105 protein-coding genes, 4 tRNA genes and 1 pseudogene (1 of these 110 running past the window's edge) are annotated in these 115,343 nt (G+C 33.4%); 52 read left to right on the forward strand and 58 right to left on the reverse strand.

What is annotated here, in order from left to right; all coding sequences use genetic code 11:
• Positions 1–149 precede the first annotated feature (149 nt).
• The 7 genes from K8B81_RS05525 to K8B81_RS05555 form a co-directional block, all read right to left on the reverse strand.
• Positions 150–1,022 carry a T9SS type A sorting domain-containing protein gene (locus K8B81_RS05525; RefSeq protein WP_223679711.1) on the reverse strand — a complete coding sequence of 291 codons (873 nt, stop codon included), beginning with the start codon at positions 1,020–1,022 and terminating at the stop codon, positions 150–152.
• Positions 1,023–1,224: 202 nt separating this feature from the next.
• Entirely contained in the window at positions 1,225–5,763 is a 4,539-nt protein-coding gene (locus K8B81_RS05530) for a hypothetical protein (RefSeq protein WP_223679713.1), read from the reverse strand.
• 63 nt (positions 5,764–5,826) lie between these two features.
• Positions 5,827–7,020 carry a right-handed parallel beta-helix repeat-containing protein gene (locus K8B81_RS05535; protein WP_223679715.1) on the reverse strand — a complete coding sequence of 398 codons (1,194 nt, stop codon included), beginning with the start codon at positions 7,018–7,020 and terminating at the stop codon, positions 5,827–5,829.
• Positions 7,021–7,128: 108 nt separating this feature from the next.
• Complete coding sequence (locus K8B81_RS05540; protein WP_223679717.1) at positions 7,129–8,730, reverse strand: DUF5123 domain-containing protein; 1,602 nt, start codon at positions 8,728–8,730, stop codon at positions 7,129–7,131.
• A 37-nt stretch (positions 8,731–8,767) separates the two neighbouring features.
• A complete protein-coding gene (locus tag K8B81_RS05545; protein ID WP_223679722.1) occupies positions 8,768–10,603 on the reverse strand; it encodes a RagB/SusD family nutrient uptake outer membrane protein in 1,836 nt (611 codons plus the stop codon).
• A 19-nt stretch (positions 10,604–10,622) separates the two neighbouring features.
• Entirely contained in the window at positions 10,623–13,868 is a 3,246-nt protein-coding gene (locus K8B81_RS05550) for a SusC/RagA family TonB-linked outer membrane protein (RefSeq protein ID WP_223679724.1), read from the reverse strand.
• Between the two features lie 543 nt (positions 13,869–14,411).
• A complete protein-coding gene (locus tag K8B81_RS05555; RefSeq protein WP_223679726.1) occupies positions 14,412–15,560 on the reverse strand; it encodes an MFS transporter in 1,149 nt (382 codons plus the stop codon).
• 184 nt (positions 15,561–15,744) lie between these two features.
• Between K8B81_RS05555 and K8B81_RS05560 the strand changes: the two genes are divergently transcribed.
• The 3 genes from K8B81_RS05560 (at position 15,745) to K8B81_RS05570 (ending at position 17,337) form a co-directional block, all read left to right on the forward strand.
• Positions 15,745–16,305, forward strand: coding sequence for a helix-turn-helix domain-containing protein (locus tag K8B81_RS05560; protein ID WP_223679728.1), 561 nt, complete (start codon positions 15,745–15,747; stop codon positions 16,303–16,305).
• Positions 16,306–16,388: 83 nt separating this feature from the next.
• The gene (locus K8B81_RS05565) at positions 16,389–17,102 is read left to right on the forward strand and encodes a heavy-metal-associated domain-containing protein (RefSeq protein WP_223679730.1); all 714 of its coding nucleotides are present in this window, start codon (positions 16,389–16,391) and stop codon (positions 17,100–17,102) included.
• Positions 17,103–17,187: 85 nt separating this feature from the next.
• Positions 17,188–17,337: a hypothetical protein gene (locus tag K8B81_RS05570; RefSeq protein WP_223679732.1), complete on the forward strand. Its 150-nt coding sequence runs from the start codon at positions 17,188–17,190 to the stop codon at positions 17,335–17,337.
• Positions 17,338–17,404: 67 nt separating this feature from the next.
• Here K8B81_RS05570 and K8B81_RS05575 read toward each other — a convergent pair whose 3' ends face one another.
• Positions 17,405–17,857, reverse strand: a complete 453-nt coding sequence (locus tag K8B81_RS05575; protein WP_223679734.1) for a DUF4442 domain-containing protein — start codon at positions 17,855–17,857, stop codon at positions 17,405–17,407.
• A 228-nt stretch (positions 17,858–18,085) separates the two neighbouring features.
• Between K8B81_RS05575 and K8B81_RS05580 the strand changes: the two genes are divergently transcribed.
• The 5 genes from K8B81_RS05580 (at position 18,086) to K8B81_RS05600 (ending at position 22,473) form a co-directional block, all read left to right on the forward strand.
• Complete coding sequence (locus K8B81_RS05580; protein WP_223679736.1) at positions 18,086–18,565, forward strand: DUF4870 domain-containing protein; 480 nt, start codon at positions 18,086–18,088, stop codon at positions 18,563–18,565.
• A 197-nt stretch (positions 18,566–18,762) separates the two neighbouring features.
• On the forward strand, positions 18,763–19,095 hold the full coding sequence (locus tag K8B81_RS05585; protein WP_017498072.1) for a PadR family transcriptional regulator: 333 nt from the start codon (positions 18,763–18,765) through the stop codon (positions 19,093–19,095).
• A 3-nt stretch (positions 19,096–19,098) separates the two neighbouring features.
• Complete coding sequence (locus K8B81_RS05590; protein ID WP_223679738.1) at positions 19,099–20,814, forward strand: PspC domain-containing protein; 1,716 nt, start codon at positions 19,099–19,101, stop codon at positions 20,812–20,814.
• Positions 20,815–20,820: 6 nt separating this feature from the next.
• The gene (locus K8B81_RS05595; protein ID WP_223679740.1) at positions 20,821–21,552 is read left to right on the forward strand and encodes a head GIN domain-containing protein; all 732 of its coding nucleotides are present in this window, start codon (positions 20,821–20,823) and stop codon (positions 21,550–21,552) included.
• A gap of 87 nt (positions 21,553–21,639) precedes the next feature.
• A complete protein-coding gene (locus tag K8B81_RS05600; protein WP_223679742.1) occupies positions 21,640–22,473 on the forward strand; it encodes a GIN domain-containing protein in 834 nt (277 codons plus the stop codon).
• 122 nt (positions 22,474–22,595) lie between these two features.
• On the opposite strand, the gene trxB is transcribed toward K8B81_RS05600, so the two are convergent.
• The 4 genes from trxB to K8B81_RS05620 all read right to left on the reverse strand — a co-directional run bounded on the left by trxB (position 22,596) and on the right by K8B81_RS05620 (position 26,007).
• Entirely contained in the window at positions 22,596–23,543 is a 948-nt protein-coding gene (gene trxB / locus K8B81_RS05605) for a thioredoxin-disulfide reductase (RefSeq protein WP_025571964.1), read from the reverse strand.
• Between the two features lie 200 nt (positions 23,544–23,743).
• Positions 23,744–24,919 carry a cation:proton antiporter gene (locus K8B81_RS05610; protein ID WP_223679743.1) on the reverse strand — a complete coding sequence of 392 codons (1,176 nt, stop codon included), beginning with the start codon at positions 24,917–24,919 and terminating at the stop codon, positions 23,744–23,746.
• A 76-nt stretch (positions 24,920–24,995) separates the two neighbouring features.
• A complete protein-coding gene (locus K8B81_RS05615; protein WP_025571960.1) occupies positions 24,996–25,448 on the reverse strand; it encodes an Hsp20/alpha crystallin family protein in 453 nt (150 codons plus the stop codon).
• A gap of 484 nt (positions 25,449–25,932) precedes the next feature.
• Positions 25,933–26,007, reverse strand: a tRNA-Pro gene (locus tag K8B81_RS05620).
• A 299-nt stretch (positions 26,008–26,306) separates the two neighbouring features.
• On the opposite strand from K8B81_RS05620, the gene K8B81_RS05625 reads away from it, so the two are divergent.
• The 6 genes from K8B81_RS05625 (at position 26,307) to K8B81_RS05650 (ending at position 31,613) form a co-directional block, all read left to right on the forward strand.
• A complete protein-coding gene (locus K8B81_RS05625) occupies positions 26,307–27,074 on the forward strand; it encodes a ParA family protein (protein WP_025571958.1) in 768 nt (255 codons plus the stop codon).
• A gap of 5 nt (positions 27,075–27,079) precedes the next feature.
• Entirely contained in the window at positions 27,080–27,982 is a 903-nt protein-coding gene (locus tag K8B81_RS05630) for a ParB/RepB/Spo0J family partition protein (protein ID WP_025571957.1), read from the forward strand.
• Positions 27,982–28,545 (forward strand): DUF5683 domain-containing protein, encoded by a 564-nt coding sequence (locus tag K8B81_RS05635; protein WP_025571955.1) that lies wholly within the window; start codon positions 27,982–27,984, stop codon positions 28,543–28,545. Before K8B81_RS05630 ends, K8B81_RS05635 begins: the two co-directional genes overlap by 1 nt.
• Positions 28,546–28,587: 42 nt before the next feature.
• The gene (gene dapB / locus K8B81_RS05640; protein ID WP_223679745.1) at positions 28,588–29,295 is read left to right on the forward strand and encodes a 4-hydroxy-tetrahydrodipicolinate reductase; all 708 of its coding nucleotides are present in this window, start codon (positions 28,588–28,590) and stop codon (positions 29,293–29,295) included.
• Positions 29,296–29,342: 47 nt separating this feature from the next.
• Entirely contained in the window at positions 29,343–30,905 is a 1,563-nt protein-coding gene (gene lepB, locus K8B81_RS05645; RefSeq protein ID WP_223679747.1) for a signal peptidase I, read from the forward strand.
• Positions 30,906–30,998: 93 nt separating this feature from the next.
• Complete coding sequence (locus K8B81_RS05650) at positions 30,999–31,613, forward strand: WbqC family protein (protein WP_223679749.1); 615 nt, start codon at positions 30,999–31,001, stop codon at positions 31,611–31,613.
• A 78-nt stretch (positions 31,614–31,691) separates the two neighbouring features.
• Here K8B81_RS05650 and K8B81_RS05655 read toward each other — a convergent pair whose 3' ends face one another.
• The 6 genes from K8B81_RS05655 to K8B81_RS05680 form a co-directional block, all read right to left on the reverse strand.
• On the reverse strand, positions 31,692–32,738 hold the full coding sequence (locus K8B81_RS05655; RefSeq protein WP_223679751.1) for an endonuclease/exonuclease/phosphatase family protein: 1,047 nt from the start codon (positions 32,736–32,738) through the stop codon (positions 31,692–31,694).
• Between the two features lie 16 nt (positions 32,739–32,754).
• On the reverse strand, positions 32,755–33,618 hold the full coding sequence (locus K8B81_RS05660; RefSeq protein WP_223679753.1) for a rhomboid family intramembrane serine protease: 864 nt from the start codon (positions 33,616–33,618) through the stop codon (positions 32,755–32,757).
• Positions 33,619–33,659: 41 nt separating this feature from the next.
• Positions 33,660–34,424, reverse strand: a complete 765-nt coding sequence (locus K8B81_RS05665) for a rhomboid family intramembrane serine protease (protein ID WP_223679755.1) — start codon at positions 34,422–34,424, stop codon at positions 33,660–33,662.
• On the reverse strand, positions 34,421–36,352 hold the full coding sequence (gene mutL, locus K8B81_RS05670; RefSeq protein ID WP_223679757.1) for a DNA mismatch repair endonuclease MutL: 1,932 nt from the start codon (positions 36,350–36,352) through the stop codon (positions 34,421–34,423). The genes K8B81_RS05665 and mutL overlap by 4 nt, the downstream gene beginning before the upstream one ends.
• A gap of 176 nt (positions 36,353–36,528) precedes the next feature.
• Positions 36,529–37,101: a 6,7-dimethyl-8-ribityllumazine synthase gene (gene ribH / locus K8B81_RS05675; RefSeq protein ID WP_223679759.1), complete on the reverse strand. Its 573-nt coding sequence runs from the start codon at positions 37,099–37,101 to the stop codon at positions 36,529–36,531.
• 78 nt (positions 37,102–37,179) lie between these two features.
• On the reverse strand, positions 37,180–37,959 hold the full coding sequence (locus tag K8B81_RS05680; protein ID WP_223679761.1) for a tetratricopeptide repeat protein: 780 nt from the start codon (positions 37,957–37,959) through the stop codon (positions 37,180–37,182).
• A 243-nt stretch (positions 37,960–38,202) separates the two neighbouring features.
• On the opposite strand from K8B81_RS05680, the gene recF reads away from it, so the two are divergent.
• From recF to K8B81_RS05730, 10 genes and pseudogenes are all read left to right on the forward strand, one after another.
• The gene (recF, locus tag K8B81_RS05685; protein ID WP_223679763.1) at positions 38,203–39,282 is read left to right on the forward strand and encodes a DNA replication/repair protein RecF; all 1,080 of its coding nucleotides are present in this window, start codon (positions 38,203–38,205) and stop codon (positions 39,280–39,282) included.
• A gap of 53 nt (positions 39,283–39,335) precedes the next feature.
• A complete protein-coding gene (locus tag K8B81_RS05690; RefSeq protein WP_223679765.1) occupies positions 39,336–40,010 on the forward strand; it encodes a DUF2461 domain-containing protein in 675 nt (224 codons plus the stop codon).
• Positions 40,011–40,112: 102 nt separating this feature from the next.
• The gene (locus K8B81_RS05695; RefSeq protein ID WP_223679767.1) at positions 40,113–41,162 is read left to right on the forward strand and encodes a glycosyltransferase; all 1,050 of its coding nucleotides are present in this window, start codon (positions 40,113–40,115) and stop codon (positions 41,160–41,162) included.
• A gap of 130 nt (positions 41,163–41,292) precedes the next feature.
• A complete protein-coding gene (gene murB / locus K8B81_RS05700) occupies positions 41,293–42,306 on the forward strand; it encodes a UDP-N-acetylmuramate dehydrogenase (protein WP_223679775.1) in 1,014 nt (337 codons plus the stop codon).
• 32 nt (positions 42,307–42,338) lie between these two features.
• Positions 42,339–42,848 carry a hypothetical protein gene (locus K8B81_RS05705; protein ID WP_223679777.1) on the forward strand — a complete coding sequence of 170 codons (510 nt, stop codon included), beginning with the start codon at positions 42,339–42,341 and terminating at the stop codon, positions 42,846–42,848.
• Positions 42,849–42,855: 7 nt separating this feature from the next.
• Positions 42,856–43,470 (forward strand): annotated as a pseudogene (locus K8B81_RS05710) (FMN-binding negative transcriptional regulator).
• An 82-nt stretch (positions 43,471–43,552) separates the two neighbouring features.
• A complete protein-coding gene (locus K8B81_RS05715) occupies positions 43,553–44,659 on the forward strand; it encodes a glycosyltransferase (protein ID WP_223679779.1) in 1,107 nt (368 codons plus the stop codon).
• Positions 44,650–45,201: an RNA polymerase sigma factor gene (locus K8B81_RS05720; protein ID WP_223679781.1), complete on the forward strand. Its 552-nt coding sequence runs from the start codon at positions 44,650–44,652 to the stop codon at positions 45,199–45,201. Before K8B81_RS05715 ends, K8B81_RS05720 begins: the two co-directional genes overlap by 10 nt.
• 157 nt (positions 45,202–45,358) lie before the next feature.
• Positions 45,359–46,186, forward strand: coding sequence for an energy transducer TonB (locus K8B81_RS05725; protein ID WP_223679783.1), 828 nt, complete (start codon positions 45,359–45,361; stop codon positions 46,184–46,186).
• A gap of 171 nt (positions 46,187–46,357) precedes the next feature.
• Complete coding sequence (locus K8B81_RS05730; protein WP_223679785.1) at positions 46,358–46,738, forward strand: PH domain-containing protein; 381 nt, start codon at positions 46,358–46,360, stop codon at positions 46,736–46,738.
• Positions 46,739–46,799: 61 nt separating this feature from the next.
• Here K8B81_RS05730 and K8B81_RS05735 read toward each other — a convergent pair whose 3' ends face one another.
• Positions 46,800–47,675 carry a M48 family metalloprotease gene (locus K8B81_RS05735; protein ID WP_223679809.1) on the reverse strand — a complete coding sequence of 292 codons (876 nt, stop codon included), beginning with the start codon at positions 47,673–47,675 and terminating at the stop codon, positions 46,800–46,802.
• 240 nt (positions 47,676–47,915) lie between these two features.
• On the opposite strand from K8B81_RS05735, the gene lipA reads away from it, so the two are divergent.
• The 3 genes from lipA to K8B81_RS05750 all read left to right on the forward strand — a co-directional run bounded on the left by lipA (position 47,916) and on the right by K8B81_RS05750 (position 51,745).
• On the forward strand, positions 47,916–48,782 hold the full coding sequence (gene lipA, locus K8B81_RS05740) for a lipoyl synthase (RefSeq protein ID WP_223679811.1): 867 nt from the start codon (positions 47,916–47,918) through the stop codon (positions 48,780–48,782).
• Between the two features lie 61 nt (positions 48,783–48,843).
• Positions 48,844–49,842: a type I glyceraldehyde-3-phosphate dehydrogenase gene (gap, locus tag K8B81_RS05745; protein WP_223679813.1), complete on the forward strand. Its 999-nt coding sequence runs from the start codon at positions 48,844–48,846 to the stop codon at positions 49,840–49,842.
• 25 nt (positions 49,843–49,867) lie between these two features.
• Positions 49,868–51,745: an ATP-binding protein gene (locus K8B81_RS05750; protein ID WP_223679815.1), complete on the forward strand. Its 1,878-nt coding sequence runs from the start codon at positions 49,868–49,870 to the stop codon at positions 51,743–51,745.
• A gap of 15 nt (positions 51,746–51,760) precedes the next feature.
• On the opposite strand, the gene lpxK is transcribed toward K8B81_RS05750, so the two are convergent.
• The 3 genes from lpxK to K8B81_RS05765 are packed head-to-tail and all read right to left on the reverse strand — an operon-like array spanning position 51,761 to position 53,281.
• Positions 51,761–52,771, reverse strand: coding sequence for a tetraacyldisaccharide 4'-kinase (lpxK, locus tag K8B81_RS05755; RefSeq protein ID WP_223679816.1), 1,011 nt, complete (start codon positions 52,769–52,771; stop codon positions 51,761–51,763).
• A gap of 4 nt (positions 52,772–52,775) precedes the next feature.
• Positions 52,776–53,057, reverse strand: a complete 282-nt coding sequence (locus tag K8B81_RS05760) for a Txe/YoeB family addiction module toxin (protein WP_223679818.1) — start codon at positions 53,055–53,057, stop codon at positions 52,776–52,778.
• Positions 53,033–53,281, reverse strand: a complete 249-nt coding sequence (locus K8B81_RS05765; RefSeq protein ID WP_223679820.1) for a DUF2683 family protein — start codon at positions 53,279–53,281, stop codon at positions 53,033–53,035. The genes K8B81_RS05760 and K8B81_RS05765 overlap by 25 nt, the downstream gene beginning before the upstream one ends.
• Positions 53,282–53,448: 167 nt before the next feature.
• Between K8B81_RS05765 and K8B81_RS05770 the strand changes: the two genes are divergently transcribed.
• The 4 genes from K8B81_RS05770 (at position 53,449) to rluF (ending at position 57,225) form a co-directional block, all read left to right on the forward strand.
• Positions 53,449–54,543, forward strand: coding sequence for a Nif3-like dinuclear metal center hexameric protein (locus tag K8B81_RS05770; protein ID WP_223679827.1), 1,095 nt, complete (start codon positions 53,449–53,451; stop codon positions 54,541–54,543).
• A gap of 3 nt (positions 54,544–54,546) precedes the next feature.
• Entirely contained in the window at positions 54,547–55,326 is a 780-nt protein-coding gene (locus tag K8B81_RS05775) for a zinc ribbon domain-containing protein (RefSeq protein WP_223679829.1), read from the forward strand.
• A gap of 55 nt (positions 55,327–55,381) precedes the next feature.
• Entirely contained in the window at positions 55,382–56,236 is an 855-nt protein-coding gene (locus K8B81_RS05780) for an alpha/beta fold hydrolase (protein ID WP_223679831.1), read from the forward strand.
• 176 nt (positions 56,237–56,412) lie between these two features.
• The gene (gene rluF, locus K8B81_RS05785) at positions 56,413–57,225 is read left to right on the forward strand and encodes a 23S rRNA pseudouridine(2604) synthase RluF (RefSeq protein ID WP_223679833.1); all 813 of its coding nucleotides are present in this window, start codon (positions 56,413–56,415) and stop codon (positions 57,223–57,225) included.
• A 63-nt stretch (positions 57,226–57,288) separates the two neighbouring features.
• Here rluF and K8B81_RS05790 read toward each other — a convergent pair whose 3' ends face one another.
• The 10 genes from K8B81_RS05790 to K8B81_RS05835 all read right to left on the reverse strand — a co-directional run bounded on the left by K8B81_RS05790 (position 57,289) and on the right by K8B81_RS05835 (position 67,773).
• Entirely contained in the window at positions 57,289–58,047 is a 759-nt protein-coding gene (locus tag K8B81_RS05790) for a trypsin-like serine peptidase (protein WP_223679835.1), read from the reverse strand.
• Positions 58,048–58,272: 225 nt separating this feature from the next.
• Positions 58,273–59,019: a LytR/AlgR family response regulator transcription factor gene (locus tag K8B81_RS05795; protein WP_223679837.1), complete on the reverse strand. Its 747-nt coding sequence runs from the start codon at positions 59,017–59,019 to the stop codon at positions 58,273–58,275.
• The gene (locus K8B81_RS05800; RefSeq protein WP_223679839.1) at positions 59,012–60,658 is read right to left on the reverse strand and encodes a tetratricopeptide repeat-containing sensor histidine kinase; all 1,647 of its coding nucleotides are present in this window, start codon (positions 60,656–60,658) and stop codon (positions 59,012–59,014) included. The genes K8B81_RS05795 and K8B81_RS05800 overlap by 8 nt, the downstream gene beginning before the upstream one ends.
• 111 nt (positions 60,659–60,769) lie before the next feature.
• A complete protein-coding gene (locus K8B81_RS05805) occupies positions 60,770–61,246 on the reverse strand; it encodes a hypothetical protein (protein ID WP_223679841.1) in 477 nt (158 codons plus the stop codon).
• A 243-nt stretch (positions 61,247–61,489) separates the two neighbouring features.
• Complete coding sequence (locus tag K8B81_RS05810) at positions 61,490–62,875, reverse strand: DUF4153 domain-containing protein (RefSeq protein WP_223679843.1); 1,386 nt, start codon at positions 62,873–62,875, stop codon at positions 61,490–61,492.
• Between the two features lie 142 nt (positions 62,876–63,017).
• Positions 63,018–63,308, reverse strand: a complete 291-nt coding sequence (locus K8B81_RS05815; RefSeq protein WP_223679845.1) for a winged helix-turn-helix domain-containing protein — start codon at positions 63,306–63,308, stop codon at positions 63,018–63,020.
• 4 nt (positions 63,309–63,312) lie between these two features.
• A complete protein-coding gene (locus tag K8B81_RS05820) occupies positions 63,313–63,927 on the reverse strand; it encodes a hypothetical protein (RefSeq protein ID WP_223679847.1) in 615 nt (204 codons plus the stop codon).
• Positions 63,928–64,232: 305 nt separating this feature from the next.
• The gene (locus K8B81_RS05825; RefSeq protein ID WP_223679849.1) at positions 64,233–65,114 is read right to left on the reverse strand and encodes a bifunctional 5,10-methylenetetrahydrofolate dehydrogenase/5,10-methenyltetrahydrofolate cyclohydrolase; all 882 of its coding nucleotides are present in this window, start codon (positions 65,112–65,114) and stop codon (positions 64,233–64,235) included.
• A gap of 129 nt (positions 65,115–65,243) precedes the next feature.
• Positions 65,244–66,596, reverse strand: coding sequence for a signal recognition particle protein (gene ffh, locus K8B81_RS05830; RefSeq protein WP_223679851.1), 1,353 nt, complete (start codon positions 66,594–66,596; stop codon positions 65,244–65,246).
• A gap of 154 nt (positions 66,597–66,750) precedes the next feature.
• Positions 66,751–67,773 (reverse strand): hypothetical protein, encoded by a 1,023-nt coding sequence (locus K8B81_RS05835; RefSeq protein WP_223679853.1) that lies wholly within the window; start codon positions 67,771–67,773, stop codon positions 66,751–66,753.
• 277 nt (positions 67,774–68,050) lie between these two features.
• On the opposite strand from K8B81_RS05835, the gene K8B81_RS05840 reads away from it, so the two are divergent.
• The 9 genes from K8B81_RS05840 (at position 68,051) to K8B81_RS05880 (ending at position 75,705) form a co-directional block, all read left to right on the forward strand.
• Positions 68,051–68,566 carry an RNA polymerase sigma factor gene (locus K8B81_RS05840; RefSeq protein ID WP_223679855.1) on the forward strand — a complete coding sequence of 172 codons (516 nt, stop codon included), beginning with the start codon at positions 68,051–68,053 and terminating at the stop codon, positions 68,564–68,566.
• Between the two features lie 49 nt (positions 68,567–68,615).
• A complete protein-coding gene (locus K8B81_RS05845) occupies positions 68,616–69,515 on the forward strand; it encodes a FecR family protein (RefSeq protein ID WP_223679856.1) in 900 nt (299 codons plus the stop codon).
• Positions 69,516–72,050: a TonB-dependent receptor gene (locus K8B81_RS05850; RefSeq protein ID WP_223679857.1), complete on the forward strand. Its 2,535-nt coding sequence runs from the start codon at positions 69,516–69,518 to the stop codon at positions 72,048–72,050.
• A gap of 128 nt (positions 72,051–72,178) precedes the next feature.
• Positions 72,179–72,568 carry an OB-fold protein gene (locus K8B81_RS05855; protein ID WP_223679860.1) on the forward strand — a complete coding sequence of 130 codons (390 nt, stop codon included), beginning with the start codon at positions 72,179–72,181 and terminating at the stop codon, positions 72,566–72,568.
• Positions 72,569–72,578: 10 nt separating this feature from the next.
• Positions 72,579–73,442: a DUF5777 family beta-barrel protein gene (locus tag K8B81_RS05860; protein WP_223679862.1), complete on the forward strand. Its 864-nt coding sequence runs from the start codon at positions 72,579–72,581 to the stop codon at positions 73,440–73,442.
• 35 nt (positions 73,443–73,477) lie between these two features.
• On the forward strand, positions 73,478–73,828 hold the full coding sequence (locus K8B81_RS05865) for a hypothetical protein (RefSeq protein WP_223679863.1): 351 nt from the start codon (positions 73,478–73,480) through the stop codon (positions 73,826–73,828).
• A 12-nt stretch (positions 73,829–73,840) separates the two neighbouring features.
• Positions 73,841–74,386 (forward strand): YceI family protein, encoded by a 546-nt coding sequence (locus K8B81_RS05870; RefSeq protein WP_223679865.1) that lies wholly within the window; start codon positions 73,841–73,843, stop codon positions 74,384–74,386.
• Positions 74,387–74,402: 16 nt separating this feature from the next.
• Positions 74,403–74,918: an ankyrin repeat domain-containing protein gene (locus tag K8B81_RS05875; protein ID WP_223679868.1), complete on the forward strand. Its 516-nt coding sequence runs from the start codon at positions 74,403–74,405 to the stop codon at positions 74,916–74,918.
• Positions 74,919–74,925: 7 nt separating this feature from the next.
• On the forward strand, positions 74,926–75,705 hold the full coding sequence (locus tag K8B81_RS05880; RefSeq protein WP_223679882.1) for a T9SS type A sorting domain-containing protein: 780 nt from the start codon (positions 74,926–74,928) through the stop codon (positions 75,703–75,705).
• Positions 75,706–75,926: 221 nt separating this feature from the next.
• Here K8B81_RS05880 and K8B81_RS05885 read toward each other — a convergent pair whose 3' ends face one another.
• On the reverse strand, positions 75,927–76,526 hold the full coding sequence (locus tag K8B81_RS05885) for an HmuY family protein (RefSeq protein ID WP_223679884.1): 600 nt from the start codon (positions 76,524–76,526) through the stop codon (positions 75,927–75,929).
• 25 nt (positions 76,527–76,551) lie between these two features.
• Positions 76,552–78,555: a TonB-dependent receptor plug domain-containing protein gene (locus tag K8B81_RS05890; RefSeq protein ID WP_317196948.1), complete on the reverse strand. Its 2,004-nt coding sequence runs from the start codon at positions 78,553–78,555 to the stop codon at positions 76,552–76,554.
• Positions 78,556–78,723: 168 nt separating this feature from the next.
• Between K8B81_RS05890 and K8B81_RS05895 the strand changes: the two genes are divergently transcribed.
• A complete protein-coding gene (locus K8B81_RS05895) occupies positions 78,724–79,626 on the forward strand; it encodes a DUF6607 family protein (protein WP_223679888.1) in 903 nt (300 codons plus the stop codon).
• Between the two features lie 84 nt (positions 79,627–79,710).
• Here K8B81_RS05895 and argS read toward each other — a convergent pair whose 3' ends face one another.
• Complete coding sequence (argS, locus tag K8B81_RS05900; RefSeq protein ID WP_223679890.1) at positions 79,711–81,489, reverse strand: arginine--tRNA ligase; 1,779 nt, start codon at positions 81,487–81,489, stop codon at positions 79,711–79,713.
• 285 nt (positions 81,490–81,774) lie between these two features.
• On the opposite strand from argS, the gene K8B81_RS05905 reads away from it, so the two are divergent.
• Positions 81,775–84,183, forward strand: coding sequence for a TonB-dependent receptor domain-containing protein (locus K8B81_RS05905; protein WP_223679892.1), 2,409 nt, complete (start codon positions 81,775–81,777; stop codon positions 84,181–84,183).
• 87 nt (positions 84,184–84,270) lie between these two features.
• Here the strand turns inward: K8B81_RS05905 and K8B81_RS05910 are convergent, their stop codons facing one another.
• From K8B81_RS05910 to K8B81_RS05930, 5 genes are all read right to left on the reverse strand, one after another.
• Entirely contained in the window at positions 84,271–84,942 is a 672-nt protein-coding gene (locus tag K8B81_RS05910) for a copper homeostasis protein CutC (protein ID WP_223679894.1), read from the reverse strand.
• An 83-nt stretch (positions 84,943–85,025) separates the two neighbouring features.
• Positions 85,026–86,033, reverse strand: a complete 1,008-nt coding sequence (locus K8B81_RS05915; RefSeq protein ID WP_223679895.1) for a 3-oxoacyl-ACP synthase III family protein — start codon at positions 86,031–86,033, stop codon at positions 85,026–85,028.
• 221 nt (positions 86,034–86,254) lie between these two features.
• The gene (locus K8B81_RS05920) at positions 86,255–88,108 is read right to left on the reverse strand and encodes a M61 family metallopeptidase (protein WP_223679897.1); all 1,854 of its coding nucleotides are present in this window, start codon (positions 88,106–88,108) and stop codon (positions 86,255–86,257) included.
• Positions 88,109–88,205: 97 nt separating this feature from the next.
• Positions 88,206–88,484: a DUF2805 domain-containing protein gene (locus K8B81_RS05925; RefSeq protein WP_223679899.1), complete on the reverse strand. Its 279-nt coding sequence runs from the start codon at positions 88,482–88,484 to the stop codon at positions 88,206–88,208.
• A gap of 275 nt (positions 88,485–88,759) precedes the next feature.
• Entirely contained in the window at positions 88,760–89,656 is an 897-nt protein-coding gene (locus K8B81_RS05930) for an EamA family transporter (protein ID WP_223679901.1), read from the reverse strand.
• A 178-nt stretch (positions 89,657–89,834) separates the two neighbouring features.
• Between K8B81_RS05930 and K8B81_RS05935 the strand changes: the two genes are divergently transcribed.
• Positions 89,835–90,554 carry a DUF4369 domain-containing protein gene (locus tag K8B81_RS05935; RefSeq protein ID WP_223679903.1) on the forward strand — a complete coding sequence of 240 codons (720 nt, stop codon included), beginning with the start codon at positions 89,835–89,837 and terminating at the stop codon, positions 90,552–90,554.
• A 133-nt stretch (positions 90,555–90,687) separates the two neighbouring features.
• Here K8B81_RS05935 and K8B81_RS05940 read toward each other — a convergent pair.
• Positions 90,688–90,758 (reverse strand) — tRNA-Gln (locus K8B81_RS05940).
• 250 nt (positions 90,759–91,008) lie between these two features.
• Between K8B81_RS05940 and K8B81_RS05945 the strand changes: the two genes are divergently transcribed.
• The gene (locus K8B81_RS05945) at positions 91,009–94,287 is read left to right on the forward strand and encodes a glycosyltransferase family 117 protein (RefSeq protein WP_223679912.1); all 3,279 of its coding nucleotides are present in this window, start codon (positions 91,009–91,011) and stop codon (positions 94,285–94,287) included.
• A 92-nt stretch (positions 94,288–94,379) separates the two neighbouring features.
• Positions 94,380–95,015: a polysaccharide deacetylase family protein gene (locus tag K8B81_RS05950; RefSeq protein ID WP_223679914.1), complete on the forward strand. Its 636-nt coding sequence runs from the start codon at positions 94,380–94,382 to the stop codon at positions 95,013–95,015.
• A 17-nt stretch (positions 95,016–95,032) separates the two neighbouring features.
• Here the strand turns inward: K8B81_RS05950 and K8B81_RS05955 are convergent, their stop codons facing one another.
• The 6 genes from K8B81_RS05955 to K8B81_RS05980 all read right to left on the reverse strand — a co-directional run bounded on the left by K8B81_RS05955 (position 95,033) and on the right by K8B81_RS05980 (position 99,544).
• Positions 95,033–95,335, reverse strand: a complete 303-nt coding sequence (locus tag K8B81_RS05955) for a thioredoxin family protein (RefSeq protein WP_223679916.1) — start codon at positions 95,333–95,335, stop codon at positions 95,033–95,035.
• 73 nt (positions 95,336–95,408) lie between these two features.
• Positions 95,409–96,644 carry a metallophosphoesterase gene (locus K8B81_RS05960; protein ID WP_223679918.1) on the reverse strand — a complete coding sequence of 412 codons (1,236 nt, stop codon included), beginning with the start codon at positions 96,642–96,644 and terminating at the stop codon, positions 95,409–95,411.
• A 176-nt stretch (positions 96,645–96,820) separates the two neighbouring features.
• Complete coding sequence (locus K8B81_RS05965) at positions 96,821–97,021, reverse strand: hypothetical protein (RefSeq protein WP_223679920.1); 201 nt, start codon at positions 97,019–97,021, stop codon at positions 96,821–96,823.
• 126 nt (positions 97,022–97,147) lie between these two features.
• Complete coding sequence (locus K8B81_RS05970) at positions 97,148–98,464, reverse strand: sensor histidine kinase (RefSeq protein WP_223679922.1); 1,317 nt, start codon at positions 98,462–98,464, stop codon at positions 97,148–97,150.
• A 10-nt stretch (positions 98,465–98,474) separates the two neighbouring features.
• Positions 98,475–99,149, reverse strand: a complete 675-nt coding sequence (locus K8B81_RS05975) for a response regulator transcription factor (RefSeq protein WP_223679924.1) — start codon at positions 99,147–99,149, stop codon at positions 98,475–98,477.
• Between the two features lie 185 nt (positions 99,150–99,334).
• Entirely contained in the window at positions 99,335–99,544 is a 210-nt protein-coding gene (locus K8B81_RS05980) for a hypothetical protein (RefSeq protein WP_223679927.1), read from the reverse strand.
• A gap of 236 nt (positions 99,545–99,780) precedes the next feature.
• Between K8B81_RS05980 and polA the strand changes: the two genes are divergently transcribed.
• Entirely contained in the window at positions 99,781–102,630 is a 2,850-nt protein-coding gene (gene polA / locus K8B81_RS05985) for a DNA polymerase I (protein ID WP_223679929.1), read from the forward strand.
• A gap of 71 nt (positions 102,631–102,701) precedes the next feature.
• Here polA and K8B81_RS05990 read toward each other — a convergent pair whose 3' ends face one another.
• From K8B81_RS05990 to idi, 8 genes are all read right to left on the reverse strand, one after another.
• Positions 102,702–103,157 carry a hypothetical protein gene (locus K8B81_RS05990; RefSeq protein WP_223679932.1) on the reverse strand — a complete coding sequence of 152 codons (456 nt, stop codon included), beginning with the start codon at positions 103,155–103,157 and terminating at the stop codon, positions 102,702–102,704.
• Positions 103,158–103,279: 122 nt separating this feature from the next.
• Positions 103,280–103,353: transfer RNA gene (locus tag K8B81_RS05995), tRNA-Thr, on the reverse strand.
• 108 nt (positions 103,354–103,461) lie between these two features.
• Positions 103,462–103,535 (reverse strand) — tRNA-Thr (locus K8B81_RS06000).
• 76 nt (positions 103,536–103,611) lie between these two features.
• Positions 103,612–103,878 carry a hypothetical protein gene (locus K8B81_RS06005; RefSeq protein ID WP_012022371.1) on the reverse strand — a complete coding sequence of 89 codons (267 nt, stop codon included), beginning with the start codon at positions 103,876–103,878 and terminating at the stop codon, positions 103,612–103,614.
• A gap of 58 nt (positions 103,879–103,936) precedes the next feature.
• Positions 103,937–104,905, reverse strand: a complete 969-nt coding sequence (locus tag K8B81_RS06010) for a type I phosphomannose isomerase catalytic subunit (protein WP_223679934.1) — start codon at positions 104,903–104,905, stop codon at positions 103,937–103,939.
• Between the two features lie 60 nt (positions 104,906–104,965).
• Positions 104,966–105,424: a peroxiredoxin gene (locus K8B81_RS06015; protein WP_223679936.1), complete on the reverse strand. Its 459-nt coding sequence runs from the start codon at positions 105,422–105,424 to the stop codon at positions 104,966–104,968.
• 3 nt (positions 105,425–105,427) lie between these two features.
• Positions 105,428–105,838, reverse strand: a complete 411-nt coding sequence (locus K8B81_RS06020) for a 6-pyruvoyl trahydropterin synthase family protein (protein WP_223679938.1) — start codon at positions 105,836–105,838, stop codon at positions 105,428–105,430.
• 20 nt (positions 105,839–105,858) lie between these two features.
• Positions 105,859–106,386 (reverse strand): isopentenyl-diphosphate Delta-isomerase, encoded by a 528-nt coding sequence (gene idi, locus K8B81_RS06025; RefSeq protein WP_223679940.1) that lies wholly within the window; start codon positions 106,384–106,386, stop codon positions 105,859–105,861.
• A 289-nt stretch (positions 106,387–106,675) separates the two neighbouring features.
• Between idi and msrB the strand changes: the two genes are divergently transcribed.
• Both msrB and msrA read left to right on the forward strand, forming a co-directional pair.
• Complete coding sequence (gene msrB, locus K8B81_RS06030; RefSeq protein WP_223679948.1) at positions 106,676–107,230, forward strand: peptide-methionine (R)-S-oxide reductase MsrB; 555 nt, start codon at positions 106,676–106,678, stop codon at positions 107,228–107,230.
• 10 nt (positions 107,231–107,240) lie between these two features.
• The gene (gene msrA / locus K8B81_RS06035; protein WP_223679960.1) at positions 107,241–107,849 is read left to right on the forward strand and encodes a peptide-methionine (S)-S-oxide reductase MsrA; all 609 of its coding nucleotides are present in this window, start codon (positions 107,241–107,243) and stop codon (positions 107,847–107,849) included.
• A 79-nt stretch (positions 107,850–107,928) separates the two neighbouring features.
• Here msrA and K8B81_RS06040 read toward each other — a convergent pair whose 3' ends face one another.
• Together K8B81_RS06040 and K8B81_RS06045 are read right to left on the reverse strand one after the other, a co-directional pair.
• Positions 107,929–108,738, reverse strand: coding sequence for a polysaccharide lyase family 7 protein (locus K8B81_RS06040; protein ID WP_223679962.1), 810 nt, complete (start codon positions 108,736–108,738; stop codon positions 107,929–107,931).
• A gap of 662 nt (positions 108,739–109,400) precedes the next feature.
• Entirely contained in the window at positions 109,401–110,960 is a 1,560-nt protein-coding gene (locus K8B81_RS06045) for an NAD(P)/FAD-dependent oxidoreductase (RefSeq protein ID WP_223679964.1), read from the reverse strand.
• A 99-nt stretch (positions 110,961–111,059) separates the two neighbouring features.
• Here K8B81_RS06045 and K8B81_RS06050 point away from each other — a divergent pair, with 99 nt between their 5' ends.
• From K8B81_RS06050 to K8B81_RS06060, 3 genes are all read left to right on the forward strand, one after another.
• Positions 111,060–112,043, forward strand: a complete 984-nt coding sequence (locus K8B81_RS06050) for a PDDEXK-like family protein (RefSeq protein ID WP_223679967.1) — start codon at positions 111,060–111,062, stop codon at positions 112,041–112,043.
• Positions 112,018–112,293, forward strand: coding sequence for a hypothetical protein (locus K8B81_RS06055; RefSeq protein WP_223679970.1), 276 nt, complete (start codon positions 112,018–112,020; stop codon positions 112,291–112,293). The genes K8B81_RS06050 and K8B81_RS06055 overlap by 26 nt, the downstream gene beginning before the upstream one ends.
• A gap of 71 nt (positions 112,294–112,364) precedes the next feature.
• A complete protein-coding gene (locus tag K8B81_RS06060) occupies positions 112,365–112,604 on the forward strand; it encodes a hypothetical protein (RefSeq protein ID WP_223679973.1) in 240 nt (79 codons plus the stop codon).
• A 70-nt stretch (positions 112,605–112,674) separates the two neighbouring features.
• Here the strand turns inward: K8B81_RS06060 and recQ are convergent, their stop codons facing one another.
• Positions 112,675–114,867 carry a DNA helicase RecQ gene (gene recQ / locus K8B81_RS06065; protein ID WP_223679975.1) on the reverse strand — a complete coding sequence of 731 codons (2,193 nt, stop codon included), beginning with the start codon at positions 114,865–114,867 and terminating at the stop codon, positions 112,675–112,677.
• 87 nt (positions 114,868–114,954) lie between these two features.
• On the opposite strand from recQ, the gene K8B81_RS06070 reads away from it, so the two are divergent.
• Positions 114,955–115,343, forward strand: the start of a protein-coding gene (locus K8B81_RS06070; protein ID WP_223679977.1) for a KpsF/GutQ family sugar-phosphate isomerase. It continues 577 nt past the right edge of the window; only the first 389 of its 966 coding nucleotides appear in the window; its start codon is at positions 114,955–114,957; the stop codon falls past the right edge of the window.

Here is a 115,343-nt window from a genome sequence, read left to right on the forward strand (position 1 = left end):
CTTGCCTAAAAATCAGTCAAAAAAAGGAAAATCATCTTTAAAGCCGAATTCCGAAAACCGAATTAATTTTTTATAGCTATCTTAATTTTTTATAAACGAAAAGAAGCTGTCCTTTTGAGACAGCCTCTTTTGGTATTTTTAGAACTAAATTAGTTCACTAATACTTTTGCTGTTTTTATTCCTTCTGCAGATTCTGCTTTTACAATATAAACACCATTATTAACAGATAAACTTACATCTTCACTAGTTTGAGTAGATTTAACCAATGCGCCTGTTACGCTATACGCACTAACTTTAGTAGCTGCATTTACATTTGCGACATTGATTTTACCATCTGCACCAAATATAGTTACTTTAGAATCTGTTTGAAAATTATTAGTTGAAAGTGTGGCTCCGGAAACTTCAATCTTATAAACTGCAAAAGAACTATCCCCATAAATATAAACCAAACCAGAATTTGTAATATTAACGGTAACTACATTAGATAAATTAGCAGTTACGTCATTAGTAACTGAACCGCTTCCATATAGAGCCGTTCCATTTGATACATAAAGAGTACGTGTAGTAGGCGCTGATCCATTACTAGGTATCCCTGTTGTATGTTTTATCCAAGCTTTAACCGTACATGGACCACTTGCATTGAAACTAAAATAACGAACAGTAGGCAAGAAAGTATTAGCTGCTGCCGCACTTGAACCTCCAGTACTTGCTCTATTAGCGCCAACAAATCCATCAGAAAAAGTTTGGCTATTATCTGATATAGCAGCAAAAGCTGAAGAATTAACAGAAGTATTTCCATATAAATTCAAACCACCAACTTTTATTGTATTTGGTGAAGTTCCTGCAGTACTACCCGAAGCACTTGTAAGAACCCCTGCAGCAGGAAACGCTGGACTTGCAATTGTAACGGAACCATTAACACTAACAGTATTGTCACTAAAATTCCAAACTGTAGTTTGAGCATTAATAAATCCTACTGAAAAAAGTAAAACAGTAGTTACATAAAGTAATTTTCTTTTCATAATTTAATTTTATAAGTTTAATAATCAGTGTAATCGATTGTCCAAGTTAAGATTTTTTTTTATTATTTTAAAAAAACATTTAAAATTTATCCATTCCTGATTTAAATTAATTTCACTTACCTCAAAAAACTATAATCATAAGAAAAGCGGGTCCTTGGAAAACCAAAAGACCCGCTTTTTAAAATTAAATTTAAAACTATTTTTAGTTGGTAATCACTTTTACAGCTTTTTGACCATCTTCAGCTTTAATTAAAACAATCCAAACTCCTGATTGAAATTCAAAATCAATATCCTGAGCTGTTTTGAATGTTTTTACTTTAGCCCCTGTAATGGTGTAAATTGCTACTGCCGTTTCTGACTTAACATTTGAAATCGCAATTCTGTTTTTATAAGCCACAACGTTCACAGCAGAAGTTGGCGTATTATCTTTTACACCTAAATTATCATTAGAAATTAATTGTGGCAGTGGATCCCATCCATCGCTTCCTTTTGTGAAATTTAGAGTTGTGATAGCAGTACCATCTTTTAAAACAGGAGCACTTAATACAGGAGAAGTCCAACCGGCACGACTTGCACTGTTATTTACACCAGATTTTTCGTTAGTACCATATTCATACATTTTAGTAGATTCAGCCGAATTTAGAGAATTTAACCAGCCTAATGGTAAAATTAGAGATTGTCCTACATTTCCTGGATAAGTAGAAGTTTCTATAGTTGTATTAAAAAAAACAACTTCACTCGTAGTAGGAGCCCAAGGACGCCCAAAATAACCTGGTTTGGAGCCGTTAACAGATGCTGTTTCAGTTCCCGGAACAGCAGTAGTAACTTTACATTCATACATTAAATATCCTCTTCCTGTTAATTGCTGCGGAGCAGTGATATAACAAACATCACTACTAACATCGCTAGTATTCATTGCCAGGTCTGTTTTGTAGAATACAGCATTCATTCCTCCAAAAATATAATCGGTGCCTCCCATCATCACTCCTTTGTACACCACTACTCTTGATCCAACTCCTCCAAAGAAAGAATCCTGACGACCTATCACTCTACATTTATTCAAAATTACCTTATCGATATTGTTATCAATAGCAATTGCAGCAGCTCTTTCAACAAATGATTTGTTCTGAACATCAGTGCTGCCTAATATAGTTGGACGAGCTCCTTTACTTCCAACTGCCCATTGTACTACAATATCTTCAGATTCTTTTTTAGAAATATATTGATTGAATGAATTTTCAAAAATAATATCATTCGCCTCAAATCCATTTGCTTTTACAACAACTGTAGCATTCCAGTAGGAACCGTTTGTTGTTCCATCGCCTTTATTTTCATAAGACAAAGCACCATTTTCCTTATTTACTTTTAAAACATTAGCATTCCATTTCTGATCAGGTGCCATACTGTAATAGTTGTATCCTGTACCGTAGTAAGAAGTAATTCTGACAGCATTAGCATCGATATCCACACCTTTGTTTAATAACTTAATGTTTGGAGTAGAAGCAGCATTTTTAAGCGTTACATTTGGTTGTGTAATTACCAGCATCTCTTCGTAATTTCCCGGATCAATCATAATCGTAACACGTTCTGTAGCTGTACGTGTCATTCTTTTAACATCTGCAAGGGCCGCGTTAATCGTTTTGTAAGGCTTATCTGTACCTACTGCAAGCATTGAAGTATAAGGCAAACTACTTGTAGGGGCCGGAGCCTCAAAATCAAGCGTTTTAGAAACAGGTGCATTATTTACTTTCAAGTTAGACGTTAGTGTCATTACAACTACAGTATTATCTAATCCAGTATATGAAATGCTGTATGTTCCATTGCGCAGGGCTATTCCTGAAACTGAATTAAAATTATAGACATAACCGCTTTCGTTTAAGTTTGTGAAAGTCAATTTCAAATTGCTAATTTGAGAAGCGTTTAAACCTGTTGTATTAATCGTTACAGGATAAGTTTGTTTTGGTGTAAATGCCAAATCAGTAGTAGTTGCAGCCGTTACAGTAATTGTATTTGCCAGCAATTGATAATCGTTTATACCTTGTGCCGAAATTGTGTATTGCGTATTTGGCTCCAGGTTTACATTATATGTAGCATTTGCATTATTTACAACCGGTTTAGGAGTATATATTTTATTTGCTGTCGGATCTGCCACATAAGTCAGCCCTGTCAGTTTCGAAATATCTGAACCTAATCCCGTAATAGCACCTGATGCAGTATATGTCTCTACTTTCTTAACACTTACATTATGAATAGTAGTCGTGTTCGTCACCGATAAAGTGGCTCCACTATTAACAACATATTCATCAGCGTTTACCAAACTTATTTTATAGTCAAAGCCAGAAGGTAAGCTTACGTTGTAGGAACCTGAAGTAACAGGAACTGTCCATGCTTTTCCAGCTAAATTTTTAAACAATAATGAGTAGCCAGAGATTCCAGCAGCCAAAGTTTCGTCTATTGCACCAGTTACATTAATATATGTTGCAGGTTTTCTGTAAATCCTGTAATAATTTCCCTTTCCACCTAAACAACTTATTTTAAAGTCACCAGCTTTTTTTGCCTGAAATTTAGCCAAAGTAACCAAAGTACCAGAAGTGACTAATGGAATAAGTTCAGTCTGACCAGTAGCAGCGCTTGCGATAGTTAAGTTATTATTAGAAAAACCTGATTCAATACTTGCAACAATAGTAACCTCATCATCTTCGTTCGCTGTTAAAGTAAAAAATCGTGTAGTTCCATTAGCAGCAGCAACACCATTACAATAATATCTTGCAGTATAATTCGGATCTGTAGTTCCTATTGAACCTGTTTGATAACGAGTAATAGGATTATTAACGGCATCAGGATTAGTTGTATATAATCTATCCTTGTCTCCTGTGGTCAGTTTCAGACCATTTGAAAATGTAAATGTTCCTGTAGGTATAAGATTATCTGACGAACCAACAGCAACAGATGAAGGATACCAGGAATTAATATTGGCAACAGTTAGATTATTATTATATGTATTAGTATTTAATGTTTGCCCCCCTAAATCCCAAACATCAATTTTTCCATTTGAAACTACTGATTTAGCAGCGTTTTCAACGCTCATTCCATGAATATAGATTTCTGCAGCAGGATTTGCCGGATTAATTAATTTTGCTGTAACAATTCCTTTAGCACCCGTATAAAAAAGACTGAATGATTCACCATCTTTTGCATTTTTTACCTTAAAACTTCCTAAAAGAGTATTAGATGAGTCCCTAAATTCTAAAACAGCATCGGTAGCTCCGTACAAACATCCTGTTACAGTAATAGTTGCATTACCTGCTACTGCTATATCAAATGAATTTCCGGCATAGAAAACGCCACCGTGTGCAGTATCGTGAAAACCAAATTTTACAGCATCAGTAGTCGTATTACTTTTTATGGTAAGCATACCGTCATTTGTAACAAAGGTATTGTAACGTAAAGAAGTATAAGCTGTCTGTGGCATTTCTGAGCCATCTGTAAAATTATACGTGTACGTTTTTCCAAACTCTGGTGCAGGAACAATACTATTGTCTTTAATAGTAATTGAATATGTTTTTGGATCAGTTGCGCTATTGGCATAAGTAACTGTCATTACATCTCCATTAACACTTACTGAAGCAATATCACCTGTTACTACAGGTGTAAAAGTAGACAAAGCGCTACCATTCAAATTAATTCGCACTGATGCTTTATCGCTTGTAGCACTAATTACAGTACCAGCACTAACGCTAACCGTAGCATTAGATGCAGCATCAATTCCGGATTGAAGATTAATAGTCGTTCCGTTTATAACAACAGTACCAGTTTTTTGTACATAAGAACTTAATGAAACAGGATAAGGTACAGGAGAAACCTCAATGTATGGCAAATAATTGGTTGCTCCTACACTTTCAAGCGTAACCGTCCCGGCAGTTCCTACATATAAAATATTAACATAAGTTGGGGCCCCATTACTAAAAGTTGTTCCAGTATTATTATTAACCGTCGTTACATCAAAAGCACCAGTTGCACTTGTTGCTTTTATAGTACCGCCTGAATACTGATCAGTTGCTACTCTAATGTAACTATTTCCTGCAACTTTAAGGGTAATTTTGTTTCCAGGCTGGAAATAAATTCCATGTTGAGTGCCGTGGTAAGCTTTAGCAGTAGCCTCAATCTTAAATAATCCTAATTCATAAGTTCCTCCCACATAGGTTGATGGGATAATACTCTCGTTTCTTAAATCAAATGAATAAGCAATATTTTTTTCAGCCGCTGTAAAATTTTTACCAAGCTGGGCTGGTATTACTTCTATTTTAGGAAGGTAAATATCATTTCCTGTACCCGCAACAGCTTTAAAGTTTAAAACGGCGGCAAGCCCTGAGTAAACAAACTCATAAGTGTCAACTTTATCATTGATTACCTGAGTGTTCATCGTTCCAAGATTTGCACCGGTAGAAGCAGTACCAGTAAGTTTTAGACCCGAATATTTGGATCCAAGGAATCGAATTGTACAACTTCCTGTAACAGAAATATTGATTTGCTCATCGACTTTTAAATCCAATCCATAGCCACTAGAGCTTTTGTCATGCCAGATATAGGCGTCTCCCAAAGTCAGTTTCCCATCAGTGCTTTGCTTAGCGGCAATGATGGTACCGTCGGTAAAATCATAGGTAACTGCATTCGTAATCTGACCCCGTACAACGGAACCAAACAGAATCAATACCAGAAAAAAGAGATAGTTTTTCTTCATAGTTTAATTTGTTAATAGTTAAGGTTTAGTTTATAAAAAAAGTTTAATTATACATGTTAATATTTAGAATTCAAAAGCCCCTAAATCAGGCAAAGTTCCATTAAAAGGCAGTCCAACATTGACTCCTTTATTGATCATATCACTATCTGCTTTTAGATGAAAGAAAGTAACATCCGGCAAACTGCCATCTGCTTTTCTTGCTCCTAATAATTGGATATAATCAATACTTGTAAAATCATCAGCCGTGACGGTTATTCCGTTTTGCCAACTGTTATTGGTTATATCTGTAGCAGTTGCAAGTGTAGTTCCGTAAGCGCCTAAAACATTGCTATTTTTAATAATCAGTTTTGCTAAAGGATTTGTATTGCTAAAAGAATAATTTCTGCCATTCTCATAAGCAGAACAGTTGTAAATGGTCACTTCTCCCCTATTGCTATTATGATCAAAGCCATCAGCGACATTTCCAGCAGCTATACAATTTGTGTACTTAGCGTTATGTTTTAACAACTTATCATCACTTCCTCCCGTTTTGAAACCGTTTCCGTCTCCGGCTCCTTTGGTTCCATCTTTAAGATAACCATTTTTGACCGCCCAGCAGTTTTGGTAAGTTGTAGAAATATTATCCGTATCTCTTAGATAACCATCCCATCCATCATCCAGATTTTGCCATGCACGGCATCCTATAAATTTGTTACCAGTACCTGCATTTAGTTTACAGGCAAAGCCATCGGCATTTTCAAGAGTCGCATCAGCATTGAAATAAGAATCGCAATTCAGTACTGTATTATTTGCAGCACCATTATCTAATTGTAATCCTGAATCTGCGCACTCAGAAAAAGTCATAAATTCGATTATATTATTACTTCCTGTGATCTGCATTCCGTTATCACCGGCATTATAAATATCAATTCCTTTAATGTGCCAATAATCAGCTTTTAAAACAATTCCCTGATTAGAAGAACTTTCCGCCATAGAAGAAAAATCAAATTTTGGCCTTGCTGCACCGTCTTTCGCTTTAAGCGTAATTATTTTGTCTGCAGTCCCGGAAGTTGCTATCGTAATTTTTGAAGTCATTGCATAAGTCCCTCCATTTAGAACAATTGTTTCACCTGCCTTAACTTTGCTAAGAGCTGTAATCAGCTCAGCAGCTGTTGAAACTTCGTAATTAGCCGTAGGAATTGAAACCTCTTTAGTGTCATCATCCTTTTGACACGAAATCAAAGCGAAAAATACCAGAAGCCTAAAAATTGTTTTCATATCAATTTATTAAAATTAATCTCATTAAAAAGATTTCTATTTACTAAAAAAGACATGCATCAATATAAAATTTCAGCATGTCTCTTTATTAATTAATAGATTAACTTATTATTTAATCCAACGCGGATCACCAACCTTATTATCAATCAAGGTTTGATTACTTATAGTAAAATCTCCCCCTGCCGCATTAGTAAAACCTGGATTTAAAGCAGTACCTGCTGTATCAGCTCTTAGAGCATTTGTAACTGGTCCCGTGTTAAGTGTAACTGCATTAAAATAATTATTATTTCCAAAAGTTGGTGTAGCTGTTGCAGCATTATTAGTAAATCTGGCAATAGTTTCAGCAAAAATAGAATTAGTTATTGTCGAAGCATTTGAAACAAAACGAACAGCTATAATATTATATACACTATTTGCTATTGTATTTGTAACCCCATAAAAAGTACAACTATCAATTAAAACAGTAGTTTTAAGGGTAGTACCTGTTCCAGATCCTACACCAGCATCTTCACGAATGAAGGCTCTTTGTGTAGCACATCTATTAAAAGTACTTGTTCTAAATTCAATAGTTTTTACAAATGAAAACCTAAAATCAATAAAATCACCGAAGGTAGTATTTGTACACACATCTGTCAGGATTGAATTTTCAACAACAATTGAGTTCACTTTTGCATTCACACTAACTGAATTTGAGACTAAAGATTTTTCATAACCATGAATATTACAACCGCTGATTAAAATATCCTGAAAATCTGTAGCTGTTGCAGCTGAAATAGTAATTACACTACCTTCTGCAATACCAGTCCCATCCAATTCCAAATTTAATAACGAAAGATTACTTGCTTCAGAATTAAGTGTTATTTTATAATGTAATACGGGTTTGGCTTTTCCAGGGATACCACTAATCGTAATTGATTTTGCTAATTTAATATCAGTTTTCAGAGTTACACCGTCAACATCATAACTTTTATAATCACCAGGCTCCAAAAACAATTTTGCTCCTGAATTAGCATTTGCGATAGCTACTAATAAATCTTCTGTATTTTTTACCAAAATACCATCTCCTACATCAATACCAGTTGTAAATGTTGTAGCACCTCTTTTCTTAGTGCCATTAAACAAATTTGCCTGATAAACAGTTTCCGGACTCAATCCTGTGATTGCAGCAATCCCAGCTGTTTTTTCTTCTGCACTTATAGTATGGGTAATATCACCTGGAGTAAGAACAATTTTGGTAACACTACTATTAGCAGCCCATCTTAAGATAGCAGTTTTAGCAGCTATATCAGTTTCCTGAATTGGCAAGAAAATTTGTTCAGACAATGTATTAGCTGTAGTCATAGTCCACTTAGACTCTCCTAATTCATCAGCACTAACAGCTTTAACTCTTATTGAATAAAGTGTTTCTCCTTCTAAAGCTACAGTCACTGGCAATTGAGCAGCGGTTACGCTTAATTCTTTAAATATCGTACCAAAATTAGGATCATCTGCACTAAACTGAACCACATAGTGATCGACTGATTCTTTCGTATTCCAAACTAATTCAACAGAAGTTTGATTACGCACAGTAGCTTTCAAACCAGTTGGAGAAAATTCACGATCAACATTTAATTCCGTAATAATATCTTCTGTATAACTATCACAGCTTCCAGCAAGTATAACCGCCATTGAAGCGACGATTATTCCTTTAAATATATTTCTTTTTTTCATAATTTCTTTTTCTACATTAAATAATCAGACAAAACTATTATTGATTTGGATACCCATAATCATTGACTAATTTTCCATTACTGTTAGTAATAAAGTATAACCAAATAGGCCAGAACTGATGATTATCCGGATTAATACCTGTTTTATACACAGAATTAATTTTAGCATCATTCAAATTATTCCATGTAAAAGCTGTATAATCAGCGCCCGGATTTGTAGATTCACCACGATTTAATCCATAAATCTGTAAGATAGTAGTATTATCTTGCCCACTATATTTAGACTCATTAGCCACATCTTTCACATATTTATAATATAATGTAGCAGGTACATCTAAATATTCATTAGCTCTATCTCGTAAATTAGTCATTTTTGTTTTCGACTCATCCAATTTTGTTTTTAGCAAGTTCCAACGAATTAAAGCTTGCTTACGTTCCATTTCACCGGTAAACTCAAATTTATGTTCTCTTACAATAGCATCAAACATAGCTTCTTTTGAAGATAATGCATTTATATAAGCATCAACTTTAGTCGCCTGATCAGCAGCAGCAAAAGCTCTTTTTCTAATTTCTTTCAAATATGGCGCAGCAGCACCGAACCCTTCTAATTCATTAGCTGTTTCTGCTGCAATTAACAATACTTCAGCATAACGCATATATACTTTATTTATTCCATCATCACTTGCAGCAGTAACTCTTCGTTTCATCCATTCATAACGATATTTACCAAAATACCATGTATTTAAAGCTACCAATTCCTGTTTAGCAATACCATTCACAGCAGTACCCCAACGATAAGGCACACAAGTCACATCTCTACGAGTATCTTTTTCATCAAAGTCATAAAAAACAGTAGGTAATGGTCCAGCTGTACCACCTGGACCTGTACCATTTGCCTGAAATTGATTTGGTGACTGATTTTTAATTGCAAAACTATACAAGACACGCCCACGACCTTCTGCAAACGGGATCTCCCAAAGCGATTCTCCTCCTGCAGTTATATAATCCTGGTTTACATTTTTCCAAAATCCTTCAAAAGTAGCGTTTAACTGTGCTTTACCACTTTGAATTACCGAACGTGCTTCACTTAAAGCTAAAGCATACATTTTAGCAACAGATAAATCAGGGTCATTACTTCTACGAATTCCATCAGGGTATTGCTGGTACCCTGAAGCTACTAAAGCCAAACGTGCTCTTAATCCTTTCACAAAAGCTTTATTAATACGTTCAACTGTTGAAGTTGCAGATGTTTCATTAGGCCAGGCTACCAAGTTTGAAGCTTCTCCTAAGTCTGCAATCAATTGTTTATAAATTACATCACGATTCGTTTTAGGAAGATATAAAGTTTCGTTGTTGATAGGCAGGAAACGATACGGAACATCACCCCATGCTTTCATTAAATCAGCATAATAAATAGCACGTAATGTTAATGCTTCACCTAAAAGCTGTCCCATTTCTGTTCCTGGTAATGGATTTCCATATTGACGAAGACCTTTGACAGCAATATTAGCACGCTCAATACCGCCGTACATAGAAGCCCAGGCATTATCATAAGTATTCATTTGACCGTTATCTATTCTTGCATCATAAGTGGCCAAGTCAGATTGTGCGGTAACGGATTGAGAATTATTATACCATTCTGCATCTGTATTCATCCCATAAAATGGTATAAAACGACCACGATACGAATTAGTTTCTCCAAAAGGTACTTTAATTGCATCAATAGCACCTTGAGCTAAACCCGGAGTAGAAAAAATTACAGATTCATCTAATGTTGATTGAGCTGGAGCTTCTAAATAATCATCTCCAAACTCTTGACAGGCTGTAAAAAATGTAGCCAAAGCTAATCCTGCAATTATTATTTTATGTTTCATTTTTTGTAGTGCTTTAAAATTAGAAATTAACATTTAGACCGAAAATCAACTGTCTGCTACGTGGATATGCTGATGAATCAACACCCGGAGTCAAAGTGGTTTTTCTTCTTGTTGAAACTTCAGGATCAGAACCTGAATAATTTGTCCATACAAATACGTTACTAGCCGTTAAATAACCACGTAACTTTGTTAAACCTAAATGAGAGATAAAACTTTCGGGTGCAGTATAACCAAGAGTTAAAGTATTTAAACGTAAGAAAGAAGCATCCTCCACACCCCAGTCACTCAATACAAAACGGCTCATATAAGGTGACCACATAGTCGTATTTGCGTTCAAAGCTGCTAAATCTGTAGGATTTGTAACTAGTTCTCCCGTAACTGGATTTAAATTCGTCCAACGTTTTCCATCAGCCATTACAGTACTCAAATTTCTATATTCCCCATTAGTTTGACTAGCAGTAGAAAATTCAATTTTATCAGCATTGTAAACATCATAATCAAGAGCCCAGTTAAAAGCTGCAGACAAATCAAAACCATAAGCATTGGCATTGATTACCATACCCCCAGTATTTTTTGGAAGCGCACTACCAATAATCGTTTGATCTTTACTATCAATTATATTATCACCATTCAAATCTTTGATTTTCATAGAGCCAGGCTGCACTGAACCCACAGGGCCATTATCAACCAAACCACCTTTTAAAGTATATGTGGTCCCATTCCAGTCAAAATCAGAAACCTCATAACGACCGTCATTTCTGTAACCGTACATTTGTCCTAAAGCAGAACCAACCATTACCTGGTAATCATTAGTGATTTGATTTGACGCCCAACCCGATGAGTATGGAAAATCTCCCAAGACACCTAATGAATTGATTTTGTTTTTATTTATCCCCATATTAAATGAAAAGTTCAAACCATAATTTTTAGCCTCAATTGCAACAATATTTAAACTAGCCTCAAAACCAGTATTTTGAGTCTGTCCCATATTACGATATTGACTTTCATAACCAGTACCAGCTACAGGAAATTCAATTAATAAGTCACTAGTTTTATTATTGTAAAAATCCAATGTTCCACTAAGACGGTTATTAAAGAAACCAAAATCCAAACCTATGTTTTGTGTAACTGTGGTTTCCCATTTCAAATCAGGGTTAGCCATATATTTACTACTTGTAGCCCAACCACTTGAAACTCCATTTACTGTAGTTATAGGTTTAGATTCGAAGTTTTGAACCGTTTGTCCTGTAGGAATATTATTATTACCTGCTTCTCCATAACTAGCACGAACTTTCAGCTGACTTAACCAGTTTTTATCTTTCAAGAATTCCTCTTCTGAAATTTTCCAGGCAGCAGCAAATGCAGGAAAATATCCCCATACATTATTACCTATAAATTTACTTGAACCATCAGCACGGAAAGTCGCCGTTAATAAATAACGATCTTTAAAACTGTAATTAGCTCTACCAAAGAAAGATAACAATTTATCATCAGGAGCTAAATAATTATCAACAAAACGAGCTTGGTTGGTATTTGAAGGCGTGCCTGAATAAGCCGAATTAACACTACCTGATTGTGTTGTTAATTTTTTTGACAAGTTAAAATCAAAAAAATCAGGAAAACCATGAAGCGTATTTGTCAAAGTAGTTGAAGATGTCCTAAGAGTTTCTTCACCAACTAATAAATCTATATGATGATTTTCACCTAATAGTTTTTTAAAATCGTAATTTAAAGTATTAGCATTTCTAAATCTCTCATCTTTTTTATCCGACATTATCAAGGCCGGCATTCCTTTAAAAGGAGCGTTAACATCAGGGGAACTATTAACATAATAGGTTGATGTTCCATAAAAACGAGCATCCTGATAATAATAATTGTCTAAACCTAATTCAGTCTTAAATTTCAAATTTTCAATTAACTCCCATGAAAAACTTCCTAACATGTTAAAGTTTTTACGTAATTGTTCGCGGTCATTATCCCAAACTGAAACAATTGGATTAATTAAACTACTAGCATTATCTTCATTTGTATCATCGGTTGAAATCCCCGGAATTGGCAGTGGTGCATAAGCAATTGCATTCCTTATACGCGAGTCAGATGATGATTTTTCATTTTGTTCGTTTACTCCTCCACCATTAATTTGAGTATCCGAATAACGCATTGTATAAGTTAAATCAATTTTATCATTCACTTTACTCTTTAACGCTAAAGACAAATTATTACGCTTATAATCAGAACCTAACATAATCGCTTTTTCATCATAATTAGCATAATTGAAATTGTAATTCAACTTCTCATTTCCACCTCTAACACTTAAATCACGGCTTTGTACCTCTCCTGTACGACCAAAAATTTGTTTTTGCCAATCATTACTTTTCATCCCTTTATACATATCGTAATCTTGCCAATTACCAAAATAATTTGTATAGGAAGTAGGATTAGAAGCTACTTTTGTACCTGTTCCTTGATTTAGTAAAGCGTACTCATATTGCCATTTTACATAATCATCAACCGGTAAAACATCAAAATCCTTTGCTCTGGTTTTTGTCCCATAAAATGTATTGAAACTAACCGCTATTTTACCATCTTTACCACTTCTCGTTGTAATCAAAATTACACCATTAGCTCCACGAGAACCATAAATAGCTGTAGCTGAAGCATCTTTTAATACTGTCATTGTTTCAATATCGGAAGACGAAATATCACTCATGCTATTTATTGGAAAACCATCCACTATATATAAAGGTGCTGCAGATTGGGTTAAAGATCCTCCTCCACGAACTCTAATACTAATCTCTGCATCTGGAGAACCTTCAGAACTCGTTACTTGTACTCCTGCAATACGACCAGTTAAAGCTTCAGCCACATTCGCCACAGGTACTTTTTTCAAATCGCTACCAGAGATACTAGATACTGCCCCTGTTAAATCAGACTTCTTAACCGTGCCATATCCAACAACAACAACTTCATTTAAGCTATTAGCTTCTTCAGCCAAAACAATATTGATTGTTTTTTTTCCATCCACAGCAACCACTTGGGTTGTAAAACCTATAAATGAAAATTCCAAAATTGCCTTTGAATTCGATAATTTAATTTTGTACTTTCCATCGAAATCTGTTGAAACTCCATTTTTCGCTCCTTTTTCTACCACATTTACACCAGGCAAGGTCAATCCTGATGCATCTTTTACAACACCTTCAACTGTTAAGTCCTGTGCACTTGCCTTGTTACTGGTAAGCAAACACAATAATAAAACAATTGCCATATAGCAATTTGTTCTTTTATTAAGTAACTTTTTAAAATTCATAGTTTACTGTTTAGTTAAGTTTAATATTAATTGTTTATTAAGTTCATTCATGGTGTATAAATTACATTATCAACAAAAATTTTAGAAGGCATATTTATTTTATAACACTATTTTTTTAATCCTTCTAAAACTATTTAAAATAAAGAAATTCATTATTTTTTTATTATAAATAAATTAACATGTAATCGATTGCACAAACATAAAAATTTTTTTTCTATTAAAAATTATATTTCCTAAAAAAATCTTAAAAATAATTATTTATAGAAAAATTATCTATTTTAAAATATGAAATTCATAATTTTTTCCAGAAGAAACCTTTAAAGAAAGTTTTATTATTTTCTATTAGAAGTATTTATTAAAAAAAATTCAATCGATTTCAATTTGTGTGAATTTTTAGCAATTTAAGTTAAAAATAGTATTATAAATAGTTTTCTGACAACTTGTTGAATGTTATTTCATATTTACTCAATGATTAATTTTCTTTATTAATTTCATGAAAAATCAATCTTTTTTTATGCTTTTTATTAAAACAAAAGTTATAATCATTCCAGTAATTGCCATGCCAACCCCCACAAGATTTGGTGATGTATAACTGTAACCGGCCGCTAAAGGCAGACCACCTAAAAAAGCCCCTAAAGCATTTCCAATGTTAAAACTGGCCTGAAGTGCCGCTGAAGCTATCATTTCAGCATCTTTAGCCATCTTAATCATTAACATCTGAATTGGCGCTATAACTGAAAAAGAAATGGCGCCCGTTAAAAACGTAAAAATTAATGACAGATATTGATTGTAAGAGAAAAAGTAAACCATAAGTAAATCAATGACCATTAGACACAACAAAGCCATCACAGTTGGTGCCGGCGAATATTTATCAGCTAATTTACCTCCTGCAAAATTTCCAATAACCATTCCTAAGCCTGCCAAAACCAATATATAAGACACATCTTCGGGTAAAAACGCGGAAACATTAATTAGTAAAGGAGCAATATAACTTATCCATGCAAACAGGCCTCCAAAACCAATTGCTGTGATCCCAATAATCAACCATGCTTCTGTTTTTTTAAAAAACATCAATTGAGTCTTCATATTCACATCTCCGTTTTTTTCTAAAGCAGGCATCCACAGAGAAATAAAAAGAAAAGTCAGTAGTCCTGTTATTGCAATCAATACAAAGGTATACCGCCATATAAAATGATGACCTATATAAGTACCAATTGGCACACCAATTAAATTAGCCAGTGTTAATCCTGCAAACATAATCGAAATTGCCTGAGCTTCTTTTCCTTTATCCGCCAAACGGCTTGCGACTACCGCTCCAACCCCAAAGAAAGCGCCATGTGGCAATCCTGAAAGAAATCTGGAGGCAAATAAAAAGTTATAGTTGGGCGCAATAATTGAAAGCGCATTAAAAAGCGTTAACATCAAAGCTAAAATTAAAAGCATTTTTTTGGGAGGAAAATTTCGCCCTAAGATGACTAATAAAGGCGCGCCAATAACTACTCCAAGTGCATAAGCCGAAATTAAGTATCCGGCAACCGGAATTGAAACCCTCATATCTGAAGCGATGTCAGGAAGTAATCCCATCATCACAAATTCTGTAATTCCAATAGTTAAACCCCCTAAAGAGAGCGCAATAAGACTTTTTTTCATTTTGATATATTATATGATCAGGAAAAGATTTTACATCGCAAAATTACCACCATATAACGTAAAACAAATTGTAAATTTGTGATATAAAACTCTATATTCAAGATATGCGTAAATTAAAATCAGTTTAAATGACTTTTCTTAACAACAGATTACAAAAGACTTCAATCTTATTCAAACGAGAAACATGAAATTATATATCAAAAACATGGTTTGTGGCAGATGTAAAATGGTTGTAAAAGCTGAATTTGAAAAACTCGGACTTCAGACTGTTTCGGTTGAACTTGGTGAAGTTGAGCTCCGGAATACCATTAGCAAAAATCAAAAAAAAGAACTTCTAAATAGTTTACATACTTTAGGCTTTGATTTAATTGACGATAAAAAAAGTAAAACAATAGAGAAAATCAAAACACTAATTATTGATCTGGTTCACCATAAAAACAGCGAACTGAAAACGAACTTATCAGATTATCTGGCAGAAAACCTTCACCATGATTATAATTCACTGAGTAATCTCTTCTCTGAAGTTGAAAACACCACAATTGAGAAATATTTCATCAGTCAAAAAATAGAAAAGGTAAAAGAGCTGATTATCTACAATGAACTTTCTTTAAGCGAAATAGCTGATATTTTAAATTATAGTAATGTGGCGCATTTAAGCAATCAGTTTAAGAAAGTGACCGGCTTTACCCCTACCTATTTCAAACAATTGAAAGACAGGAAACGTATTCAGATCGAGAATTTGTAAATCTTGCAAATCATTCCCAAAATTTTACAATCATACATGTCTTTTAGTTCGGAAATTTGTTTTTTAATTCTAAAACAAATATCATGACACATACTTATCAAATTACCGGAATGACCTGCAGCAGCTGTGAGGAAAAGGTTAAGAAAGCATTAGAAGCCGAAGATAACGTTACAAATGTAATAGTTTCAAAAGATAACGGAACGGCAATTCTATCCATGACAAACCATGTTCCATTAACTAATCTGCAAAATGCTTTAGATAGTAAATATCAAATTTCAGAAATTAATCATTATGAAATTGCTGAAGATACAAGAACCTGGTTTGAAACCTATAAACCCATTTTATTGATTTTCTTTTATATCAGCTTAGTTACGGTTCTGATTCAGTTAACAAATCATCATTTTGATGTGATGCAGGCCATGCAACACTTTATGGCGGGGTTCTTTATTGTCTTCTCATTTTTTAAATTGCTTAACCTAAAAGGCTTCGCAGAAAGTTATGCGATGTATGATGTTTTAGCAAAAAAAATTCCGATGTGGGGATATGTCTATGCTTTTTTAGAACTTGGATTAGGAATTGCTTATCTGGTGAATTTTAGTCCGATATTTACCAATACAGTTACATTTATTGTTATGAGTGTTAGTATTATTGGTGTTTTACAATCGGTTTTGAATAAAAAAAGGATTCAGTGTGCCTGTTTGGGAGCTGTTTTTAATTTACCTATGAGTACTGTAACGATTATAGAAGATGGTTTGATGATTTTGATGAGTTTGGCAATGCTTATTTCGCTGCTATAATTTAACTAAATCTTGAGAATCATCCAACTAAAACTTATTATATTTGACCGAATACCGATCAGCAACAATTATTAAACTAAAAAAAATGAAAAAACTATTTACCGTATTAGCGATCGCTTTATTTACCATTAGTCTTCAGGCACAGGAAACCAAACCAGCAAAAGAAAAAGCAAAAAAAGAATCTTGCTGTAAAAAAACTGCAACAGAAAAAAAATCCTGTTGTGTAAAAAAATAATCCGAATTGTATTTCAACAAAAAAGATCTCAATCGAGGTCTTTTTTGTTTATGGTTTATACTTAAAATCATTTCAAACGAACGCTCCATTCAAAATCCATTTCAGAAACCTGAACACCTTCTTCGTTTGTTCCTATGGATTTCATCCAGAACGTCTGGCCTTCCCCGGTTTCTATGGTTTTCCTGATAGCATCCGCAATTAAATGCCCGTCGTTGCAGACAAATGTAATTCTGCCAGTGGCTTTTTTTGTGAAGTTTCCTTTATTGTTGGCAACTAACATTGAAATTTTTCTTCCGCTTTCCTGAATTTGTGAGATTACCAAAGCTCCGGTTGTTAATTCTGCTGCCATTGCCTGAACTGCAAAATACATAGAGTTAAAAGGATTTTGATTGATCCATCTGTGTTTTACTGTTACCGTACAGCTGTTTTGATCAATAGCTTTAACACGTACCCCGCAAAAGTAAGCCGAAGGTAATTTAAACAACACAAATTTATTGAATTTGGAAACTGAAACTGCCATGAGATGTTTTTCATGTAAAAATACAAAAAAACTATGCATGCACAATAAATTGTTTTGAATTCCACATAACGCCTAGAAAATCAGCATCTAAAAACGATTTTAAGTCAATAAAACTTAAAATTCAAACTACAAATTTGTTAAAATTTTGTTAATATATGGTACTATGTAAAACAAGATACTGTCTTTTAGATATATATTTGCATAAGAAATTACTATATACTTTTAATCATGGAAACATCAACACCACTCATCATGGAAAAAACACCAGAAAAGAACACAGCAGCATTTACTCATTTGAGTACTTTAAGTCAGTACATTATTCCGTTTGGGAATTATATTTTTCCACTTATCATCTGGACAAGCTATAAAGATAAATCTGAATTTACAGATCACCACGGAAAACAGGCTTTGAACTTTCAGTTAAGCTTATTGCTTTACACTTTGATTTTAGCACTTATTGCAATCCCGATTTTTGTGACTGTGGTTTTACAAAATCTTCCAATCGAAGCAATTATTAACGATGAAGATTTTGTTATTAGAAATTTTAATTTTGAAGGAAATATTGGTCTTTTAAGTATTGGTGCAACAGCCGTTTTACTTTTTGGGGTTTTAAAATTTGTTGAATTCTTTTTAGTGATTTATGCTTCGATAAAAGCTTCGAACGGAGAATTATACAAATATCCGCTAACGATTCCTTTTATAAAATAATCTGCTAACCATTAAAAGTTATAGAATCCCAAGAGCCCTAGCCCTGACAGAAACGGCATCCTTTTACTGGCTCCTTTAGCCAGTAAAAGATAAAGTGGATGGCAGGAAGCAGCTCCTGAAAAAATCAATCATCAATCAATCAAATCATCATCAATCAAAAAACGAATTGTTCAATCAAAAAAAAATGAAATGAAATTATGAACATTGAAAACACAAAAGCACAGATGCGCAAAGGTGTTCTTGAGTTTTGCATCTTATCAGTATTAAAAGAAAAAGACGCATATACATCTGAAATATTAGACACTTTAAAAAACGCAAAATTATTAGTTGTTGAGGGAACTGTTTACCCTTTACTTACCAGACTAAAAAACGACGGTTTACTGAATTATCGCTGGGAAGAATCGACCTCTGGGCCACCAAGAAAATATTATGGTTTAACCGAAATAGGACAAACATTTTTAAATGAATTAAGCGGAACCTGGACAGAATTATCAGATGCCGTAAAACTAATCACCAATCAAAATCAATAAGTCATGAACAAAACAGTAAATATTAACTTAGGCGGTATGTTTTTTCACATCGATGAAGATGCATATTTAAAATTGACACGCTATTTTGACGCTATAAAAAGATCATTGAACAACTCATCCGGACAAGATGAAATTATTAAGGACATTGAAATGCGTGTTTCTGAACTTTTGACAGAAAAACAAAAAAGCGAAAAACATGTTGTTGGCTTAAAAGATGTTGACGAGGTGATTGCGGTAATGGGACAGCCTGAAGATTATAGACTTGAAGACGAAGAAAATGCTAATAAGTCTTTTAATTATGATAACAGAAAACACAAAAAACTATACCGCGATAAAGAAAAAGGTATGATTGGTGGTGTTGCTACCGGGTTAGGACATTATTTTGGAGTTGATGCTGTATGGATTAAAATCGTGTTCTTAATATTTGTTTTTGCAGGTTTCGGAACCGGAATTTTAGCTTATTTCGTATTATGGGTTGTAACTCCTGAGGCGGTTACAACATCAGAAAAATTGGAAATGACAGGAGAGCCGGTAACAATTTCTAACATCGAAAAGAAAGTTCGCGAAGAGATTGACTCATTGTCTGAGAAATTCAAAAATGCAGATTATGACAAAATGGGAAATCAGGTAAAGTCTGGAGCTGAGAGAATAAGTAGTTCATTTGGAGACTTTGTTATGACAGTTTTTAAAATCTTCGCAAAATTTTTAGGGGTTATTCTTATTATGTCCGGAGTTACTGTTTTAATATTATTACTAATAGGTGTCTTCACTTTAGGGACAAATGTCTTTCTGGATTTTCCTTGGGAAAACTTTATTGAAGCCGGAAATTTTACTGATTATCCAATCTGGTCATTCGGTTTATTAATGTTCTTTGCCGTTGGAATTCCGTTTTTCTTTTTGACGCTTTTGGGTTTCAAATTATTGTCACCAAATACAAAAACTATCGGAAATATTGCAAAATATACCCTGTTAGCGATTTGGATTATTGCCGTTGCCATTGCAATCAGCATCGGAATCAAACAGGCTACTGAAATATCATACGATAACAAAACAGTAGAGAAAAAAGCAATCAATATTACTCCTAATGACACACTATATGTAAAGTTTCGATATAATGATTACTATGCGAAAGACTTAGATCATCATAAAGAGTTTGAGTTTGTACAGGATTCTGCCAATAATGCTTTAATTTACTCAAATGATGTTCGTTTGCACGTATTGCATACCGACCAGGCTGCTCCTTATTTACAAATAGAAAAAAGCGCCAGAGGAAACTCGTTTACAAGTGCTAAAAAAAGAGCAGAAAAAATCAATTATAATATTGACATTAAAGGAAATTATTTAATTTTGGATAATTATTTTCTTACAGATGTAAAAAACAAATTCAGAGGTCAGGAAGTAGATGTGTTTCTATATTTACCAGAAGGACAATTATTTAAACCGGATGCTTCGATACAGGATTATGATGACTCTGAAAATGATTTTTTCAATTTACACTTTAGCGGTAATTATAACTATAAAGTAGAAGGTTCTAAAATAAAATGTCTGAACTGTCCGACAGATGAGAACGATGACAATGATTTTGAAGAAGATACTATAGCCAATGATACTGTAAAAGAAGTTTCGATTAAAATTAACGGGGAAGAAGTTTTAAATGCAAAAAAAGGCAAAGGAAAATTAACTACTGATAAAAACGGAGTTATTATAAAAATTAACTAAAAAACCATGATAAAAATAATCATTCATATTACGAAATTCATTATTGCAGCTATCACTGCATTATTGTTTGCCTCATGTAATTTTAATATAAACTCAATTGAAGGCAGCGGAAATGTTACTACCGAAAAAAGAATTGTTCAGGGCGATTTTAAAAATGTATCTGTCAGCAATGCCATAGATTTGGTAATTGAACAATCTGATTCTACAGAAATTATCGTTGAAGCAGACGACAATATCCAAAAAGAGATTACAACTAAAGTTGAAAACGGAACTTTGATCATTTCATGCAAATTCAGTTCATTTAACAATGTAACCAAAAAAGTTACTGTAAAAATGCCGGTTATTGACAAAATCGAAGCTTCGAGCGCCTCATCTGTACACAGTAAAAATGTACTTCAGGGAGAAAATATACATCTGGATGCATCAAGTGCTTCTACAATAGATGTTAATATTGAATCTGACAATATCTCTTTTGAATCCGGAAGTGGCAGTACCATAAATGTACAAGGAAAAGCATTAAAAATCAAAACATCAGCTTCTAGCGGCTCCAGCATTAATGCAGAGAAATTATTGGCAAATGAAGTTGAAGCAGAAGCGTCAAGCGGAGCCAGCATAAGTGTGCATCCTATTTTACGATTAAAAGCAGATGCATCAAGCGGATCAAGCATTAATTATGATTCATCTCCTAAAACAATAGAAAAATCTGAAAATTCAGGAGGAAGCATCAGCCAGGGATAAACACTATTGAAGTGTTAAATATAAAAGAAATCATTCATCAAAAGTGGATGATTTTTTTATATTTGTCAAAATCAAAATTTAGAATTAATGAAAAAAAATACAGTCTTGTTCTTACTACTATTAGTTACAACTTTAACTTTTGCCCAAAAAAGGGAAAAAATAAAAGGTTCTAAAATTGTTACCACATCCATAAAAGAAGTTGGTGATTTTGATGCTCTTGAAGTAGATGATAATATTGAAGTGTATCTGGAAAGAGGCGAAAAAAACGAAATAAAAATCGAAGCCGATGATAATTTACACGACATTATCGGAATGGATTTAAGAGAAAAAATACTTCGTTTGTACACTTCAAAAGAGTCCACAATTTTTAAAAAATTATCAGTAAGAATTACTTATACAAAGTCATTATCAAAAGTAATTACTAAAAATGACGCCATAGTCTATGCTATTCAGGAACTTCAGTTAGATGACATTGCATTTAACAGCTTTGATTATTCTAAATTATTTCTGAATGTCAATGCGAAGAAATTCAGTTTAGTTGCTGATGATAAATCAAAATCGGAAATAAATTTAAAAGCAGATGAAGCCTCTTTACAATTAAGCAAAAGCTCCTCTGTAAAATCTTTAGTTTCTGCAATTAAATTCAAATGCGATTTATACCAGAAAGCAAACGCTGCAATTGAAGGTGTAGCTGAAAAAGGAAGTGTTCGTATAGATAATAATTCCGTTTTTACCGGAACAAAGTTTAACATAAAAGAAGCCAGTTTTACTGCTGAAAATAATGCAACAGGAATCGTAATGGCAGAAATTTCAATTTCACTTGCTATTGGAGACAAAGCCGAAGTTTCGCTTTTAGGAAAACCAAAAATAGAACTAACGCGTTTTAGCGAAGAGGCTAAATTGATTAAGAAACTTAAATAAAAGTTTCAGGTTTAACAAATAAAAAAATCCATTCTGATGCGAATGGATTTTTTTATTTGTGAATTCTAGATTAAGCTCCAACAACTTGAAACTTTAAACAAAGAAAACCTGAAACCAAACTTTTATTCTTTAGCAGCCAAATAACGTTCAGCATCAAGTGCAGCCATACATCCAGTACCAGCAGCTGTAATCGCCTGACGATATACATGATCTGCAGCATCACCAGCTACAAAAACACCCTCAACATTTGTTTTAGATGTTCCCGGAACATTGATAATGTAACCCGTTTCGTCAAGTGTGATATAATCTTTAAATATATCTGTATTTGGTTTGTGACCAATAGCTACGAAAAATCCTGTAGCAGGAATTTCAATAACTTCAGCGGTGGTTTTGTTCAAAGCTTTAATTGCATGTACCACATTTCCGTCACCTAAAACTTCTACTGTATCATGATTCATTAAAATCTCAATATTTTCTGTTTTACGAACGCGCTCCTCCATAATTTTAGAAGCCCTGAATTTTTCGCTTCGTACCAGCATCGTCACTTTTTTACAAAGTTTTGATAAGTAATGTGCTTCTTCACAGGCAGAATCCCCTGCTCCAACAATCACCACTTCCTGATTACGGTAAAAAAACCCATCACAAACCGCGCAGGCAGAAACTCCCCCACCCATATTCAGATAATGCTGTTCTGATGGAAGTCCCAGATATTTAGCTGAAGCACCGGTTGAAATAATCACGGTTTCACAGTGCAATTCTATCTTATCGTTAATCCAGACTTTATGAATATCTCCTGAAAAATCAACCTTTGTAGCCCATCCGTCACGAATATCAGCCCCAAAACGTTTCGCCTGTTCCTGTAACTGGATCATCATTTCCGGTCCTGTAACCCCATCAACATAACCCGGAAAATTTTCAACTTCATTTGTCGTTGTTAACTGACCTCCTGGCTGCATTCCCTGATATAATACCGGGTTCATATTTGCTCTGGCAGCATAAATAGCAGCAGTGTAGCCTGCCGGACCAGAACCAATAATAAGGCATTTAATTTTTTCGATTGTATCTGACATAATATTATGGTTGTGTTAATAATTATGTTGCAAAAATAAGTTTTTATTGTTGGAAAAAAGAATACGATTAATCAGTTTTTATTATTCTAAAATAGAGAGCTGTAAATCTGTTATATAAAACACATTGGACAAAATTAAGGAGAAGATTAACTGAGACAATATTACAGAATTATACTAAAAAGCAACTAACTTTTAAATTTTCAATGATTATCTTCTGATATAACAGGCAATTGGTATATTAACCTCTGTATAATTGTCAGCCATATACTTGAAAACAGCATCGTGAAAGTTATCACAGAAAGCGTAATCTGATGGATGTAGCTATCAACAAGCCCAAGGGAAGCAGCGAGAGTGACCAGTACGAAGCTGAATTCTCCAATTTGTGACAAAAGCCCTCCTCCATAAAGACTGTCTCGCAAATTATTTCCGGTAATCTTAAAAAGTATGGTATTAATAAAACTGTTAATCACTAAAACAGTTATTGCAATCAGGATAATTATACCTGCATTGTTACTAACAAAGTTGATGTCTAGCTGCAGTCCAATGGCAAGAAAAAAGAAAGCCATAAAGAAAACCCTGAAAGGAATTAATGCTTTTCCAAGCCATCGTGTTGCTTTATCCTGACCAATTACAATTCCGCCTGCAAATGCCCCAAATGCAGGAGAAAGCCCAAACCATGAACTAAACCAGGCCATTCCAAAACAGATGCAAAAACCAATAAAAACTTGCAGATCATGATCGGCAATTATTTCTCTCCGCATAGGAATCTGAAAAAGCTTTTTCGTAATTGCAGCCCTCAGGAACAGTAGTATTAGTACTCCACCTATACATACTTTTACAAGCTCGAAAATAGTTATGTTAGTGCCCGAGATAAAATTTAGGGATAAAATCATAGGAATAACCAGTACATCTTGTACTAACAGTACTCCACAGGTTATAATCCCCAACTGACTTTTAATTTCCCCCGTCCTTTCCAAATATTGAAAAACTATTGCAGAACTGCTCAGACTTATTACAAACGACAGTAACACTATTGTATTCAATGTCCATCCAGCCTTCCCTCCTATTAAATATATACATATAAAACTCAATACAATCTGAACAAACGCAATAAGAAAGGGTTTATAAAAATTTTGGCTAAAGTGGCGTAAATCTATATCAGCACCTATGGAAAACATCAAAAGTACAATTCCTATTTCTCCCAGATCCGCCACTACTTCAGGAGCATGAATTATATTTAAAACATTAGGACCTAAAAGTACACCAGATACTATATAAGCAATAAAATATGGCTGTTTAAAACGCCGCAGTAACAGAATTAGAAATAAAACAACACAGGAAAGCACAGCTATTCCTGAGAATAATTGTGAGGACATAACAAAGATGATTTATAAAAAACAATAAAAGCCACCCTAAAAAAGGGCAGCTTTGCACAAGGGTAAAAAAACGAAATTAAGCAATTTCGATCATTCTTGGAGGTTTTTGCTTAGCCTCTTCTTTTTTTGGAATAGATAAATGGAGAAGTCCATTTTCATAACGGGCACTGATTTTGTCCTCGTCCACCACGTTTTTAGGAAGTTCAAAACTTCTCTGAAATGACTGGTAGCTGAATTCCCTGCGAGTAAAATTCTCCTGCTCAGTAGTGTGTTGATTTTGTTTCTCTGACGAAATAGTCAACAGGTTACCGTCAAGTGTTACTTTGAAGTCATTTTTTTCCAGACCAGGGGCAGCAACTTCTACTTCGTAATTATCCGAAGTTTCTTTGATGTTTACTGATGGCAGCGTAGTGCTTGTAGTTGAAAAATTGTTGCTTTCCCAATTGAAAAGCTCACGGCCAAAAACGTCATCAAAAAACGTACGTGGCAAACCATTAATCTGATTACCGTTTCTCTTGATAAGATTCATAACATTTTACTTTTAAATTGTTTGACAATATTTTTTTGAACATACACTGAGTAGCAGTGCATCAGGTCTAAAAACCAAAATTATGCCAATCAAAAAAAATGACATTTTTTCAGTTTCAACTATCTAAGCCAATTTCATTTATAGTAAATTATTATAAAAATCTGATGCGATTTTTCAAAATTTTTATTCAGATATTTTAAAATATTTACAAAAACAGTTCTCAGTATAAATTTAAAATACTGACAATTTTACAATGTCCATCTGAAAATTTGTCAACTTTTAAGAAAGCACATTAACTTAAGCTGTAATCGGATCCAATTTTTAGAATTTAAAGTTATGTATTGAGATTATTAATACTATTGAATAATCAGTTCTAAACTTTAGTGAAGATGAGGATTACAATTAATATCAATCAGTTTTACAAAAGAAAATCCCCTTAAATCATATGATTCAAGGGGATTTTGATAACACTGTAAGTTTGGTGTCGGGGTGGCAGGATTCGAACCTGCGGCCTCCTGCTCCCAAAGCAGGCGCGATAACCGGGCTACGCTACACCCCGTAAGCGGGTGCAAATATATAACTATTTTTGGTTTATCCAAAACAATTTTAGAAATAAGAAAAAATTAAAATTAAAATTCACAAAAGTCACTTTAATATATTAACGGGCTAAATCGGAAATCAGAACATTTTTTACTAAACAACAATTAATAGTAAAGCAAAGCAAGTTAGGGAATTTAGCTTAAATTGTTCCAAACACCCATCAAACAAAGGCTAAGCAAGGTTTCACAAATGTTAACAAAATAGATTTTCAAAAACCATAAATAATTGTATTTTTACGGTTCAAAATTCAGAAAATAAATGGGCAAAATCATTGCTATTGCTAATCAAAAAGGAGGCGTTGGAAAAACTACTACATCAGTAAATCTTGCTGCCTCATTAGGTGTTTTAGAGAAAAAAGTTTTATTGATCGATGCTGATCCTCAAGCCAATGCCACATCTGGTCTTGGAATTGATGTGGAAACAGTTGAAACCGGAACTTACCAGATTCTTGAACACACTGTAACACCAAAAGAAGCTATTCTAAAATGTACAGCTCCAAATGTTGACGTGATACCTGCTCACATTGATCTTGTTGCTATCGAAATTGAGCTGGTTGATAAAGAGAACCGTGAATACATGCTTAAAAAAGCATTAGAAGAAGCTAAGAAAGAGTATGATTTTATTATAATCGACTGTGCACCTTCTTTAGGATTATTAACTTTAAATGCTTTAACAGCTGCTGATTCTGTAGTTATTCCGATTCAATGTGAATATTTTGCACTTGAAGGATTAGGAAAGCTATTGAATACTATTAAAAGTATTCAGAAAATCCATAATCCTGACCTGGATATTGAAGGATTATTGCTAACCATGTACGATTCAAGATTGCGTTTGTCAAATCAGGTTGTTGAAGAGGTTCAAAAGCACTTTAACGATATGGTTTTTGAAACCGTTATTCAGCGAAATGTAAAATTAAGTGAAGCCCCAAGTTTTGGAGAAAGCATCATTAATTATGACGCAACAAGCAAAGGAGCAGTGAATTACATTAATTTAGCTCAGGAAATTATAAAGAAAAACAGCAAATAGTTTTTATGACAAAAGCAATTAAAAAACAAGCCTTAGGAAGAGGATTATCAGCATTATTAAAAGATCCGGAAAACGACATCACATCAGTAGAAGACAAAAATGCTGACAAAGTTGTTGGAAACATCATTGAGCTTGAAATAAGTGCTATCGAAATAAATCCATTTCAGCCCAGAAGTAATTTCAATGAGGAATCTTTACGTGAATTAGCTACTTCTATTAAAGAACTTGGTGTAATTCAACCTATTACTGTTCGAAAATTAGAATTTAACAAATACCAGTTAATTTCCGGGGAGCGTCGTTTGCGTGCTTCGACTTTGATAGGCTTAACACATATTCCTGCTTACATCCGTATTGCTAATGATAATGAATCATTGGTAATGGCTTTGGTTGAAAACATTCAGCGTCATGACTTAGACCCTATTGAAATTGCACTTTCGTACCAACGTTTGATGGATGAAATCCAATTAACACAGGAACAAATGAGTGAACGTGTTGGTAAAAAACGTTCTACGATTGCCAATTATTTACGCCTTCTAAAATTAGATCCAATCATTCAGACAGGTATACGCGATGGTTTTATCAGTATGGGGCATGGAAGGGCTATCATCAATATTGAAGATCTGGATATTCAGACCGATATTTACCAAAAAATAGTAAGCCAAAATCTATCAGTACGTGAAACAGAAACTTTAGTTAAAAATTATCACGAAAGCCTGCAGCCCAAAGCTGAAGGAAAACCAAAAGCAGCTTCTTCATTTGTAGTTAAAGAAACGCAAAAAAACACATTTAATGACTATTTTGGTTCAAAAGTTGATATAAAAGTTGCCGGAAACGGAAAAGGAAAAATTACAATCCCGTTTAACTCAGAAGCCGACTTTAACAGAATTATAAAATTAATAAACGGATAGTGAATAAAATTGTCCCCATAAGTCTATTGTTCTTTCTCTCAGGAACCGTCTCTTTTTTTGCTCAGGTAAAACAAGAAACGGTTTTAGTCGCTAAAGACACTTCTAAATTAGAAGAAATAGACCCGCTGAGACCAGCAAAAGCTGCCTTTTACTCGGCAATTTTACCCGGCTTAGGACAGGCATACAATAAAAAATACTGGAAAATCCCTTTGGTATATGGCGCAATTGGGACCAGTATGTATTTTTATCTTGATAATCAAAAAAAATATAGAGAAGCAAGAAATGAATACAAAAGAAGACTAGAGGGTTATGAACCAAGCGAAAAATTTGCGAGGCTTGATGACTCCCGTCTTATTGCAGCCCAAAAGTTTTATCAGCGTAATCGCGATTTATCATCATTGTTTGTCGTTGGTTTTTATGCTTTAAATATCATTGATGCTAATGTTGATGCTTCACTGATACAATTTAATGTGAATGAAAGATTATCTGTGCGTCCGGAAATCTATCCTACAGATGTAACTTTTAAACCAAATGTGGGACTAACTTTTAATTACAACTTTTAAATAGCTTTTTACTATCTATTTAAATAAAAAATATACAAGAAAATGAAAATTGCACTTTTAGGATACGGAAAAATGGGTCAGGTAATCGAAAGGATTGCTCTGGAAAGAGGGCATGAAATTGTCCTGAAAAAAGATGAATTCAATACATATGACGGCCTTTCAACAGCGGATGTTGCTATCGATTTCAGTGTTCCCACAGCCGCTGTAGCTAATATTTCAAGTTGTTTTCATGCCAATGTTCCGGTAGTTTCAGGAACAACAGGCTGGTTAGAGCATTATGATGAAGTGGAAGCGCTTTGCAACGAAAAACAAGGTGGTTTCATCTCTAGCTCAAACTTTAGTTTAGGCGTTAATATTTTTTTCGGTTTGAATGAATATCTGGCTAAAATTATGAGTCAGTTTGATACTTACAAAGTATCAATGGAAGAAATTCACCACACTCAAAAGTTAGATGCACCAAGCGGAACAGCTATTTCATTAGCAAAAGGTGTCATTAAAAACAGTGCTTATGCAAATTGGACAATGGAAGATCCGAAGTCCAATGAAATTCATATTGAAGCTAAAAGAATTGGTGATGTTCCAGGGACGCATACTGTAACTTACGATTCTATCGTTGACAGCATCGAATTAAAGCATACTGCACATAATCGTGAAGGCTTTGCCCTTGGAGCTGTTATTGCCGCCGAATGGCTTGCTGGCAAAAAAGGAATCTACACGATGAAAGACGTTTTAAATCTGGAATCTAAATAAAATCCAAAAAATAATATTCTGAAATTTCAGAACTAAAACATAAAATTATGACACTTTATCTTTGGTTTGTTTTTTTCTTAGCAGTACAAATAATCCATTTTCTGGGTACATGGAAGTTATATCAGGCTGCGGGCCGTAAGTCTTGGGAAGCAGCAATTCCCGTTTATAATTCAATCGTTTTAATGAAAATTATCGGGCGCCCAACCTGGTGGACAATCCTGCTTTTCATACCCATAATCAATCTTATTATGTTCCCTGTCGTTTGGGTAGAAACTTTGAGAACATTTGGAAAAAAATCAACATTAGATACCTTTTTAGGCATTTTCACTTTAGGGTTTTACATCTATTATGTCAATTATACCCAAAAATTAGAGTACTATGCAGATAGAAAATTAACTCCTGAAAACAGAGCAGCCGACACCGTTAGCTCTCTGCTTTTCGCTATAATTGTAGCAACTTTGGTACATACTTATGTTGTACAGCCGTTTACAATCCCAACATCCTCATTAGAGAAATCATTATTAATTGGTGATTTTCTGTTTGTGAGCAAGGTAAACTACGGACCTCGTGTTCCTATGACCACTGTAGCGTTACCAATGGTTCACGACTCTATTCCTTTAACAAAAAAGAAATCATACTTAAGCTGGCCACAATTACCTTATTTCAGGCTTCCTGCTTTAGAAAAAATAAAACGAAATGATATTGTTGTTTTTAACTGGCCAGTCGATACTGTGCATTACTTTTTTGAGCCAAAAGGAAAACCAGGCGTTATAAAACCAATTGACAAGAAATCAAACTACGTAAAACGCTGTGTAGGAATTCCGGGTGACAGCTTATCAATAAAAGACGGATTTGTTTATATTAATAATAAAAAACTAATCCTTCCTGAAAGGGCAAAACCACAATATTCATATGCTGTAGCATTAGACGGAAAGACACCTATTGATTTTGAATCACTTTTAAAAGAACTTAAGGTCAATCTTGTTGATGTTATGGGATTTAAGGATGAAGCAAAAAGAGACACCTTATATTTTGCAGCTTTAACAGAAGAAAGTGTTCAGCGTTTAAAAAACACTCCCGGAATTACGAATGTAAAAAGACAAATTTCTAAAGGAAATGACAATTCCATTTTCCCTCATATCAACAAATGGAATCAGGATAATTTTGGTCCGATATATATTCCGGAAGCTGGGAAAACAGTCGCTTTAACAAATGAATCATTACCATTTTATAAAGATATCATCACTACTTATGAAGGCAATACTTTAGAGTTGCAAGGTTCCAAATTTTTAATAAATGGTAAACCGGCAACCACATATACTTTCAAACAAAACTATTATTGGATGATGGGTGACAACCGCCATAACTCTGAAGACAGCCGTTATTGGGGATATGTTCCTGAAAACCACATTGTAGGAAAACCGGTTTTTATCTGGATGAGCTGGGACACAAACGGAAAAGGTATTAATAAAATCCGTTGGGACAGAGTTTTCACAACAGTAGATGGCGAAGGTCAGCCGCAATCGTATTTCAAATATTTCCTGATTGCTTTAGCAGTATTTTTCATTGGAGAATATTTTTGGAAAAAAAGACAAGAGAAAAAAGCATAATTAAATAAGTTATTTGTTTCAGGTTTCAAGCTTCAGGTTCATAACAAACCTTGAAACTTGAAACCTGAAACTTTTAAACAAAAAATAAAAAACATGAATTCCTTATTACTTCCTACTTATTTTCCCTCAATTAGCCATTTTGCAGTTATGGCTCAATCTGAGAATATCACTTTTGAAATGGAAGATAATTTTCAGAAACAGACTAACAGAAACCGTACCTACATCTACAGTCCAAATGGAATTCAACTATTAAATATTCCTATTAAACATTCAAAATCGACACATCAAAAAACAAAAGATGTTTTGATTGAAAATGAATTTGACTGGCAAAAACAGCATTTTAAATCTTTGGAAGCAGCTTACAGAAGCTCTCCTTTTTTTGAATTTTTCGAGGATGACATTCTTCCTGTATTCGAAAAAAAACATACTTTTTTGATGGATTTAAACATGGAAGTCCTGGAGACAGTTACCAAATGTTTACGAATGAAATTAGAATTTGGAAAAACAACTGAATATTTTCATGAAGCAGAAAATGTTGCTGATTTCAGATATCTGGCTAATGGAAAAAAAGATCAGAATTCATTTGAAAAATATCCTCAGGTTTTTGATGACAAACATGGTTTTATAAACAATTTAAGCGTTTTGGATTTACTTTTCAATGAAGGAAAATTTGCAATGGATTATTTAAAAACACAGAAAATTATATAAATCAATTATGAATGTAAGTTGTGAATTATGAGTATTAAATCACTATTTAACTTTTCAATTTCGTATTTGGTTCAAAAATCATTCTATTGAAAGCCTTGCCATGATGGGATAATGATCTGAATTTTCAAAATCAGAAAAACTTTCAAACTGTTTTATCTTCATTTTAGGATCAGTAAAAATATAGTCGATTCTGGCAGGATAATATTTAAATTTATAAGTAGCACCAAAACCTTCGCCTGCTTCTTCAAAAGTATCTTTTAGTTTTCCTTTTATATTTCGATAGACATAAGAAAAAGGGCTGTTATTCATATCCCCACAAATAATAATCGGGTACTTACATTGCTTGATGTTTTCTTTAAAAATCTCCGCCTGTTCTTGCTGCTGTCTAAATCCTTTACTTATTCTGGCCAGTATTCGCTGTGATTTTTTTTGATTAACATTATCAATATCATCCGAAATTTCATTTACATCAGGCGAAATTTTAATAGACTGTAGGTGCATATTGTAAATCCTGATTACGTCCTTACCTCGTTTTATATCAGCATAAACTACATTATTATCTGAATTCGGAAAAATAATATTACCTTCATTTATAATAGGGAACTTCGAAAAAATAGCCTGCCCTGTTTTGATTTTTTTCCCATCAATAAAAATATAACGGTGCGGATATACTTTTAGATCCAGATGTGCAGAATTCGAATACTCCTGAACACACAAAATATCAGGATCTTTTTCATCTATAAATACTTTTATATTATCAGGAATATCATCACGTTCGAGCCATTTAAAAACATTAAAAAGACGAACATTATAACTCATTACAGAGAAGTCCTTTTCGTCATCTACATATTCTTTACCTGAAATTTTATAAAACTTGCTAATAAATGTAATCCCCGTCAACAACACTAATCCTGATAAAATAAGACGTTTTTTAAACTGAATTGCCCAATAAATAAAGAATAACCCGTTTGCCACAAAAAAAGCCGGCATAAATAATGTGAGCACCGATAAAAGTGGAAAACTTTTAGGTGCTAAAAAAGGCAAAACATAGATACTAAATGTAAGGACAGTCAGTACTATATTCAAAAAGAACATTATTTTATTAAACCAGGAAAGGTTTTTCATATTATTTTGCTAAAGATTATTTTCCAGCTTTAAATAGAAACTCTTTTTCTTCTTTAGTAAGACAATCATAACCAGACTGGCTGATTTTGTCTAAAATTTCATCAATTTGCTGTTGCGTTTTGTCTTTGGTAACAATCCTTGATGTTGCTTTTTCTATAGGTTTTTGATAATTTTTATGCACTTTTTTGAATGGGGTCGTTGGGGATTTTCTAAACAGATTGGCAAAAAAATCTACTATTTTGGTAATAATAATACTTAAATCTGTACCATTTTGGAGGAGCTTTACATACATAAACCCAAAAAAGGCACCAGCTAAATGCGATATATGCCCTCCGGTATTGTCTAAACGCAACTGCATCAGGTCTAAAATCAGGATTACGCCTGTGATGTGCCATAATTTTACATTTCCAATCAACAGTAAACGAACATCCATCAATGGCTGATATGTTGTTGCCGCAACCAAAATTGCCATAATTGCAGCAGAAGCTCCAACTATTGGTGCCGAAATATTTAAAAAATAATAACTTAATGCAAATATAATTCCTGCAAAAACAGCACTTAAAATATACAATCCCAGATATTGTTTTTGAGTAAAAAAGGTCAAAAACAACTGGCTTGCAAAATTCAAAACCATCATATTAAACAACAAATGCAAAAATGAAGAATGGAAAAATGCATACGTTAAAAATGTCCAGGGCTTAAATAGAAAAACATTTGGATCTGAAGAAAGTGCCAACCAGTCTGGATATGCAAATCCGCCACCTGAATATTGATAGAAAAACACTAATGAAATCAGAAAACAAGCAATATTCCAATAGATCAAACGTAGTGAAACCCCTCCTATCTTATACTGTAATTTCAAATCATCCAAAATATTCATAAAGCTTCTTTTTGGTTTTTATTAATTATTAAAGTTAAAAATTAATTCCAACGATTGTTATTAAACTGATTTTTTTTCCAGTATAACATCATTAAAAAACCAGTTATTGCACCTCCTATATGCGCAAAATGCGCTATACCTGTCCCTCCGCTTCCAAACAATGATCCACCTTTAAAACCTAAGAATAAATCGACAGCTAAAATTCCCGGAACAAAATATTTTGCCTTGATTGGTATTGGTATAAACATTAAAGCAAGCTCAGCATTAGGAAACATAAAAGCAAAAGCAGTCAACAAACCATAAATAGCACCTGAGGCCCCAACAATTGTCCCGATGTAAGCATTTGTAAAGCCATCAAATTGTGTTACCGAAACCAAATCCTGCCATCTCGTATCAATTTTCCCTTGATTCAAAAGTTGTAAAATTTCGACTTTATTAAATCCATTAGCAATTAATGTATTCATAGTATCCTGAAAAAAATAATAATTCACAGCAGTATGTAACAATGCAGATCCTAAACCACATGAAATATAAAAAAACAGGAACTTTTTTCCTCCCCAAAAATGTTCAAGAGCTGATCCAAAAGAATATAATGCAAACATATTAAAAGTAATATGCATGATTCCTCCATACTCTAATTTTCCATGCATAAACATATGTGTGATTGGCTGCCAAATTTTAAAATTTGGGTTTTCAGGAAAAAACATCGCAAGATATTCGTAAGAAACAGGCACTAATTGCGCTCCTATAAAAACTATTATATTAATAATCAATAACTGCTTTACTATTGGTGTCATGTTCATCATAAGGCAAACTTTTTATCTATATCTTCCACACGCATGGTGATGAAAGTAGGTTTTTGAAAAGGTGAAATATTTGGATCTTTGCAGGCAAATAATCCGTTTACTAAATTATCCTGCTCTTTTTCCGTTAAATAAGATCCGGTTTTAACTGCTAAACTTTTGGCCATCGATTTGGCTATCGTATCATTCTGACTATAACTGCTCCCCGGTATTCCTTCCTGCAGATCGCTTAATAATTGTTCGATTACAAGAGAAACTTCGCTTTCAGTAATATTAACGGGAATTCCGGAAATCACAATATGATCTGTTTGAGCTTTTTCGAAAACAAAACCTGTTGTTTCCAATGAAGGTTTAAGCTCTTCTATCAATGCCATTTCATCTGATGAATAAAACAAATTCAACGGAAACAACAACTGCTGACTTGAAGCCTGATTTACTGTCATATTCAACAAAAATTGTTCATATAAAATACGCTGATGAGCCCGCTGCTGATCAACAATTACCATTCCTGATTTTATCGGCGAAACGATATATTTTTTATGTATCTGATATGTTTTCTGACCTGCCTGTTCTACTTCATCATCATTAAACAGTGAAGATGTCACTTCTTCATTTTCGAATGTAAATGGTGAACTCTCAATACTTTCCGCATTATCTAAATCCAACCCAACATATAAACTTTCCCAACTTGCTGTTGGTTCAACTCTTTTAGAATAACCTGAATATGATGAACCTGAATGTAATGCTCCTGAAGATGAAGACGATCCGGAACTATAACCCGATCCTGAATTGGCTTTTGAATAATGCTGATTCGTTTTATCATCCGTAAAAGGATTAAAATTGCCATCTATCTGAATCGTTGGTGTTTCTGCTTCTAAATCTTTATAGTGATATGGTGTATCTAAATTCGAATCCCGATCAAAATCAAGAACCGGCGCTACATTAAACTGACCTAAACTATGCTTAATCGAAGCCCTTAGAATAGCATACAAAGCCTGTTCATCATCAAACTTTATTTCAGTTTTTGTTGGATGAATATTAATATCGATTGTATTCGGCGGAACTTGCAGGTATAAGAAATAGCTTGGCTGTGAGCCATCTTTTAAAAGCCCTTCGTAAGCAGCCATAACTGCATGATGCAAATAACCGCTCTTTATAAAACGATCGTTTACAAAAAAGAACTGCTCGCCCCTGCTTTTCTTGGCAAATTCAGGCTTACAGACAAAACCCTGAATATTTATAATTTCAGTATCTTCATTAACAGGAACCAATTTTTCATTCATTTTTCCTGACATTATTCCAACTATACGCTGGCGATAACCGGCAGCCGGCAAATTATACATCTCGCTTCCGTTGTGATAAAAAGTAAAATGAATATTTGGATGCGCCAAAGCAACACGCTGAAATTCATCCATAACATGACGAAATTCAACTGTATCAGACTTTAAGAAATTGCGTCTGGCAGGAATATTAAAAAATAAATTTTTAACCGCAAAAGAAGTTCCTTTTGGTAAAACTGCTACTTCCTGCGAAATAAATTTACTTCCTTCAATAACAATATGCGTTCCTAATTCCTCCTGATCCTGTCTGGTTTTCATTTCCATATGAGCAATCGCTGCAATCGAAGCTAAAGCTTCTCCACGAAAACCTTTAGTACACAACGAAAATAAATCTTCGGCCTGACGAATTTTTGAGGTCGCATGACGTTCAAAACACAAACGCGCGTCAGTAACGCTCATTCCTTTGCCATTATCAATCACCTGAACTAGTGATTTTCCAGCATCTTTAATAATCAATTTAATATCAGTCGCATTGGCATCAACTGCGTTTTCTAAAAGCTCTTTTACAACTGAAGCAGGTCTTTGTACTACCTCTCCGGCAGCAATTTGATTGGCAACATGATCAGGAAGTAATTGAATAATACTCGACATTGAAAATTTTAGATTGTAGATTAACGATTTAAGATTTTTGATTTAAAATCCAAACCAAGGTGTACAAATTTAATGAATTTCTACTGGCTTTTAGAATTTCATTAGTCATAAAAAAAACAAAAAACCTATACTCTTTTTTACACAGTATAGGTTTTGTAATATACAAAAATGTTTTTTTATTGGTTCTCAATTTTTCTGGGAGCATCTTCAATCTGAATCGCACCTGAAGAGAGTAATGGCTGAGTAAAAGGATGCGAAATAGAAGCCTGCTGACGGATATAAGCCATCTTTATAGCAGCTATAGCAGCTTCGGTTCCTTTATTTCCATGAACACCACCGCTTCGGTCAATAGACTGCTGCATGTTATTGTCTGTTAAAACACAAAAGATAACCGGAATATCAGTCTGAACATTTAAATCCTTTATTCCTTGAGTAACGCCTTCGCAGACAAAATCAAAGTGTTTTGTTTCTCCCTGAATTACACATCCTATAACAATGACTGCATCAACATTTTGCGTCTGCAGCATTTTTTTTGCGCCATAGATCAGTTCAAAACTTCCCGGGACATTCCAGCGGATAATTTGCTGTGCAGGAACATCGCAGTCAATTAGTGCTTCAAAAGCACCATTATAAAGTCCTTCGGTTATAGTGTCATTCCACTCAGAAACAACAATCCCAAATCGAAAGTCTTTCGCATTTGGGATTGTGTTTTTATCGTATTCTGATAAATTTTTATTTTCGGTAGCCATTTGTAGTATTATTAGAATTTAAATTTACGATTGCTAAAATACGAATCTAAAATATAAAATCTGAACTCAAAAGTATAATTATTGCGCTAATCCAATCAAGGCATCAACTGAATTTGCCTCCGGAGTTCCGTCAAAGTTTTCTTTAATATCTGTAAGGTATTTCAGCGCATCTTCTTTTTGTCCTAAAGCTATAGCGGTTTTACCTGCTTTTAATAAAAAACGAGGTGTTGTGAAATCATTTTTATTAGATTCAGCAGCTTTTACATAATAATCAAGAGCTTCTTTTTGATTGTTTTTTTGAGAATAAGCATCTCCAATTGCACCTTTAGCCAAAGCGCTTAAAATCATATCATCCGATTTAAACTCTCCTAAATATTTGATCGCTTCGTCAAATTTACCCGTGTTCAAATAAGCCATACCAGCATAATAATTAGCTAAGTTCCCCGCATCTGTTCCTGAATATTCATCAGCAATTTTGACAAATCCGAATTTACCTTCAGAACCATTCAAAGCCAATTTGTATAAGGAATCGCTTGCTACACCATCAGTAGCTTTTTGGAAATTTTGCTGTGCAACAAACATTTCGTTAGCAGCTTCATCTTGCTTAGGTGCTTCAATAAATTTTTGGTAAGCCAAATAGCCAATAGTTAATACAGCAATACCAGCAACTAAACCAATAATGATTTTTTGATTTTTAGCAACCCAATCCTCAGTTCTTGAAGCAGTTTCATCTAATTTTGAAAAAACACCAGCAGTTGTACTGTCTTTTTCATCAACAATTACCTGTGTTTCTTCAGTTACTTCTTTAACTTCCTTTTCCTTTGGTGCTTTATATCCTCTTTTATTGTAAGTAGCCATTTAAAATTAATTTAGTGAACGGCAAAAATAAAATTTTTATTGAAACTGAAGTAAAAAAAATCGATTTTATCACTATTTTAAAAAAAATATTTTCGATAATGATAATTACTTTCATATTGACACTAAAATAATTCATTCCAAAACGCACTAAAAGCCTAATATATCGATAATTTTCGATAATTTGCACCCTTAAATATTTGCTGTTTCTAAACATCATATTTTACCTATTAAGGTGCCTAAAAAATGCATTTAAACAAGATTTCCTTATTCAATTATAAAAATTTCTCCGAAATCAGTTTCGATTTTGACCATAAAATCAATTGTTTTGTCGGCAAAAACGGTATTGGCAAAACCAATGTGCTTGATGCCATTTACCATTTGGCTTACGGAAAAAGCTATTTCAATCCCCTTGCCGTTCAAAACATAAAACACGGAGAAGAGTTTTTTGTAATTGACGCCGAATTGGAAAAGAATGACAGAACGGAGCAAATTGTCTGCAGTTTAAAAAAAGGACAAAAAAAGGTTTTAAAAAGAAACGGCAAGGCTTACGATAAATTTTCAGATCATATCGGATTTATTCCGTTAGTCATTATTTCGCCAGCAGACCGTGATTTAATTGTGGAAGGAAGCGAAACGCGCCGTAAATTTATGGATAGCGTGATTTCTCAATTAGACTCCACGTATCTGCATCAGCTTATTCAGTATCAGAAAGTAATTGTACAGCGAAATGCGCTTTTGAAATATTTTGCACTGAACCATACTTTTGACAATGATACCTTATCTATATATAATGAGCAGCTGAACGAATACGGAAAATCGATTTTTGAAAAGCGAAAAGATTTTCTGGAACAATTTATACCTATATTTAATGTACACCATCAAGTCATTACAGGTTCTGAAGAATCAGTACAATTAGTTTACGAAAGTCATTTATCCGAAAAAAACTTATTGACGCTTTTACAAGAAAACATCAATAAAGATCGTGCCTTACATTATACAACTGTCGGAATTCATAAAGATGATTTGTCTTTTGAAATTGATTCGCATCCCATAAAAAAATTCGGTTCACAAGGTCAGCAGAAATCATTTTTGATTGCCTTAAAACTGGCTCAATTTGAATTTTTGAAGAAACAAAGCGGTGTAAAACCTATTTTACTTTTTGACGATATTTTTGACAAACTCGATGAAACCCGTGTTTCTAAAATTATCGAAATGGTAAACAGCGAAACTTTTGGGCAGCTTTTTATTTCGGATACACATCCGGAAAGAACCGAAACAATTGTAAAATCTACACATCAGAGTTATAAGATATTTAATTTGTAATTTTATAAATAATTCAGAAGTTAAAAAACAACTGCAATAAAAAAAATTAGATTATGCTCACAAAAGAATCATTGCAATTTTTAGACGATTTAAAAAAGAACAATAACAGAGACTGGTTTCAGGACAACAAAAAACGTTATGAAATCTTCAAAAAAGACTATCATCAACTGGTAAGTGATTTTCTGGATGCAATGAAACCTCTTGATCCTTCATTAGAATTATTAGAAGTTAAAAACTGTACTTTCAGAATCAATCGCGATATTCGATTTTCTAAAGACAAATCTCCTTATAAAGCCCATTTAGGCGTTTGGATGTCAGCTGGTGCAAAAGGCGCTAATCGTTCCGGATATTATGTCCATATCGAAAAAGGAGCGAGTTTTATCGCTGGCGGATTTTATTCACCTGAAGTAGAAGATTTGAAAAAAGTCCGCAAAGAAATTGCCTTTTTCTATGATGATTTACAGGAAATCCTAAATGATAAAAACTTCAAAAAAGAGTTCAGGAGTTTAGACATAAATGAAAACAACTCTCTGAAAAGCATGCCTCGAGGTTATGAAAAAGATCATCCGGCAATTGAATTTCTAAAACTGAAAAGTTTTACGGCAACTCAAAAATACGATATCTCTGAAGTAACCCAGAAAGATTTCGTTTCAAAAATGAGTAAAAAACTAATTGCTTTGAAGCCTCTAAACGAATTTATCAATCGTGCATTAGAAACTGAGGAATAAAAAGATAAATCGCCACAAATACACGAATCAATACAAATAATATTACTCAATATAAATTCGTGATCCCGATAGCTATCGGGAGTGGCGGAAAAACTTTTATAAATGAAAAGAAAAATACTTTTTCTTGGTGAATCATATCGCGCTGATGCTATCACATGGATGAAAGGCCTGAAAGAATTTGGTGATTTTGAAATCATTACCTGGGAACTTCAAACACCAAACAGTTCCAGATTCAAACGTATTCTTGAATATTTATTCTCTCCTCTTTCAATTCGAAAAATCATCCGAAAAGAAAAACCGGATATGGTAATTGCCGAAAGAACGACCAGTTATGGTTTTCTTGCTGCATTATCAGGCTCTAAAACCATTGCCATTGCCCAGCAAGGACGAACCGATTTATGGCCTGAAGAATCTAAATTGTATCCTTATAAAAAATTCATTCAGAAATATGCTTTCAAAAAAGCGAATTTAATTCACGCCTGGGGGCCAGTGATGGCAGTTCACATGAAAGCAACTGGTGTTGATATGAGCAAAGTTTTAATTCTTCCTAAAGGAATTGATTTATCGCTTTTTACTCCTTCAACCAATAATTCGAACAAAATTGAAGCGATTGTAACGCGTTCGCTTCAACCGGAATATCGACATGATTCGATTTTAAAAGCTTTTGGAATTTTGAACCAAAAAGGAATTGATTTTTCGCTGACTATTGTGGGCGACGGAACAAGACTGCAATTTTTAAAAGATTTAGCGAAAGATTTAAAAATCGAAAATAAAGTGGTTTTTACAGGAAGAATTCCGAATACCGAACTTCCAAAATTATTACAGCAATCCAATATCTATATCAGCATGCCCATTACGGAAGGTGTTTCTGCTTCTTTGTTTGAGGCAATGGCTTCTAATTGCTTCCCTGTTGTTTCAGACATTCCAGGAAATCAAAGCTGGATTACACATCGCAAAAATGGACAGCTCATTGAAATTGATAATATTGAAATGCTGGCAGCAGAATTAATCTGGTCTTTTGAAAATCCTGAATTGCGAAATCAGGCGATTATTAGAAATAGAAAGTTTGTGGAAGAGAATGCGAATTATGATATTAATATGAAGGTTATCGCGGAGAAATATCATGAGTTATTAAACTTGCAAAATATTTAACCGCAAAGTTCGCAAGGGTTTAGGCTATAAATACAACGCTTTGTGAACTTTGTACAAACTTTGTGTCGTTGCGGTTAAATCAAAACTTATAATTCATACTTTTGAATTCAGATTAAAAAGCCTTTTACATATGGAAATCCAATCCAATTTTTCTTTAAAAAACTACAATACTTTTGGCATTGAAGCCAAGGCTAAACAATTCGTTGCAGTTCACTCAAATGCCGAATTAAAAACAATTTTAGAAGAAAATAAAAACGAAAAAAAGTTTATTTTGGGAGGCGGAAGCAATATGCTTTTAACCAAAGACATTGATGCATTGGTTATTCATATTGATTTAAAAGGAAAAGAAGTAATTAAAGAAGATGATGATTTTGTATGGGTAGAAAGTCAGGCGGGTGAAGTCTGGCACGATTTCGTTCTTTATACAATCGACCATAACTTTGGAGGTTTAGAAAACATGTCACTTATTCCTGGAAATGTCGGTACAACTCCAGTTCAGAATATTGGCGCGTACGGAGCCGAGATCAAAGATACTTTTGTTTCCTGCAACGCCATGAATATTGCTACTCAGGAAATAAAAACTTTTAATAATGCCGAATGTAATTTTGGCTACCGCGAAAGTATTTTTAAAAACGAAGTAAAAGACCAATATATCATTACTTCTGTTATTTTTAAACTGACGAAGCGTAATCATAAAATCAACACTTCATACGGGGATATTTTGGCTGAATTATCAAAAAACAACATTACAGAACCTACATTAAAAGATGTAAGCAACGCTGTAATTGCCATCAGAAAAAGTAAATTACCCGATCCGAAAGATTTAGGAAACAGTGGCAGTTTCTTTAAAAATCCGATTTTACTGAAGTCCGATTTTGAAAAAATTCACCAAAAGTTTCCTGAGATGAAATACTATGAAATTTCTGAAACTGAAGTAAAAGTTCCAGCTGGATGGCTTATTGAACATTCTGGTTTAAAAGGAAAACGTTTTGGTGATGCCGGAGTTCATAAAAACCAGGCTTTGGTTTTAGTAAATTATGGAAATGCAACCGGACAGGAAATTTTAGCATTATCTAAAGAAGTTCAGAAAACCGTTTTTGAAAAATTTGGAATTCAGATTGAGGCGGAAGTAAATATTATCTAATACGGCTATCTCAATTATTTTCAGTCTTATAAATGAAAAAACTAAATTTCAAAATTATTCTTATCCAATTCATAGGAATAATATTTTTAATCAACGGTGTTCTGCAGCTTAGATTTTATACAGCAGCAGAAAAAATCATTTATATCAGAAAACACTTTAAAAGCTCACAAACACGAGGTCACGACCCTTTATTTCCTGCTGAAGCAGATATTTTTGATTTTTGGTCAAGCATTTATGTGTGGATATTCCTAGGCATGTTACTAGGAATCTGTCTGATTTCTTATATAAATTGGAAAAATAAACTTTCGGCACTGAATAATATTATAGTCGCATTATGCCTATATATCGTTCTAAGACTTAAATTTTTCAGAAGAGGAATTCTATCCGATGTGTTCCATCCTTTCACAGTAACTTTATCTGATGATCTTGCAATCCAATTTTTTATTGAAGGAATTATATTCACTTTTATTGGTTCCGTAATTTTATATGTAAGTGGTTATCGAAATTTATTTAATTTTAAAAAAAATAGTAGTAAAAGCTAGTTATAAAATGTACACACCACAGATCTACAAAAATGAAAATCAGGAAGAAATCAGGGCTTTTTTAAAGGAAAACAGTTTCGGAATCCTGATCAATCAAACTAAAGGAAAGTTATGTGCAACTCATATTCCGATAGAATTGGAATTCAATTCTGAAGGAAAAGAAATCCTGCAGGGACACATTTAAAAACCAAACCCGCAGGCAGAAGGCTTTGCAGAAAACGATCAGGTTTTGGCCGTATTTACCGGCCCGCATTCTTATATTTCTTCTTCCTGGTACGATCATGAAAATGTACCAACATGGAATTATATAGCCGTTCATGTTTATGGAAAAATTAAGATTGTAGATTATGAAACTGCTGTAGAACAATTGAAAAAGCTGGTTGATAAATACGAAATGAATTCGGAAAATCCGGTTCGGGTTGAAGATTTATCTGCCAAAACAATGCGTGAAGCCAAAGGAATCTTTGGATTTGAAATAGAAATTGAAGAAATTCAGGCTGCCAAAAAACTTTCTCAGAACCGCGATGATTTTAATTATAAAAACATCATTTCAGAATTAGAGAAAACTAAAAACGCTCAGTCTATTGCCGTTGCAAAAGAAATGTCAAAATGCCGAAAGTAAATTGGTTTTACCATTGAAAATTAGGAATTCATAAGTACATTTGCATTCGCAAGATTCAGAAATTAAAAGACCATAAAACCATATGCTTATATTTTTACTTTACTTCTTTATTGCTGTTGTATTCATACAAATTTTCTACTACTTAGGGATTTTTGGAAAGTTCGCTTTCGGTAAACCTCAAACTATTACACCCAAAAAACTTCCGGTTTCTGTAATTGTCTGTGCAAAAAACGAAGAAGAAAATGTAAAAAAATACATTCCGCTTTTAGCAGAACAGAATTATCCTGATTTTGAAATTGTCTTAATTGATGATGCTTCAAGTGACGAGACGCTAGAAGTTTTTGAAGAATTTGAAGAAAAATATTCAAACATCCGATTAGTAAAAGTAAAAAATAACGAAGCTTTTTGGGGAAATAAAAAATATGCTTTAACATTAGGTATCAAAGCCTCAACAAAAGACTACTTATTGTTTACAGACGCTGATTGCTATCCAAATTCAAAAGATTGGATTACTGCTATGAGTTCGCAATTCACAATGAACAAAACTATTGTTTTAGGGTATGGCGGTTATGAAAAAACAGAGCGCTCTTTATTGAATAAAATTATTCGTTTTGAGACAGTTCTTACGGCAATGCAATATTTTTCATGGGCAAAAGCAGGACTTCCATATATGGGAGTAGGAAGAAATTTAGCCTATAAAAAAGAAGAGTTTTTTAATGTAAATGGATTTATAGATCACATCCAGATTCGTTCCGGTGATGATGATTTATTTGTAAACCAGGCAGCAAACAAAGCAAACACTACCATTGCATATAGTCCTGAAAGTTTCACTTATTCTAAAGCAAAAGAAACCTATAAAGAATGGTTTACCCAAAAAAGAAGACATGTCGCTACAGCAAATCATTATAAGTTTTTTGACAAAATGCAATTAGGTCTTTTTTACAGTTCACAATTATTATTCTTTTTATTAGTTATTATTTTATTGGCTTTCCAATTCCAATGGATTGCTGTATTGGCATTATTGGCAACCCGATACACGATAGCATGGATTGTAATTGGATTTTCAGCCGGAAAATTAAAAGAGAATGACTTAAAAGTTTGGTTTCCTATTGTTGAAATTGTGCTTGTATTCACGCAAATTAATATCTTTATAACTAATCTTTTTTCAAAACCAGTAAATTGGAAATAAATTCTAAAATAGAAAAAGCAAAAGAAGGCGATCAGATCGCCTTTACTTTTTTATTAGATTTTTATTGGAATGAAGTGTACGGTTTTATGCTCAAACGTACAGAAAATGAAACTGTTGCCGAAGATATTACTATTGAAACTTTTTCAAAAGCTTTCGACAAAATCGCAAGTTATAATCCCGAATTTCAATTCAACACCTGGCTAATCAGTATTGCAAAAAATGTTTACATTGATTTACTTCGCAAAAAGAAATCCAGTCTTTTTATAGAAATCACTGACAATGAAAATCAGCAGGCATACAACATAGCCGACCCTACCCCATCTGCCGAGGATGCATTAATTAAGGAGCAAAATTTATCCCGTTTGCTTTTGTGCATCAAAGAATTAAAACCTCATTATCAGGAAGTCATTCAGTTACGATATTTTCAGGAAATGACATATCAGGAGATTGCACTCAAAATAAATGAGCCTTTAAGCAATGTAAAAGTAAAATTACTTCGGGCTAAAAAATTATTGGCAGAAATTATCGAACGTAATAGATAATTCATTATCTTTAATAAAACAATAAGATATCAATATTTTTATTCTTAAAAAATCCCATATTTCACATACCAAACGTTCTTTGTTTTCGTTATTAGTCAAACTAAAAACCTGTCATGCTTATGATTTAATGTTACTTAACCTTTTAAATCTAATTACTATGTCTAAATTAAGCCTTTACGAAACCAAATGGACTGATCTTGTTTTCGAGAACAAAAACAAAGAGTACGGCGCGTACCAATTACGTCAGGAGAATACCAAAACAACTGTTTCAGCATTATTTATGGCTTTGTTGTTAATAGCAACCATAGGGAGTCTTTCCATGCTGATTGGTAAATTGAAACCACATGAAATTATTGAGCCAACAATAATATCTTGTCCAATTACACCAATAGATTTAGATAAGGTAGTAATACCAAAAACAGAAGAACCAATTGCTCCACCTATGCAGGAAAGCGCTCCGGCATCAACCGAAGTTCAATTAGCAAACCCTGTTGTAGCACCAACTCATGAAGCAACACCAGAAGTTATCGCACCAAACACAAATAATGCTTCTACAGTAGATAACACTTCTGCCGGAACAGGAACTGTAGTCAATGCATTACCAACAACCGGCGGTAATGGAACGGAAGGAGAAGCAACTAAGGCAATTGGTGACGGAAATTCAGTTGTAAGTACAGCCATTTTAGACAAAATGCCGGAATTCCCGGGCGGAATGGCTAAGTTCTATACTTACGTTGGAAACAACTTCAACAAACCTGAACTGGACGCTGAAAGAACATTGAGAGTATATGTTTCTTTTGTTATCGAAAAAGACGGTTCAATGACTGACATCACAGTAAAAAATGATCCAGGTTACGGATTAGGAAAAGAAGCTATACGTGTTCTAAAATCATTAAAAACAAAATGGACTCCGGGAATATTGGAAGGAAAACCGGTGCGAACTGCATATAATCTTCCGATCACAATAAAAACAGAAATGGAATAACAACCGATAAAAAGCAGAATTTAGTTTCTGCTTTTTTTGTGCAATTTTTATCATAAGAAATAGAATACAATTAAACTTAATTTCTTAATTGTAAAAAACATTCCTTTATATTTAATTACTTTTACGACTGTTTAAAAAACATATTAGTTGTATAACATTAAAAACTAAAAAATGGGAATATTTTCAGCTATCCTTGGCAATGCAGGTTCAGTAAGCCAGGAAGATTTAATTAAAAAATACGGACAGCTTTTAACCGATAACGAAGAAATCGAAATGGGTTTCAAACTCATCAGAGATACTTTTATATTCACTAATAAAAGATTAATTTTAGTTGACGTACAAGGCTTAACAGGCAGCAAAACTGAATACAAATCTATTTCGTACAAAAGCATTACACGATTTAGCGTTGAAACCGCCGGAACTTTTGAACTTGACGCTGAATTAAAAATCTGGGTTTCAAGTGAACAACAGCCGAGTATTGTGAAACAATTCAATAAATCGGTAAATGTATATGATGTTCAAAAAGTATTGGCACATCACGTTTTAGGTTAATCCTCAAATAAAAAACCCGACAAATTTCAAACTGTCGGGTTTCTTTTTAATCAAAAAACGATTATTTCTTTTTAGTAATTGTTTTCTTTGTCGTCGTTTTTTTAGTCGTTGTTGTTTTTTTAACTGGCGCTGTATTGTCTATTTTTTGCTGGACATACGCTTTATAAACACCATCTTTTTCAGCTCTCTTTTTAGCATCTTCGGCTCTCTGTTTTGAATCCGGATGTGAACTCATCATTTTTTCTAAAAATGATGCTTCTTTACCCTCGCTCATTTTTGCTAAAATCCTGAAAGCAGATTCTTCAGCATTAACATTGTAACCATTCTTTTTCATAAAATTATAGGCAAACAGATCCGCTTCAGCTTCTTGTTTACGACTATGTTTGCTATCAATCATAGCGCTTCCAATTTTACCCAACTGACTATCCGTAATGCTTGAAATTGTCGCAGACTGTGAAGAAACCCCATCAATCAAGGCTTCTTTCTGATAAGCTGCACGCATAGCATCTCTTGAATCATTATTGGCAACGTGACCAATTTCATGACCAATTACAGCCAGCAGTTCATTATCATCCATAATATCCATTAGCCCGGAATACACACGTACACTTCCGTCTGCTGTTGCAAATGCATTTACTTCTTTTAGTTTATACACTTTATAGTTCAAAGTATAACCTTCACCAGAAGTATGTTTTCCAAAAAGCCTGTTCAATCTTAGCGTATATGGATCATTTGGCCCTGCAACTTCATTTTCAGCATCTAATTTATCTACAGCCTCTTTAGATAATTTAGCCGCATCTGCATTTGTCAGACTAAAACTAGCCACTCCTTTTTGAACTGCCCCTATTGCTTTTTCACCAAAATTAATCTGCGCCTGTACTTTTGTAAAGCTCAAAGAAGCGAATAGAATCCCTAAAACTATAAATTTATTTTTCATCTCTTTTTAATTTAATTACAGAGCAAATATACTTAGAACTAAAAATATAAAATAGTTTATATTTATTTCTTTTAACCGTTAAACAATCACAAATACATTACATTATTAAAATTAAACCTTAATATATCCCATAAAATTAACAAATTACCGATAATTAACCAATAAAATCGATGACATAACAATTAGTCACATCACTTACTTATACAACTTTACGTATATTTGTACTTTCAATTTTAATGTATGGAAACTGTTGTCGAAAATATACCTGCCGGAAAACCTAAATGGTTAAAAGTAAAACTTCCGATTGGTCAAAAATACACTGAACTTCGTGGTTTGGTAGATAAATATAGCTTAAATACGATCTGTACTTCAGGAAGCTGTCCTAACATGGGAGAATGCTGGGGTGAAGGAACAGCAACTTTTATGATTTTAGGAAATGTTTGTACACGTTCTTGCGGTTTTTGTGGTGTAAAAACAGGAAGACCGGAAACAGTAGACTGGGACGAACCTGAAAAAGTGGCACGCTCTATCAAAATAATGAACATTAAACATGCTGTAATCACAAGTGTGGACAGGGATGATTTAAAAGATGGCGGTTCTATTATCTGGATTGAAACCGTAAAAGCAATTCGCCGCATGAACCCAAACACAACCCTTGAAACTTTAATTCCGGATTTCCAGGGAATTGAAAGAAATCTGGACCGAATTGTAGAAGCAAATCCTGAGGTGGTTTCCCACAACATGGAAACAGTAAGACGTTTGACCCGCGAAGTACGTATTCAGGCCAAATATGACCGTAGTTTAGAAGTTTTACGCTACTTAAAAGAAAAGGGAATCAACAGAACAAAATCAGGAATTATGTTAGGTCTTGGTGAAACAGAAGAAGAAGTTTTTCAAACCATGACTGATTTACGCGATGCAAATGTTGATGTCGTAACTATTGGCCAATATTTACAGCCAAGCAAAAAACATTTACCTGTAAAAGAGTTTATTACTCCTGAACAATTTGCCAGATATGAAAAATTTGGACTTGAACTGGGATTCCGCCATGTAGAGAGCGGTCCTCTTGTTCGATCCTCTTATAAAGCACAAAAACATATATTGTAAAAAGTTTATCCGGTTAATGCCTAATTTATTTTGACCGACTAAACAAATCACAGAATAAAATTTGAAAACTAGAATTGCTATAAATGGTTTTGGAAGAATCGGCAGAAATTTATTTCGATTACTTATAAACCATCCTGAAATTGAAGTTGTTGCAATCAATGATATTGCAGATAATAAAACGATGTCGCATTTGGTAAAATATGACAGTATTCATGGCGTTTTGCCTTTTACAGTATCTCACGATGAAAAAAGCATAATCGTGGATCAAAAACATTATTTATTCTTTCATGAAAATAAGATTTCAAATTTAGACTGGAAAAGTCATAATATTGATTTTGTAATTGAATCAACGGGAAAATATAAAACCCACGAAGAGTTAAATGCACATATTGAAGCAGGAGCTAAAAGAGTAATTCTTTCTGCTCCGTCTGAAGTAGATATTATAAAAACTGTTGTTTTAGGAGTAAATGAAGGGATTTTGGACGGAAGTGAAAAAATTGTTTCGAATGCGAGCTGTACGACAAACAATGCTGCCCCAATGATTAAAATAATTGATGATTTGTGCGGCATTGAACAAGCTTACATTACAACAATTCACTCTTACACAACCGATCAGAGTTTGCACGATCAGCCGCATAAAGATTTAAGGAGAGCAAGAGGAGCCAGTCAGTCGATTGTTCCTACTACAACAGGAGCAGCTAAGGCACTTACAAAAATCTTCCCTGACCTGCATCAAAAAATCGGGGGCTGCGGCATCCGTGTCCCGGTACCCGACGGCTCTTTAACAGACATTACGTTCAATGTAAAACGTGCCGTTACTATTGAAGAAATTAATGATGCTTTTCAAAATGCATCAAAAACATATTTAAAAAATATATTAGATTACACAGAAGATCCAATCGTATCAGTAGATGTAATAGGCAATACAAATTCATGCTTATTCGACTCCCAATTAACTTCTGTCATTGATAAAATGGTAAAAGTGGTTGGCTGGTATGATAATGAGATAGGTTATTCATCAAGGCTTATCGATTTAATTTTACTGATGAAAAAAACATAAGATTCCATATAAAAAGTATTGCATTATGAAATACCTTTTTATTTTTATCAGTTTTTTTTCCACCCTTTTGTATTCGCAAATAAAACCGAATACAGATACCATTTTTCATGATGACATATTGCAGGGCTCAGCTAAAAAAGCCGCCGACAAATCGAATTACAGGAATTCTTATGAATATTTGAATTTCCAGAAAGCGATGTCTTTCAAATCGTTAAAAAAATACGATTTAGCTTCCAAAACACTAAAAGAAATAATCCGGCGTTCAGAAAACACCAAAACTTTAGCAATCAAATCAGAATCCTATTATCAACTTGGATTACTAGAAACGCAATTAAAGAAAAGTGATTCGGCTATTTTCTACTTTAATAAAGCTCTGGATTTAAATGCAAAAACTCAAAACTTAAAACAAAAAGCCAGTATTATATTAGCAATAAGCCAATATTATAAAAACAAAAAGGAATTCGAACGTGCTTATAGCTATCTAAACGAACATTATCAGATTGAACAGAATATTCTAAAATTAAAAAATAGTAAATCCAATTCTGATAAATATAAAAAAATCAATGAAGTTCACCTTTTAAATGAAGAAAGAAGAATAAATGAAGAAAAAGCACAGATTAAAACATACAGATACTCCAAATTAATCAGTATTCTGGCAATTGCGCTTATTTCTATTTTATCCTTGCTGAGTCTTGCTCTTTACAAAAACAACGTTATCAGAAACCAGAATAATTTACTTTTAAGAGAAAAGAACAAAGAACTTATTCTGGCAAAAAATAAAGCCGAAGAAGCTTCAAAAGCCAGATCTGAGTTTTTATCTACAGTAAGCCATGAACTTCGAACCCCATTAAATGCAATTAATGGTATTGCACATTTATTACTTGAAGAAAATCCCAAAGAATCCCAATTAAAATATTTAGATTCGTTAAAATTCTCCGGAAATTACCTCACTACATTTATCAATGAAATACTTGAAATCAACAAAATTGATTCAAGTAAAATTGAAATAGAAAAAATTAGCTTTGACTTAAAGGCTTTACTTAATAATATTCAGAATTCGCTAAAAGAGTTAGCTGCTGCAAATAACAATGACTTCTTACTGAAAATAGACGATGCCATTCCGGATAATTTAATTGGCGACACAACAAAGCTTTCACAGATTATCCTGAATTTAATCAACAATGCATTAAAGTTTACTCAAAACGGACAAGTCATAGTTATTGCTAAACTACATGCACTGGAAAATGAAAAAGCGACGGTTTATTTTGAAATAACGGATACCGGAATCGGAATTCCAAAAGACAAGCAGAAAAAAGTTTTTGAAAGTTTTTCACAAGGTTCTGTAGAAGTTAATCGCAAATACGGCGGAACAGGCTTAGGTCTTACTATTGTAAAAAAACTCATTCACCTTTTAGGAGGCAAAATTCATTTAGAAAGTGAAGTGGGCAAAGGTTCTACATTTAATTTCAAATTAAACTTTGATATCAGCAAAAGCCCATCAGAAAAAATTCAGGAGATCAAACATTACAATGATGACCAGTTAAAAAACAAACTCATTTTATTGATTGAAGACAATAAAATCAATCAGATGATCACCAGAAAAATGCTCGAAAACAAATCTATATGTTGTGAAATACTTGATAATGGAGAGGAAGCAATCGAATTATTAAAAACAAAAAGTTTTGATTTAATTTTAATGGATGTCCACTTGCCAGGTATAAATGGTACAACAGCTACTCAGTTAATCCGGGAATTCGACAAAAAAACCCCAATCATTGCCCTTACCGCCATTTCACTAGACGAAAACAGGGAACAGCTTTTATCTTTTGGAATGAATGATGTGATTACAAAACCTTTTGTGCCTGATATCTTTTACAATACTATTGCTCAATTTTTCGATTAATTTCTAATTCTGAAATTAGTTTTTAACATAATTCAAAATAGCAGCGTCAAAATTTTGCTGATGATTGATAAAAGTACTTTTCATAGGCAAATAATACAATTTCGAAATCATCCGGACATCTTTCAACCGAACGTAATCTTTTTCAGTTGTAATGATTTTTTTGCCTTGAGCCTTATTCTGAATTTCATTCAAATCTGCTGCAGAAAAGTGATGATGATCAGGAAAAGTCAAACATTCATCATTTTCGGTTTTTAGAAAATCAAAAAATGGTTTCGGTTTTGCAATTCCGGCTAAAAGCACTTTTGATTCTGATTTTATTTCGTTTATAGCAATTTTCTCTTCCTTATTATAAATTGCATCATCATAATCTATAAAAGTAAAATAAAGTTGTTGTGAGCAATTTAACTTTAATTTTAAACGGATTTCTTCCTGCTTTTCATCAGACAGGTTTTTAGGACACTTTGTAACGACAACAATATTGGCCCTCCTGGCTCCACTCCTGCTCTCACGCAAATTTCCAGTTGGCAGCATAAAATCATCTGCGTACAAATCTCCAAAAGCGGTCAATAAAATATAAAATCCCGCTTTTACTTTTCGGTGCTGATAAGCATCATCCAATAAAATTATCTCCGGTTTTATTTTCTGTGAAAGTAATTGTGTAATTCCGTTAGTCCGGTTGGCATCAACCGCAACCTGAATATTTGGAAATTTTTGGTAAAACTGAAAAGGCTCGTCACCTAAAATTTCAGCATTGGAAGTTGAATTGGCCAAAACAAAACCTTCCGATTTTCTTTTGTAGCCACGGCTTAAAGCAGCCACTTTGTATTGATTAGACAATAATCGGATTAGGTATTCAATCTGAGGAGTTTTACCAGTTCCTCCAACACTTAAATTACCAACTGCTATAACAGGAACATTGAATGAGGTTGATTTCAGGATTCCTTTATCAAAAAGAAAATTACGGATTGAAGTAATAAATCCGTATAAAATGGCAAACGGGAAAAATATTTTTCGAAGTAAGTTCATAAAGTTATTTATCAGAATAATGACCCATTGCGGAAATTACAAAAACGGTTACAATATCCTCCTGCACTTTATATATAATTCTGTCTTTAGAGTTTATTTCTCTCGACCAAAAACCACTTAACCCATATTTTAATGCTTCCGGTTTTCCAACGCCTTCATAAGGAGTTTCACTAAGTTCTTCTAATATTTGAGCGATTTTTTTAATACTAGCCTGATTACCTGCTTTAAAATGTTTCTTTAAATGCACTTCAGCTAATTTTTCTATTTTAAGCCCAAACTTCCCCATATATCTTTTGGATCAACATCAGTATAATCACCTCTTTTCGCTGATTCTAAAACCATTTTCACAAATTCAGGATTATAGGGGCTGTTTTTTTTTATAAGTTTTTTTGAATCCGTTTCTATAATCTCTACTCCATCAGAACCTTTAACAAAAGCTTCAGACAAAATAGCCATAAAAGCTTTTCCTGCTTTAGTACGTTCGTTAATTTTTATTGTTACAGTAGTCATCTCGTTTGATTTAGAAATACAAATATACAAAAAAGTAATACCAGTAATATTGTATTACTCATATTCCTTTTTTGTATAACAACAATAAAAATTTTAAAGTTTATTCGTTAATTTGTTTGAAGTTTTAATTAAAAAACTGAAACTTTAAACCTGAAACAAAATTCAAAATGAAAATTAAAAACATAACAGATGTTCTCGAACAAATGGCACCATTGGCCTACGCCGAAGATTTTGACAACGTTGGTCTTTTAGTCGGAAATTCAGAAACCGAAAGCACCGGAGTTTTAGTCTGTCACGATGCTTTAGAAACTGTAATCGAAGAAGCTATTGCCAAAAACTGTAATCTGGTGGTTTGTTTTCATCCGATATTATTCTCCGGAATCAAAAAAATCACAGGCAAAAACTATGTCGAACGTGCCATTTTAAAAGCAATCAGAAATGACATCGCCATTTATGCTGTTCATACCGCTTTAGACAATCATTCGCAGGGGGTAAACAAAATATTTTGTGATGCTTTGGGCTTAGCGAATACAAAGGTTTTGATTCCGAAGCAGAATTTCATTCAAAAATTAGTTACTTACACCACTCCTGATAATTCAGATAAAGTTAGGAATGCATTGTTTGAAGCCGGTGCCGGGACAATTGGAAATTATGACAACTGCAGCTTCAATTCTGAAGGTTTTTTTACGTTTCAGGGAAATGAAGACAGCAATCCTGTAATTGGAGAAAAAGGAAAATTACATACCGGGACCGAAATAAAAATTGAAGTTATTTTTGAAAAACATTTGCAGTCCGGAATCTTAAAAGCCCTTTTTGCCAATCATATTTACGAAGAAGTAGCCTATGAAATTTATGATTTACAGAATTCGCATCAAAATATCGGCTTGGGAATGATTGGTGAACTGGAATCTGAAATGGATGAAAAGGATTTTCTTCACTTTGTAAAAGATAAAATGATTGCCAATGGAATTCGCCACTCAGCCTTTACAGGAAAAAAAATAAAGAAAGTTGCCGTTTTGGGAGGCTCGGGAAGCTTTGCCATAAAAAATGCAATCCAGGCCGGGGCAAATACTTTTTTGACAGCCGATTTAAAATACCATCAGTTTTATGAAGCAGAAAACAAATTACTTTTAGCGGATATTGGTCATTTTGAGAGCGAACGCTATACAAAAAATTATATTGTTGATTATCTTAGAAAAAAAATCCTTAATTTTGCCATCATTTTATCAGAAGAAAATACAAATCCAGTTAAGTACTTATAGAATATGACGAATACGAAAGAATTAAGTGTTGAGGACAAGTTAAGAGCAATATACGATTTACAGCTTATTGACTCGAGAATTGACGAAATCAGAAACGTAAGAGGGGAACTTCCATTAGAAGTTGAAGATTTAGAAGATGAAGTTGCGGGTCTGAGCACTCGTTCAGAGAAACTAAAAGGTGAACTTGAAGTGGTTGAAGAGCAAATCAAAGCAAAGAAAAATGCAATTGAAGAGCACAAAGAAGTAATTAAAAAGTACACAAAACAACAAGAATCAGTTCGTAATAACAGAGAATTTAATTCTTTGACAAAAGAAGTTGAATTTCAGGAATTAGAAATTCAATTGGCCGAAAAACAAATAAAAGAAATGAAAGCTTCTATCGAACATAAGAAAGAAGTTATTTCAAATCTAAAAGAAAAATTAGAAGCTAAAAGTTCACACTTAAAACATAAAAAATCTGAGTTAGATGCTATTATGGCTGAGACTCAAAAAGAAGAAATCTTCTTAACTGAGAAATCTGCTGAGTATGCTGCCCAAATCGAAGAAAGATTATTGGCTGCTTACAACAGAATCAGAAGCAGTGTCCGTAATGGTTTAGCTGTAGTATCTATCGAAAGAGGAGCTTCTGCAGGATCATTCTTTACAATTCCGCCACAGACTCAGGTAGAAATTGCTTCAAGAAAGAAAATCATAACTGATGAGCATTCAGGAAGAATCTTAGTTGACAGCGCACTTGCTGACGAAGAGAGAGAAAAAATGGAACAATTGTTCGCTAAAATCTAAATAAAATTGTCCCGATCAACATCGGGACTTTTTTTTACCATAAAATTTAATGGTCTTGGGACTTAAAAAAGGAATTCGTTTTATTACATTAAAATCGGTTGGACAATACATCAACTTTCTTAGTTACATCCGTCCGCAAAAAGCTGTCGAACTTTCATATGCACTTTTCAGTCAGCCAAGAGACGGAAGACTGTTGAAAGAAAAACTGCCTAAAATTCTAAAGAATACGGAATCAGAAACTTTTCATCATAACGGACACCATTTTCAAACTTATATCTGGAAAGGAAACGAGACCAAAATACTTCTGGTTCATGGATGGGAAAGCAATGGCTCACGCTGGAAAAAAACACTTCCACACCTTCAAAAATCAGGAAGCACCATTATAGCCCTTGATGCCCCGGCACACGGACAAAGCAGCGGTAAGGAATTTAATGTTCCGCTTTATGCCGAATTCATCAATAAAACGGTAGAAAAATACCAGCCGGATATTATCATTGGGCATTCTATTGGCGGAGCAGCCTGCGTGTACCATCAGTATTTATTTCCGAACACCAGCATCAATAAAATGGTAATTCTTGGCGCTCCATCTGATTTAAAAACACTGATTGACAATTATGTATCGATGCTGAGTTTAAATAACAGAATGTTTTCTCTTTTAGAAAATCGTTTTTTAACGCATTTCAATTTTAAACTCGAAGATTTCTCCGGACAAAAATTTGCTTCGCAATTTAATATCCCGGGTTTAATCGCTCATGACAGAGCAGATAAAGTTGTAGCTTTTGAAGAGGGAAAAAAAATCGCCAGCAACTGGAAAAACAGTCAGTTTATTGAAACCAAAGGTTTAGGTCATGGTATGCATGATGATGAACTATACCAAAAAGTGATTGATTTTTTGTTTGAAGCGAAATAATCGGCTTTTGCCCTTACGTTTCCAGCTTTCAGCTATATTCCCGATAAAAAACTACGGCAAAAAAGTCTTCTTTTTAAAATCGGGCAATACCGCTCCAATAGGGCTAAAGAGCAACAATTTTAATTTTTGGGTATCATTTATCTTTATCTAATTTTCAAAATCCGTATTTTTGCAACATGGAAGAAAATCTAAAACGTCTTAATAAATTTATTGGAGAAACCGGTTATTGCTCCCGTCGTGAAGCCGATAAACTCATAGAAGAAGGCCGCGTAACCATAAATGGCGCAGTACCTGAAATGGGAACCAAGGTTTCACCGGATGACGAAGTGCGCATAGATGGAAAATTAATCGTTGAAAAACACGAAAAAATGATCTACCTGGCTTTCAACAAACCTGTTGGAATAGAATGCACAACCAATTTAGAAGTCCGAAATAATATTGTCGATTTTATCAATTACCCAAAGCGTATTTTTCCAATAGGAAGATTGGATAAAGCCAGTGAAGGATTAATCTTCATGACCAATGACGGCGATATTGTAAACAAAATTTTACGTGCCCGAAACAATCACGAAAAAGAATATACAGTAACCGTAAACAAACCCATAACGGAACGTTTTATTCAACGTATGGGCAATGGGGTTCCGATTTTAGATACGGTTACCAAAAAATGCAAAGTAGAACAAATTAGCAAATACACTTTTAAAATCATTCTGACGCAAGGTTTAAACCGTCAGATTCGAAGAATGTCCGAGTATTTAGGTTATGAAGTTACAGCATTAAAACGCATCAGGATTATCAATATTTCGCTGGATGTTCCTGTTGGCCGCTACAGAGATTTAACAGATGCTGAAATAAAAGAATTAAATCAGCTCATTGAACCATCAAGTAAAACTGAAGAAGCAAGTTTCCCTAAACCGGAAGCTCCCAAAAGAAGAACAGAATTTATTTCAAAACACGATCCCCGCTTTAAAAAAAGAGGCGATTATTAAATATCAGTAAAAAGGCTCGATATAATTTAGCGATGCTTTTTACTGATATTTAATTTAGAAAGATTATACCATCCAGCCAAGAAGCTCATCTTTAACAACTTGTGTAATACGTACCCCTTGGTTAAATGCTTTATCAGTTTCACGAGTATGAATACCTATTATTTCTGTTGTATCTTTTAAAACAAGTGCAGATCCACTAGCTCCTTTTGCAGTGTAGATAGGATAACGAAGGCTTAAAGCATTAACATCAGTTAATTTACCATTTGCTTCTGACATCGTTTCGTTGAACCAACCATAACCATTAATTTGCAACGATTTATTAAGAAGATCTTCATCTGTTTTCACGTGTAATAATGGAAGCGTTCCACCAGGCTTAATTGCTTTTTTTAGTTTAACTATACCGTAATCCAAATTAACATCTTCTTCAATAAGCTTATCATCTATAAGTCTTAAAGGAACATCGTTTGGTATTGATACCGCTGGATAACCTACTGGATAATACCAAGCTTCTGCTTTTACTACTTCAAAAGGCAACTTTGGCTCATTACTAGCTCTTATAAATTTAATACTTTTTGCTATTCCTCCCTCGTTTATGGAATATAAATTATGGGCACAGGTCAAAAGATATAAACTTTCCTCGTCTCCATCACTTTTTCCAATTAATGTAGCAGTACCGATAAACTCTTCATTACTATTAGGATATACCATAATTAGTAATCCAACATTTTTATAAGGTGCTAATGTAGTGTCTGGTACTCTTACAGGATTATTCCCCGGTATGGGTTTAAACACTTCTTTTTCAGGTAAACCATTTCTTTTCATGAATATTTTTTTAAAGATTATTGAAAATGCACTTTGATTTCACTAATCATTTGCTTAGCCAGTGCAATTCCAATCTTCATAAATAAAACTACATTATGTTCTAAAAAACCAAAAAAGAATGACATGACAAGGTAAATGAATGTTATGAAGATTAACAAATCTGATATAAGATAAACAAAAAATCCTTTACATATGAAGGATTTCATTTTAGAAAAACAGGAATAATTATTTTAATATTCTAAAATTTTTAACGAAATCTTTGTACTTATCACTCAGGGTAACTTTATGATTCCCTTTTAAAATAATCAAATTGTCATTTACATTTATTTGTTCAATCTTACTGAGATTCACTATATAATTGCGATGCGTCTGGCAAAATTTAGCCGCATCGAGTAACTGAATAATTTTTGTTAAGGATATTAAAATAACAAATTTCTCTGCATCAGTAATGATATTGCAATAACGATCTTCAACTTCTATGTACAAAATATCCTTGATTTGAACTTTCTTTAAAATCTTGTTTTTTTTGATAAAAAGAGAATCCCTGCTTACCACCGTGTTTTGATCTTCACTATGAAAAACATTGGTTTGCTCATAAAATTTCTCAACAGCCATTTCCAGTGCATACAAAATTTCAAGCTCATTAAAAGGTTTTAACAAAAAGCTAAAAGGTTTGGTAAGTTTAGCCCTCTCAAAAATCTGACGGTCTTTAGAACTGGTTAAAAAAACAAATGGTTTTTGTCCGTCCGGCACAATGTTGATGGTTTCGGCAAAAGTAATTCCGTCTGGTTTTCCGTCTAAAAAAACATCGATAACCACGATGTCTATTGTATTTTGGTAAAATAGGGTCAGTGCCTCCTGATGCGTTCTGGCAACGCCAACAATATTATAATTATTTTCAGTAAGTACTTTTACAAGCGCGTCGCTTTCAGCAGGTGTATCTTCGACAATAAGTACATTTATATTATCCATGGTTTTTAAACTTTGGCAATGCTATGATAATCCTGGTTCCAACATTTTCTTCACTCTCTATATCGAGTTTTCCTTCGTTTTTACGGATCAGGCTTTTACACAGCTGCATTCCTAATCCGGTTCCTATGATATCATCGTTTTGCTTTTTAGAAAGCAAAATGGTTTCTTTTAATAATTCTTTTCTTGTTGCTTCGTTCATTCCTAATCCGGTGTCTTCGATGACCAGATAACAAAAATCTTCTGATGCAGGACGGCTGTAAATAGAAATCGTTCCGTTTTCTTTAGAAAATTTAATCGCATTGTCTAGAAAATTTCGAATGATGATTTTGACCGAATCCAGATCAGCAAACACATAATCTGAAGCTGAAACATTAGTTTTAAATTCAATATTCTTATTTAGCATCAAAGGTTTGTAATTGTACTCTACATGCTGTACAATCGTGGCCAGATGCAATGATTCCTGATAAAAATAACCTTGTTTGGTTTGCAACAAAGCCCAATTGAGCAGGTTGTCTAATAAATTGTATGCCCCACTGGCAATGGAACTGTTTTTATGCAGTAAAACATCGAGTTCTGTATAGTTTTTACTTTCCAGATTGTCTATTAATTTACCATTACTGGTTTTTAAGGCGTTAACCGAAGAACGCAAATCATGGCTTACAATAGAGAATAACTTGTCTTTGGTAGCGTTCAGTTCATCGAGTTCATTTTTCTGCGCCAGGATTATTTTACTGTTCCTGATTTTCTGCCTATAAAAATAAACTCCGGTACCAAGTAGTATAAACAATAAAACCGAAGAAATGAGAAACCCATTTCTTTCGGCTATTTTTGCTTTATTCTCCGCAGCGAGAATGTTGACTTCTTTTTGTTTTTGTTTTATAGCAAATTTCTTTTCAACTTCTGCAATTTCCCAAACTTTGTTTTGATCGTTTAAGGAATCTTTCCATGTTTCGTATTCTTTTCTGTAAGTTAAGGCCAACGGAAAATTTTTTCTGTTTTCTTCAACTACCGCCATATTTTTGGTTACAATTCTTTTTAAATCAAATGATTTTACCTTTTTTGACAAATTATATGCTTTTTCAAAATAAGGTACTGCCTGATTATCTTTATATTGTATATAATATAAATTGGCCACAGCTATATAAGATTTAACAAGTGACAAAGTATCTTTCCTTATCTCATTTAATTTAGAACTTTGAAGTAAATATCCCTCTGCCTTATCAAATTTTTTAAGATGTAAATAGCACAATCCAATATTCTGTAAAACTGTATTTTTTTTAAATTCATAACTCCTTTCTGGAAGTTTTTCAATAAATTTAAAATATTCCAAAGCAAGTTCAAACTCCTTTTGTTCTAATGCTATTTCTCCCAAATAAAAATTCACATTGTGATAAAAAGTAAATTTCTTTGAAACAAATTTTAATTCATTTTTTGCTTCTTTATAAAGTTTTTTTCTTAAAAACCCAACAGCTCTAAAATAATGACAATAGTCATTTAATTCAACATTATTTCTACTAAGTTGTCTCATAGAATAAACTAAAGTTGAATCCCAATCCATTTCAAAAAAGAATTTTTGGGCTTTATCAAAATCAATTTCTTCCTTAAGCTTAGTTACTTTTTTTTTTATTTCAGTTTTCAATAAATCTTCGTTAAGACTCTTTTGAGAAAAAAGAATAAAAGGAAAACAGATTAAAAATAAAAGAACAAAAAAAATTATTCCTATTTTTTTTTCTTTTAACATATAGTTCAATTATATTGTACCAACAGCTGTTTCTGTTCCTCTTGAAGTTTCCGGATCTATATCCCAAAGAAAAGTTTGAATCGTGCTAACATTCATAAATGCATCTTCTCCATAAGGCTCTTTTTCAGCTTTAAAACTTATCTCATAAACATCAAAGTCTGTACTTATTGTATCATCTATATCATAAGTGATAAAAAATTGTAACTGACGAGTTCCATCAAGATCTACATACCAGTTTTGATAAATCATAAATTCTAATTTATCACCATTTAGTTGCGTATTGGTTGACACTAAAAAGACTGCTCTAACCTGAAGTGTATCAGCATCTGTAAAAGTTGCCTGCACTATAGGAGAAAAAGGAATTTGTGATCTGTTTTCAGGAAAGCTTATAGGCTTTTGGGTTAATCTACTCTTAGTTGCTTTTTTAATGCACTTACCTGGTGGATAGATTTTTGAGGTTGGAGAATAAAGGGTAGTTTTTTCCATAATAAATAATTTTAGGAGGTTAGGTTAATAATATTTAATTTTCAACGAAACATTGCTAAATAAGACTTTTTGTCTTACAAAATCAGCAAATTTCAGAAATCAAATATAACAAAGTATTTCTTAATAACTTTTATTTACTTATGCATTCAACGTTATTATTTGCTTTTTGTCAATAAAAAATCACTCGAAAAAATAATTTACAAAAAAAATCCTACCTTTTATTAGATAGGACTTTTGTAGGTTTTATTGTTTTTTCAAAAAAGTATAATACAACGGTTTAGATAAAAAAGATTTTTCCTGATAAGAATGAATCTCGTATTCTCTTACTGTTTCTTTTAACTTACCATTTAAATTATGCTTCAAAAAATACTCTCTTCTAACTTCATCATTAAAATTCAAATCGCTTAAAAATACCGGCTCTATGCCTCTGTTGACTGAGATATTATAATTGGTAATCAGGTTTCCCCAATTGACAAAACTGCACAACAACAACAAGCCATAGCAATACCACACCATTTGGTTAAAAAGGTATGCATTGGTTTTTTGTCTGGCAATCTTTAAAAATGCATACACCAAACCAATTGTCACTAAAATCAGAAATGCATATACTCCTAAACGCTTATATGTTAATCCGAAAAATGACACGTATTCTGAATTTTTGATTATGGCACTTACAATTAAAACGCCGTTTAGTAAAATCCATATTTTAGCTGATTTTCTAAGCATTGTGGCTTTCGAATCAAAATTAAAACCTCCCTTAAAATAAAATAAGATTACACCAACAGCCATAAGAATTGAAAAAATGACAGCATTTACCCTCTCATGCGTATCTGAGCTCAGATTTGTTTTTTCGACAGCTTCAAAAAACTGCTCATAATTATAAGTCGCAATAAAAATAAGCAGCAATACATTCAAAAGGACCAAAGTAATTTCGCCGCTTTTTCTTTCGAAGTCGATATCAAGAAACGAAAAAGAACTTTGGTTTTGATTTCTGACCTCATCGGTAAAGTCATTATCTAAAAGCTGATTTTTTTCGTAACAACCTTCAGGAATCCAGTAATTCCAAAAATTGAATGAGATATAAAATCCCAAGCCGCTAATTAAAGTAAGCTGCCAAAGGTCAAGATCTAGCTCATAATCGCTAAACAGAGATGAGAAATGGTTGCTTCCAAATGAATATACGATAAGAAACAGTCCCAAAAACACAGCAGGAATAATGAAATAGGCAATCAGTTTTTTGGCAAAACCGTTGTTTACCTTTCTTTTCGGAAGATATTGACTAAACATAAATATTCGTCCAAAAGAAGCTATTCCGTTTACGAATATCAACGGAAATACCTGAAGCAGTTTTAGTTTAGGTTCCTGTGTTTTGAATTGCAAAAAAACAATCGATAAGGCCAAAGCCCAAAATGAAGCAAAATCACCATACCAGGCAAAAGCATAACAAGAGAGGATACTAGTTATTACCAAAACCAGATGTGATCTGTGCGTAAACCGATCCTGAAAGAAATAGCAAATCAATGCTGTTAATCCTAAGCCAAAAAGTCCGAGGTTCACACCTAACTCTTGTTTGTAAAAAAGCAGCGTAAACAGTAAGCTGCTAACTAAAATAAAATGTAGTTTTTTCATATTTGTAGAATTTATTTATTAGTTGTCAAATACGTTATCTCCATTACCAATTGTTTTTATGCACATTTATAAATCGATTTCATATTCTCTTTTTTAAAAAGTACTTTGTATTTCAAAGTTTTTAAGTAAAAAAATTTAGTTCTTAAGATTTCATTAATTTTTCAAGATAAGATAAGTGCTCTTTGAAGGCAGCTCGCCCCAAAGGGGTTACCTGATAGGATGTTTTTGGCTTTTTACCAACGAATTCTTTTTTGACTTCAATATATTCTGCTTTTTCTAATGCTGAGGAATGACTCGCTAAATTTCCGTCTGTGATATTCAGTATCGTTTTCATCTCGGTAAAATCAACCCAGTCATTCACCATCAGAACGGACATTATACCCAGTCTGACACGGCTTTCAAAATCTTTATTTAGCTTATCAATGATTCCCATTGGTTTATTTATATTTTTTGAACATTACTAATCCGTACAAGATATGTAAAATACCAAAACCAAATATCCAAAAAAGCAATCCGTAACCTATATAAAAAAGCGAAATGCATCCCAAAATCAGTTCTGAAAAACCTAAATATTTTATATCTGAAAACGTATATTTCTCGGCATTTATAACTGCAAGTCCGTAAAAAATTAAAGTTGAAGGGGCTACAAGACCAAAATATCCGTGATATACCAAAGCCAGACAAAATATTCCACCGGCTAGAAGCGGAACCGCAAGATTAAACAGCATTTTTTTTGTCGCTGAAGTCCAGATTGGCAAATTATATTTTCGGCTTTTTCTTATGGTAAAAAAAGTTCCGAATGCAAATGCACAAACTAAAATTATAATTGCGATCCAAAATAGTTCTGAAACCAGACTGGTCGAATATAACCTGTGCTCGTCATTTAAATAATCCATTCCGTTGGCTTTAAATAACTGATAGACGTACAATCCTCCTATCAAAGCTGACAAGCCTGCAAAGACTCCTGAGAGTCCGCTTAGGGATATAAATCTTGAAGAGCGTTCCATCATAGAACGGATATGTGCTAAATCTTCCTGGTGCTGCTGATTCATAACTAAAGTACTTTGTGATACAAAGTTATTGATTATTTTGAATTGACAATATCAAAAATACTTTTTATTTTAATCTTTAAAATTATGTCTTTAAGAAATTAAGGAGAATAATGACCTTACGAGTTCGCGTGAGGGATAGAAATAAGCTACCAAAGTAGCATGGATAGCCCGACCGTATTTGTGAAAGGCGCACATAAGCGGTTTGTGAGGTAGCGCATTTTGCAAATACGGTCACGCCCAAAGAATAAAACAACAAAACCCACTCGTTTTGAATGGGTTTTGGTTATTGATACTATATGAAATTATTATTTTCTACTTCTAATTTTTCGGGCTAAAAGTGTATTTTGAAGTAACATCGCAATAGTCATTGGCCCTACTCCACCAGGAACCGGAGTAATAAATGACGCTTTTTTACTTACTTCATCAAAATCAACATCTCCTTTAATCACATATCCTTTTGGATTTGAAGTATCGTCAACTCTGGTAATTCCAACGTCAATAATTACGACGCCGTCTTTTACCATGTCTCCCTTTAAAAATTCAGGAACTCCTAAAGCTGTAATAATGATATCGGCATTTTTAGTAAACTCAGCTAAATTTTTAGTACGGCTGTGTGTTAAAGTTACGGTTGAATCCCCAGGATTTCCTTTGCGGCTCATCAAGATGCTCATTGGACGTCCTACAATGTGGCTTCTTCCAATTACTACAGTATGTTTTCCGGCAGTTTCCACTTTGTAACGCTCTAATAACTGCATAATTCCGAAAGGAGTAGCAGGAATAAAGGTTTCCATTTCTAAAGCCATTCTTCCAAAGTTTGTCGGGTGAAAACCATCAACATCTTTATCCGGATCGATTGCTAAAAGAATCTTTTCCTCATCAATATGCTTTGGCAAAGGCAACTGAACAATATAGCCGTCCAGGTTTTCATCTTCATTTAATTCTTTAATTTTGGCTAATAAATCTGCTTCGGTAATATCTTCCGGCAAAGCAACTAAAGTAGAATCAAAACCAATTTGCTGGCAGGATTTTACTTTACTCCCTACGTAAGTCAAACTTGCTCCGTTATTTCCAACTAATACTGCTGCTAAATGAGGTACTTTTCCTCCTGCGGCTTTTATGGATTGAACTTCGGCTGCAATTTCGTTTTTAATATCTTCTGATGTTTTTTTACCGTCTAGTATTTGCATTTTCTTTAGTTTCAGGTTTAAAGTTTCAGGTTTCACATCAAAGTGAAATCTTATTTATTTTTATAAAAAAAGTTTCAAATTCCAGTCTCAACAACTTGAAACCTGAAACCTGAAACTTTTAAATTATTATTATCTCGGCATTCCGCCTGGCATACCTTTCATGCCACCCATCATTTTCATCAGGTTTTTTCCGCCTGGCCCCTGCATCATTTTCATCATCTTGCTCATTTGGTCAAACTGTTTCATTAGCTGATTCACCTGTTCGACTTTAGTTCCGGATCCTTTAGCGATTCTGGCTTTCCTTTTTACATCGATGATCGTCGGTTTACTTCTTTCGCCCGGAGTCATTGAATAAATAATCGCTTCGATATGTTTGAAAGCATCGTCTTCAATTTCTACATCCTTCATGGCTTTTGAAGCACCTGGTATCATTCCGACCAAATCTTTCATATTACCCATTTTCTTCACCTGCTGAATCTGAGTTAAGAAATCATCAAAACCAAATTCGTTTTTGGCGATTTTCTTTTGAAGTTTTCTGGCTTCCTCTTCATCAAACTGTTCCTGAGCTCTTTCAACAAGAGACACAACGTCTCCCATTCCTAAGATACGCTCAGCCATACGATCCGGGTAGAAAATGTCAATTGCTTCCATTTTCTCTCCTGTCCCGACAAATTTGATTGGTTTGTTTACAACCGATTTAATCGAAAGCGCCGCTCCACCACGGGTATCACCATCTAATTTCGTTAAGATAACGCCATCAAAGTTTAAGATATCGTTGAACGCTTTTGCTGTGTTTACTGCATCCTGTCCTGTCATAGAATCGACAACAAACAAGGTTTCCTGAGGCTGAATTGCTTTGTGTACACGTGCAATTTCGTCCATCATTTCCTGATCGACTGCCAAACGTCCAGCTGTATCGACGATAACAACATTGAATCCGTTTGCTTTGGCGTGTTTGATTGCGTTTTGAGCAATTTCTACAGGATTTTTATTTTCAGGCTCTGAGTAAACCTCAACACCTATTTGATCTCCAACAACATGAAGCTGGTTAATCGCCGCAGGACGGTAGATATCACACGCTACAAGAAGTGGTTTTTTATTTTTCTTTGTTTTTAAGAAATTAGCTAATTTCCCGGAGAAAGTCGTTTTACCTGAACCCTGCAAACCAGACATCAGGATCACTGTTGGATTTCCGGAAAGATTTACACCGGCAACATCACCTCCCATTAATTCGGTCAATTCATCTTTAACCAACTTCACCAATAATTGTCCTGGCTGAAGTGTAGTCAATACATCCTGACCAATTGCTTTTTCTTTTACCCTTGCAGTAAAATCTTTAGCAATTTTAAAGTTAACATCGGCATCAAGCAATGCACGACGAACTTCTTTTAAGGTATCGGCAACGTTTACTTCTGTAATTTTACCGTGTCCTTTTAATATATGGAACGCTTTATCTAACTTATCACTTAAATTATCAAACATAATTTTGTTTTCTTTTATTGAAGTGCAAATATAAACTAAAGTTACAAAGTCACAAAGTTACCCACTTGTAAAATTTAGCGAATAGGAATAAAAAAACCAGCTTAACTAACTGGTTTCTTTTATACTTATTTTTTGATTAGAAAATTTGCTGTTATTAATTTCCTTTTTTTTCAAAATACAGATAATTGGTACTATTACTTACATCCCGAAAACGTATTATAGAATTATTAAACTCAAATAATTTCCAGTTAGAATCTAATTTATGAAGCAAATTTGAATTAAAAATTATTTTAAATTCTTTTCCACCGTAAACTGCTTGAATATCCCATTGGCCTGTTTCTGAAATTCCATCTTTAGTGGCAACAACAGATTTATCACTTTTAAAAACAAAAACATAGCCATTGTACAGTGAAGTCTTGTCAGAATCTTTAAAAACATAAGGGATTTTCCAGGAATCTTTTGTTATTGTTTCAGCAAAATCAAGTACTGCTGTATTGTTTTCTGAGCAATTGTCCATTGCATATTTAATGGCATTCTCAAATTGATTATTATTTGTAATCCATTTTGTCTGATTATTATAATCTTTTATCGAAACAGGATAACGCAATGAAATATACTGACTGGCGTTCAAATTTTTTATAAAATCAAAAAAAGCCTGATCGCTGTTAATCGTAACAGAACTGGCTTCCTGGTTATAACTGTTATAAATATTAATAGATATTGGGTATTGAATATTTAGTCCATTTATTTTAGACAAAAGATCAGGATAAAGATTCCAATAATCAATTAATGTATCAAAATCGGATTGATTTGGAATTAGTTTTTCGATATAATTATAGTACACCATCGTTACCGGAAAACTGATTCTCACAACATCATCATCAGTAGCATAGGCGTTGATATTATCTATTACTTTTTGATAATCAGCCGTTGTATTTATGGCAATAGTCTCATTATTAACTGTAACAGTATAGGGTAGTTTTATAGTACAATAACTCGAACCGTCGATTATATTATCCTGAACTGTTTTTACCATTGCTACCCTTTGCAGATAAGATGTAAGCGGAGAAGCGTTAGTAACTGTCTGGTCGTTATGATTTTGTTCGTCTATTTCATTTTGACAAGAGAAAAAGAATAAACAGGCAACTACTAATAAATATTTATGAAAGCGTAACATATTAACATTTTTACAAAGGTAATAATTTAAGAATCTGTTTTCTCTAAATCGCCTTTCAGCTATGCGTAATTAAGCTTATTTACTGCATAAGTAATCCTTTTTTTACAAGGAAAGCACACGCCTGAAATTAAAACCTGAAGAGACTAAAAATAGTTTTTAGAAGAATGAATAATTCACTCTGTCTATACCTGAATAAAAACAATTTACTTTGCTTTTACCCTACTTGAATTAAAAAGAAATACTTTTGCAAATTCCCAATTGAAAGATTTTACTGCTAATGTTAAAAACAAACCAATCAAATACTTGTGACGAAATGATATTTTCGTCTTTTTTTAAGAGCCATATTAAAGTACTTCGGAATTTTCTTTTTTACAAATATGGTAATAAAAACCAGGCTGAAGATGTGGCTCAGGAAGCGTTTTTGAAACTTTGGCAAAATTGTGCTGCTGTACCAATTGAAAAGGCAAAATCGTATATTTATACAATTGCAAATAACAGCACTTTAAATGAAATTGCCCATCAAAAAGTGGTCCTGAAATATGAAAAAAACTTCAACGGTTTAGACAGCACTAATGAAAGCCCGGAATTTCTTTTGGAAGAAAAACAATTTCAGGCCAAACTTTTAAAGGCGATTGAAAATTTAAATGAAAAACAGCGTGTGGCTTTTTTGATGCATCGAATAGATAAAAAAAAGTATAGTGAAATTGCCGAAGTTTTAGAAATAAGTGTAAAAGCAGTAGAAAAGCGCATCCACCTGGCTTTGTTAAACTTGCGCAAAGAAATTGAGATATAAAGTAGGGCAAAAACAGTTCTAATTGTTTTAATGATATAATTTCCAAATAATGAAAACAAATCGCTTATTGGCCAAATGGCTCAACGATGATTTAACCGAAGATGAATTAGCTGAATTTGAAGCGAGTCCGGATTTCAAAAAATACCAAAAAATTAAAAACTACACCGAGTATCTGGAAGTTGGCGATTTTGATGAAGATGCAATGCTGTCAAATATTCTTCAGCAGGAAAAAACAAATCCCAAAGTGATTCCATTATATAAAACATGGATGTTCCGTGCTGCAGCTATTTTTGTTCTGGCTCTTGGAGTTGCCTTTTCGGTAGAGAATTTTGTCCCGGAGACTGAAACTGCCAGTTTTGGAGAGACAAACACATTTTTGTTACCTGATAACTCTGAAGTAGTACTGAATTCTGGTTCTGAAATAAACTATAAAAAATGGAACTGGGACAATAAACGACGACTTGAACTAGAAGGAGAAGCCTATTTCAAAGTATCCAAAGGCAGGCGTTTTGAGGTTCAGACGAATCTGGGAAAAGTAGCTGTTTTAGGAACTCAGTTTAATGTAAAAGCCAGAAAAAACAGATTTGATGTAACGTGTTACGAAGGTCGTGTCAGAGTAAATTATGCTAATACTCAAATCGTTTTAACCCACGGGCAAAGTGTTACTTTTGAAAACGGAAAACAATTCGGTACTTCCGTAAATTCTTCTAAACCTGAATGGATTGATAATCAAATTTTATTTAATAAAGAGAATATCAAAACTTTACTGGACGAAGTTCAAAGGCAATACAATATCACAATCATATTAAATACAAAAGATACAACTTCACTGTTTACCGGAAAATTGCCAGATAACGATCTTGATACGGCATTACAAATCATAAGTACAACCTACCATCTGCAGGCTAGAAAAGTATCTGAAAACAAAATAATTTTTGACGAAAAATAGATGTTACGCCCCAAACGATTTCATTTTTCGTTTTTCTTATTTTTTCTTGTCCTGAACCTTTTCGCTCAGGGCAAAGGAAAAACTACATCTTTAAAAAAGATAATAATTGATATTGAAAACCAGCATCAGGTAAACTTTAATTATACTGAGGATAATGTCTTTGGTTTACAATTAACACCTCCTAAAAAGTCCCTTTCATTAGAACAGAAACTGCAATATCTCACACAAAGAACCAGATTGTCTTTTGAAAATTTAGACAATAAGTATATTAACGTTTATAAAAATCATAATAAAACGGAGATAATTTGCGGGTATGTTTTTTCTAATATTGATAAAAACCCTATTGAAGGTGCTAATATTCATTTTAATACTAGTACACACACCACAACAGCTTCAAATGGATATTTTGAATTTGAGAAAGGATCTAAGAATGTTTTTTCTATTAGTCACGTAGGATTTACACCCAAAAAGATTTCAATAGCAAATATCAATTCTAAAGAATGCCTCAACATCATTTTAGAATCAGAAGTTACAGAACTTGAAGAAATTAAGGCCAATCCTATTCTGGCTTCGGGAATTTCTAAAAATAGTAATGGCTCTTTTGAAATTAAACCTAAAAAGTTTGGTATCCTGCCAGGACTTATCGAACCTGATGCACTACAGACTATGCAGCAAATTCCGGGTGTAAACAGTCTGGATGAAAGCGTTTCAAGTATAAATGTTCGTGGAGGGACACATGACCAGAATTTATTTTTATGGAATGGAATACGGATGTTTCAAACAGGGCATTTTTTTGGTTTAATATCAGTATTTAATCCCAATCTGGCACATACTATTTCTATACATAAAAACGGAAGTTCTCCTTTCTATGGCGAAAGTGTTTCTAGTGTCGTAGCTATTTCTTCTACACCTGAGACAGCAGAAAAAAACTCTTTTAGCGCAGGAATCAACATGATTAATGCTGATATTTATGCAAAATACAATCTGTCGAAAAAAAGTTATGTTGAAATTTCAGGACGAAAATCGATTACTGATTTTGTAGAAACTCCAACATACAAAGAATACTTTAATAAAGTATTCCAAAACACTACTATTACTGATTTTGCCCGAAATCAAAACATCAACTATAAAAGTGATAAAGAATTCGATTTCTACGATGCAACTCTTAAATACATACAAAAAATAGGATTAAAAGATGAAATACTATTAGATCTGATTACCATACAAGATAACTTAAAGGTGTTTCAGAGTGCTGCAACTTATAACATAGTTAAATCTGAAAACAATATTTTACGGCAGCAAAATTTTGGTGGAAACCTATCCTGGAAAAGAAACTGGAATAACTTCAATACGACTAAAATTAATATTTATAACTCTTCGTATGAGCTTCTTGCCAATCAAAAAACGACTAATGGAGACCAAATCGTAATTCAGGAAAATACGGTTGCAAATAATGGAATCAATTTAGAAAATAACCATACTATAAGTTCAAAATTCAGCTTTAATAACGGATACCAGTTTAATGAAATTGGTGTTATTAATTTAGAACATGTGAGCAATCCTGATTTTTACCGTAAAACAAAAGAAGTTTTAAGAACTCATGCGCTAATTTTGGAAGGAAAATATAACGACACTATTTCCAGAGTAATTCTTAATGCCGGACTAAGACTAAATTATATTGAAAAATTCAAAAAATACATTCCAGAGCCCCGAATTCAATTTAATTATGGCTTCAACAAAAATTTAAATATTGAATTACTAGGCGAAATTAAAAGTCAAAACTCTCAGCAAATTATTGATTTGCAAAAAGATTATTTTGGTATAGAAAAAAGACGATGGATTATTTCAAACAATTCGTCAATTCCAATTCAGAGAAGCAGACAGCTATCGTTAAGTTTATTTTATAAAAAAAATGACTGGCTGCTGGATATTGAAAATTTTTATAAAAAAGTAAGCGGGATTACAAGTGCAAGCCAGGGTTTTCAGAATCAATTGGAATTTGTACGTATAACCGGAAATTATGAAATCGTAGGAACGGAAATTCTGATTCAGAAAAAGATGGATCATTTTCTAACCTGGCTTAGCTATACGTACAATAATAATAATTATCATTTTGAGAATTATGAATATCAAAGTTTTCCTAACAACTTCGAATTGACGCATACCGTATCATGGGCCGGAATTTATGAAAGAAACAAATTTAAAATTGCTTTGGGAACAAAATGGTCATCCGGCAGGCCTAAAACGTCGCCGGACCTTAGTAAAATTGACCTTTCAAATCCTGTTTTGGTTTACAATAAACCCAACAATACAAATTTGAGGATTTTTTCACAAGTCAACCTTTCCTCCACTTATAAGTGGGAAACAACTCGCGGTATTGTTTACAAATTAGGAATATCTATCTTAAATATTCTAAACTGGAAAAATGAAATTAGTGAATATTACAGAATGAGTCCGCTCTCAAATTCTATTGAAGAAGTCGAAACATTCTCACTGCAAAGAACTCCAAACCTGAGCTTTAGGGTTTCTTTTTAATTCAGACTATCCTGAATTATAAAACACCTCAATTTTTTTTCATCTTTTTTTTACAAAAACAACTATTCTTTGGTAGGGTAATCTTCATCAAGTCTGTTTTACTATTAAATCTATTAAAACGAAAAAAAATGAAGAAAAAAATAATCCTTGCAACTTTAGCAATAACTGCATTAGGAGCATTTGGTTATTACTATGTCTGGTATGGAGGTGCCAGAAATGTTTCGGCCGAAGAAGCTGCTTTTAGTGTTTCATCAAAAAATATTATTGATGAATTTGATTCTGATATTCAAAAATCAAACACAAAATACCTTGAGAAAGCAATAGCCATCAAAGGAACTGCCAGTAAAGTAAGCCCAAAACAAATTATTATAGACCATACCATTGTTTGTGATTTAAAAGAATCTAATCCGGCAATTAAAGAAGGCCAGCCTTTAACCCTAAAAGGCAGAGTTGTAGGATATGATGACTTAATGGGCGAATTAAAATTAGACCAGTGTTCAGTAGTAAATAACGATTAATACAATTAAAATGAGGAATTTTTTAGGCTTTGTGCTTGTGTTTTTTTTAACGGGAAATTTATTTGCCCAGGACGATTTGCTAAATCAGTTAGACACCACTAAATCAGATGAAAAACAAATAGAAATTGCCGCTTTCAAAGGTTTGCAGATAGGTAACATGCAATCTACAAAACTACCTGCAAAAGGAGAATGGTATATGCTTGTTTCACACCGTTTTGGTGATTTATCTGAAGGATTTAATAATTTCTTTGGTTTAGATAATGCCCTTACAAAATTTGGAGGAATCTATGGTGTAACAAACTGGCTAAGCTTTGGTGCTACACGCCATACCTACAATAAAATCTATGAAGTTACAGCCAAATATAAAATGGCGAATCAGGAAGTAAACGGATTTCCTGTTACAATTGTAGGATATAATACGATGGATATCAATAGCGCACTGGAAAAAGAAATATATCCAAACATACAATTTTCTGATCGTTTGGCTTTTACAACTCAATTGCTAGTTTCCAGAAAAGTAAACGAAAAGCTTTCTGTCGAATTGGGACTTATTAATGTTTACAAAAACTTATACGACGATTCAATTGAACAGCAAAATGTATTTTCTGCAGCAGGAGGATTACGATATAAAATTGCCAAAAGAATGAGCGTTAATCTTGAATACGCCGCGCGTGTCATTACAGAAGAAAAAGCTACAGATCCCTATCATAATCCGCTTACAGTTGGTTTAGATATAGAAACCGGGGGACACATTTTTCAACTCGTATTCTCAAACAGCCAGCCTATGAATGATGTTGCAGTATTTTCAACTGCGTCAGGAGACTGGAATAAAGGAAAGATTTATTTTGGATTCAACATGTACAGATCCTTTTAAAACAACAACTATTTAAGTTAAAATATCATCTCAATATGAAAAAGAATATATTAATAATACTATTTTCCTGTGCTGCATTTTTAGTTTCGTGTACACCGAGAACTTATGAAGAAATTTCAGAAACAGAGACAAATACTTCACCTACTTATACAGCAAACGTTGGTCCAGTCATACAAGCAAATTGTGTGAGCTGTCATTCAGCTGGAGGCCGATTCCCAACTTTACAGACTTACGAGCAGGTGAAAGATGCCTCTCAAAACGGCGACCTAATTTGCAGAATTGACCAAACTCAATCCTGCGGAAACGTAATGCCGAGATCGGGAGCCATGCCAAGGCAAACTATTGATATGATTATACTTTGGCAAAAAGAAGGTTATAAAAATTAAAATATATTTAAAATGAAAGAAATAATAATATCTGCATTGTTTTTATTAGCGGGAAACGTAGTTTTTTCGCAAAAGATGATCACCAGAACCGGTGAAGTAAAATTTGAAGCTTCAATGCCTGCTTTTGAAGAGGTAGCGGCGACTAATAAAACAACCTCCTGCATTCTGGAAAAAAGTACAGGTGACTTTGTAGCCCTGACCCTGATAAAATCATTCAAATTCAAAGCACCTTTAATGGAAGAACATTTTAATGAAAATTATATGGAATCTTCCCAATATCCAAAAGCGACTTTTAAAGGAAAGATTTTAAATTTTGATGCTAAAAAATTGTCTGCTTCAAAAACAGCTTACGATTTAGAAGGTGATTTAACCATTCATGGTGTTACAAAAAAAATAAAAACCAAAATCAATCTTACCTTAAACGGGACCAAAATTCTGGCATCTAGTGCCATTTCGGTTAAACCACAGGATTACAAAATTGAAATTCCAAGCCTGGTAAAAGGAAAAATTGCCGAAAATGTAAAAGTAGCTATGAATTTTGTTCTGGAGCCGAATTAATTAACAACTAATTTTTATGAAAAAAATATTAGTCGCCATTGCATTTTTAAGCTATTTTATCTCTACTGCACAAGAAAAAAACGTTTTTGATATTGCAAGAAGCGGAACTTTAGCAGAGATTCAAAATCTCTACAAATCAAATCCCGATTTAATCAATTCTCTTAACGAAAGTAAAACAAGTCCGTTGATTCTGGCCTGTTATAGAGGAAACATTCAAGTTGCGCAATTTCTAATAGAAAATGTAAAAGATATCAACTACAACTCAGATATGGGAACAGCATTAATGGCTGCTACTTATAAAAATTATCCAGAATTAGTAAAACTATTATTAGAGAGAAAAGCAAATCCAAATGCAACAGATACAAACGGAATAACAGCATTGTCACTGGCTGTTCAATTTAAGAATACTGAATTAGTAAAATTGCTTTTAGCATATAAAGCTGATAAAACAATTAAAGATAATCAAGGAAAAACAGCATTTGAATATGCTGTTTTTTCTCAAAATGAACCCATCATTAACCTTTTAAAATAAGTAAATCATGAAAAAAATTACTCTTTTAACTCTTTTAGCAATTGGTATAAGCAGTTTTGCCCAGCAAAAATCGACAGGAGACGTTACTTTTGGAACTAGCGGTATAACAGCAAATCTAACCTTAAACAATACTACTCAAAAAGCAACATTAAAACTTATAGGTCCCTCTGACAGATGGTTTGGATTGGAATTCGGAAGTTTTGCCGCTGGTGAAGGTATGAGTGATGGACACGATTTAGTATATGCTAACGGGACAACATTAGTTGATGCCAGACAAACCGGATTAGGTGATCCTCCTAGTACGGATGCCTCTCAAAGCTGGACAGTAACATCAAATACGGTAACCTCGGGAATCAGGACTATAATCGCAGAAAGAAATTTTTCAACCGGAGATACCAACGATTACACCTTTAATTATGCTAATACTACTATTGATTTTGTCTGGGCTAAAAGAAGTAATGCAAGTTATACAATAGGAAATCACGGAGGAAACCGCGGATATGCTATAGATACAGCTTTATCTACTACTTTGGGTGTAGAAGATTTTGGGTTAAAAGCATCTTCAATTTCTCCAAATCCATCAAACGGAAATTTTACCATTGAAACGAAAACAGGTTTAGATAAAATAAATGTATATTCTTTAGTAGGGACACTTGTTGAGAGTATTGAAGTAAAAAACAAAGCTAATACTGTTGATGTATCATTGAAAAGTTTGCAATCTGGAATTTACCTAATAGAATTGCAAAACGATCAGGAAAAAACGTGGAAAAAAATAATTATCAAATAGTTGGAAGGCTGTCAAAAGCCAAAATCAATTGTTAGAATAAAGCGTCAAAACTATTTAACTCAAAAATAGTTTGACGCTTTTTTTTATTGCAAATCATGTTTTAATATTTCAATCGAAAGTTATTCAGACAAAAAAAGAGGTTAGAAAAAAATCCTAACCTCTCCAAAAAAAATAAAAAAACCAAGTTATTAACTAATTTAAAAGTTAAATATTGTAATCTCTTAGAATGTTGTTGTACTATTTGCCTGGTATGCGAAGTTAAAAGTATAAAACCCGGTATCCTCTGTTTTTAATGGGTCTGGAGTAACAGGAGCACCTTTATAATAACTTAAAATTTCGAATTTTGCATATTTGCCATCATGAGTTTTTATAACAAAAACTTTTCCTGCAATAGGAGAAACGATATGAGAGTTTATATCATAGTTGTACCAACCTTTTCCACTTCCTTTAGGAATTGCATAAACGGTAGCCGCATCCTGAGCAAATGCAGAAGCCGCAGGATATAAAGTTACGCTGGCGAATGTCCCCGAAATAATACTGGCCGCACCAGTTCCAGTTCTGTTTGGTTCGGCATCAGTCATTTTAACTCCTCCGTTTACGATAATAGTTGTAGTATTGAAAGCTATATCCCAATTATCATTGGTAACGACTTTATTTTCAGAAAAACTGAACTTTGTATACGCCCCTTTTGAAGCATCAAGATCAGAAACTTTTATAGTTTCAACAGCCGGAATCGTGTTATCGTTATCATCATCACTACTACAAGATGCTGTAAAAATAACTAATGCTAAAAGTGAAAGTTTTAAGAATTTTGTTTTCATGGTAAAAGTGTTTAAAAAATATTGATTAAAAATTATATTGGATTCGTACAAAAATTTGTCTTCCGGCTAGATTAGGAATCTGTCCCGGATCTGTGTAATCAAATAAATTATTAGCTCCTGCCTGAAGCATTATTGTATCGATTATATATTTTGAAACTGATAAATTGGTTACTAAATAACCGTTTACAAATGTGTCGTATCTGTCAAGAATCTGATTTCCATTACTATCGAACAACCCATATTTACTACGATAGAAAACACGGAGATTGATATCGGTTTTGATTTTAGGAAAAGTATAAGCAAACTTCATATTTGCTGTATGTTTAGATCTGTTGAATAATCCGAAATAATCTGATTTACTAATTTGAACCGTTTGTAATTCTGAATTACGGATGTATTGGTAATCTTCAAAATTGTCGGTCACATCTTTATTTTTAGCAATTAAATATTGGTATCCTAATGATAATGAGAACTCTTTGGAAAAACTGTAAGTTGAATTATACTCAATACCGTAAGTGAAAATTGTATTGAAATTGGAATAACTAAAAATATTCTGACTGTTTGTTTTTGTAGCTACAATCTGTGTATCAATCAAATTACGGATAGTATTGTAGAAGGCATTAATATCTATTCTGAGTTTATTCCTTTTATAATAAGTTCCAAAATTGAAATTAATGGAGCTCTCTGCTTCTAATGGCTTATCGAAATTAACCCCTGCTAATCTGGACAAAAGCTGACCTTCCTCCTCAAATTGATTCAAACGTGACTCTGCAACATTATAACCCAAAACCGTATACCCAACTGATGGATTGGTAAAGTCGAAAAACAGCTGACGGAAATCCGGTGCTTTATAGCCATATCCTACCGAAGATTTTAAAGAAAAATTAGTATTGATTTTATAATTAACGGCCAGTTTTGGGCTAAACTGCGAAGCATATTCACTATGATTATCGTATCTGAATCCGGCAAGGATATTCCACTTTTCTTTTGGATTCCAGTCATATTGTAAAAAAACATATTGAGAATTAAATTTTACACTCTGATCAAAATACGTTCTGTCTAAAGTTTCATGATTTACTCCTATTCCTCCTGTAATTTTATCATTTTTAACAGAAAATGTTGTCCTGATTTCAGGGCGAAAAAGCCATTGATCGTAATATGCATCCTCATACCGAACATCATTCTGGTCATTTAAAAAGGAATCATTTTTATAATTTGTAGCATATAATTCGTATTCAGAATAGAATTTATCATTCCATTTATGCTCCAATTTTACTTGCGAGTTCCATTCTTTCTCTGTTGCATCGCCTTCATACATTTCAGAATTTATTTCAGCTTTATTATCCATTTTCATATCATAAAAACGGTTGCTCACAATTACTTTTAAATGTTCTGAAAAATCATAGTATATTTTTGGCTGAAGTGTAAAATTGTAAAACGGTTCTACATTTTTTAGAGGCGTATTTTTATTCAAATCGTAACCGTCTGTAGCATAAAAATTGGCAAAAAGATTAGCAGATAATTTCTTCTTTTTCCAAAGAAGGTTTGCATTAGCATCATTAGTGTTAAATGTAGCGTACCTGTATGAAAGGCTTCCTGAAAACATATCTTTTTTAGGCTTTTTTGTAATTACATTAATTACACCTCCCATGGCTTCAGAACCATACAAGGCAGACGAAGCCCCTTTTACAATTTCAATTCTTTCTATATTTCCAACCGAAACCCTGGACAAATCCAAAACACCTGAACTTCTCCCTACAAGCGGAACCCCATCAATTAAAATCATAGTGTAAGCAGCATCCAGTCCTTGCATTTGAATGCCTTCAAAACCACTTTCATCAGGAATTAATATAATACCGGTTTGTTCATTTAAAATCTCATTCAATCTCGTAACACCAGATTTAATAATCGTTTCAGCCGTAATAATTGTCATTGGCAAAGGCAATGATGAAATTACCCTCTCTGTTCTGGTCGCTGTTGTTACTTTGACTTCCGATAATTCATTTGTTTCAATGCTATCTTTTTGCATTTGCTGAGCAATTGTAATTTGACAAAAAACAAACAGTGTAAAAAGGATAATTTTTATATTCATTATTTTTATTCATTCTTAATAACTCCTGCAAATATATAATTATTTTTATTTATTCTAAATAAACTTTATATATTTGTAAAAATTTTTAAACTAAATAATTCAGTTATGATTACAAAAAGCCTCTACTTATTAGCCGTTATGGCTGTAACCTGCAGTCTTGGATTCAGTCAGGATAAAAAACAACAGGATATTAAATCGATAAAATCCATGTGTGGATGCTATGAAGTGAAATTTAATTTTGCAGAAACTTTTCAGTATGCAAAGGATTCAGCTTCTTATAAACCTTCACAGACAAAGCACGAATCTGCTTTGGAATGGGTAGAATTAGTTGAGGAGACCCCAAACAAAATTGTCATGCAGCATTTATTGATTGTAAGCGATGATATGATCATCAAACACTGGAGACAAGACTGGCTGTATGAAAACACGGATTTATATCTTTTCGATAAAAACACGTCATGGAAGTATAAAAAACTGGATAAAAAAAATGTAAAAGGACAATGGACTCAAAAAGTATATCAGGTAGATGACAGTCCAAGATATGAAGGAACTGCAACCTGGGTACATGTGGACGGAAAGGATTACTGGGCAAACGTTACTGACGCACCATTACCAAGAAGAGAACATACAAAACGTAATGATTATAATGTTTTAAAAAGAAGAAATATCCATGAAATCACTGCTACAGGATGGAACCATGAGCAGGACAATGACAAATTGTTTCGTGATGGCAGCGGAAAAGATGTTTTGCTGGCACAGGAAAAAGGAATGGACATTTATACTAAAGTTCCGGATAGTAAATGTATTGCTGCTCAAAAATGGTGGAAGGAAAACAATGCACTTTGGAAAAATGTTCGTGACAAATGGCAGACTCTTTTTGACAGACATCAGGACTTAAACTTAGAAGCCAAAGTAGAGAAAAAAACACTTTATTCTCTTTTGTTTGATTTGAAACCAGATGCTTCAAAATCAGAAACTGATGCTATCATCCAAAAGTTTGTGAAATAAAATATTTTGTTTTAGTTGTTAAAAGAGCCTGTAATTTAAAACTATAGGCTCTTTTATTATGCTTTTTGGAATATTATAAGCTATCTACATTCTCTCAGGAACTTCAATTCCTAATAAGGTAAAAGCAGATCTGATAACCTCACCCACTTTTTGCGAAAGCTGTACCCTGAAAATCTTTTTAATCAAATCAACTTCTCCTAAAATGTGTACTGATTGATAGAATGAATTGTATTCTTTTACCAAATCATACGTATAATTTGCAATTAAAGCCGGGCTATGATTTTGTGCCGCATTTTGAATTATTTCCGGGAAAAGCTGGATTAGTTTTACCAGTTCTTTTTCTTTTTCGTGCAATTCTTCAATGGTCGTTATAGCAGAAAAATCAAAATCGGCTTTACGGATAATAGATTGAATTCTGGCATACGTATATTGAATAAACGGACCTGTATTACCAGCAAAATCGACAGATTCTTCCGGATTGAACAAAATACGCTTTTTAGGATCTACTTTTAAAATGTAATATTTTAATGCGCCAAGTCCAATTGTTTTGTACAATTTAGCCTTTTCTTCAGCAGAATAACCGTCGAGTTTCCCTAAATCTTCAGAGATCTGTTTGGCTGTTGCCGTCATATCATGCATCAGGTCATCGGCATCTACCACGGTTCCTTCACGGCTTTTCATTTTTCCGGATGGTAAATCAACCATTCCGTATGACAAATGATACAAGCTTGAAGCCCAGTCAAAACCTAACTTTTTCAGGATTAAGAATAATACTTTAAAATGATAATCCTGCTCATTTCCAACGGTATAAACCATTCCGCCAACATCCGGCATATCTTTTACACGCTGAATTGCAGTTCCGATATCTTGTGTCATATAAACAGCAGTCCCATCAGAACGTAATACAATTTTACGATCCAAACCTTCATCTGTCAAGTCAATCCAGACTGAACCATCAGGATCTTTTTCGAAAACACCTTTATCAATCCCAACCTGAACCACATCTTTACCTAATAAATACGTATTGCTTTCGTAATAATATTTATCAAAATCAACTCCAAGATTGGTATAAGTTGTAGCAAAACCGTCATACACCCATTGGTTCATCTTCTTCCAAAGCGCGATTACTTTTTCATCCCCAGCTTCCCATTTTTTTAGCATATCCTGGGCTTCACCGATAATTGGCGCTTGCTTCTTGGCTTCCTCTTCCGTTTTGCCAGTTTCTATTAATCGATTGATTTCACTTTTATATGCTTTATCAAACTCAACATAATATTTTCCTACTAACTTATCCCCTTTTAAGCCTGAAGATTCAGGAGTTTCTCCGTTTCCAAATTTTTCCCAGGCCAGCATCGATTTGCAGATATGGATTCCGCGGTCGTTGATAATTTGTGTTTTATATACTTTTTTACCAGAAGCTTTCAAAATTTCAGCAACAGAATAACCTAATAAGTTGTTACGTACATGCCCTAAATGCAAAGGTTTATTAGTATTTGGCGAAGAATACTCCACCATGATCGCTTTCTCATCAGGATTTGGAGTTACATAACCAAACTTGGTATTGTCCCGTATCTCATTGAAGAAATTCAGATAATAACGATCTGCAATCACGATATTAAGGAAACCAGAAACGACATTGAATCTTGCAACTTCGGCCACATTTTCAACAAGGTAATCTCCAATTTTATTTCCTAATTCGGCAGGATTACTTTTAGTCAATTTCAATAAAGGGAAAATCACCATCGTAATATCGCCCTCAAACTCTTTTCGCGTAGCCTGAAATTCGATTTTATCGACAGTAACATCAAATAATGCCTGAATGGCGTTTTGTATAGAAGGAGTAAGAATTTGTGATAATGACATGTAAACTTTTTTTAAGGTGAGCAAATATACTGCTTATTCATCAATTTGAGAAAACGAAAAACATATTAAATAGTAAAAAAGAGTTAGAAATTCTTAAAAAAATGAGAGCGCAAATTGTTAAAATTATCAAAAAATCAAAACACTAATGTATTATAAAACAGTCACTGTATATAAGTTTTAGCTTTTTTCTGTAAAAATGTTGTAACAAATCATTAATAAAATGGTCTTATTATCAAATTTGAAAACAATCATCAATCAAATCAAAAATAATCAACTAAAATAATTATGAAATTAAAATACTTATTGTTTGCATTACTGGGAGTAATTGCAACAACTCATGCCCAGAATACGGGAACGGTATCCGGGAAAGTTATTGAAAAATCGAATAAAGCTCCTATTTCTTATGCTACGGTTTCGATTAAAGACAACGGAAAAGTCATTTCCGGAGTGAATACAGACGACAATGGGGATTTTACGATTAAAAACCTTGCCCTAAAAAGTTACACAATCGAAATTCAGTACATTGGTTTTAGAAAATATATTGGATCTGTCATTTTAAGTGATAACAAAAAATCAGCTACGGTTAATGTATCTCTTGAAGAAGAAGCAACGCAGCTAAAAGGCGTGAATATTGTTGCTGAACGTTCTACAATTGAGCAGAAAATCGACCGTAAAGTAATCAATGTTGGGAAAGATTTAACCACAGCAGGGGCTTCGGCATCTGAGATCATGAATAATATTCCGTCTGTGAATGTAGATCAGGACGGAAAGCTTTCGCTTCGCGGAAATGACAATGTACGTGTATTAATTGACGGACGTCCTTCTAATATTGATCCAGCGCAATTATTAAAACAAATTCCATCGACTTCTATCAAAAAAATTGAGTTGATTACCAATCCAAGTGCGAAATACAACCCTGAGGGAATGTCGGGAATCATCAATATTGTTTTGCACAAAAATGCCAATAACGGTTTCAACGGAAGTTATAGCGGTGGAATTACCTTTGGGAAAACTGCGAAATACAATCAGTCTTTAGATTTAAATTATAAAACCGGTAAAGTAAATTTCTTTGGAAACGGCGGAACTAATTTCGGGACTTATTTTAATGATGGCTTCATCAAAAAAACAGATAAAAGCACTATCCAAAACTTAGACATTTCTAATAAAAATGATTCATACTTATATAAAATTGGAATGGATTATTTAATTGATGATCATAATACATTATCTTTTTATACTACTCAAAATAAAGCAACAGGACTTGGATTCGTAAATACTGATATTGATTATTTTAATTCACCGGAAGGAATTAGTAATATATATCAAAAAGGAAGATATGAAGGTCCGAACACAACCGGAACTTATAATCTGGCTTACAAACACATCTTTAAAAAAGAAGGCCACACGTTAGATTTTGAAGGAAATTATAGTACTACAGAGGAAACCCAGAATGCTTCTTTTGATACTGAAACCATAAAAACAGATAATACATCCAACAGAAATGTTTATAGTGATTTCATAAATGACAAACGTAAATTAAGCACTTTGAATGTGGATTATGTAAATCCTTTAAATGAAAAAACTACATTGGAAGCGGGTGCTGAAGCCAGAATAACGAAAACCGAGAATAATTATGCAACTGAAAATCCGTTTGCTGAATTCCCTGTATCTAATTATATATATGATACTAATATTTATTCAGCTTATGTAACTTTTGGTCAGAAATTCAAAAAATTCAGTTATCAACTGGGAGCGCGTTTTGAAAGTTATAATCTCAAATCCAATTTAAACTACGGTTATAAAATATTTAATGATGATTATATTACCTTATATCCTTCTGCTTATTTAACGTATAATCTGAACGAAAAAAACACTTTTCAGTTGAGTTACAGCCGTCGTGTTGATCGCCCAAGTTTAGAACAGACAAAACCGATTCGTGAGTTTTCGACTCCATTGGTTACCTCATTTGGAAATCAGGACTTAAGACCACAGTTTACCAATTCTGTAGAATTAAATTATACCAAAACTTTAGAAAAAGGAAGCTTTACTACAGGTGTATTTTACAGAAGTATTAACGATCCGATTAGCAGAACTTTAAGACCGGATGAATTAAATCCAAATAAACAAATTATGAGTTTTACTAATTATGATCATAATACTTCGTATGGATTTGAAGTTTCTTTAAATTACAAAATTACAAAATGGTGGGATATCCAGCCTTCTATCGACTTTTCAAGCATCAATCAGCAAGGAGTTGTGTTTAAATATGATGAAACAGAACCTACAAAAAGCACTGCAGAGGAGAGAACAGTTACAGTGGCAGCATTCAACGCCCGTATGAATTCTAACTTCAAGGCCACAAAACGTTTAAGCTTTTTATTATTCGGATTTTACAGAGGACCAGTTGAAGATGTACAGCAGGAAAGAAAGGAAATGTACAAAATAGATATGGGTTCACGCTATACTCTATTAGACAACAAAATGAATATAAGCGTACGTTTTAATGACGTTTTTAATACTATGAAATATGCTTTTGATACCCAATATCCTTATCCTCAATCAGGACAGTTTACCTGGGAAAGTCAAACAGTTTACCTGGGTTTAACTTACAACTTTGGTGGTGCAAAAATCAAAAAATTACAACGTAAACAAAGAGATGACAATACCAGTAAAGATGCTGGCGGAATGTTTTAAACGATTATTTTTTACTATTTTAATTAGCACTTGTAGAGAAAAAGGCCTGAAGTTTGCCAGCTTCAGGCCTTTTTTACGAACTCGTTTTTATAAAAAATTTCGAATTTCTTTTACTTCTTCCGGATTTGCGGTTTCTGTATTATCTGTAATAGCCGATGAATGATAAAAAGTAGGTTCTAATTTATCCTGCAATAACTTAATATTTGAAGATCGTAATCCCCCGCCAGGCATAATTTCAATTCTGTCACCGGCTAATTTTTGAATTTTTTCAAGATTAAAAATTCCCTGTTCAACGTTTATTTCCTGTCCGGAGGTTAAAATTGTTTTAAAACCGCAATCTATAATATTTTCTAAAGACTGCTCAACATTTTTAACAACATCAAAAGCCCGATGAAAAGTACACGGAAGCGGTCTGGCCAAATTGACTAATTCCAGATTTTTCTTTTTATTGATAGTACCATCTTCATTTAAAATCCCAAAAACAAAACCATCAACTCCTAACTTTTTAAACTGTTTTATATCTTGTTTCATTTCGGCAATTTCCTCATCTGTATAAAAAAAATCTCCACCTCGGGGTCTTATGATCACATGCATTTTTATGGAAAGTTTTTCACGAACCTTGACCGTTAAAACATAATTTGGCGTTGTACCTCCAAGCTCCATATTCTCGCACAATTCGATTCGGTCAGCACCGTTATCCTGTGCAATTAAAGCTGATTCATAATTAAAGCAGGCTATTTCGAGTTGATTTTTTTTCATTATATAAAGGAATTCAATTGAACCAAATATAAAAAAACCTGCTTCAAAGCGAAACAGGTTTTATATAATTTACACAAATAAACTTACCATTTGATAATAGCACTTGCCCAGGTAAATCCACTTCCAAAAGCTGCTAAAACAACAGTATCTCCAGACTTAATTTTTCCTTGTTCCCAGGCTTCTGTTAAAGCAATCGGGATAGACGCTGCAGTTGTATTACCATATTTCTGGATATTATTATGAACCTGATCGTCTGATAATTTGAACTTATTCTGAATGAATTGCGAGATTCTTAAATTTGCCTGATGCGGGATCAGCATATCAATATCCGACACTTGCAAACCATTTGCCTCTAAGCCTTCATTTATAACTTCTGCAAAACGCACAACTGCATTTTTAAATACAAATTGCCCATTCATATACGGATAATAACTTTCGTCATTAGGGTCATTATCGGCAATAATATCAGTTACCCAACGCGCTCCCATTCCTGGTGCCTGCAACGCCAATTCTTCAGCATGCTGCCCTTCAGAATGTAAATGCGTTGATAAAATTCCTTTTGACAAATCTTCTTCACGGCTTAAAACTGCCGCTCCTGCCCCATCTCCAAAAATTACCGAAACGCCACGCCCACGGGTTGTCATGTCTAATCCTGTTGAATGTACCTCAGAACCAATTACCAGAATATTTTTATACATTCCGGTCTTAATATATTGATCCGCAACAGAAATAGCATACACAAAACCTGAACATTGATTTCTAACATCCAATGCCCCTACGGTTCTCAATCCCAAATCACGTTGTACCAAAACTCCGGGTCCTGGAAAATAGTAATCAGGACTCAATGTAGCAAAAACGACAAAATCAATATCTTCTTTGACTACGCCGGAACGTTCAATTGCTATCTTAGCAGCTTTGACCCCCATAGAAGTTGTAGTGTCTTCACCACGAATAATATGTCTTCTTTCCTGAATTCCGGTCCGCTCCTGAATCCACTCATCATTGGTATCCATAATCTTAGACAAATCATCGTTTGTCACCACATTTGAAGGAACATAATATCCTAAGCCCGCAATTTTTGAATGATACATACTCTCTTTTTTATTAGTTTAAAACTGGATTGCAAATTTAAGTATACTTTAAAACATTAGTATACAAATTACTATTTTTTTCGCAATTGACAATTTTCTGTATCTTAAAAAACATTTTATTTCAAATTAGTCCTTTTTCAGAAAACTACTTGTTCAGGTTACAAAACGAAAACCCCTAAAAAGTAAACAATTTAGGGGCTTCGCTTATGATTTTTATTTTCTTATCCTTTTAGCCAGGCATTTTTAAGTTTTTCTTTTGAAGCATCTGTAGCTTTAAAAGTTTCACTTTCTTCGTAAGGTAATTTTACTGTACCTTTTATTGTTTTATCACTGCCAGCTCTTTTTATCTGAACCGTAATCGGATCATTTTCTTTCCAGTTTTCACTCTCACCAATTAAATCATATATATTATCTAAAGTATATGGTTTAGCATTTATTGACAAAATTACATCTCCTGGTTTTAGATCCAGATTAGTAAAAAACGGATTTAACTCAACATCCTGACGAACACTTATCTGTTTCGTTTTTGGATCAACTCCTATGTATGGTGCCTGCCCTTTTATGAAAACTGAACCCGCTTTTTTCTCAGATGCCTTTGTAACGCCCACTTTAGCTAAATATTGATCATACTGAATAGGAATTGTTCCGGCAACATGCGTTTTAAGGAATTCCCCAACTTCAGGATAAGTCAATTTTGTGATTTTATCAAAAAGTTCATTGTCGTTAAATGGTTTTTCAACTCCATACTCTTCAGATAGTTTATGCATCAGATCAAGAATACCTCGCTCACCATTACTTTTTTCCCTTATGATAATATCAATACACATTCCGATTAATGCCCCTTTTTGATATACATTTAAATATTGGTCTTTGTAAGGCTGCTCCAGTACATTTTTACTCATCACTGTAAATGACATCGTATCATTTAAACTTTTTGCCTGTTCGATTTTATCCGCAATACGGGTATAAAATTCAGCTTCGTCAATTAAGCCCTGATTAATCTGAAAAAGATTCGCGAAATATTCTGTTACACCTTCGTACATCCATAAATGTTCAGACATCTTTGGAGCATTATAATCAAAATATTGGATTTCCTTAGAGTGAATAGTCAATGGCGTTACAATATGAAAAAATTCGTGTGAAACGACATCTTTCATCGACTCAACCAACTTCTCTTTCGGCATCGATTCAGGTAAAACAACTGTAGTGACTGTTGGGTGTTCTAAAGCCCCAAATCCATGCGCATCATCCTTTTCCATACTTGACAAATACAATAAAACGGTATATTTTTTAGTAGCATTTACTTTGCCTAGAAAGTTTTTTTGTGCCGTCATCATTGTTTTCATTTCCGGAGTAATACTTTCTGCAGTGAATTTTCCGGTTGGAGAATAAACTGCAATCAGAATATCCATCCCGTTAACGTTGAATGTAGTATAATCAGGCTTAGAATACATAATTGGATTCTCTACCAAAACAGCATAACGGGGCGTTGTAAAAACATCACTTGTTTTACTTGCATCTTCATCTGTCATTGAAGTTGCTCCCCAAAGTATTTCTGGATGTGTGATGGTAACTTTATACGGAACATCTAATTTATCCTGAAAATATCCAACAAACCCATGCGTATTTACCATAAAATTGATTCCGGCATTTATGTTTGTTCCGGCTGGAGAAAAAACATCATCATTACCAAAACCCGTTCCTTTTTCTGTATCAAAAGTATCGCCAACCAAATAGGTAATGGTTTTCAATTTTTTTGCATCCGAAATTGACCATGAGTTATCATCGATCCTTTTTACATTTAGCGCATTCCCTTTTACATCAAAAGCTTTAAAACCATCTGAATATTTCCCGTAATTATCTGTAGAATAAGTTCCCGGAACAGTTTTAGGTATACTGTAAATTACTTCATCAGTTTTTATCTGAGGTGCGGTTACTGTAACCAAAACTTTATCCTCTTTTACATCAGTAAGATTAATATTTACAGCAACGTTTTCATTCGCTGCACTTGACGTCCCTGTTTTACAGCTCCATAAGGTAACTGCAAGCGCTAATGTGCAAATTATTTTTTTCATTTATTAAAAGTTTAATTTTTATATGAGTCTTACAAATTATAAAACTGTTACAGTAAAGATATAAATAAAAAAACTCCTGCAATTCAGGAGTTTTCATTTAGTCTAATTTATTTTTTATATAGTATTTCCCATCCAGATCTTCATCAAAATCATCTATTTTAACTGGTTTTGGCTTTGGTTTATTTGCGATTGCCTTCTTTTTCCACATCTCGAATTTCTCAAGAGGCATTTTCTTTTTCATTATTTCCAGAACTTCTTTTTCTGACAATCCAAATTCTTTTTTTATAATTTCGAATGGATTTCTCTCTTCTAATGCCAACGAAAAAAGCTTTTCAGTTTGTTCCCAATTCAATTCTTTGCGGTTACTCTTTTTCATCACGTGAAAATTAATTCAAAATAGAGGTTAATGATTAATAGATTGATTTTCAAATTAAGATCAATATTAATAAAAAAAATAATTAGTTGATCAGATTGGATAAATTTTTTTTATTGATTTTAGCATTTTTTTACACTATGTTAATTTTTAGCAGCAAGTTTACAAAATTTATAATGTATCATTTAATTCACGGCAAATATTGGCCGAAAACACAAAAAGAGAGAAAATCAATTGTACATCTGATTCTCCCTTCTTATTAAAGTCTTTTTACAAGGTCAGTTTTTCTTGCTGAAATTGATATTCATTATGATAATAGCCAGAATAATCAAAATAATCCCAATCCATTGTAAAAAAACAACTTTTTCATTCAATAAAACAAATGCCATCATTACAGAAACAGGAAGCTCAAGAGCCGAAACGATGCTCCCTAAACCAATTCCGGTCAATGGAAAACCAGCATTCATAAGCATTGGCGGAATTATAGTTCCGAAAAGAGAAAGCACAATGCCCCATTTTAGGAAAATTGAAAAATTGAAGGGTGTAATTTGTGTAGCAAAAGCAAATGAAAAAACAATAATAGCGCCACCTAAAAGCATGTATAAACTTCTTTGCGCCGAAGAAATTTCAAGAGCAACACGGTTCGCAGTAAACATTGTTGTGGTAAATGATGCAGCCGCAAGAACACCCCAGCCAATACCTCGCCAGTCTAACTCAATAGTACTGTTAAGGATATTCGTTGCGAGCACTGTTCCGATTAAAACAATAAAAACAGCAATTATTTTTTGAAGTGACGGAAGTTTCTTTTCTAAAATCATTTCGAGCAAAACACCCATCCAGACCGTTTGCATCAATAAAACAATACCAATAGAAACCGGAATATATTTTACAGCCAGATAATAAAACAAACTCGTCATTCCGAGTGAAGTTCCAGCCAGCATTAGCTTAAAAATATTTGTAGATGTGGCTCTTACCACTTTTGTTTTATATTTTACCTTTTGAAAAGCATTAATCAGCAAAATACCTATAAGCCCTAATATAAATTGAGATGTAGTGACTTCTGCAGTAGTAAAACCTTCTTCATAAGCCATTTTTACAAAGGTAGCCAGCATACCATAACTTGTAGCGCCTAAAGCAACCAGAAAAACTCCTCTAAGAACATTTTTTTGTGACATTCTTGTTTTATTTAAAAAATTTAGCCTGCAAAGATAGTACTTAGTTTTTAGCTCAATGTTAAAATTAAGAAAGGCAGAATTCAACATTAAGGATCAATTGGATTATTTCTGAAAAATTAAACCTTCAATCTCCTCCATTTAAAAAATTTCTTTATTTTGCACCCAAATCGAAAAAACAATGAAAAAATCAATTATTGCAATTATTGCAATTGGCTTATTAGCTGTCTCATGTGACAAAAAAGAATCAAAAGACGGCCTGCATCTTACAGGAAATATAAAAGGATTAAAAGAGGGAAAATTATATATCCAAAGATATAATGACACAGCTTTAGTGGCTATTGACAGTATTAAAATTGATGGGAATTCAGCCTTCGAAACCAATATAAAATTAGAATCACCAGAGATGCTTTATCTCTTTCTGGATCGTGGGGTTACCAATTCATTAGACAATAATATTATATTTTTTGCAGAACCGGGTAATATAAATATCGAGGCAAATCTGGATAATTTTATTAATGGTGCTAAAATTACCGGATCAAAAAACCATGAGTTATATGAAGAATATCAAAAAGTAAACTCTCGTTTTAAAGATGAAAGCCTTTCCTTAATTGAAGCTAAATTCAAAGCTTTAAAAAGACAGGATCAAAAAGCGGTTGACAGCATTGTAGCAAGAGGCGATTCGAACATTAAACGAAAATATTTATTTGCTACTAACTTTGCAATTAACCACAAAGATCATGAAATAGCACCCTATATTGCTTTAGCAGAAATTTACGATATTAATCTTAAGTTTTTGGATACTATTCAAAAATCTATGACACCTAAAGTTGCAAATTCCTTATATGGTAAAAAACTTACCAAGTATGTAAATGAAATTAAAAAAGAGGAAAAGAAATAATTTTACTCTAAAAACCCAAAAAGGCCTGGAAATATTTCAGGCCTTTTGTATTTTAGGATATTCAGATATACAACATTTGATTATAAAAAATAAAATCCTGTAAGCATTAAACTTACAGGATTTATTTTACTTGTTGGTCTACTAGGACTCGAACCTAGAAAGACGGCACCAAAAACCGTAGTGTTACCATTACACCATAGACCAATAAAGTAGTGCGGTTAAGCGAGTGCAAATTTAAAGCTTTTTTTAGTTTGCGCAAACTTTTTGATAAAAAAAATCACTTTTTTTATCATTTTTTTTCTTTCAAAGCCGCCAAATCGCTACAAATATTTCACAAACAACGGGTTACAAGAATCAAATACTTTTATAGAATTTTTTGTTAATGGTCGTTTCTTTACACAAAAAAACATTTTCTTTGTAAAATAGAAAACATACAAAATTTTAACACCTGAATATGGCACAATTCAATTTCAATAAATGGAATACAATTATTGGTTGGTTTGCATTTGCAATCGCTTTAATTACCTACACACTAACTGTTGAACCTACTATGAGCTTCTGGGATTGCGGCGAATATATTGCAACAGCTGCCAAACTTGAAGTTGGCCATCCCCCAGGCGCACCTTTATTTCAAATGATAGGTGCCTTTTTTGCCATGTTTGCAATCGACAATCAACACGTTGCACTAATGGTAAATATGATGTCTGTTTTTTCAAGCGCCTTTACCATTTTATTCATGTTTTGGTCATCCTCTATGATTTTGAAAAAAATTGTAGCACGTTTTGCTGAAATTGACCAAAATAATTCAATTGTAATTTTAGGAAGCTCTTTTGTTGGAGCTTTAGCTTATACATTTTCAGACAGTTTTTGGTTTAATGCTGTTGAAGCTGAAGTTTATGCAATGGCATCATTATTAATAGCTTTGCTTTTTTGGCTTGGATTACGCTGGGAGCAAGATATGGACAAACCAAAGGGAAACAAATGGCTGCTTATTATTTCTCTTGTTATTGGTCTTTCATTTGGAGTCCACTTTATGGCTTTGTTAACTATCCCTGCTATTGGTTTTCTTTATTTCTTTAAACATTACGAGAAAGTAACCATAAAAAATTTCATTATAGGGAATATTGTAGTGATTGCTATTTTGTTGTTTATTTTTAAATTACTACTTCCCTTAACCATGGCATTCTTTGGTAAAACCGAAGTATTCATGGTAAACAGCATGGGATTACCTTTTAATTCAGGAACTATTTTCGTTGCCCTGCTTTTTATTGCTTTCTTTTATTTTGGATTAAAATATACTAAACAAAAAGGACTGGTTTTCTACAATACAATTATTTTGTGTATTTTATTTATCTTAATTGGTTTCTCCACATGGATGATGCTGCCAGTACGTGCCAACGCCAATACAGTGATCAACGAAAACAAACCATCTGATGCTACTGAAGTTTTAGCTTATTATAATCGTGAACAATATGGTGTAAACCCATTGTTTTACGGCCCTCAGTACACCGAAGTTTTTGCAGGATTAGATGAAAAAACACCCTATTTGGATAAAAAGCCAAACTACGAGAGAGATTATAAAACCGGTAAATATATCATTACCAACAATTATAAAAATGCAGAACAAAATAGTGATGATAATCAAAAAACAATTCTGCCCAGAATGTGGAGTACCGAAACTGGACACATTCAGAATTACATTAATTTCACGAATCCGCCTCAGTTCAAAATAAATCCAAATTACCCTTATGAAGATGATTTGGGAAAATATGGAATTGACGCGAGTCAGTTAAGTGAAGAAGAATATAATAAAGCTATAGCACAATTGCGCAATGAAGTAGAAAAAACAGTGCATGAATTCAGACAGGCTTATGCTCAAAAACAAATTGACAATGAAGGTTACGTAAAGTTCTTAAAAAGTTACAGCGACTATTTAATCATCGAAAAACCCTCAACCGTTGATAATTTCAGTTTTATGTTTGAATATCAGTTTGGATATATGTACTGGAGATATCTGATGTGGAATTTTGTAGGACGCCAAAGTGACGTACAAGGCAAATACGACAATCTGGATGGAAACTGGATCAGCGGAATCAAGCCTTTAGACTCATTACATTTAGGATCCCAGGATAATTTACCTTCAGATGTTTTAAATAATAAAGGAAGAAACGTTTACTATTTCTTACCTTTCATTTTAGGACTTATTGGCCTTATGTATCACGCAAACAAGGATTTAAAAAGTTTTTATGTGCTTTTGGTGCTGTTTTTATTTACTGGAATTGCGCTTAAAATTTACCTAAACGAAAGACCTTTTGAACCTCGTGAAAGAGATTATGCTTTAGTTGGTTCCTTTTATGTTTTTGCAATCTGGATAGGCTTCGGAGCTTATTCTTTATACGAAACTATTCAAAAATACTTAGCGCCTAAAATTGCAGGTCCGGTTATAATTGTCGGAAGCTTATTAGCAGCGCCAGTTTTAATGGCTTCTCAAAACTGGGATGACCATGACAGATCAGGCAAATACACAGCGGTCGCAATGGCAAAAGCCTATCTGACATCATGTGATAAAGATGCTATTTTATTTACCATTGGAGACAACGATACATTCCCGTTATGGTATGCTCAGGAAATCGAAGGCATTCGTACTGATGTTAAAATTGTAAACACCAGCCTTTTCATGACCGACTGGTATATTGATCAGATGAAAGCTAAAGCATACGAATCTGACCCATTACCAATATCGTTTACACATGACCAATATGTTGGGGATAAATTAGATTATGTGGCTCACATACCAAAAGTAGAAACCCGTTGGGATATTAATGATTTTATTAGCTTCATTAAACACCCGAAATCAACTGTTGGTTTACAAAATGGCCAAACAATTCATTTTTATCCTACAAATAAAATCAGGCTCAACATTGATAAAAACACCATTATCAAAAATAAAGTGGTCAACCCTAAGTACAATGATTCTATCGTACCATACATGGACATTGACATCAAAGGAAGTGCATTATATAAAAATCGCCTGATGATGTTGGATATCTTAGCCAATAATAACTGGAAAAGACCTATTTATTTTAGCGGAGGAGCTTTTGACGATGAAGACTATTTATGGCTAAAAGATTATCTTCAGTTAGATGGAATGGTTTACAGATTAGTTCCAATTAAAAACACACCTTCAAAAGACGGTGGGCCAATGGATATGGGACAAATTGATGCAGATAAAATGTATAATATTGTAACAAAATGGGACTGGGGCAATAGCAATGGCAACATTTATCATGATCCTGAAACCAGAAGAAACAGTATCACTTATCGCACAAACCTTTCCCGTTTAATGAATCAGCTTATCGCTGAAGGAAAAACAGATAAGGCTAAAAACATCATCAATTTAGCAATGACAAAAATGCCATTGGATAAATACGGATATTATTCTTTAGTTGAACCTTTTGCAGACGGTTATTATAAAGTTGGAGAAAAAGAAAAAGCCCAGGAATTACTAAATAAATTAGTTCTGAAATATAAAGAGAACCTTAATTATTATGCCACTTTGAGCGGAAGCGACCAGTCTGATCTGGCTATTGATATCATAACAGATATTGAACGTTACAGAAGCCTGCTTCAGGTTATGAAAACAAACAAAGATTTAGCTTTTTACAACAACCACAAAAAGACTTTCAACACTTATGTAAATGTCTTCGAGCGTTTTGGAAGAGAAAAAGAATAATATACAAAAAATATACTAATTAAAAAAATGCGGTGCTATTAGCTAAATAGTGCCGCATTTTTTAATTTTACATATCTCTAAATTGTATCAAAATGAGCTTTTACTGGGTCAAAACAAATTCATTCATTAAAAGGGTATTTTCTAAATACTGTTGGGATATTCCAAACACAGAAAAGAAAATATACCTCACGTTTGATGATGGGCCAACTCCTGAGGTTACAGACTGGGTTTTATCAGAATTGAAGAAATTTGATGCAAAAGCAACCTTTTTCTGCATAGGAAAAAACATTAATGCACATACTTCTTTATTTGAAAAATTAATCGCAGAAGGGCATTCAATAGGAAATCACACCATGAACCATGCAAATGGCTGGAAAAGCAAAACAAACGATTATATTGAAAATGTAAAAAATTGTGCCGCCGTATTAGCTGGCAAGAAACTCAGTAGTTTATTATTTCGCCCGCCTTATGGAAAAATAAAAAAAACACAATCTAAAATATTAAGAAACCTGGGCTATAAAATAGTGATGTGGGATGTCTTAAGTGCTGATTTTGATCAGAGCATTACTCCACAAAAGTGTTTAGAAAATGTAACAAAAAATGTAAAATCAGGAAGTGTAATTGTTTTTCATGACAGTGTAAAAGCATCGCAAAATTTAAAATTTGCGCTACCCAAGACTTTGAGCTTTCTGAAAGAAAATGGATTTGTATTTGATGTTGTCAGCTAACTTTCTGATGAGAAAATCTATGAACCGAACTGATCCTGAACAATTCCAATAATGGTATTAGCATCCAGTTCTCCTGACTGCCTCCAGATCATCTGCCCTTCTTTATAAATCATTAAAGTAGGAAGGCCTTTAATTCGTAAAGCTTCTGCCAGTTCCTGATTTTTATCTACATCAATCTTGATTACCTTGGCCTTATCACCAAGTGCAGCTGCAACATCCTTTATAACAGGATGCATAGAAACCGATGATTCATTCCAGTCTGTATAGAAATCGATCAACACAGGAACCTGTGCATTTATTAGTTCTCCAAATTTTGACATAAAACCAAAAATTTAAATTTTTTAAATCTACTAAAAGAGATTACCATTATACAAATGTAGCATTTTTACCGAATTAAGCCACATTGTTGCCTTTTTTTAGTTCAATTACCGTGATTTCAGGCATAATTCCGACCCTCCCAGGATAGGCGTGAAAGCCAAATCCTCTGTTCACATAAATATACCTTCCTAAACTCTCATATAATCCCGCCCATTGCTTGTAAATATACTGCGCTAAACTCCATTTAAAATAACCCGGAATCTCAATACCAAACTGCATTCCATGAGTATGCCCTGACAATGTTAAATGAAAATTCTTAGGGTGGTCTTTTATTTCTGCATCCCAATGACTTGGATCGTGACTCATCAGGATTTTGAAATCTTCCTTAGCAACTTCAGCAGACGCTTTATTTAAGTCTCCCGCTTTCTTAAAATTCACTCCCCAGTTCTCTACTCCAATTAAAGCGATTTTATCTTTACCTTTTTGAATATAAGTGTGCTCGTTGAGCATCAATTTAAATCCAATTTGTCCGTAAAGATTCTTAATTTCCTTAAAATTTTCATCTTTTTCCTTTTGAGATGGCCAGGTAACATATTCACCATAATCATGATTACCTAAGATAGAAAATTTTCCGTATTTATACTCTTTAATTCTGTTAAAAGTACTTACCCATGCATCCATTTCTTTAGCATGCGTATTGACAATATCGCCTGTTAACAAAATCATATCTGAATCTTGCTCATTAATAAGATCAATTGCATAATTTATTTTCTCGGCGTTATCGAAACTACCGCTGTGTACATCTGAAATCTGGGTAATTTTAAAACCATCAAAGGCATCAGGAAGATCAGAAAAAAATATGGTTTGCTTAAATACTTTGAAGTTATATTTTCCTTCAAAAATCCCATAAATTAAAGATAAAAAAGGAACAGCTGCTAATCCTAATGCCAATTGACTCACAAATTTTCGGCGTTCAGGCATCATTTCCTTCCTTGGCACATTGTACATAAAATAGTTCAAAATACTGGCTCCAATCCTAAAAATATCTTCTCCAAACAAAATAAGCGTAATTACAATTTTAGGAACATAAACCATCAACATGAGTCCCATTGTAAACATGGTATATTTAGTTTGCCCAACAGAACGATCAAACTGCGTAAAGGAATAAACGATAAAAACTAAAAGCAATACACTAATAACCTGGTAAGCTATTAACACCCATCTTAATTTAATCAAAGTACGAAAGGCCTGATAAGAATAGAACTCAATAAGTAAAAAAAGAGCACACAGAATTATAAAACGAAGAATCATTATTTACAGTTTTAAACAAAGTAACAAAGAATGAAAATTTTAATGCTTTCTATTATCAAAAATTTAACTCAACAAACTACAAAAAGCTGATGAATTACTCCATCAGCTTTCGCTACAAAATTTTTTAAAACCTTTTTATAATCCACAACAAAGTTCATTGAACAAACTTTTGAAGTTTATTTTTGAGATTTTGCAGCTTCCGGCTTAGCTGCATCTGTCTCTGCTTTTTTGTCTGCTTTTGCTTTTTTATGCCCTTTTTTCTCGTGTTTAACAGCTTTAACTTCTTTTGAAGCTGTTCCCTGAGCGGGAGTTGTCTGAGCATTTACCATTGCAGCTGTTCCTAAAAGAAATACTGCTAACATTACTAATTTTTTCATGATCGTAGTTTTTTAATTTGTATTGTTTCATTTATTTGATTCAAAGATAGAATCGCTAAATGAAGACAAAATGAAGTTTCACCTCCTTAGAAAAAATTAACTTTAAATTATATTTTTCAGACTTTATTAAAACAACAAAGTAAAGACTGTTCCTTCATTTACAACAGAAGAAACTTTTATTTCAATATGATGAAAAACCGCTATACTTTTTGCAATAGCCAGCCCTAAACCCTGCCCTTCCTGTTCAGAATTTACTCTTGTAAAACGGTTAAAAATATTTTCAATCTGAGATTCATTCAACCCAATACCGAAATCAGCAATTGAAATAAAATATCGATCCTGTAAAAAACCGTCTGAAACTATAATTTCACCATTAGTTCTATTATATTTTATGGCATTAGTAACCAGATTATAAATCAGTATGTGAATTAATGTTTTGTTTCCTGTAAAGACAAAATCATGTTTTGTTTCATTACTAAACCGAATTCCTTTATCCTCAATCCGATCCTGAAGATCTTCCTGCAATTCATTTATTATGTGCTGAAAATTAATCCTTTCATTTGATTCGTACTGATGATTTTCAATTCTTGAAATTAGTAACAAATTGTTTATGATTTTCTTCAGCATATCCAAAGTCTTGAGGGAACCTGCAATTTTATCAATTGCATTATCATCCAATGACTCATTTTGTAAAAGGTTTTCCAGCTTATTTTTTAATAAAGCAATTGGAGTTAAAAGCTCGTGCGAAACATTTGAAATAAACTGCTTTTCTTTTTTAAATACATCTGCAATCCGGTCCATCATTTGATTAAGGACGAGGTCTAGTTCTTTAAAATCTCTTGATTTTGCATTTATTGGCGTATGATCAAAAGCCTCAGGTTCATTAACCCTCCTTATCTTTGTATCAATAATTTTATAAAAAGGCTTAAGCAGATATTCGATATAAACGGTATCAGCCAAAAAAGTCACCAAAAGAATGACAACCAAAACAATTATAATAAAAAACCTGATAATGAATGTAAGATCGTTTACTTCACTAAGACTGCTTCCTATTTCCAGTTGATAACCCTGATCTCCATATACAAAATGATATTTCAGTATTCTATATTCATTTTCTTCTCCTTCAATAATCCTGTACTCATTTTTAAACATAGTTTGTTTTTGATGATATCTGGCAGGCATTTTTGAAAGAACTAAAAATTCGCTGTGAAGCGTTGAAAATTGCGAATATGTTTCTGTTGAATCTCCTTCATTTTCGATAAAATCATTTATCTCCTGTTGATTTAAATGTTCAATAAATTTTTTCTTTTTTTCTATCAGACCATTATTGATATGCCGATATAGAACATTTTCAACCAAAATAGGCAGCATCAGCCACAAAATCAAAATTACCAACAATCTTGTCAGTGCATTAAAAATGGCTAATTGATGTTTTATTTTCACAATAATCTATTTAATCATTAATACGATAACCAACATTGCGGACTGTTTCAAACCAATCGATAGCAGTATGTTTATCGAGTTTTTTACGGAGATTTCTAACATGGACATCTATAAAATTCGAATCTGAATTTATTTCTAATATATCTCCCCAAATATGTTCAGTCAATTGGAGACGGGTAATCACTCTGTTTTTATTCAAAACCAAATACTGAAAAATATCAAATTCTTTTTTAGTCAGATTTATCGAAACTTCATTAAAAGTAACCTTGTAATCCTGAAGCTGCAATAAAAATCCATGAATACTTAAATTATTTAATGTAAAACCGTGAATCCTGCGAATTACAGCAAATATTCTCGCGGCCAATTCTGTCAGGGCAAAAGGCTTTGTCAAATAATCATCTGCGCCGAGATGAAGTCCGTTAATTCGATCGTCCAGTTCCCCTCGCGCTGTCAACACAATAACTGCCATTTTAGACTTCGTTTTCCTGACTTCTTTCAAAACCTCAAAACCGTCTCCATCCGGAAGCCCCAAATCCAAAAGCATCGCATCATAATCACTAGAGCCAAATTCCTCCAGGGCATCGGCGCAATTATTTACAATTTTACAGATATAGCCTGACTTGCATAGAAAATCATATACTTCTGCTGCAAGTTCCTTATTATCCTCAACAATCAAAATATTCATAAGCCTGCTATTTAAGCACTACTAAAATTAATGAATTATCAAAAGTGAAGCTGCGCATTATTAAATATTTTACGAATGAAAAAAGCTGACAAATTTCTTCATCAGCTTCTTCAATCGCACTCTCATAATCATTATTCCTGTTTTGCCTCCAATACAATTGCCTGAAAGCAAAACGAAAACAATTATTATTTTTTCATTTTTGCGGTTTCAGCTTTTGGAGCTTCTGCTTTAGTTTCCGCTTTTTCTGTTTTTGCTTTTTTAGAAGTTTTGTGTTTAGGATTTTTTGTTGCTTTTACTTCTTTAGCCGGAATTTCTTTTCCATTTTTTGCAGGAAATGCATGAACCATTGCGCTTGTTCCTAAAACTGCTACTAATAACATTACTAAATTTCTCATGATTTCTAAGATTTAAGAATTAATAACCTTTTAATTTATATGTCAAAATTAGGTTCGGAAAATGAAGCCAAAATGAAGAAATAACGGAATGTTCGAATTTAACTTGATATTAACGCATTTCCGATTTAGAAGCCTGTTTTTAGGTTCATCTGGATAAATGCTTTAATCAAATTAATTTCGAGAACAGAATAATTTTAAAGCTCAATTGTTTATTTTTACAGACTAATATTTTTTATATGTCAACTCAAAAACGTCTTTTTCTTCTAGATGCTTATGCACTAATTTTTCGTGGATATTATGCCTTTATAAAAAATCCGAGAATCAACTCAAAAGGAATGGACACCTCTGCAATTATGGGTTTTATGAACTCCTTATTGGATGTTATTAAAAGAGAAAAACCAGATCATTTGGCCGTTGCTTTCGACAAAGAAGGAAGTCACGCCAGAACAGAAATGTTTTCAGAATATAAAGCTAACCGCGACGAAACTCCCGAAGCAATTAAGATTGCTGTTCCCTATATCCAGGAATTATTAAGAGCGATGCATATTCCGATTATTGAACTTGCGGGCTGTGAAGCTGATGACCTAATTGGAACAATTGCCAAACAAGCTGAAAAACAAAACTATAAGGTTTATATGGTTACTCCAGATAAGGATTTTGCACAATTGGTTTCTGAAAATATCTTTATGTACAAACCTGCGCGTATGGGTAACGGAATCGAAATTTGGGGCATTCCGGAAGTTTTGGCAAAATTCGAAGTCGAAAGACCAGAACAGGTAATTGATTTTCTTGGAATGATGGGCGATGCGGTAGATAATATTCCCGGATTGCCTGGAGTTGGTGAAGTTACGGCTAAAAAATTCCTGAAAGAATTTGGTTCGATGGAAAATCTTCTGGCTAATACAGATAAGCTGAAGGGCAAAATGAAAGAAAACATCGAAGCCAACAAAGAAAAAGGTATTTTATCTAAAAAACTGGCAGCAATTATGTGTGATTGTGATGTTACTTTTAATGAAGAAGATTACGAACTTTCAAGACCAGACATTGAAAAAACAGATGCTATTTTTCAGGAATTAGAATTCAGAAGAATGGCAGAACAGTTTGATAATTTGTTTAAAGTTGGAGGAGGAAACGAATTAGCAAATAATAGTCCTGCTGATGCAAAATTATACAAAAAACCACAGCCAAAAAACGAAGATCAATTTGACCTTTTTGGCGGAGGGGGCACTACACTTGATGAAAGCGCCGAAGCTGCAAGAAATTCATTTTACAGTACTTTAGAAAACACTGAACATTCGTATCAGACTATCCAAGGTGATTTAGGGATCAAATTGCTTTTGCAGAATTTAGAAAAACAGACTTCTGTTTGCTTCGACACAGAGACTACAGGAATCGATGCTTTACATGCAGAATTAGTGGGAATGTCTTTCTCTTACGAAAAAGGAAAAGCTTTTTATGTACCGTTTCCGGAAAACCAGGAAGAAGCTCAGGCATTAGTTAATAAATTTGTTCCATTTTTTGAAAATGAAAACATTGAGAAAATCGGGCAAAACTTAAAGTACGATTTAAAAATCCTTTCAAATTATGGTGTCACCGTAAAAGGAAAACTTTTTGATACCATGATTGCGCATTATCTGATTAATCCGGATATGCGTCACAATATGGATATTTTAGCTGAAACCTATTTAAAATATTCTCCTAAGTCAATTGAAACTTTAATTGGGAAAAAAGGAAAAAATCAGCTTAATATGCGTGATGTCCCTTTAGAAGATATTAAAGAATATGCTGCCGAAGATGCCGATATTACTTTACAATTAAAAGAAATCTTCACTGCCGAATTAGACAAAACAGAAACTAAAAAGTTATTTGATGAAATCGAAATTCCGTTAGTAAGTGTTTTGGCTGATATGGAAACTGAAGGAATTCGTCTGGATGTGGAATTTCTAAAAGCGATGTCATCTGAAATGGACATTGAAATTAAATCTTTAGAAGAAAAAATCTATGAAACTGCCGGGGAGAAATTCAACCTGGCTTCCCCAAAACAGTTAGGCGATATTTTATTTGACAAACTTAAAATTGGCGGAGCAAAACAAAAGAAAACCAAAACAGGTCAATATGCAACTGGCGAAGAAGTTTTAACGTATTTAGCAAACGACAACCCAATTGTAAAAGAAATTCTGGACTGGCGCCAGATGGTAAAACTTCAAAGTACTTATATTTTGGCCTTACCGGAACAAGTAGATAAAAAAACATTGCGTGTCCATACAGATTATATGCAGACTGTTGCAGCAACTGGTCGTTTGAGTTCTAATAATCCGAACTTGCAGAATATTCCAATTCGTACAGAAAGAGGTCGTCAGATTCGTAAAGCCTTTGTGGCCCGCGATGAAAACCATACTTTAATCTCTGCCGATTACTCGCAGATTGAACTAAGAATTATTGCTGCATTAAGTGGCGAAGAAAATATGATCAAAGCTTTTCAGGATGGAGAAGACATTCACAAAGCAACTGCATCAAAAGTTTTTAATGTCCCTTTAGACGAAGTTTCACGTGAACAGAGAAGCAACGCCAAAACTGTAAATTTCGGAATTATCTATGGAGTTTCAGCTTTCGGATTGAGCAACCAGACTTTGTTATCGAGAAGCGAAAGTGCTGCTTTGATTGAAGCCTATTACAATACCTATCCTAAGCTAAAATCATATATTTCAGATCAGGTTGAATTCGCACGTGAAAATGGCTATGTACAAACGATTTTAGGACGTCGACGCTATTTAAAAGATATCAACTCTGCAAATGCAGTGGTTAGGAGTGCTGCCGAACGAAATGCTGTAAATGCTCCAATTCAGGGAAGTGCTGCAGACGTTATTAAAATTGCAATGATCAACATCCATAAAAAACTTAAGGAAGAAAACTGGAAATCAAAAATGCTGCTTCAGGTACATGATGAGCTTGTATTCGACGTATATAACGACGAATTAGAAAAAATCCAGCCTATGATCAAACACGAAATGGAAAATGCTTTTAAAATGGCCGTTCCATTGGAAGTTGAACTTGGATTAGGTAAGGATTGGTTAGAAGCGCATTAAAAAAATATTACGTTTAAAACAAAGCGTCCCGAAATTAACTTGGGACGCTTTTTTATTTGATTTTAGCGATATCAAGATAGTAACCCGCCAATAACAGCAAATACTAATATCAATCCATACAAGATCATAATAGACAATGTAAAGATCCCAATAAATTTATAATGTGATTTTAAGTATTCGAAAGAATTAGTCAATGCTTCTGAATCATTTTCCCTAAAAGCTTTTTTTGCATTTGCAGCGAATTTATTTAAGTAATACACTGGAAAAAAATAAATCGCTGCCAAAGCAAAATAAATAACGCCAATCACTACTCCAAAAGAGCCACCCATTCCGCCCATTCCAGGAACTGTACTTCCCAGCGTTGAAAAAAGAGTCCCGGCAAACAAAGCTATGACAGCCATGATTGCAACGCCTATAAACCCAAGGATAGATAAGAAATAAGCCCATTTTGCAGTTTCTTTTAAAAAGTCTTTTGCAGATTCATCGAGATGCAGCTCAAATTTTTCAAAAACTGAAGTTTCTTCCATTGTAATATTTTTTCTGGTTAAGCAACAAACATAAGAAAAATATTGTTTAAAAAACTGGATCAAAAATTCTAAAAATAAAAATTGAGCAAAAAAAAACCACCACATTTCTGTGATGGTTTTTGAGCCGATAGAGGGACTCGAACCCACGACCTGCTGATTACAAATCAGCTGCTCTAGCCAGCTGAGCTACATCGGCCTATTTAACGGGTGCAAAGATAAAATTGTTTTTTACATTTCCAAAATAAATTTGACACCTCTCTCTATAATTAAAAAAACCATCACATTTTAGTGATGGTTTCCGTTGAGCCGATAGAGGGACTCGAACCCACGACCTGCTGATTACAAATCAGCTGCTCTAGCCAGCTGAGCTACATCGGCCTCATTACGGGTGCAAATATAAAGCGGTTTTTGGTTTTGCCAAAATAAATCTGCACTTTTTTATACTTTTTTTCGCTTATAATGCGTTGATTTTTTCAATCAATTGATTAGCAGTTTGTTCTAATTCAACATTGATTTGTTTAAAGTGTGCTTTTTTATTTTCAACGTTTTTTGCGTTCACTTTTGTAATCAAAGTATCAAATGCAGCAATAGCTTCATCGATTAAAGCATTCGTCTCCGGAGTTGGATTTCCTGTTGTAGACATCTCAAACAAGTAAACTGCTTCAATAATATCTCCTAATACGAAGTTGATGTCTTTTTTTAAATTCTTAACGTTTGCCATTTTTTATTTTAATTTAAATTTGCGTCTGCAAAAGTACATATTATCTTTAGAATATATGTTAAGAAATGTAAATTTCTAAAATTGAAGCATTTCCACTCAAAACAAAACCTTTTATCTCAGCAGGAACCAAAACTGTATCCCCTTTTTTATAGGAGTGCTCAAAACCATCGTATTCAATTTCAAAACTTCCTTCAATGCACATATAAACTGTAAAGGTTTCCCCAGATTTAGTGACTTCTATTTTATTTTCTAACGGAATGAAATTGGTTGTAAAATAAGGACAATCAACTACTAGATTTGACACATTAGTCTTTTTCTCGTAATTTTTCTGCGTATTAACTTTATTATAATTAATTGCATCAAGTGCAAGATCTACATGCAATTCCCTTGTATTTCCCTGTGCATCTTTACGGTCAAAATCATATAAGCGATATGTTATATCTGAGGTCTGCTGAATTTCAGCTACAACCAGTCCTGCCCCTATTGCATGTACAGTTCCAGTTTCTAAAAAGAAAACATCTCCTGATTTTGCTTTAACATCATCTAAGATAGAGACTAAAGTTTTATCATTTAAATGTTTCAAATATTCTTCTCTACTTGAATCTTCTTTAAAGCCCACAATAATCCTGGCATCGGTATCAGCCTGCATTACATACCACATTTCGGTTTTTCCAAAAGAATTATGACGCTCTTTCGCCAGCTTATCATTTGGATGAACCTGAATTGAAAGATCTTCACGCGCATCTAAATATTTAAAAAGTAGTGGAAATTGTTTTCCGAAACGCTTGTAAACTGACGTTCCCAAAATTTCTTCGGGCATATCATCAATAAGATCCATTAGGGATTTTCCTTTCAACTCTCCTTCAGCCACAATACTGACATCTCCTTCTACAGTTGAAAGCTCCCAGCTCTCACCAGTAATTTTTGAAGTAATTGATTTATTTAATATAGTTTTAAGTTTTTCTCCCCCCCAGATTCTTTCTTTTAGAATTGGCTGGAATTGTAAAGGGTATAAATTCGATTTCATACTTTAATTTTAAGGCTAATATTTATAATTAAATAAAAAGGTACTATTATTTTTGCTAACCTACAACACCAATTCTTTAATTGTATCCAGAGCTTTCGGAATGTGACTAGCGGCATTTATACTGTCAAAAATCAAAATGACCACACCATTTCTGTCAATAACATATGTTACCCTTCCTGGCAAAAGCCCGAATAAGTTGTTTTTAACCCCAAAAAGATGCCTTAATTTCTTGTCCTGATCTGACAATAATATAAAAGGCAATTCATGTTTTTTAGCAAACTTCTGGTGCGATTTTACACTGTCACTGCTTATCCCAATTACCTCAGCGCCTAAATCCTTAAAATCTTCATATTGATCCCTAAAACTACATGCCTCGGTAGTACATCCCGGCGTATTGTCTTTTGGATAAAAATAAATCACCAGTGGCTTTCTACCCAAAACACTTCGGCTTTCAAAAACTTCTCCGTGACTATCTTTTGCAGTAAAATTCGGAACTATATCTCCTATTTTCAATGACATTCTTTATTCTCCTTTATAAGTTACAAAATTGCGGTCCGTTTCATTCAATACGATTTCTAAATCAAAATCGGACTGAATCCTTTTTCTAATTTTATTCCATATCACAACAGCAATATTTTCTGCAGTTGGATTCAAATCCTGAAACTCCGGAACGTCCAGATTCAGGTTTTTGTGATCAAACGGAACTTCTACTTCTTCACGTATAATATCCGCTAATATTTTCACATCTAAAACAAAACCGGTTTCCGGGTCAATTTTTCCTGTAACACTTACTGTTAAACCATAATTATGACCATGAAAACTCGGATTGTTACATTTTCCAAAAACTTCATCATTTTTTTCAAATGTCCAGTCTTTTCTATATAATCGATGTGCAGCATTAAAATGCGCTTTTCTTGATATGGTTACTTTCATTAGGTTATGGTTAGCAGGTTTTAAATTTTGTGGTCTTCCAAATAATGATAAAATTCATCAAAAATTATTTTAAACCAGACAGTATATATTTCGGGGTGCTTTTCAATATCTTCTTTTATATCCTCAATTTTCATCCATTTCCAATCCTCTACTTCTTCTAAATTAATTTCCGGATTTTCATTGTAATACCCAATCATGACGTGATCAAGCTCATGTTCGGTCAGACCGTTATCAAAAGGTGCTTTGTATATAAAATGAAACAACTCCTTTAATTCGGTTTTAAAACCCATTTCTTCAAAAAGTCGTCTGCTACCCGCTTCGATATTTGACTCTCCTTCACGCTGATGACTGCAGCATGTATTGGTCCATAGCAAAGGCGAATGATATTTTTGATGTGCACGCTGCTGCAGCATGATTTCATTTTTACTGTTTAAAATAAAAACTGAGAAAGCGCGGTGTAAAAGGGCTTTTTCATGTGCTTCTAATTTTGGCATCAAGCCAATCTGCTCATCATTTTGGTTGACTAATATTACGTTTTCTTCTATCATAGGGCATGTTGATATACAAAAATACGAAAAAAGAATTGGTTGGAAAATCTCAGAAAAGATTGTGAAAAGTTTAACTGACAAGAAATTACACATTTCTCTAATTACCAACAGACTACAATAAATAAATTCAAAAAAAGCCTTAAAAATAAGCCCCTAAAACTATAGAGCGTATTTCTTCGTAAATAATATAAAGTTAAAACATACTTAAAAAAAACTCAATTGTGTAGTTAGTATCTTTTTGATTCAAAACCTAATTGTACATTTGAATAAAACTTAAAGCACTCAAACAATGAAAACAAGAACACAATTTTTCAGGCTTTGCTTTTTAATTCTGGTATTTATTTTTCAGGCTTGTGGACAATCATCAAAAAAGAACAATACACAAACTTCTAACATGGGAAATAAAATAAATAAACCCGGAAATCCTTATTATTCGAATACAGATTCTACCAAACTAAATGTAACGGATGCAGAATGGAAAAAAGTACTTCCTGAAGACGTGTATGCAGTCATGCGTGAAGCTGATACCGAAAGACCTTTTACAGGAAAATATTGGAATACTGATGAAAAAGGCACTTATTACTGCGCTTCATGTGGAAACAAACTCTTCAGATCGGGCGCTAAGTTTGCAAGCAATTGCGGGTGGCCAAGTTTTTTTGAACAAGACAATAAAAAAAGTGTCGTTTATAAAAATGATAATTCGTTAGGCATGGAAAGAATTGAAGCACTTTGCGGAAGATGCAACGGACATTTAGGTCATTTATTTGATGATGGTCCGCCACCAACAGGAAAACGATACTGTATGAATTCGATTGCAATGGATTTCATTCCAGATAACAAATAAATATTTATTCATGAAAAAAATACTTTTAATCTGTTTTTTTGTTTTCTCATTAAACGGATTCTCTCAGAAAAAAACACTCGATATTGAAACTATTACACTTGGTGGAGGATGTTATTGGTGTGTAGAAGCTGTTTATGAAAATCTAAATGGAGTAAAATCTGTTGTTTCCGGTTATGCCGGAGGTAAAACAGTTAATCCAACCTACGAAGAAGTCTGCACGGGTAAAACCGGTCACGCCGAAGTGGTGCAAATTACTTATGATAAAAGCATAACAAATATTAACGAAATCTTCAAGGTTTTCTTTACTGTTCACGACCCTACTACATTGAACAGACAAGGCGCTGATGTGGGAACCCAATATCGTTCTGTAATTTTTTATACAAATGAAGAACAAAAAAAGGCGGCTCAAAACATTATTGCAGAACTCAGTAAGGCAAAAGTTTACGACAGCCCCATTGTAACCAAAATAGAACCGCTTTCAAAATTTTATAAGGCCGAAAATTACCATCAGAACTATTTTGCCAACAACAAAAATCAACCCTATTGCAAAATGGTGATTCAGCCTAAAATAGAAAAGTTTGAAAAAGTTTTTAAGGACAAAATAAAAAAGAAACCTTAAGAAACGGTTATACATATTACCAACAAAAAAGTCTGTGCCAAATGACACAGACTTTTTCATATTTATTGTTTAGATTTTCTTAGTGAGTAACATCTAATGAGTAAAATTTCACATTTGCGAATGCTCCTGTTTGATCTCCCTGAAGATTACATCCAACAGTAAAATAATTATCGAATGAATTCCATAATTTGTAATCACCTCCTGAATATACTTTTTTCTCACCGTTTACACTAACTTCCATCTTTCCATCACTAATTTCAATCTGGAAATTGAATTTATCAAAATCAACTTTATTTTTAAAAGTATAACCATCATCATCAATCCAGGAATCTTCTTTTAAAATATCAATACCTGTAATAGAAGGATCTGCTAACCTCTTTGATCTCAATTTTACATATCCATTATCCCAAAAAACTTTTAAGATTGATGGAGCAGATTTGTCTTTGGCACCAATTTGATTAACCTGATCTTCTTTTAACCTTCCTCCAATCTGAGCAAATATAACACGCGGATATTGGTCATTCTTTTTAGAAATTTCTCCCATTTTAATCGAAGCTTTTAATTTTGCACCTTGCTTAAAAGACCAGCTTGCATCGCCTCCAAATGAGTTTTGCTCTTTTAGATCTGTTTTATTAAAAGATCTTTTAGATTTGATAGAAGGATAAACATAAAAAACCAAAGACCTGTCAGTCAAATCATTGAACATAAATTTTGTGATTTCAACATTTTCAGAATAATCCAAAAGTTTTGGTGCTTTATAAGTGGTTACCGAACCTTCAGGAATAGTTAACTTCCATAAAGTCAAATCTATTTTTGGTGCTTTTTGGGCATGAATTATAAAAGTAGTACTTGCGAATAATAATAAAAGATAAGTTCTAATTTTTTTCATTTTTTGGCTGTTTTTGGATTAAATAATTTTGTAAAATCAATTTCAAGATACTCGCGAGCAAAAAATGTTCCAAAAAGAAAAATTTAAAATCTTTTCATTGAAAAATCCCGTCTCAAGAACACCATTGTAATCGATTGCATAAAAATAGATTTTTTTTTCAATTTCCTCATATTTTTTTACATTATATTTTCTATTTCTCAAAAAAAAATACTAAAAAATTGAATTTGTATAAATTTAATCAAAATTAAACAACGATTATTAAGAAATAAAAAAACATCATATATAATTATTGAATAATCTATAAAAATAAATCCAATAATTTACAATAAATTATATAAGTATTTTTTTATAAAAGCAAAGATTACCAAGTATTTAGATACAAAATAAACAAATAACAAAACTGTATTTATCCCGAATAAAAGATATTAAGAAAATTAAAAATGTAATAAATGTTAATTTTACGATGAAAAACTTGACATTTATTACATTCTAAAAAATGTTTTATACAAGAAAACCGAGCTTCCGTTTTATTCCAATAATTAGTTCTATATTAATTAATTACAAAAGGGAGCTACTAATTGAATTTTATAGGAAATAAACAAGAGTAGATTTCTATCTGATTAAAAAATCTAATATCCATACCACACAAATCAACCAGAAAATCATTTCAAAGATGCGGCAATCATCAAAGCGCATTTTTCTCCATCAATTGCAGCTGAAATAATTCCTCCTGCATAACCTGCACCTTCCCCACAAGGATACAATCCTTTAATCTGTAAATGTTCATAAGTATCATGATTTCTTGGAATTCTAACTGGAGATGACGTTCTGCTTTCAGGAGCATGCAGAATAGCTTCGTTTGTTAAATAACCCCGCATCGATTTTCCGAATTCCAAAAAACCCTGACGCATAATCTGAGCCAGAAAGCCAGGAAAAACCTGCCCCACTTCTACCGAAGTAGTCCCAGGAACATAAGATGTTTTTGGAATATCTGTTGAAACCTTGCTTTGTGTAAAATCAATCATTCTTTGAGCAGGAACTTTTTGCGTTTCCCCAGCAAGACGCCATGCCTTTTGTTCGATACTTTTTTGAAATTCCATACCGGCCAGTGCACCAAATTTAGCAAAAGGCTTAAAATCTTCTAATTTTAATTCGACCACAATTCCGGAATTTGCAGTTGACTGATCACGTTTAGAGGGTGACCAGCCGTTTGTGACTACTTCACCGGGACTCGTTGCGCATGGTGCGATTACACCACCCGGGCACATACAAAATGAATACATACCACGACCGTTTACCTGTTTCACTATAGAATACGGAGCCGGAGGCAAATGTTCTCCACGATAATCACAGCTGTATTGAATACTATCTATTAATTGCTGAGAATGTTCAGCACGCACACCTAAAGCAAAAGGTTTAGCTTCTATAAAAATCTTCTTTTTATCTAATAGTTCAAAAACATCACGAGCCGAATGCCCCGTTGCTAAGATTAACTTATTTGCAAGAATCCTGTCTCCATTTTGAGTGACAACTCCTTCTACTTCATTGTTTTTTACTAAAATATCTATTACCCTGGTATCAAACAAAACCTGACCTCCAAATTCGATTATTTTATTGCGGATATCTTCGATTATTTTAGGCAATTTATTGGTTCCGATATGAGGATGTGCTTCTACCAAAATATCTTCAGAGGCTCCAAAAGCGACTAAAAGTTCTAAAATACGGGTTATATCACCGCGCTTTTTAGAACGTGTATATAACTTCCCATCAGAATAGGTTCCCGCCCCTCCTTCGCCAAAACAGTAATTAGAATCTTCGTTTACTATATGCTCGCGATTGATTGCTTTTAGGTCGCGGCGGCGTCCGCGCACGTCTTTTCCTCGTTCGAGTACAATTGGCTTCAAGCCTAATTCAACTAATTGTAAAGCCGCAAAAAGACCTGCCGGTCCAGCACCAACAACAATTACTTCCTGTGCTTTTGAAACATCCTTATATATAGGAAGCTCAATTTTGGATTTCTGAAGAACTTCTCCTTTTAAATAAATAACTACTTTTAAATTGATTTTTATTGCTTTCTGTCGCGCATCAATTGAACGTTTCAGAATCGAAACATGCTGAATTTCATGAGAAGAAACTTTTATTTGTTTAGACAAATAGTCTTTCAGTAATAATTCATTTGCTGCTATTTCGGGAGTTACCTGAAGTAAAAGTTCTCTTGGCATTGTGTTTATTTATTGGATTAGCTTTTCTATTTATGAAAAGAAGTTACAAAAGTACTATTTTGAAATGAGAATATTTGTACGTTTGAAAAAACTAAAAAAATGGAAATTAAAAACATTGAACATCTTTTACACAACGTTTCAATTATTCAGGAAAAATATAATTCATTAGCAGAAATAACCGGAGAACATTATAATGTTTTTGATATCTTAGGAAAACGCAGCGATGAATTATCTCATTCCTTGATAATTTCTAATTTGTTAAATGCGAAAGGCAAACATGGTCAAAAGGATTTATTCTTAAAATTGTTTATTGAAATTATACAACCTAAATTTTTATCAAGCATTGTTAAAGAAGATTTTTTCAAAAATTTCAACACGCTTGCAAGTAAAGCAATAACTGAAAAATTTGCAGGAGAAGTAACTGATGATGAAGGAGGCAGAATTGACATTGTCATTACTCAAGGACAAAACAATATCATTATAGAAAACAAAATTTACGCTAGAGATCAAAAAGCGCAGCTATTAAGATATTTTAATTATGACAAGAACGCTCCCATAATATACTTAACACTTGATGGAAAAGATGCAAGCGAAAATTCAAAAAAAAATATAGCAAATGGACACGAATACATTTGCATTTCATATGAAAATGAAATAAGTAATTGGATTGAAAAATGTGTTGAAAAAGTGGCCAATAAACCAATTATAAGAGAAACATTAATTCAATATTTAAATTTAATAAATAGCATTACAAATCAATCCACAAACGATATTATGAGTAAAGAAATAAAAGAATTAATTAAAAAAGATTTTGGATCAGCAAGTGAAATTGTAAAAAATTATGATGAGGCTAAAAATGATATTTACAACAAAATTCGAGATACAATAAGAGATATACTCGTATCACAATTAAGCAATAAGTACGAAATAACATATGCAGGAAGCTCCGTTTCTGACAAAAATTCGAAAATATATCTTGAATTAAAAGATTATAATAATATGGGGATTTTCTTTGGTATCAAACCATTTAGTGGCAATGGGAATATAAGGAAACGAGTTGTTGCTTGGAATTCTAGATATTGAGAAAAAAAACAAAGATTATTTTGAAAAGTATACTTCAAAAGGTAGTCGATGGATTGAAAAAAAAACATTTAATACTTTTGAAGATTATCATATCGACTTTAGTAATCTTGATTTCTTAACTTTACTTGCAAATAATGAAGAAAAACAAATACAATTAGCAAAAGAGCTTGCTGATCAAATTATTAAATATATTGATTCACAAGAGGAATATGTTTTAAAAGTTTGCAAAAAAATCAAACAAAGTATCTAATTATCTAAAAATTCATTTTTAAAACAGACTTTATACCTTTGTAATTCTAAACCTTTGTACCGATATAAATAATGTCAAGAAAAATAAAACTAATTTGGGATTTTCGTGGTCCGGCTTCTGCTAAAACAGCAGAACATCACGAAATCCATTTGAAAGAATATATTACAATTGAAAAACTCCCGCTGAATATTACGGGATTTAAAGTCATAAGCGACATGCATGCAGTTGCTTTTATGGTGGTAACTCACGAAAATATGATTCAGGTAAGAGATGCTTTAAAACCGCATCGGGGGGAAATTTATTCAGAGTAAGTTGTAAAATGAAAAATGTGAGATGGAAAGTATCAAAAAATACATTTTACATCTCACATTAAACTTATGACTAGTTTGCCACCTCACTAATAAACTTAATTCTCATTAATCGCAATTCGTCAATATCGTAATCACCATCAAATTCTTTTAAGGCATCTTCAATTTTGTCGGATTCTGATTCCATGAAATAATCGTGGATTTCTTCCTGCTGATCATCATCAAGCATATCATCAACCCAATATTTGATATTTAATTTAGTTCCGGAATAAACAATTTGTTCCATTTCCTTAATCAGAGCATCCATTGTTAATCCTTTTGCGGAAGCAATATCACTTAATGGCAGCTTTCTGTCGATATTCTGAATAATGTATAATTTATTAGCAGAATTAACTCCTGTAGATTTTACAACCAAATCATCCGGACGGATAATATCATTATCTTCAACATATCTGCTTATTAAAGCAACAAATTCACCACCGTATTTTTTTGCTTTTCCTTCACCAACCCCATGAATATTATACAATTCCTGTAATGTAATGGGATATTTCAAAGCCATATCCTCTAGAGAAGGATCCTGAAAAACCACAAAAGGAGGCACACCGAGTTTTTTTGCTACCTTTTTTCGAAGTTCTTTTAACATTGCGGTCAAAACCTCATCAGAAGTCCCTGATGATTTAGATGATGCCACGATTGATTCATCATCGGCTTCGCTATATTCATGATCTTCAGACATCATAAATGAAACGGGATTTTTGATAAAATCCAAACCTTGCTGCGTTATTTTTACAACCCCATATGTTTCAATATCTTTTGACAAATATCCAGACACTAAAACCTGACGTAATAATGCCATCCAGTACTTTTCATCATGATCTGAACCGGAACCAAAAAAGGATTGCGTATCTGTTTTATGAGCCTTAATAACCGCATTAATACGACCTATTAAAGTAAATACAATTTCTTTTGATTTATAAATATGTTTGGTATCGCGAACAATTTCCAACAATTTAACAACCTGATCTTTTGCTTCAATTTTGTTTTTAGGATTTCGTACATTATCATCCATATCTGCACCGTCTCCATCATCCGGAAATTCTTCACCAAAATAATGTAAAAGGAATTTTCTTCTTGACATTGATGTCTCAGCGTAAGCCACCACTTCCTGCAATAAAGCAAAACCTATTTCCTGTTCTGCCACAGGCTTGCCGGACATGAATTTTTCCAGCTTTTCTACATCTTTAAAAGAATAATAAGCCAGGCAATGCCCTTCACCTCCGTCGCGTCCTGCACGACCAGTTTCCTGATAATAACTTTCAAGTGATTTTGGAATGTCATGGTGAATTACAAAACGAACGTCCGGCTTGTCAATTCCCATTCCGAAGGCAATTGTAGCTACGACTACTTCAACATCCTCCATCAAAAACATATCCTGATGCTTGGCACGGGTTTTCGCATCCAGACCCGCGTGATACGGAACAGCACTGATTCCATTAACCTGCAAAACTTCAGCAATAGTTTCTACTTTTTTGCGGCTCAGACAATAAATAATTCCGGATTTACCTTTATGCTGTTTGATAAAACGAATAATATCCGATTCAATATTTTTAGTTTTAGTACGAACTTCGTAATATAGATTTGGTCTGTTAAATGATGCTTTAAAAGTATTGGCATCAACCATATCCAGATTTTTCAGAATATCTTCCTGAACTTTTGGTGTGGCAGTAGCTGTAAGTCCAATAATTGGTACTTTACCCAATTGTTTAATAATATTTCTAAGATTCCTGTATTCTGGCCTGAAATCATGTCCCCACTCTGAAATACAATGCGCTTCATCAATTGCTACAAATGAAATCGGTACGCTCTGCAAAAAAGCTACGTATTCTTCTTTTGTCAGCGATTCCGGCGCAACATATAAAAGTTTAGTTAAACCAGACGTGATATCCGTTTTAACCTGGGCAATTTCTGTTTTTGTTAAAGATGAATTTAGTACATGAGCGATTCCATTTTCAGAAGAAAGACTTCTGATGGCATCCACCTGATTCTTCATTAAAGCAATTAAAGGAGAAACAACAATTGCAGTCCCATCCTTAATCAGAGCAGGCAATTGATAACAAAGAGACTTTCCACCACCCGTAGGCATAATTACAAAAGTATTCTTCTCATCTAAAATACTTCTAATGACCTGCTCCTGCAAGCCTTTAAATTGGCTAAAGCCGAAATACTTCTTTAATTCTTTATGTATTTCAATTTCGTTTGAACTCATTCTTTATATTAATGGATATTTTGTATAAATTTGCAACACATAAAGATACGAATTTCTTTCACACTCACAAATTTTAACTTTCCTGATTTGATTACAAAAGAAAATATTTTAGCTATCGCAAAAAAAACAATTCTCTCTGAAAGTGAAGCAATTACTAAGCTAATTGATTTCCTTGACGAAAATTTTTATGAGGCTGTTCAACGCATATACGAAACAAAAGGCAGATTAATTGTTACCGGAATTGGAAAAAGTGCCATCATTGCGCAAAAAATGGTTGCTACTTTTAATTCAACTGGGACACCTTCAATGTTTCTCCACGCATCTGAAGCTATTCATGGCGACTTAGGAATGGTTCAAAATAACGACATCATTATTTGTATTTCAAAAAGCGGAAACAGTCCGGAAATAAAAGCCTTAGTCCCTTTATTAAAACGTTTTGGAAATACTTTAATCGGAATGACAGGCAACATAAATTC

Origin of the sequence: Flavobacterium hibisci (genome assembly GCF_020026925.1) — a bacterium.
Classification (GTDB): Bacteria; Bacteroidota; Bacteroidia; order Flavobacteriales; family Flavobacteriaceae; genus Flavobacterium; species Flavobacterium hibisci.

Excerpts from the sequence above, each read along its gene's own strand:
- K8B81_RS05525 (WP_223679711.1), bottom strand. The coding sequence starts at position 1,022 with ATGAAAAGAAAATTACTTTATGTAACTACTGTTTTACTTTTTTCAGTA.
- K8B81_RS05530 (WP_223679713.1), bottom strand. The coding sequence starts at position 5,763 with ATGAAGAAAAACTATCTCTTTTTTCTGGTATTGATTCTGTTTGGTTCC.
- K8B81_RS05535 (WP_223679715.1), bottom strand. The coding sequence starts at position 7,020 with ATGAAAACAATTTTTAGGCTTCTGGTATTTTTCGCTTTGATTTCGTGT.
- K8B81_RS05540 (WP_223679717.1), bottom strand. The coding sequence starts at position 8,730 with ATGAAAAAAAGAAATATATTTAAAGGAATAATCGTCGCTTCAATGGCG.
- K8B81_RS05545 (WP_223679722.1), bottom strand. The coding sequence starts at position 10,603 with ATGAAACATAAAATAATAATTGCAGGATTAGCTTTGGCTACATTTTTT.
- K8B81_RS05550 (WP_223679724.1), bottom strand. The coding sequence starts at position 13,868 with ATGGCAATTGTTTTATTATTGTGTTTGCTTACCAGTAACAAGGCAAGT.
- K8B81_RS05555 (WP_223679726.1), bottom strand. The coding sequence starts at position 15,560 with ATGAAAAAAAGTCTTATTGCGCTCTCTTTAGGGGGTTTAACTATTGGA.
- K8B81_RS05560 (WP_223679728.1), top strand. The coding sequence starts at position 15,745 with ATGAAATTATATATCAAAAACATGGTTTGTGGCAGATGTAAAATGGTT.
- K8B81_RS05565 (WP_223679730.1), top strand. The coding sequence starts at position 16,389 with ATGACACATACTTATCAAATTACCGGAATGACCTGCAGCAGCTGTGAG.
- K8B81_RS05570 (WP_223679732.1), top strand. The coding sequence starts at position 17,188 with ATGAAAAAACTATTTACCGTATTAGCGATCGCTTTATTTACCATTAGT.
- K8B81_RS05575 (WP_223679734.1), bottom strand. The coding sequence starts at position 17,857 with ATGGCAGTTTCAGTTTCCAAATTCAATAAATTTGTGTTGTTTAAATTA.
- K8B81_RS05580 (WP_223679736.1), top strand. The coding sequence starts at position 18,086 with ATGGAAACATCAACACCACTCATCATGGAAAAAACACCAGAAAAGAAC.
- K8B81_RS05585 (WP_017498072.1), top strand. The coding sequence starts at position 18,763 with ATGAACATTGAAAACACAAAAGCACAGATGCGCAAAGGTGTTCTTGAG.
- K8B81_RS05590 (WP_223679738.1), top strand. The coding sequence starts at position 19,099 with ATGAACAAAACAGTAAATATTAACTTAGGCGGTATGTTTTTTCACATC.
- K8B81_RS05595 (WP_223679740.1), top strand. The coding sequence starts at position 20,821 with ATGATAAAAATAATCATTCATATTACGAAATTCATTATTGCAGCTATC.
- K8B81_RS05600 (WP_223679742.1), top strand. The coding sequence starts at position 21,640 with ATGAAAAAAAATACAGTCTTGTTCTTACTACTATTAGTTACAACTTTA.
- trxB (WP_025571964.1), bottom strand. The coding sequence starts at position 23,543 with ATGTCAGATACAATCGAAAAAATTAAATGCCTTATTATTGGTTCTGGT.
- K8B81_RS05610 (WP_223679743.1), bottom strand. The coding sequence starts at position 24,919 with ATGTCCTCACAATTATTCTCAGGAATAGCTGTGCTTTCCTGTGTTGTT.
- K8B81_RS05615 (WP_025571960.1), bottom strand. The coding sequence starts at position 25,448 with ATGAATCTTATCAAGAGAAACGGTAATCAGATTAATGGTTTGCCACGT.
- K8B81_RS05625 (WP_025571958.1), top strand. The coding sequence starts at position 26,307 with ATGGGCAAAATCATTGCTATTGCTAATCAAAAAGGAGGCGTTGGAAAA.
- K8B81_RS05630 (WP_025571957.1), top strand. The coding sequence starts at position 27,080 with ATGACAAAAGCAATTAAAAAACAAGCCTTAGGAAGAGGATTATCAGCA.
- dapB (WP_223679745.1), top strand. The coding sequence starts at position 28,588 with ATGAAAATTGCACTTTTAGGATACGGAAAAATGGGTCAGGTAATCGAA.
- lepB (WP_223679747.1), top strand. The coding sequence starts at position 29,343 with ATGACACTTTATCTTTGGTTTGTTTTTTTCTTAGCAGTACAAATAATC.
- K8B81_RS05650 (WP_223679749.1), top strand. The coding sequence starts at position 30,999 with ATGAATTCCTTATTACTTCCTACTTATTTTCCCTCAATTAGCCATTTT.
- K8B81_RS05655 (WP_223679751.1), bottom strand. The coding sequence starts at position 32,738 with ATGAAAAACCTTTCCTGGTTTAATAAAATAATGTTCTTTTTGAATATA.
- K8B81_RS05660 (WP_223679753.1), bottom strand. The coding sequence starts at position 33,618 with ATGAATATTTTGGATGATTTGAAATTACAGTATAAGATAGGAGGGGTT.
- K8B81_RS05665 (WP_223679755.1), bottom strand. The coding sequence starts at position 34,424 with ATGATGAACATGACACCAATAGTAAAGCAGTTATTGATTATTAATATA.
- mutL (WP_223679757.1), bottom strand. The coding sequence starts at position 36,352 with ATGTCGAGTATTATTCAATTACTTCCTGATCATGTTGCCAATCAAATT.
- ribH (WP_223679759.1), bottom strand. The coding sequence starts at position 37,101 with ATGGCTACCGAAAATAAAAATTTATCAGAATACGATAAAAACACAATC.
- K8B81_RS05680 (WP_223679761.1), bottom strand. The coding sequence starts at position 37,959 with ATGGCTACTTACAATAAAAGAGGATATAAAGCACCAAAGGAAAAGGAA.
- recF (WP_223679763.1), top strand. The coding sequence starts at position 38,203 with ATGCATTTAAACAAGATTTCCTTATTCAATTATAAAAATTTCTCCGAA.
- K8B81_RS05690 (WP_223679765.1), top strand. The coding sequence starts at position 39,336 with ATGCTCACAAAAGAATCATTGCAATTTTTAGACGATTTAAAAAAGAAC.
- K8B81_RS05695 (WP_223679767.1), top strand. The coding sequence starts at position 40,113 with ATGAAAAGAAAAATACTTTTTCTTGGTGAATCATATCGCGCTGATGCT.
- murB (WP_223679775.1), top strand. The coding sequence starts at position 41,293 with ATGGAAATCCAATCCAATTTTTCTTTAAAAAACTACAATACTTTTGGC.
- K8B81_RS05705 (WP_223679777.1), top strand. The coding sequence starts at position 42,339 with ATGAAAAAACTAAATTTCAAAATTATTCTTATCCAATTCATAGGAATA.
- K8B81_RS05715 (WP_223679779.1), top strand. The coding sequence starts at position 43,553 with ATGCTTATATTTTTACTTTACTTCTTTATTGCTGTTGTATTCATACAA.
- K8B81_RS05725 (WP_223679783.1), top strand. The coding sequence starts at position 45,359 with ATGTCTAAATTAAGCCTTTACGAAACCAAATGGACTGATCTTGTTTTC.
- K8B81_RS05730 (WP_223679785.1), top strand. The coding sequence starts at position 46,358 with ATGGGAATATTTTCAGCTATCCTTGGCAATGCAGGTTCAGTAAGCCAG.
- K8B81_RS05735 (WP_223679809.1), bottom strand. The coding sequence starts at position 47,675 with ATGAAAAATAAATTTATAGTTTTAGGGATTCTATTCGCTTCTTTGAGC.
- lipA (WP_223679811.1), top strand. The coding sequence starts at position 47,916 with ATGGAAACTGTTGTCGAAAATATACCTGCCGGAAAACCTAAATGGTTA.
- K8B81_RS05750 (WP_223679815.1), top strand. The coding sequence starts at position 49,868 with ATGAAATACCTTTTTATTTTTATCAGTTTTTTTTCCACCCTTTTGTAT.
- lpxK (WP_223679816.1), bottom strand. The coding sequence starts at position 52,771 with ATGAACTTACTTCGAAAAATATTTTTCCCGTTTGCCATTTTATACGGA.
- K8B81_RS05760 (WP_223679818.1), bottom strand. The coding sequence starts at position 53,057 with ATGGGGAAGTTTGGGCTTAAAATAGAAAAATTAGCTGAAGTGCATTTA.
- K8B81_RS05765 (WP_223679820.1), bottom strand. The coding sequence starts at position 53,281 with ATGACTACTGTAACAATAAAAATTAACGAACGTACTAAAGCAGGAAAA.
- K8B81_RS05770 (WP_223679827.1), top strand. The coding sequence starts at position 53,449 with ATGAAAATTAAAAACATAACAGATGTTCTCGAACAAATGGCACCATTG.
- K8B81_RS05775 (WP_223679829.1), top strand. The coding sequence starts at position 54,547 with ATGACGAATACGAAAGAATTAAGTGTTGAGGACAAGTTAAGAGCAATA.
- rluF (WP_223679833.1), top strand. The coding sequence starts at position 56,413 with ATGGAAGAAAATCTAAAACGTCTTAATAAATTTATTGGAGAAACCGGT.
- K8B81_RS05790 (WP_223679835.1), bottom strand. The coding sequence starts at position 58,047 with ATGAAAAGAAATGGTTTACCTGAAAAAGAAGTGTTTAAACCCATACCG.
- K8B81_RS05795 (WP_223679837.1), bottom strand. The coding sequence starts at position 59,019 with ATGGATAATATAAATGTACTTATTGTCGAAGATACACCTGCTGAAAGC.
- K8B81_RS05805 (WP_223679841.1), bottom strand. The coding sequence starts at position 61,246 with ATGGAAAAAACTACCCTTTATTCTCCAACCTCAAAAATCTATCCACCA.
- K8B81_RS05810 (WP_223679843.1), bottom strand. The coding sequence starts at position 62,875 with ATGAAAAAACTACATTTTATTTTAGTTAGCAGCTTACTGTTTACGCTG.
- K8B81_RS05815 (WP_223679845.1), bottom strand. The coding sequence starts at position 63,308 with ATGGGAATCATTGATAAGCTAAATAAAGATTTTGAAAGCCGTGTCAGA.
- K8B81_RS05820 (WP_223679847.1), bottom strand. The coding sequence starts at position 63,927 with ATGAATCAGCAGCACCAGGAAGATTTAGCACATATCCGTTCTATGATG.
- K8B81_RS05825 (WP_223679849.1), bottom strand. The coding sequence starts at position 65,114 with ATGCAAATACTAGACGGTAAAAAAACATCAGAAGATATTAAAAACGAA.
- ffh (WP_223679851.1), bottom strand. The coding sequence starts at position 66,596 with ATGTTTGATAATTTAAGTGATAAGTTAGATAAAGCGTTCCATATATTA.
- K8B81_RS05835 (WP_223679853.1), bottom strand. The coding sequence starts at position 67,773 with ATGTTACGCTTTCATAAATATTTATTAGTAGTTGCCTGTTTATTCTTT.
- K8B81_RS05840 (WP_223679855.1), top strand. The coding sequence starts at position 68,051 with ATGTTAAAAACAAACCAATCAAATACTTGTGACGAAATGATATTTTCG.
- K8B81_RS05845 (WP_223679856.1), top strand. The coding sequence starts at position 68,616 with ATGAAAACAAATCGCTTATTGGCCAAATGGCTCAACGATGATTTAACC.
- K8B81_RS05850 (WP_223679857.1), top strand. The coding sequence starts at position 69,516 with ATGTTACGCCCCAAACGATTTCATTTTTCGTTTTTCTTATTTTTTCTT.
- K8B81_RS05855 (WP_223679860.1), top strand. The coding sequence starts at position 72,179 with ATGAAGAAAAAAATAATCCTTGCAACTTTAGCAATAACTGCATTAGGA.
- K8B81_RS05860 (WP_223679862.1), top strand. The coding sequence starts at position 72,579 with ATGAGGAATTTTTTAGGCTTTGTGCTTGTGTTTTTTTTAACGGGAAAT.
- K8B81_RS05865 (WP_223679863.1), top strand. The coding sequence starts at position 73,478 with ATGAAAAAGAATATATTAATAATACTATTTTCCTGTGCTGCATTTTTA.
- K8B81_RS05870 (WP_223679865.1), top strand. The coding sequence starts at position 73,841 with ATGAAAGAAATAATAATATCTGCATTGTTTTTATTAGCGGGAAACGTA.
- K8B81_RS05875 (WP_223679868.1), top strand. The coding sequence starts at position 74,403 with ATGAAAAAAATATTAGTCGCCATTGCATTTTTAAGCTATTTTATCTCT.
- K8B81_RS05880 (WP_223679882.1), top strand. The coding sequence starts at position 74,926 with ATGAAAAAAATTACTCTTTTAACTCTTTTAGCAATTGGTATAAGCAGT.
- K8B81_RS05885 (WP_223679884.1), bottom strand. The coding sequence starts at position 76,526 with ATGAAAACAAAATTCTTAAAACTTTCACTTTTAGCATTAGTTATTTTT.
- K8B81_RS05890 (WP_317196948.1), bottom strand. The coding sequence starts at position 78,555 with ATGCAAAAAGATAGCATTGAAACAAATGAATTATCGGAAGTCAAAGTA.
- K8B81_RS05895 (WP_223679888.1), top strand. The coding sequence starts at position 78,724 with ATGATTACAAAAAGCCTCTACTTATTAGCCGTTATGGCTGTAACCTGC.
- argS (WP_223679890.1), bottom strand. The coding sequence starts at position 81,489 with ATGTCATTATCACAAATTCTTACTCCTTCTATACAAAACGCCATTCAG.
- K8B81_RS05905 (WP_223679892.1), top strand. The coding sequence starts at position 81,775 with ATGAAATTAAAATACTTATTGTTTGCATTACTGGGAGTAATTGCAACA.
- K8B81_RS05910 (WP_223679894.1), bottom strand. The coding sequence starts at position 84,942 with ATGAAAAAAAATCAACTCGAAATAGCCTGCTTTAATTATGAATCAGCT.
- K8B81_RS05915 (WP_223679895.1), bottom strand. The coding sequence starts at position 86,033 with ATGTATCATTCAAAAATTGCGGGCTTAGGATATTATGTTCCTTCAAAT.
- K8B81_RS05920 (WP_223679897.1), bottom strand. The coding sequence starts at position 88,108 with ATGAAAAAAATAATTTGCACATTAGCGCTTGCAGTTACCTTATGGAGC.
- K8B81_RS05925 (WP_223679899.1), bottom strand. The coding sequence starts at position 88,484 with ATGAAAAAGAGTAACCGCAAAGAATTGAATTGGGAACAAACTGAAAAG.
- K8B81_RS05930 (WP_223679901.1), bottom strand. The coding sequence starts at position 89,656 with ATGTCACAAAAAAATGTTCTTAGAGGAGTTTTTCTGGTTGCTTTAGGC.
- K8B81_RS05935 (WP_223679903.1), top strand. The coding sequence starts at position 89,835 with ATGAAAAAATCAATTATTGCAATTATTGCAATTGGCTTATTAGCTGTC.
- K8B81_RS05945 (WP_223679912.1), top strand. The coding sequence starts at position 91,009 with ATGGCACAATTCAATTTCAATAAATGGAATACAATTATTGGTTGGTTT.
- K8B81_RS05950 (WP_223679914.1), top strand. The coding sequence starts at position 94,380 with ATGAGCTTTTACTGGGTCAAAACAAATTCATTCATTAAAAGGGTATTT.
- K8B81_RS05955 (WP_223679916.1), bottom strand. The coding sequence starts at position 95,335 with ATGTCAAAATTTGGAGAACTAATAAATGCACAGGTTCCTGTGTTGATC.
- K8B81_RS05960 (WP_223679918.1), bottom strand. The coding sequence starts at position 96,644 with ATGATTCTTCGTTTTATAATTCTGTGTGCTCTTTTTTTACTTATTGAG.
- K8B81_RS05965 (WP_223679920.1), bottom strand. The coding sequence starts at position 97,021 with ATGAAAAAATTAGTAATGTTAGCAGTATTTCTTTTAGGAACAGCTGCA.
- K8B81_RS05975 (WP_223679924.1), bottom strand. The coding sequence starts at position 99,149 with ATGAATATTTTGATTGTTGAGGATAATAAGGAACTTGCAGCAGAAGTA.
- K8B81_RS05980 (WP_223679927.1), bottom strand. The coding sequence starts at position 99,544 with ATGAGAAATTTAGTAATGTTATTAGTAGCAGTTTTAGGAACAAGCGCA.
- polA (WP_223679929.1), top strand. The coding sequence starts at position 99,781 with ATGTCAACTCAAAAACGTCTTTTTCTTCTAGATGCTTATGCACTAATT.
- K8B81_RS05990 (WP_223679932.1), bottom strand. The coding sequence starts at position 103,157 with ATGGAAGAAACTTCAGTTTTTGAAAAATTTGAGCTGCATCTCGATGAA.
- K8B81_RS06005 (WP_012022371.1), bottom strand. The coding sequence starts at position 103,878 with ATGGCAAACGTTAAGAATTTAAAAAAAGACATCAACTTCGTATTAGGA.
- K8B81_RS06010 (WP_223679934.1), bottom strand. The coding sequence starts at position 104,905 with ATGAAATCGAATTTATACCCTTTACAATTCCAGCCAATTCTAAAAGAA.
- K8B81_RS06015 (WP_223679936.1), bottom strand. The coding sequence starts at position 105,424 with ATGTCATTGAAAATAGGAGATATAGTTCCGAATTTTACTGCAAAAGAT.
- K8B81_RS06020 (WP_223679938.1), bottom strand. The coding sequence starts at position 105,838 with ATGAAAGTAACCATATCAAGAAAAGCGCATTTTAATGCTGCACATCGA.
- idi (WP_223679940.1), bottom strand. The coding sequence starts at position 106,386 with ATGATAGAAGAAAACGTAATATTAGTCAACCAAAATGATGAGCAGATT.
- msrB (WP_223679948.1), top strand. The coding sequence starts at position 106,676 with ATGAAAACAAGAACACAATTTTTCAGGCTTTGCTTTTTAATTCTGGTA.
- msrA (WP_223679960.1), top strand. The coding sequence starts at position 107,241 with ATGAAAAAAATACTTTTAATCTGTTTTTTTGTTTTCTCATTAAACGGA.
- K8B81_RS06040 (WP_223679962.1), bottom strand. The coding sequence starts at position 108,738 with ATGAAAAAAATTAGAACTTATCTTTTATTATTATTCGCAAGTACTACT.
- K8B81_RS06045 (WP_223679964.1), bottom strand. The coding sequence starts at position 110,960 with ATGCCAAGAGAACTTTTACTTCAGGTAACTCCCGAAATAGCAGCAAAT.
- K8B81_RS06050 (WP_223679967.1), top strand. The coding sequence starts at position 111,060 with ATGGAAATTAAAAACATTGAACATCTTTTACACAACGTTTCAATTATT.
- K8B81_RS06060 (WP_223679973.1), top strand. The coding sequence starts at position 112,365 with ATGTCAAGAAAAATAAAACTAATTTGGGATTTTCGTGGTCCGGCTTCT.
- recQ (WP_223679975.1), bottom strand. The coding sequence starts at position 114,867 with ATGAGTTCAAACGAAATTGAAATACATAAAGAATTAAAGAAGTATTTC.